The organism is Streptomyces olivochromogenes, assembly GCF_001514115.1.
In the GTDB taxonomy this organism is placed as follows: domain Bacteria; phylum Actinomycetota; class Actinomycetes; order Streptomycetales; family Streptomycetaceae; genus Streptomyces; species Streptomyces olivochromogenes.
Genome location: NZ_KQ948456.1, coordinates 1 through 112,868, shown reverse-complemented (window position 1 = coordinate 112,868; position 112,868 = coordinate 1). Strand labels below are relative to the sequence as shown.

The 112,868-nt window shown below is 70.6% G+C and carries 102 protein-coding genes and 1 pseudogene (1 of these 103 running past the window's edge); 48 read left to right on the top strand and 55 right to left on the bottom strand.

What is annotated here, in order from left to right; all coding sequences use genetic code 11:
- Window positions 1-3,057: the 3' portion of a S8 family serine peptidase gene (locus tag AQJ27_RS18245; RefSeq protein WP_067369667.1), read on the top strand. It extends 561 nt beyond the left edge of the window; only the last 3,057 of its 3,618 coding nucleotides appear in the window; its start codon lies off the left edge, out of view; its stop codon occupies window positions 3,055-3,057.
- An 89-nt stretch (window positions 3,058-3,146) separates the two neighbouring features.
- Here AQJ27_RS18245 and AQJ27_RS18240 read toward each other — a convergent pair whose 3' ends face one another.
- From AQJ27_RS18240 to AQJ27_RS18230, 3 genes are all read right to left on the bottom strand, one after another.
- On the bottom strand, window positions 3,147-4,739 hold the full coding sequence (locus AQJ27_RS18240; protein ID WP_067369664.1) for a carboxyl transferase domain-containing protein: 1,593 nt from the start codon (window positions 4,737-4,739) through the stop codon (window positions 3,147-3,149).
- Window positions 4,732-6,267 (bottom strand): acyl-CoA synthetase, encoded by a 1,536-nt coding sequence (locus tag AQJ27_RS18235; RefSeq protein ID WP_067369661.1) that lies wholly within the window; start codon window positions 6,265-6,267, stop codon window positions 4,732-4,734. The genes AQJ27_RS18240 and AQJ27_RS18235 overlap by 8 nt, the downstream gene beginning before the upstream one ends.
- 97 nt (window positions 6,268-6,364) lie before the next feature.
- Window positions 6,365-7,006, bottom strand: coding sequence for an O-methyltransferase (locus tag AQJ27_RS18230; RefSeq protein WP_067369658.1), 642 nt, complete (start codon window positions 7,004-7,006; stop codon window positions 6,365-6,367).
- A gap of 77 nt (window positions 7,007-7,083) precedes the next feature.
- Here AQJ27_RS18230 and AQJ27_RS18225 point away from each other — a divergent pair, with 77 nt between their 5' ends.
- From AQJ27_RS18225 to AQJ27_RS18210, 4 genes are all read left to right on the top strand, one after another.
- Window positions 7,084-7,524, top strand: coding sequence for a DUF6086 family protein (locus AQJ27_RS18225; protein ID WP_067369655.1), 441 nt, complete (start codon window positions 7,084-7,086; stop codon window positions 7,522-7,524).
- Window positions 7,525-7,674: 150 nt separating this feature from the next.
- The gene (locus AQJ27_RS18220) at window positions 7,675-7,995 is read left to right on the top strand and encodes a hypothetical protein (RefSeq protein ID WP_067369652.1); all 321 of its coding nucleotides are present in this window, start codon (window positions 7,675-7,677) and stop codon (window positions 7,993-7,995) included.
- A gap of 14 nt (window positions 7,996-8,009) precedes the next feature.
- Window positions 8,010-8,615: a toxin-antitoxin system, toxin component family protein gene (locus AQJ27_RS18215; protein WP_235613487.1), complete on the top strand. Its 606-nt coding sequence runs from the start codon at window positions 8,010-8,012 to the stop codon at window positions 8,613-8,615.
- A gap of 6 nt (window positions 8,616-8,621) precedes the next feature.
- Entirely contained in the window at window positions 8,622-9,863 is a 1,242-nt protein-coding gene (locus tag AQJ27_RS18210) for an MAB_1171c family putative transporter (protein WP_067369650.1), read from the top strand.
- On the opposite strand, the pseudogene AQJ27_RS18205 reads toward AQJ27_RS18210, so the two are convergent.
- Window positions 9,848-10,696, bottom strand: a pseudogene (locus tag AQJ27_RS18205) (PP2C family protein-serine/threonine phosphatase); the annotation flags it as partial. The gene AQJ27_RS18210 and the pseudogene AQJ27_RS18205 sit on opposite strands and share 16 nt — an antisense overlap.
- 288 nt (window positions 10,697-10,984) lie before the next feature.
- Between AQJ27_RS18205 and AQJ27_RS18200 the strand changes: the two are divergent.
- Window positions 10,985-11,902, top strand: a complete 918-nt coding sequence (locus AQJ27_RS18200; protein ID WP_067369647.1) for an ATP-grasp domain-containing protein — start codon at window positions 10,985-10,987, stop codon at window positions 11,900-11,902.
- Here the strand turns inward: AQJ27_RS18200 and AQJ27_RS18195 are convergent.
- The 10 genes from AQJ27_RS18195 to pgfA all read right to left on the bottom strand — a co-directional run bounded on the left by AQJ27_RS18195 (window position 11,883) and on the right by pgfA (window position 24,403).
- Window positions 11,883-12,488 (bottom strand): hypothetical protein, encoded by a 606-nt coding sequence (locus AQJ27_RS18195; RefSeq protein WP_067369644.1) that lies wholly within the window; start codon window positions 12,486-12,488, stop codon window positions 11,883-11,885. The two genes, AQJ27_RS18200 and AQJ27_RS18195, sit on opposite strands and share 20 nt — an antisense overlap.
- Window positions 12,457-13,320: an FkbM family methyltransferase gene (locus tag AQJ27_RS18190; RefSeq protein ID WP_067369641.1), complete on the bottom strand. Its 864-nt coding sequence runs from the start codon at window positions 13,318-13,320 to the stop codon at window positions 12,457-12,459. Before AQJ27_RS18190 ends, AQJ27_RS18195 begins: the two co-directional genes overlap by 32 nt.
- Window positions 13,317-13,568 carry a Trm112 family protein gene (locus AQJ27_RS18185; protein ID WP_067369637.1) on the bottom strand — a complete coding sequence of 84 codons (252 nt, stop codon included), beginning with the start codon at window positions 13,566-13,568 and terminating at the stop codon, window positions 13,317-13,319. The genes AQJ27_RS18190 and AQJ27_RS18185 overlap by 4 nt, the downstream gene beginning before the upstream one ends.
- Window positions 13,565-14,470 (bottom strand): hypothetical protein, encoded by a 906-nt coding sequence (locus tag AQJ27_RS18180; protein ID WP_067370544.1) that lies wholly within the window; start codon window positions 14,468-14,470, stop codon window positions 13,565-13,567. The genes AQJ27_RS18185 and AQJ27_RS18180 overlap by 4 nt, the downstream gene beginning before the upstream one ends.
- Before the next feature lie 15 nt (window positions 14,471-14,485).
- Window positions 14,486-15,268 carry a class I SAM-dependent methyltransferase gene (locus AQJ27_RS18175; RefSeq protein WP_067369634.1) on the bottom strand — a complete coding sequence of 261 codons (783 nt, stop codon included), beginning with the start codon at window positions 15,266-15,268 and terminating at the stop codon, window positions 14,486-14,488.
- Window positions 15,265-16,674, bottom strand: a complete 1,410-nt coding sequence (locus tag AQJ27_RS18170; protein WP_067369631.1) for a condensation protein — start codon at window positions 16,672-16,674, stop codon at window positions 15,265-15,267. The genes AQJ27_RS18175 and AQJ27_RS18170 overlap by 4 nt, the downstream gene beginning before the upstream one ends.
- Window positions 16,671-21,233: an alpha-(1->3)-arabinofuranosyltransferase gene (locus AQJ27_RS18165; protein WP_067369628.1), complete on the bottom strand. Its 4,563-nt coding sequence runs from the start codon at window positions 21,231-21,233 to the stop codon at window positions 16,671-16,673. Before AQJ27_RS18165 ends, AQJ27_RS18170 begins: the two co-directional genes overlap by 4 nt.
- Window positions 21,230-22,009 carry a class I SAM-dependent methyltransferase gene (locus tag AQJ27_RS18160; protein WP_067369624.1) on the bottom strand — a complete coding sequence of 260 codons (780 nt, stop codon included), beginning with the start codon at window positions 22,007-22,009 and terminating at the stop codon, window positions 21,230-21,232. Before AQJ27_RS18160 ends, AQJ27_RS18165 begins: the two co-directional genes overlap by 4 nt.
- Window positions 22,010-22,014: 5 nt before the next feature.
- Window positions 22,015-23,166 carry a glycosyltransferase family 4 protein gene (locus AQJ27_RS18155; RefSeq protein WP_067369621.1) on the bottom strand — a complete coding sequence of 384 codons (1,152 nt, stop codon included), beginning with the start codon at window positions 23,164-23,166 and terminating at the stop codon, window positions 22,015-22,017.
- A gap of 259 nt (window positions 23,167-23,425) precedes the next feature.
- Complete coding sequence (gene pgfA, locus AQJ27_RS18150) at window positions 23,426-24,403, bottom strand: cell envelope lipid trafficking protein PgfA (protein WP_067369618.1); 978 nt, start codon at window positions 24,401-24,403, stop codon at window positions 23,426-23,428.
- Window positions 24,404-24,696: 293 nt separating this feature from the next.
- Between pgfA and AQJ27_RS57340 the strand changes: the two genes are divergently transcribed.
- The 9 genes from AQJ27_RS57340 (at window position 24,697) to arfA (ending at window position 33,901) form a co-directional block, all read left to right on the top strand.
- Complete coding sequence (locus AQJ27_RS57340) at window positions 24,697-24,849, top strand: hypothetical protein (protein WP_167552120.1); 153 nt, start codon at window positions 24,697-24,699, stop codon at window positions 24,847-24,849.
- 35 nt (window positions 24,850-24,884) lie between these two features.
- Window positions 24,885-26,129 (top strand): PucR-like N-terminal domain-containing protein, encoded by a 1,245-nt coding sequence (locus AQJ27_RS18145; protein ID WP_067370541.1) that lies wholly within the window; start codon window positions 24,885-24,887, stop codon window positions 26,127-26,129.
- Between the two features lie 161 nt (window positions 26,130-26,290).
- Window positions 26,291-27,067 (top strand): IclR family transcriptional regulator, encoded by a 777-nt coding sequence (locus tag AQJ27_RS18140; protein ID WP_067369614.1) that lies wholly within the window; start codon window positions 26,291-26,293, stop codon window positions 27,065-27,067.
- A complete protein-coding gene (locus AQJ27_RS18135; RefSeq protein ID WP_067369611.1) occupies window positions 27,064-27,939 on the top strand; it encodes an SMP-30/gluconolactonase/LRE family protein in 876 nt (291 codons plus the stop codon). Before AQJ27_RS18140 ends, AQJ27_RS18135 begins: the two co-directional genes overlap by 4 nt.
- Window positions 27,940-28,134: 195 nt before the next feature.
- Complete coding sequence (locus AQJ27_RS18130; protein ID WP_067369607.1) at window positions 28,135-29,493, top strand: extracellular solute-binding protein; 1,359 nt, start codon at window positions 28,135-28,137, stop codon at window positions 29,491-29,493.
- Window positions 29,490-30,440, top strand: a complete 951-nt coding sequence (locus AQJ27_RS18125) for a carbohydrate ABC transporter permease (protein ID WP_067369604.1) — start codon at window positions 29,490-29,492, stop codon at window positions 30,438-30,440. Before AQJ27_RS18130 ends, AQJ27_RS18125 begins: the two co-directional genes overlap by 4 nt.
- Window positions 30,437-31,294, top strand: a complete 858-nt coding sequence (locus tag AQJ27_RS18120; protein ID WP_067369601.1) for a carbohydrate ABC transporter permease — start codon at window positions 30,437-30,439, stop codon at window positions 31,292-31,294. Before AQJ27_RS18125 ends, AQJ27_RS18120 begins: the two co-directional genes overlap by 4 nt.
- A gap of 39 nt (window positions 31,295-31,333) precedes the next feature.
- Window positions 31,334-32,302, top strand: a complete 969-nt coding sequence (locus AQJ27_RS18115) for an arabinan endo-1,5-alpha-L-arabinosidase (protein ID WP_067369597.1) — start codon at window positions 31,334-31,336, stop codon at window positions 32,300-32,302.
- A 93-nt stretch (window positions 32,303-32,395) separates the two neighbouring features.
- A complete protein-coding gene (arfA, locus tag AQJ27_RS18110) occupies window positions 32,396-33,901 on the top strand; it encodes an arabinosylfuranosidase ArfA (RefSeq protein ID WP_067369594.1) in 1,506 nt (501 codons plus the stop codon).
- Here the strand turns inward: arfA and AQJ27_RS18105 are convergent.
- Both AQJ27_RS18105 and AQJ27_RS60510 read right to left on the bottom strand, forming a co-directional pair.
- Entirely contained in the window at window positions 33,898-36,876 is a 2,979-nt protein-coding gene (locus AQJ27_RS18105; protein WP_067369591.1) for a beta-galactosidase, read from the bottom strand. The genes arfA and AQJ27_RS18105 overlap by 4 nt on opposite strands.
- Window positions 36,877-37,172: 296 nt before the next feature.
- On the bottom strand, window positions 37,173-37,601 hold the full coding sequence (locus AQJ27_RS60510) for a DUF4232 domain-containing protein (protein WP_341866083.1): 429 nt from the start codon (window positions 37,599-37,601) through the stop codon (window positions 37,173-37,175).
- Between AQJ27_RS60510 and AQJ27_RS60505 the strand changes: the two genes are divergently transcribed.
- On the top strand, window positions 37,588-37,794 hold the full coding sequence (locus AQJ27_RS60505) for a hypothetical protein (RefSeq protein WP_341866082.1): 207 nt from the start codon (window positions 37,588-37,590) through the stop codon (window positions 37,792-37,794). The two genes, AQJ27_RS60510 and AQJ27_RS60505, sit on opposite strands and share 14 nt — an antisense overlap.
- A gap of 248 nt (window positions 37,795-38,042) precedes the next feature.
- Here the strand turns inward: AQJ27_RS60505 and AQJ27_RS18095 are convergent, their stop codons facing one another.
- Window positions 38,043-39,107, bottom strand: a complete 1,065-nt coding sequence (locus AQJ27_RS18095; RefSeq protein WP_079065062.1) for an alpha-hydroxy acid oxidase — start codon at window positions 39,105-39,107, stop codon at window positions 38,043-38,045.
- Between the two features lie 109 nt (window positions 39,108-39,216).
- Here AQJ27_RS18095 and AQJ27_RS18090 point away from each other — a divergent pair, with 109 nt between their 5' ends.
- Both AQJ27_RS18090 and AQJ27_RS18085 read left to right on the top strand, forming a co-directional pair.
- On the top strand, window positions 39,217-39,729 hold the full coding sequence (locus tag AQJ27_RS18090) for a DinB family protein (RefSeq protein WP_067369584.1): 513 nt from the start codon (window positions 39,217-39,219) through the stop codon (window positions 39,727-39,729).
- Between the two features lie 4 nt (window positions 39,730-39,733).
- On the top strand, window positions 39,734-40,126 hold the full coding sequence (locus tag AQJ27_RS18085) for a VOC family protein (protein WP_067369581.1): 393 nt from the start codon (window positions 39,734-39,736) through the stop codon (window positions 40,124-40,126).
- Window positions 40,127-40,139: 13 nt separating this feature from the next.
- Here the strand turns inward: AQJ27_RS18085 and AQJ27_RS18080 are convergent, their stop codons facing one another.
- Window positions 40,140-40,556, bottom strand: a complete 417-nt coding sequence (locus AQJ27_RS18080) for a nuclear transport factor 2 family protein (protein WP_067369578.1) — start codon at window positions 40,554-40,556, stop codon at window positions 40,140-40,142.
- A 172-nt stretch (window positions 40,557-40,728) separates the two neighbouring features.
- On the opposite strand from AQJ27_RS18080, the gene AQJ27_RS18075 reads away from it, so the two are divergent.
- The 4 genes from AQJ27_RS18075 (at window position 40,729) to AQJ27_RS18065 (ending at window position 43,849) form a co-directional block, all read left to right on the top strand.
- Entirely contained in the window at window positions 40,729-41,307 is a 579-nt protein-coding gene (locus AQJ27_RS18075; protein WP_067369575.1) for a hypothetical protein, read from the top strand.
- A 35-nt stretch (window positions 41,308-41,342) separates the two neighbouring features.
- A complete protein-coding gene (locus tag AQJ27_RS60165; RefSeq protein WP_268814574.1) occupies window positions 41,343-41,465 on the top strand; it encodes a hypothetical protein in 123 nt (40 codons plus the stop codon).
- On the top strand, window positions 41,462-42,835 hold the full coding sequence (locus tag AQJ27_RS18070) for a carotenoid oxygenase family protein (protein ID WP_067369572.1): 1,374 nt from the start codon (window positions 41,462-41,464) through the stop codon (window positions 42,833-42,835). Before AQJ27_RS60165 ends, AQJ27_RS18070 begins: the two co-directional genes overlap by 4 nt.
- Window positions 42,836-42,910: 75 nt before the next feature.
- Window positions 42,911-43,849 carry an RNA polymerase sigma factor gene (locus AQJ27_RS18065; RefSeq protein ID WP_067369569.1) on the top strand — a complete coding sequence of 313 codons (939 nt, stop codon included), beginning with the start codon at window positions 42,911-42,913 and terminating at the stop codon, window positions 43,847-43,849.
- 31 nt (window positions 43,850-43,880) lie between these two features.
- Here AQJ27_RS18065 and AQJ27_RS18060 read toward each other — a convergent pair whose 3' ends face one another.
- The 7 genes from AQJ27_RS18060 to AQJ27_RS18035 all read right to left on the bottom strand — a co-directional run bounded on the left by AQJ27_RS18060 (window position 43,881) and on the right by AQJ27_RS18035 (window position 48,429).
- Complete coding sequence (locus tag AQJ27_RS18060; protein WP_079065061.1) at window positions 43,881-44,615, bottom strand: DUF2637 domain-containing protein; 735 nt, start codon at window positions 44,613-44,615, stop codon at window positions 43,881-43,883.
- 27 nt (window positions 44,616-44,642) lie between these two features.
- Window positions 44,643-44,855 carry a hypothetical protein gene (locus tag AQJ27_RS56390; protein WP_159064366.1) on the bottom strand — a complete coding sequence of 71 codons (213 nt, stop codon included), beginning with the start codon at window positions 44,853-44,855 and terminating at the stop codon, window positions 44,643-44,645.
- Between the two features lie 117 nt (window positions 44,856-44,972).
- A complete protein-coding gene (locus AQJ27_RS18055; RefSeq protein WP_067370532.1) occupies window positions 44,973-45,749 on the bottom strand; it encodes an intradiol ring-cleavage dioxygenase in 777 nt (258 codons plus the stop codon).
- A 109-nt stretch (window positions 45,750-45,858) separates the two neighbouring features.
- Window positions 45,859-46,287, bottom strand: a complete 429-nt coding sequence (locus AQJ27_RS18050) for an organic hydroperoxide resistance protein (protein ID WP_067369566.1) — start codon at window positions 46,285-46,287, stop codon at window positions 45,859-45,861.
- An 81-nt stretch (window positions 46,288-46,368) separates the two neighbouring features.
- Complete coding sequence (locus tag AQJ27_RS18045; protein ID WP_067369563.1) at window positions 46,369-47,271, bottom strand: helix-turn-helix domain-containing protein; 903 nt, start codon at window positions 47,269-47,271, stop codon at window positions 46,369-46,371.
- A gap of 70 nt (window positions 47,272-47,341) precedes the next feature.
- The gene (locus AQJ27_RS18040; protein WP_067369561.1) at window positions 47,342-47,593 is read right to left on the bottom strand and encodes a DUF397 domain-containing protein; all 252 of its coding nucleotides are present in this window, start codon (window positions 47,591-47,593) and stop codon (window positions 47,342-47,344) included.
- Window positions 47,590-48,429 (bottom strand): helix-turn-helix domain-containing protein, encoded by an 840-nt coding sequence (locus AQJ27_RS18035; protein WP_067369558.1) that lies wholly within the window; start codon window positions 48,427-48,429, stop codon window positions 47,590-47,592. Before AQJ27_RS18035 ends, AQJ27_RS18040 begins: the two co-directional genes overlap by 4 nt.
- 128 nt (window positions 48,430-48,557) lie before the next feature.
- Between AQJ27_RS18035 and AQJ27_RS52180 the strand changes: the two genes are divergently transcribed.
- Complete coding sequence (locus AQJ27_RS52180; protein WP_079065060.1) at window positions 48,558-49,106, top strand: ATP-binding protein; 549 nt, start codon at window positions 48,558-48,560, stop codon at window positions 49,104-49,106.
- On the opposite strand, the gene AQJ27_RS18030 is transcribed toward AQJ27_RS52180, so the two are convergent.
- Window positions 49,015-50,283 (bottom strand): extracellular solute-binding protein, encoded by a 1,269-nt coding sequence (locus tag AQJ27_RS18030; RefSeq protein ID WP_341866081.1) that lies wholly within the window; start codon window positions 50,281-50,283, stop codon window positions 49,015-49,017. The two genes, AQJ27_RS52180 and AQJ27_RS18030, sit on opposite strands and share 92 nt — an antisense overlap.
- Before the next feature lie 174 nt (window positions 50,284-50,457).
- Here AQJ27_RS18030 and AQJ27_RS18025 point away from each other — a divergent pair, with 174 nt between their 5' ends.
- Window positions 50,458-51,363 (top strand): NmrA family NAD(P)-binding protein, encoded by a 906-nt coding sequence (locus AQJ27_RS18025; RefSeq protein ID WP_235613466.1) that lies wholly within the window; start codon window positions 50,458-50,460, stop codon window positions 51,361-51,363.
- Window positions 51,364-51,391: 28 nt separating this feature from the next.
- Here AQJ27_RS18025 and AQJ27_RS18020 read toward each other — a convergent pair whose 3' ends face one another.
- From AQJ27_RS18020 to AQJ27_RS17985, 8 genes are all read right to left on the bottom strand, one after another.
- Window positions 51,392-53,236 carry a pyridoxal phosphate-dependent aminotransferase gene (locus AQJ27_RS18020; RefSeq protein ID WP_067369552.1) on the bottom strand — a complete coding sequence of 615 codons (1,845 nt, stop codon included), beginning with the start codon at window positions 53,234-53,236 and terminating at the stop codon, window positions 51,392-51,394.
- Window positions 53,237-53,428: 192 nt separating this feature from the next.
- A complete protein-coding gene (locus AQJ27_RS18015; RefSeq protein ID WP_067369550.1) occupies window positions 53,429-54,577 on the bottom strand; it encodes an aldose epimerase family protein in 1,149 nt (382 codons plus the stop codon).
- Window positions 54,578-54,635: 58 nt separating this feature from the next.
- A complete protein-coding gene (mmsB, locus tag AQJ27_RS18010; RefSeq protein WP_067369546.1) occupies window positions 54,636-55,880 on the bottom strand; it encodes a multiple monosaccharide ABC transporter permease in 1,245 nt (414 codons plus the stop codon).
- On the bottom strand, window positions 55,877-57,427 hold the full coding sequence (gene mmsA, locus AQJ27_RS18005; protein ID WP_067369543.1) for a multiple monosaccharide ABC transporter ATP-binding protein: 1,551 nt from the start codon (window positions 57,425-57,427) through the stop codon (window positions 55,877-55,879). Before mmsA ends, mmsB begins: the two co-directional genes overlap by 4 nt.
- Before the next feature lie 32 nt (window positions 57,428-57,459).
- Complete coding sequence (gene chvE, locus AQJ27_RS18000; protein WP_351534576.1) at window positions 57,460-58,572, bottom strand: multiple monosaccharide ABC transporter substrate-binding protein; 1,113 nt, start codon at window positions 58,570-58,572, stop codon at window positions 57,460-57,462.
- Window positions 58,573-58,713: 141 nt separating this feature from the next.
- Window positions 58,714-59,682, bottom strand: a complete 969-nt coding sequence (locus tag AQJ27_RS17995; RefSeq protein ID WP_067369537.1) for a hypothetical protein — start codon at window positions 59,680-59,682, stop codon at window positions 58,714-58,716.
- A 271-nt stretch (window positions 59,683-59,953) separates the two neighbouring features.
- Window positions 59,954-60,958 (bottom strand): zinc-dependent alcohol dehydrogenase, encoded by a 1,005-nt coding sequence (locus AQJ27_RS17990; RefSeq protein WP_067369533.1) that lies wholly within the window; start codon window positions 60,956-60,958, stop codon window positions 59,954-59,956.
- The gene (locus tag AQJ27_RS17985) at window positions 60,955-62,112 is read right to left on the bottom strand and encodes a mandelate racemase/muconate lactonizing enzyme family protein (RefSeq protein ID WP_054233607.1); all 1,158 of its coding nucleotides are present in this window, start codon (window positions 62,110-62,112) and stop codon (window positions 60,955-60,957) included. Before AQJ27_RS17985 ends, AQJ27_RS17990 begins: the two co-directional genes overlap by 4 nt.
- Window positions 62,113-62,377: 265 nt before the next feature.
- On the opposite strand from AQJ27_RS17985, the gene AQJ27_RS60815 reads away from it, so the two are divergent.
- On the top strand, window positions 62,378-63,211 hold the full coding sequence (locus AQJ27_RS60815) for an SCO2400 family protein (protein WP_067369530.1): 834 nt from the start codon (window positions 62,378-62,380) through the stop codon (window positions 63,209-63,211).
- A gap of 140 nt (window positions 63,212-63,351) precedes the next feature.
- On the opposite strand, the gene AQJ27_RS17975 is transcribed toward AQJ27_RS60815, so the two are convergent.
- Complete coding sequence (locus tag AQJ27_RS17975) at window positions 63,352-63,786, bottom strand: MarR family winged helix-turn-helix transcriptional regulator (RefSeq protein WP_067369526.1); 435 nt, start codon at window positions 63,784-63,786, stop codon at window positions 63,352-63,354.
- A 124-nt stretch (window positions 63,787-63,910) separates the two neighbouring features.
- Between AQJ27_RS17975 and AQJ27_RS17970 the strand changes: the two genes are divergently transcribed.
- Both AQJ27_RS17970 and AQJ27_RS17965 read left to right on the top strand, forming a co-directional pair.
- A complete protein-coding gene (locus AQJ27_RS17970) occupies window positions 63,911-64,930 on the top strand; it encodes an NADP-dependent oxidoreductase (RefSeq protein ID WP_067369522.1) in 1,020 nt (339 codons plus the stop codon).
- 136 nt (window positions 64,931-65,066) lie between these two features.
- The gene (locus tag AQJ27_RS17965; protein ID WP_060899264.1) at window positions 65,067-65,486 is read left to right on the top strand and encodes an organic hydroperoxide resistance protein; all 420 of its coding nucleotides are present in this window, start codon (window positions 65,067-65,069) and stop codon (window positions 65,484-65,486) included.
- Between the two features lie 85 nt (window positions 65,487-65,571).
- Here AQJ27_RS17965 and AQJ27_RS17960 read toward each other — a convergent pair whose 3' ends face one another.
- Complete coding sequence (locus AQJ27_RS17960; RefSeq protein WP_079065057.1) at window positions 65,572-68,196, bottom strand: M14 family zinc carboxypeptidase; 2,625 nt, start codon at window positions 68,194-68,196, stop codon at window positions 65,572-65,574.
- A gap of 249 nt (window positions 68,197-68,445) precedes the next feature.
- Here AQJ27_RS17960 and AQJ27_RS17955 point away from each other — a divergent pair, with 249 nt between their 5' ends.
- A complete protein-coding gene (locus tag AQJ27_RS17955) occupies window positions 68,446-69,318 on the top strand; it encodes a hypothetical protein (protein ID WP_235613465.1) in 873 nt (290 codons plus the stop codon).
- Window positions 69,319-69,742: 424 nt separating this feature from the next.
- A complete protein-coding gene (locus AQJ27_RS17950; RefSeq protein WP_067369515.1) occupies window positions 69,743-70,558 on the top strand; it encodes an EI24 domain-containing protein in 816 nt (271 codons plus the stop codon).
- A 39-nt stretch (window positions 70,559-70,597) separates the two neighbouring features.
- On the opposite strand, the gene AQJ27_RS17945 is transcribed toward AQJ27_RS17950, so the two are convergent.
- Both AQJ27_RS17945 and AQJ27_RS17940 read right to left on the bottom strand, forming a co-directional pair.
- On the bottom strand, window positions 70,598-71,851 hold the full coding sequence (locus AQJ27_RS17945) for a pyroglutamyl-peptidase I (protein WP_067369507.1): 1,254 nt from the start codon (window positions 71,849-71,851) through the stop codon (window positions 70,598-70,600).
- A gap of 126 nt (window positions 71,852-71,977) precedes the next feature.
- Window positions 71,978-72,910, bottom strand: coding sequence for a LysR family transcriptional regulator (locus AQJ27_RS17940; RefSeq protein WP_067369504.1), 933 nt, complete (start codon window positions 72,908-72,910; stop codon window positions 71,978-71,980).
- Window positions 72,911-72,959: 49 nt separating this feature from the next.
- On the opposite strand from AQJ27_RS17940, the gene AQJ27_RS17935 reads away from it, so the two are divergent.
- Both AQJ27_RS17935 and AQJ27_RS17930 read left to right on the top strand, forming a co-directional pair.
- Window positions 72,960-73,772: an NAD(P)-dependent oxidoreductase gene (locus AQJ27_RS17935; RefSeq protein ID WP_067369501.1), complete on the top strand. Its 813-nt coding sequence runs from the start codon at window positions 72,960-72,962 to the stop codon at window positions 73,770-73,772.
- Window positions 73,773-73,783: 11 nt separating this feature from the next.
- On the top strand, window positions 73,784-74,200 hold the full coding sequence (locus AQJ27_RS17930; protein WP_067369498.1) for a RidA family protein: 417 nt from the start codon (window positions 73,784-73,786) through the stop codon (window positions 74,198-74,200).
- A 41-nt stretch (window positions 74,201-74,241) separates the two neighbouring features.
- Here the strand turns inward: AQJ27_RS17930 and AQJ27_RS17925 are convergent, their stop codons facing one another.
- Window positions 74,242-74,817 (bottom strand): TetR/AcrR family transcriptional regulator, encoded by a 576-nt coding sequence (locus tag AQJ27_RS17925; protein ID WP_067369496.1) that lies wholly within the window; start codon window positions 74,815-74,817, stop codon window positions 74,242-74,244.
- Window positions 74,818-74,935: 118 nt separating this feature from the next.
- On the opposite strand from AQJ27_RS17925, the gene AQJ27_RS17920 reads away from it, so the two are divergent.
- Complete coding sequence (locus AQJ27_RS17920) at window positions 74,936-77,416, top strand: glycoside hydrolase family 3 protein (RefSeq protein WP_067369493.1); 2,481 nt, start codon at window positions 74,936-74,938, stop codon at window positions 77,414-77,416.
- Between the two features lie 126 nt (window positions 77,417-77,542).
- Complete coding sequence (locus tag AQJ27_RS17915; protein ID WP_067369488.1) at window positions 77,543-78,379, top strand: hypothetical protein; 837 nt, start codon at window positions 77,543-77,545, stop codon at window positions 78,377-78,379.
- Window positions 78,380-78,421: 42 nt separating this feature from the next.
- On the opposite strand, the gene AQJ27_RS17910 is transcribed toward AQJ27_RS17915, so the two are convergent.
- Complete coding sequence (locus tag AQJ27_RS17910; RefSeq protein ID WP_067369485.1) at window positions 78,422-79,402, bottom strand: aldose epimerase family protein; 981 nt, start codon at window positions 79,400-79,402, stop codon at window positions 78,422-78,424.
- Between the two features lie 37 nt (window positions 79,403-79,439).
- On the bottom strand, window positions 79,440-80,342 hold the full coding sequence (locus AQJ27_RS17905; RefSeq protein WP_067369483.1) for an SGNH/GDSL hydrolase family protein: 903 nt from the start codon (window positions 80,340-80,342) through the stop codon (window positions 79,440-79,442).
- Window positions 80,343-80,663: 321 nt separating this feature from the next.
- On the opposite strand from AQJ27_RS17905, the gene AQJ27_RS17900 reads away from it, so the two are divergent.
- Window positions 80,664-81,158, top strand: coding sequence for a DUF3145 domain-containing protein (locus tag AQJ27_RS17900; protein ID WP_067369479.1), 495 nt, complete (start codon window positions 80,664-80,666; stop codon window positions 81,156-81,158).
- 175 nt (window positions 81,159-81,333) lie between these two features.
- Here AQJ27_RS17900 and fabF read toward each other — a convergent pair whose 3' ends face one another.
- The 5 genes from fabF to fasR all read right to left on the bottom strand — a co-directional run bounded on the left by fabF (window position 81,334) and on the right by fasR (window position 86,305).
- Window positions 81,334-82,605, bottom strand: coding sequence for a beta-ketoacyl-ACP synthase II (gene fabF, locus AQJ27_RS17895; protein ID WP_054231011.1), 1,272 nt, complete (start codon window positions 82,603-82,605; stop codon window positions 81,334-81,336).
- A 106-nt stretch (window positions 82,606-82,711) separates the two neighbouring features.
- A complete protein-coding gene (locus tag AQJ27_RS17890) occupies window positions 82,712-82,960 on the bottom strand; it encodes an acyl carrier protein (protein ID WP_028800941.1) in 249 nt (82 codons plus the stop codon).
- Between the two features lie 77 nt (window positions 82,961-83,037).
- The gene (locus AQJ27_RS17885) at window positions 83,038-84,069 is read right to left on the bottom strand and encodes a ketoacyl-ACP synthase III (RefSeq protein ID WP_067369473.1); all 1,032 of its coding nucleotides are present in this window, start codon (window positions 84,067-84,069) and stop codon (window positions 83,038-83,040) included.
- A 14-nt stretch (window positions 84,070-84,083) separates the two neighbouring features.
- Window positions 84,084-85,010, bottom strand: a complete 927-nt coding sequence (locus AQJ27_RS17880) for an ACP S-malonyltransferase (protein ID WP_067369470.1) — start codon at window positions 85,008-85,010, stop codon at window positions 84,084-84,086.
- Window positions 85,011-85,099: 89 nt separating this feature from the next.
- Window positions 85,100-86,305 carry a fatty acid biosynthesis transcriptional regulator FasR gene (gene fasR / locus AQJ27_RS17875; protein ID WP_067369466.1) on the bottom strand — a complete coding sequence of 402 codons (1,206 nt, stop codon included), beginning with the start codon at window positions 86,303-86,305 and terminating at the stop codon, window positions 85,100-85,102.
- 132 nt (window positions 86,306-86,437) lie between these two features.
- On the opposite strand from fasR, the gene AQJ27_RS17870 reads away from it, so the two are divergent.
- Window positions 86,438-87,097 carry a pirin family protein gene (locus tag AQJ27_RS17870; RefSeq protein ID WP_079065056.1) on the top strand — a complete coding sequence of 220 codons (660 nt, stop codon included), beginning with the start codon at window positions 86,438-86,440 and terminating at the stop codon, window positions 87,095-87,097.
- A gap of 272 nt (window positions 87,098-87,369) precedes the next feature.
- On the opposite strand, the gene AQJ27_RS17865 is transcribed toward AQJ27_RS17870, so the two are convergent.
- Window positions 87,370-88,182, bottom strand: a complete 813-nt coding sequence (locus AQJ27_RS17865; RefSeq protein ID WP_235613464.1) for a serine hydrolase domain-containing protein — start codon at window positions 88,180-88,182, stop codon at window positions 87,370-87,372.
- 150 nt (window positions 88,183-88,332) lie between these two features.
- Here AQJ27_RS17865 and AQJ27_RS17860 point away from each other — a divergent pair, with 150 nt between their 5' ends.
- Window positions 88,333-90,306 carry a zinc ribbon domain-containing protein gene (locus AQJ27_RS17860; protein WP_067369460.1) on the top strand — a complete coding sequence of 658 codons (1,974 nt, stop codon included), beginning with the start codon at window positions 88,333-88,335 and terminating at the stop codon, window positions 90,304-90,306.
- Between the two features lie 39 nt (window positions 90,307-90,345).
- Here AQJ27_RS17860 and AQJ27_RS17855 read toward each other — a convergent pair whose 3' ends face one another.
- Window positions 90,346-90,831, bottom strand: a complete 486-nt coding sequence (locus AQJ27_RS17855) for a GNAT family N-acetyltransferase (RefSeq protein ID WP_067370519.1) — start codon at window positions 90,829-90,831, stop codon at window positions 90,346-90,348.
- A 132-nt stretch (window positions 90,832-90,963) separates the two neighbouring features.
- On the opposite strand from AQJ27_RS17855, the gene AQJ27_RS17850 reads away from it, so the two are divergent.
- Complete coding sequence (locus tag AQJ27_RS17850) at window positions 90,964-91,452, top strand: MerR family transcriptional regulator (RefSeq protein WP_067370515.1); 489 nt, start codon at window positions 90,964-90,966, stop codon at window positions 91,450-91,452.
- Window positions 91,449-92,465 carry an aldo/keto reductase gene (locus tag AQJ27_RS17845; RefSeq protein ID WP_067369457.1) on the top strand — a complete coding sequence of 339 codons (1,017 nt, stop codon included), beginning with the start codon at window positions 91,449-91,451 and terminating at the stop codon, window positions 92,463-92,465. The genes AQJ27_RS17850 and AQJ27_RS17845 overlap by 4 nt, the downstream gene beginning before the upstream one ends.
- Window positions 92,466-92,486: 21 nt before the next feature.
- Here the strand turns inward: AQJ27_RS17845 and AQJ27_RS17840 are convergent, their stop codons facing one another.
- From AQJ27_RS17840 to AQJ27_RS17830, 3 genes are all read right to left on the bottom strand, one after another.
- Window positions 92,487-93,335: a DUF4429 domain-containing protein gene (locus tag AQJ27_RS17840; RefSeq protein WP_067370512.1), complete on the bottom strand. Its 849-nt coding sequence runs from the start codon at window positions 93,333-93,335 to the stop codon at window positions 92,487-92,489.
- 66 nt (window positions 93,336-93,401) lie between these two features.
- Entirely contained in the window at window positions 93,402-94,619 is a 1,218-nt protein-coding gene (locus AQJ27_RS17835; protein WP_067369453.1) for an alpha/beta hydrolase, read from the bottom strand.
- Window positions 94,620-94,842: 223 nt separating this feature from the next.
- A complete protein-coding gene (locus AQJ27_RS17830) occupies window positions 94,843-95,499 on the bottom strand; it encodes a TetR family transcriptional regulator (RefSeq protein WP_067369450.1) in 657 nt (218 codons plus the stop codon).
- 113 nt (window positions 95,500-95,612) lie between these two features.
- On the opposite strand from AQJ27_RS17830, the gene AQJ27_RS17825 reads away from it, so the two are divergent.
- Complete coding sequence (locus AQJ27_RS17825; protein WP_067369447.1) at window positions 95,613-97,235, top strand: MFS transporter; 1,623 nt, start codon at window positions 95,613-95,615, stop codon at window positions 97,233-97,235.
- A gap of 277 nt (window positions 97,236-97,512) precedes the next feature.
- Here the strand turns inward: AQJ27_RS17825 and AQJ27_RS17820 are convergent, their stop codons facing one another.
- Both AQJ27_RS17820 and aceE read right to left on the bottom strand, forming a co-directional pair.
- Window positions 97,513-98,280 carry a potassium channel family protein gene (locus AQJ27_RS17820; protein WP_067369445.1) on the bottom strand — a complete coding sequence of 256 codons (768 nt, stop codon included), beginning with the start codon at window positions 98,278-98,280 and terminating at the stop codon, window positions 97,513-97,515.
- A gap of 111 nt (window positions 98,281-98,391) precedes the next feature.
- A complete protein-coding gene (gene aceE / locus AQJ27_RS17815) occupies window positions 98,392-101,139 on the bottom strand; it encodes a pyruvate dehydrogenase (acetyl-transferring), homodimeric type (RefSeq protein ID WP_067369438.1) in 2,748 nt (915 codons plus the stop codon).
- A gap of 469 nt (window positions 101,140-101,608) precedes the next feature.
- On the opposite strand from aceE, the gene AQJ27_RS17810 reads away from it, so the two are divergent.
- The 6 genes from AQJ27_RS17810 to AQJ27_RS17785 all read left to right on the top strand — a co-directional run bounded on the left by AQJ27_RS17810 (window position 101,609) and on the right by AQJ27_RS17785 (window position 106,636).
- The gene (locus AQJ27_RS17810; protein WP_054231000.1) at window positions 101,609-102,037 is read left to right on the top strand and encodes a DUF3052 domain-containing protein; all 429 of its coding nucleotides are present in this window, start codon (window positions 101,609-101,611) and stop codon (window positions 102,035-102,037) included.
- A gap of 494 nt (window positions 102,038-102,531) precedes the next feature.
- On the top strand, window positions 102,532-102,990 hold the full coding sequence (locus AQJ27_RS17805; protein WP_067369436.1) for a peroxiredoxin: 459 nt from the start codon (window positions 102,532-102,534) through the stop codon (window positions 102,988-102,990).
- Window positions 102,991-103,119: 129 nt separating this feature from the next.
- Entirely contained in the window at window positions 103,120-103,695 is a 576-nt protein-coding gene (locus AQJ27_RS17800) for a TerD family protein (RefSeq protein ID WP_067369433.1), read from the top strand.
- Between the two features lie 243 nt (window positions 103,696-103,938).
- Window positions 103,939-104,514, top strand: a complete 576-nt coding sequence (locus tag AQJ27_RS17795) for a TerD family protein (protein ID WP_054230997.1) — start codon at window positions 103,939-103,941, stop codon at window positions 104,512-104,514.
- A gap of 111 nt (window positions 104,515-104,625) precedes the next feature.
- Window positions 104,626-105,774, top strand: a complete 1,149-nt coding sequence (locus AQJ27_RS17790; protein ID WP_067369429.1) for a DUF475 domain-containing protein — start codon at window positions 104,626-104,628, stop codon at window positions 105,772-105,774.
- Between the two features lie 121 nt (window positions 105,775-105,895).
- Window positions 105,896-106,636: a TerD family protein gene (locus AQJ27_RS17785; RefSeq protein ID WP_060896039.1), complete on the top strand. Its 741-nt coding sequence runs from the start codon at window positions 105,896-105,898 to the stop codon at window positions 106,634-106,636.
- A gap of 7 nt (window positions 106,637-106,643) precedes the next feature.
- On the opposite strand, the gene AQJ27_RS17780 is transcribed toward AQJ27_RS17785, so the two are convergent.
- Window positions 106,644-107,540, bottom strand: coding sequence for a TerD family protein (locus AQJ27_RS17780; RefSeq protein WP_067369427.1), 897 nt, complete (start codon window positions 107,538-107,540; stop codon window positions 106,644-106,646).
- 189 nt (window positions 107,541-107,729) lie between these two features.
- Here AQJ27_RS17780 and AQJ27_RS17775 point away from each other — a divergent pair, with 189 nt between their 5' ends.
- The 3 genes from AQJ27_RS17775 to AQJ27_RS17765 are packed head-to-tail and all read left to right on the top strand — an operon-like array spanning window position 107,730 to window position 112,244.
- Window positions 107,730-108,899 (top strand): HpcH/HpaI aldolase/citrate lyase family protein, encoded by a 1,170-nt coding sequence (locus tag AQJ27_RS17775; protein ID WP_067369424.1) that lies wholly within the window; start codon window positions 107,730-107,732, stop codon window positions 108,897-108,899.
- A 37-nt stretch (window positions 108,900-108,936) separates the two neighbouring features.
- Window positions 108,937-111,417 (top strand): phosphoribosyltransferase, encoded by a 2,481-nt coding sequence (locus tag AQJ27_RS17770; RefSeq protein WP_067369421.1) that lies wholly within the window; start codon window positions 108,937-108,939, stop codon window positions 111,415-111,417.
- Entirely contained in the window at window positions 111,417-112,244 is an 828-nt protein-coding gene (locus tag AQJ27_RS17765; protein ID WP_067369418.1) for an HAD family hydrolase, read from the top strand. Before AQJ27_RS17770 ends, AQJ27_RS17765 begins: the two co-directional genes overlap by 1 nt.
- A 188-nt stretch (window positions 112,245-112,432) precedes the next feature.
- On the opposite strand, the gene AQJ27_RS17760 is transcribed toward AQJ27_RS17765, so the two are convergent.
- Window positions 112,433-112,657 carry an FmdB family zinc ribbon protein gene (locus AQJ27_RS17760; protein ID WP_067370510.1) on the bottom strand — a complete coding sequence of 75 codons (225 nt, stop codon included), beginning with the start codon at window positions 112,655-112,657 and terminating at the stop codon, window positions 112,433-112,435.
- Between the last annotated feature and the right edge of the window lie 211 nt (window positions 112,658-112,868).

The window sequence follows — 112,868 nt, the reverse complement described above, 5'->3', positions numbered from 1 at the left end:
GCCGACCTGGCCGAGAGCAACGCCCAGATCGGTACGCCGCAGGCCTGGGAGGCCGGGCTCACCGGGAAGGGCGTCACGGTCGCCGTGCTCGACACGGGTGTGGACGCCGACCATCCCGACCTGGCCGGACGGGTCTCCGTCAGCAAGAGCTTCATCGACGGGCAGGAGGTCGCCGACCGCAACGGGCACGGTACGCACACGACGTCCACGGTCGGCGGCAGCGGTGCCGCCTCCGACGGCAAGGAGCGGGGTGTCGCGCCCGACGCGACGCTCGCCGTCGGCAAGGTACTCAGCGACGAGGGCTCGGGCAGCGACTCGGAGATCATCGCGGGCATGGAGTGGGCCGCGCGGGACGTGCACGCCAAGGTGATCTCCATGAGCCTCGGCTCGACCGAGGCGAGTGACGGCACGGATCCCATGGCGCAGGCGGTGAACACGCTGTCCAAGGAGACCGGCGCCCTCTTCGTCGTCGCCGCGGGCAACACCGGCGCCCCCTCCTCCATCGGCTCGCCCGGCGCCGCCGACGCCGCGCTGACCGTCGGCGCGGTGGACTCCGCCGACCAGGCCGCCTACTTCACCAGCGCGGGACCGCGCTACGGCGACAACGCCCTCAAGCCCGACCTGTCCGCACCCGGCGTCGACATCCTCGCCGCCCGCTCCCAGCTCGTCGCCGGCAGCGGCTACTACACCTCCATGAGCGGTACGTCGATGGCGACGCCGCATGTCGCCGGTGTGGCCGCCCTGCTCGCCGAGAAGCACCCCGACTGGACCGGCGCCCAGCTCAAGGACGCCCTGATGTCGACGTCGAAGCAACTCGACGCGTCCGCCTACGTGCTGGGCTCGGGCCGGGTGAGCGTGCCGGACGCGATCGACGCGAAGGTCACCGCCACCGGGAACGCCGATCTCGGCTTCTACGGCTGGCCGTACGAGGCGAACAAGCCCGTCACGAAGACCGTGACCTATACCAACTCCTCCGACAGCTCAGTCGAGTTGAGCCTCGCCGTGCGGGGTGCCCCCGACGGGGTGGCCACCCTCGCCGACTCCGCGCTCACCGTGCCCGCGCACGGCAGCGCGTCGACGACCGTGACGGGCGACGGCTCGAAGGCGCCCGTGGGCGACACCTCCGGGCAGATCGTCGCGTCCGTCGGCGGCACGCCCGTCGCGCACACCGTGTTCGGGCTGGTGAAGGAGGAGGAGCGGTACACGCTCACCGTCCACGTCAAGGACCGCGCGGGCGAGCCGACCGCCGCCTACCTCGCGGTGCAGCAACTCGCGGCGGGCGTGGACCCGTTCCCGGCCTCGGTCGACGACTCCGGCACCCTGAAACTCCGGCTCAGGCCGGGGGCGTACAACCTGACCTCCTTCCTCGACGTGCACGGCAGCCACGGCGCCGACTCGCTCGGGCTCGGCTTCCTCGCCGCGCCCGAGATCACCCTCGACCGGGACCGCGAGGTCACCCTCGACGGACGGCAGCTGAGGGAGATCAGGGCCGAGGTGGAGCGGCGGACCGAGACCCGGCAGCTGCTCATGGAGTACGACCGGAACGCGGGCGGCTCCGACCAGTTCGGCGCCGTCCAGGTGCCCGTGAAGTACGACAGCATCTTCGCCGCGCCGACCGCGAAGGTCACCCAGGGCACCTTCGAGTACCGGACCGTGTGGCGGCTGGGGAAGCCGTTGCTGGAGGTGAAGGGCATCGGTGAGGCCGTCGCCCAGCCGGGCGCGGCCCTGACCGAGGGCCGGAGCAAGCTGCCGCTGGTGGACGTCGGGACCGGACCGTTCACCGGGGTCAGCGGCAAGGCCGTGCTCGCGACACTCGCCGACGGTGTCGAGCCCACCGCCCTCGCCCAGGCGGCCCAGGACGCGGGCGCCAAGGCGCTGTTCGTCACCGACGGCGCCGCCGGGCGCCTCAACGCCTGGTTCGGCACGGACGACTACGCCGACCGGCCGCTGCAGGTCGCCACGGTGAACGCGGCGGACGCGGCACGGCTGCGGGCCGCCGGGCATGTCGACATGACCGGGACGCGCAACACGCCGTACGTCTACGACCTCTCGGAAGGGCACGAGGGGGCCATTCCGCGCGGCGACCTGACGTACGAACCGGGCGCGCGTGAACTCGCCGTGCTGGGCACCAGGTTCCACGCGGTCAAGCCCGTATCCGGCAGCGAGTTCCGCTACTCGGTCACCGACGCCTTCCCCATCGGGATCGGCTTCCAGGAGCGGATCGACTATCCCGCCGAGCGGACCGACTACGTCTCCACGGGCACCGGACAGACGTGGATGGAGTCCGTGAACCTCGGGGCGGGCACACTGGAGGAGCGCAGTGGGCTCGTCCACTACCGCGGGGGCTCGCACGCGACGCTGAACTGGTTCAAGCCGGTCTGGCACGCGTGGCTCGGCACCGGGCTCGGCTGGGGACAGGAGCGCGCGGGCAACCAGATCCAGTTCAACACGCCCGGCTGGGGCGACTCCGGGCCCGACCACACGGGCTTCGGCGACGTGTGGAGCGACGACACCGGGATGACCCAGCTCACGTCCGTGTACCAGGACGGCACCCTGGTCGACCGGCGCAAGAGCTCCGGCGCGTACGTGTGGGACGCGCCCGCCGACGAACACACCTACAAGGTCGTCACGGACACCACCCTCGACCCCGACCGCTGGACCCTGTCCACCCAGGGGCACTCCGAGTGGACCCTCCGTTCGGCGGCCACGCCCGCGGACCGCTGGACGTTCCTGCCGCTCATCAACCTCGGCTACGACCTCGACACCGACCTCGCGGGCGCGGTGCGCGGCGGCCGGGTGCCGGTGGGGATCCACGCCGAGTACGTGAAGGGCGCGTCCGGCACCGGAACCATCGGGGGCGGGAAGCTGGAGGTGTCCTACAACGACGGGAAGTCGTGGCAGCCGGTCCCGCTGTCGGGCGGTGGCGGCGCGGCGTCCTGGAAGGGGACGTTGAGCGTGCCGCGCGGCGCGGAGTTCATCTCCCTGCGGGCCTCCGCGCGGGACGACCGGGGCGGCTCGGTGAGCCAGGAGGTCATCCGGGCGGTGGGGGTGCGGTAGCCCGCCCCGTCCCCTCTGAACGGGCGGCGCCGGTTCCCCTTGGGAGGGGGGAGCCGGCGCCGCCGCGGCGTCACCGCAGGGTGGGGCGCTCAGTGCCCCGCGTGTTCCACGATGCCCCGGATCACACCCAGCTCCACCAAGTCCTGCGGCCGGATGCGGAGTTGGTCCGCCGTGTCGCGCACCTCGCTCGCCGGGCGTTTGAGGATCGCGGCCGCGAGCTCCGGCGCGATGACGGAGAAGTAGCTGTCCGGCGTGGCCCAGGTGTTGCCGGGCGCGGCGAGCGCGAGCGCGCCGCCCGAGCCGCCCTCGCCGATCACCAGGGTGGTGACGGGCGTACGGGCGGTGGCCACCGCCGCGAACAGGTCGGCGATCGCCGAGCCCGCGCCCTGCCGCTCGGCCTGCGCGTCGTTGGCGGCGCCCGGGGTGTCCACCAGCGTCAGTACGGGGAAGCCGAGCCGGCCGGCGAGCCGGATCAGCCGGGCGGCGGTGCGGTATCCGGCGGGGCGGGTCGCGGTCCCGCACTGGGCGGCGTACGCCACGGTCCGCCCCGCGGGGCCGGAACCGAACCCGCACAGCATGCCGTCGTCACTGCCGCCGCAACGGTCGCCGCTGATCGCGGCGCGACGCGAGAAGTAGGCGTCCAGGTAGGCGGCGGCCCGGGGGCGTTCGGTGGAGCGGGCGCGCCGGACGGCGTCCCAGCCGGTGGCGGGGAGGCCGGGGGTGCCGAGGGCGTTCGGCGGAGGAACGGCCTCGACCTCGCCCCCGGCCGCGGGCTTGGACGCGGCCACGCCTCCGGGCTCGGACTCGGTCCCGGGCTCGGCCACGCCTCTGGGCTCGGACTCGGTCCCGGCCACGTCTCCGGTCTCGGCCACGTCTCCGGTCTCGGCCACGTCTCCGGTCTCGGACTCGGTCTCGGCCACGTCTCCGGACTCGGTCCCGGCCACGCCTCCGGGCTCGGTCACGCCTCTGGACTCGGGCTCGGATTCAGCCTCGCTCCCGGCTTCGGTCGCGGGAGCGGTCAGCAGGGCCAGCCACAGCGCCAGCGTCTCGCGTAGCTCCTCCTCTCTTACGACGGCGTCCACCGCGCCCGCCGTCACCTGGGCCTCGGCCGTGTACGCCGCCGGGTCCGCGTCGGGCGGGCGGACCCGGGAGCCGGCGAAGCCGACCTGGGCGCCGGGCAACGCCAGGGTCACGTCGGCGCCCGCACCCAGCGTCGCCCAGCCGCCGCCCGTCGTCGGATCCCGCAGCACGGCGATCTGCGGCAGCCCCGCCTCCCGGGCGAGCGCCGACTGCCGTGCCACGCGCTGGAGTTGGGTGAGTGCGAGCATGCCCTCCTGCATCCGGCTGCCGCCCGTCGCGACGAGCGAGACGACGGGCAGGCGGTGCGCGCGGGCGTGGGCGTAGGCCGCCTCGACGCGGTCGCCGGTGCGTTCGCCGAGCGAGCCGCCGAGGAAGCCGAACTCGAAGGCGATCAGTACGACGCGGGCGGAGCCGATGACCGCGGTGCCGCAGACGACGGACTCGTCCTCGCCGGTACGGGTGAGGGCGCGGCGGCGCGAGTCGTCGTACCCCTGCCAGGACAGGGGACCGTCCGGTTTGAACTCCCTCATGGGAACGGGTAGTTCACGGAACTCGTCGCCGGCCAGGGCGATGGCCTCGCGGGCGGAGAAACGCTCAGTCATGCTCAGGGGCCTTTGTGACGGCGTCGGGGAGGGCTCGCTTGAGAATCTTGCCCATGTCGTTGCGCGGGAGCGACGTGAGGAAGCGCACGGCCCGTGGGCGTTTGTGCGGGGCGAGGCGGCGGGCCACGTGGTCGGCCAACTCCTCGGCGCCGGGCGGGTCCTCGGGGTCGGTGGGGACGATCCAGGCCACGATCCGCTCGCCCAGGTCCTCGTCGGGCTCACCGGTGACGGCGGCCTCGCGCACCGCCGGAAGCTCAAGGAGCGCGTTCTCGATCTCCCCGGCGCCGATCTTGTAGCCGCCGCTCTTGATCAGGTCGGTGGCCTTGCGGCCGACGATGCGTACCGAGCCGTCGGGGTCGACGACCGCCATGTCGCCGGTGCGGAACCAGCCGTCCTCGGTGAACGCGGCGGTGGTCGCGTCGGGCCGGTTCAGGTACTCGGTGAAGAGGTTCGGCCCCCGGACCTGGATCTCGCCGACGGTCTCGCCGTCCGGCGTACCGGTGGGAGTGCCGTCGGCGTCGTACGAGGCGATCGTCGTCCCGTCCTCCTCGACGAGCCGCACGTCGACGCCGGGCAGCGGCACTCCGACGGTGCCGGGCCGGGGTTCCCCGTCCACCCGCACGCTGGTGTTCATGAGGGTCTCGGTCATGCCGTACCGCTCGACGACCCGGCGTCCGGTCGCGGCCGTGATCCGCTCGTGGTCGTGCACCGGCAGCGCGGCGGAACCGGACACGAGCAGCCGCGCCGCGCCGAGCGCCTTGGCCAGTTCGGTGTCCTCGACCAGCGCCTCGGCGAGCCGGTGGTACATCGTCGGCACCCCGAACAGCATCGTCGCGCCCGCGCCCAGCTCCCGTGTCACGCCCTCCGTGCTGAACCTGCCCAGATGCCGCACCGCAGCGCCGCGCCGCAGCGGGCCGAGGATGCCCAGGATCAGCCCGTGCACATGGAAGAGCGGCAGTCCGTGCACGAGCACGTCGTCGCCGGTCCACTGCCAGGCGTCGGCCAGCGCGTCCAGGGTCGAGGCGATGGCGCGCCGCGGGATGACGGCACCCTTGGGCGGACCGGTGGTGCCGGAGGTGTAGACGATGAGGGCGGGAGCGGTGGGGTCGTCCGGTTCGGTGCCGGGGCGCGCGGCGGCGCCAGGGCTTGCCTGGGCGTCCTGACCGGCGACGCCCACCTGGACGTCGAGGCGCTCCACATCGCTCACGGGCGAGGGAAGTTCGACGCCCGGCTCGACCAGTACCAGTGACGGCGCGCTGTCGCCCAGAATGTGCCCCAGTTCGCCCTCTCCCGACTTGGGGTTGAGCGGTACGGCGGGCACCCCGGCGAGCAGCGCGGCGACGACCCCGACGGCGGTCTCCAGGGACGGCGTCGCCCACACGGCGACCCTCTCCCGGCCGTCGAGCCGAGCGGCCAGCTCACCCGCCGAGGCGGCGAGCTCCGCGTACGTCAGTGACCGGTCGCCGAAACGCAGGGCGGGCCGCCGTGCGGTCGAACCGCTGACCAGGGCGGGGAAGAGGGAGGACACGCGGGGTACTCCTTGCCGTAGGGACCTGCTGGAGGACGTGCTGCCGTGACAGTCACCACCGTTCCTACACCAGCCCGAGGCAAACCCGCCGCCGCGCTCACTCCGATGACGAGCTCGACCCCGCCGGGGCGAGCCGTCGCCGCGTGCCCACCAGCGTGGCGAGGTCCTCGGCGAGGCGGAGTTCGACCGTGTGCAGGGCGGCATGCTCCAGCCAGTGCAGCCGGGCCCGGTCGGGGCCGCCTTCGTGCAGGGGCGGCCATCCGGTGGCCGGGGTGAAGTCATCGACCACCATCGTGCCGCCCGGAGTCAGCAGACGGGCGGGGTCGGCCGGGTCGTCGCCCGGCGTCTTGCCGGTGCCGCCGCCGTCCAGGACCAGCAGGTCGTACGGGCCGTGCTCCGCGATCCGCCGCCAGTCGCCGTGGATCACCTCGACCTCGGGCCGGTCGGCGAAGACCTCGGCCGCGACCCGGGCCCGCTCGGCGTCGCGCTCCACGCTGAACAGCCGTACGCCCTCGCGTGCCCCCGACGCCAGCCACGCGAGCCCCACCCCGCACCCCGTACCCGTCTCACCGATCCGCTCCCGGGCACCGCCCGCCAACGCGTGCAGCAGACGGCCCTGCTCCGGACGGCACGCGTGCGCGAAGCCGTGGTGACGCGCGGAGGTGAGGGCCCGTCGGACGAGTGGGGGAAGGGTGGCGGGGTCCGTGGCGGCGTGGGCGTCCGTTCCTGAGATCGACATGGAGGAGATCATGGTCGCCGGGACGGGCCGGCCGGGGCTGGTTACGCTGGTCCGCCGCGATGGAACGAGGTGGCGGCATGAGCCAGGACTACGACATGGGTGACGAGACCCTGTGGAATCCCTCTAATGGGGCGTCCCGTTTGTTTCTTCGTCAAGTGGCACTTTTCGAGGCGGAGTTGGAACTGCCGTCGGGTATCGGGCCGATGGTGAACGACGAGAGCCGGATCGACCGGGACGCCTTCGCGGTCTTCGTCGACGCGCTGCTGGCGTGGCATCGAAGAACGAGTCACGCCGTCATGCTGGCCCTCTCCGAGGGCTTCGCGGCCACGGTGCTGGTTCTCGCGGAACGCGGCGGGGTCGAGGTGGACTGGGCACGGCTCGGTGTCGCTCCGGACGGCCCGTCGGAGAATGTGCAGATCTCGGCTCTCACCGGGATGTCCGCCCCGCCGGAAGGCGGCACCTGGGAGTCACGACTGGGGGAGAGATCGCGGGAACTGGGTCGCTTCATGCCCCGTTAGCCGGGGCGATTCCGGCTGTCCCGCTGCACGGGAGCGATCGTTCCTGAACTGGGAACGGTCGTTCGGAAGGCATGGCGCGGGCCCGGCCGGGGACCGTAGTCTCGGCCCACAGCGTGAGAACTTGACGGATCAACTGCCGGGAGTGCATGGGTGAGTGCGTCGCTGACTCCTCTTCGCGAGACTCTCGCGCGTCTCGACGCGCACCTCGCCGAGCAGGGCCTCGATCGCGGGGAGGTCCTCGACGTGGGGGAGTTGTCGAGAAGGACGGCCCTGGCCGAGGGGGAGGTCCGGGCACTCCTCGACGCGGAAGAACTCCGCGAGCCGGGTGAGGTCGGGCACGTTCGGCATCTTGTCGCCGTTGAGCTCACGCTCGCGCTGCGGGGCCGGCGGCTGACACCCCGCAGGCAGGAGGCGCTCACGCTCATGCTCGAGGGTCTGCCGATCAGCGAGAGCGAGGAGGCGGAACGGTGAAACCCTTCCTCAAGATGCGGCCGGTCCGCCGCGCGTGGAAGCGCGCCGCCGTTCTCCTCTCCCGCCGGGCCGACTCCGAGATGCGCGGCCTCGCCGTCGAGCTCACCCGCACGCTGAAGAAACGACTCGACGCGCCCGTGGACGTACGGGAGTTGGCCGAGGCCCTCTGCCAGGAGATGAGCCGGCGCCGCGACGACCGCCCCATCCAGCTCCGCTTCGAGCGCTTCCCGGACGAGATCGAAGTCACCGGGCTGTGGATGGAGTTCCACGACTTCGACCTCGTCATCGTCGAGGAACGCGCCGAGACGGTGCAGCAACTCGTCATACTCGGCCACGAGTTGTGGCACATGATGGCGGGGCACTCCCACTCCCCCCACCACTACGCCGGTGCGGCCGCCGCCAGCGCACTGTCCGACGACCCCGGCTGGCAGGAGATCGCGCTCACCGTCGCCGCCCGCAACGGCTCGCACGAGGCCGACGAGGCCGAGGCGGAGGACTTCGGCCTGCACCTCGCCAGCGTCTTCCGCTCCTGGGTGACCGGCCCGCGTACGAAGGGCCCCGTCAACCCGGTCGGACAGGCCATCCAGGCCTCCCTGGGCTACCGCGGACCCACGGACTGACCGGCGATGAACCCTTCCCGCTTCTTCGCCGGGTTCTACATCTCCTTCTGGATCCCGACGGCGGTCCTCACCGCCGCGCTGGCGATCAAACTGCCCAGCATCGTCAAGCTGTGGAAGGACCCGCTGCTGCGGGCCGTCGGCGGCCTGCTCGTGCTCGCCTGCGGCGTCTTCGTCTTCGCGGCACCGGCGACCATCGCCCGGACCAACCGCGTCACCGGCGTACCGAACATCGCGGCCCCCCTGGTCTACAGCCTCATCACCGCGTTCTGCGGCGCCTGCCTGCTCCTGATCACCGCATGGCGCAACGGCATCTCCGACCGCTCCGGCGTCACCCGCCGCGCCACCCGCTGGGTGGTCACCGCCTACGCGAGCGTGATCGTCGCACTGTGGGTGCTGTTCGCGCTCGCCGACGTCCCCGTCGAGCGGATACGGGACCTCGACACGTACTACGCCAACACCCCCTTCATGCGCGAAGAGATCGTGCTCTACCTGCTCGCGCACACCGTGGCCGGCCTGATCACGTCCAAACTGATCTGGAACTGGATCCGCGCCGGCGGACTCGACGTCTGGCTGCGCGGCGGTCTGAAGTTCCTCGGCGCCGGCTATGTGATGAACCTGCTCTACGACAGCGCCAAGTTCTGCGCCGTCGTCGCCCGCTGGACCGGCCACGACCTCGACTGGCTCAGCACCGGGCTCGCGCCGCCGGTCGCCTGCCTCTCCGCCATCCTCATCGCCGTCGGCTTCATCCTTCCGCACACCGGCCAGTTTCTGCACCGCCGCGTTCGCACCCGGCTCGGCCACTGGCACCTGCGCCCCCTGTACCGCCTGATGGGCACCGTCACGGGCGGCGGGCGCGTCCCCTTCAGACTCCGCGCCACCCCCGAACTGCGCCTGACGCGCCGCGAGACGTTCATCCGGGACGCGCTGCTGCACCTGTCCCGGTTCATCGACGAGGACCTCCGGCGGAGGGCGTACGCCGCCGCCCTCGGCCTCGGCTTCGGGGCCGGCCGGGCGGGGGCCCTCGCCCACGCCGTGACCGTCCAGGACGCCATCGAGACCAGGAGGCGCACCCGCCGGGACGACACCGCCGTGCCCCTCAACACCCCGGACACGGAGAACCTGCTGGCGGAGATCGACGCCGTGTCCCGGGCCCTGCGCCACCCCGCCGACATCCGGGCGGTACGCGAGGCCGCGGCCGCCTCGGCGCAGAGCGTGCCGGACCCCACCCTGAGTCAGCCGAGCCGTTGACCCCTGTCGGCCTCCACCACGTCGGCCACCACACAGCTCACGTTGTCGGGCCCGCCGCCGTCGATCGCGGCTTCGACGAGGGACCGTACCGCCGCGTCGGGGGCCGGGGCCGAGCCCAGCAGTCGCCGGAGCTCCTCGTCCGCCACGACGGTGGAGAGCCCGTCCGAGCAGAGCAGGTAGCGGTCCCCGGGCAGGGCGTCGCACAACCGCAGATCGGGTACGACGGGGTCGGCGCCGCCGGTGAGCGCCTTCAGGAGCAGGGCACGTTGGGGATGGACGACGGCCTCCTCCGGCGTGAGCCGGCCCTCGTCGATCATCGACTGGACCATGGTGTGGTCGTGCGTGATCCGGAACAGCTCGCCGTCGCGCAGCAGATAGGCGCGGGAGTCGCCGATGTGGACCAGCCCGAGCTGGGATCCGGTCCACACCATGGCGGTGAGGGTGGTGCCGTCGTCCTTGCCCGGTGCGGCTTCCTGGACCGCCCGCGCGGCTCCCTGTACGGCGTCCTCCAGAAGGTTGAGGACGCTCCCGCCCGGAAGGGGTTCGCCGTCCAGGGACTTCAGGGCCTGCACGGCCGCCGTACTGGCGGGCGCGCCGCTCGCGCCGAAGCCGTCGGCCACGGCGAGGACGCGGGCGCCCGCGTGGGCCGTGTCCTGGTTGGCCGGACGGACCAGACCGGTGTCGGAAAGTGCGGAGTAGCGGAGTTCGAGCATGGTGGTGTCCTTCCTCGACGTGTACGAGAGGTGATCCACGAGAAACGCCACGAGCTCCCGCCGACCGGCGGTCTCGGCCTCGACGCCGGTCGAGTGCACCTGAAGCTCCCGCGTGGCCGGATCCGAGGGCGGGACCGTGTGCCTTCGTGAGCGCCCCGGTCGTCGGCTTCTGCGCGCCCGTGGTCAAGCGCGAGGTGGGGTTGGTTTCGCCCCCGCCGCCCCGACCCTTCCCGTCCCTGGGGGCTTCGCCCCCAGACCCCCGCTCGCCCGAAGGGCTCGTCCTCAAACGCCGGACGGGCTGGGTTGCTCCGCCGTCGATCCCGTGGCTTCACCGAAGGTGAAGGTCAAATGGGCTGCCGGAGTTCCCTCCGCGATTGTTAGCCTCCCCGGAGATCAGCCGTTACGAGGATGGAGTCCGCAGTGGCCCGCACCGCCGCCGCCCGCGCACGTATCGCGCTCGCCACCTACCGGCCCGAGGAGGGCGCGGAGAGCATGGACCGGGATCTGCCCGTGCTGAGGGCGGCTCTGGAGGACGCCGGGACGGAGGCCGTCGTCGGGTACTGGGACGATCCGGACATCGACTGGGCGGCCTTCGACCTCGTGGTGATCCGCTCCACCTGGGACTACAGCTGGCGGGTGGCGGAGTTCGTGGCGTGGGCCGAGCGGTGCGGGAAGCTGACGCGGCTCGCGAACCCGGCTGCCGTGGTGCGGTGGAACACCGACAAGCGGTACATCGGCGATCTCGCGGAGGCGGGGGTGCCCACCGTGCCGACCCGGTACCTCGCCCCGGGTGCCCCCGCGGAGTTCCCCGACGACCGCGAGTACGTCGTGAAGCCCACCTCCGGCGCGGGTGCGCGGCTCGCCGCCCGGTACCGCCCCGAGGAGCGGGAGACGGCCCTGCGACAGCTGGAGCGGATGCACGACCGGGGGCTGACCGCCATGGTCCAGCCGTATCTGACCAGCATCGACACCGCCGGTGAACGCGCGCTCCAGTTCTACGGCGGCCGCTTCCTGCACGCCAGCCGCAAGGGCGCCGTCCTCGAACCCGGCACGGCCTACGACGCGGACAAGGTCGCGCACCCCCGCCTGGAGCCCTGGCAGCCGACGTCGGCCGAACTCGCTGTCGCGGAACACGCGTTGGCGGCCGTGCCGCAGAGGACGGACGGCTCGGAGCTGCTCTACGCCCGTGTCGACCTCGTCGACGGCGACGACGGGAACCCGTGTGTCATGGAGCTGGAACTCGTCGAGCCGAACCTGTTTCTGTGGCTGCACCCGGAGTCGGTGCCCGTGGTCGCCGAGGCGATCGTCAAGGCTGCTGCCCTTTGACGCCCACCCGTTGCAGCAGTCCCCAGGTGAACTCCGCCGCGCACTCCTGTCGTACGCCCGACGCGTCCGGGGCCGTGAACGCCAGGCCCCAGCGGGTCGGGGCCGTGCCCTCCAGGGGGCGGGCGGGGGCGAAGGCGCGGGCGACCTCGTCGACCGTGCAGGACCAGGGGGTGAGGTCGTCGAGGGTCTCCAGCCGGGGGCTCGGGGCGCCGGGGGCGCGGACCAGCCACTCGTTCCAGGCGACGCCGTTCGGGGCGACGAGGACCTCGAAGCGGAGGTCGGGCCAGAGGGGGACGGGCCAGAGCAGGGCCTCGCAGGACAGGTCGCCGATCTGGCGAGGGGTGACGGACTCGGGGGCGCCGAGGATCGAGCGGTAGCGCGACACCGCCGCCCGGGAGCGCGGGGCGTGCAGCATGGCCTGCCAGCGGCGGTTGGCCTCGCGCATGTCGGCGATGGAGACGCCCAGCTCGTGGCGGGCGTCCTCGACGAGGCCGGGGTTGTGGTCGGCCATGCGGCGCAGCAGGACCAGTTGGAAGTCGAGCGGGGTGAAGGGGCTAGCGGGTCGCTTGGCGGGCATGGGGTCCATGGTCGCGCATCGGGAGGGAGCCGGGTCGGCAGCCGTCCGGGAGGAACAGGACCGAGTTGACGTAACGGGGGCCGCGCGGAGGCAGGACGCGGCGCAGCAGGCCCTGGGCGGCCACGTGGGAGGTGCGTGCCTGGTGGGCCTCCAGAGGGAAGGACGCCAGGGGCAGCCAGGTGGTCGCGGGCAGGACCCAGCCCGTGTAGCCGCGCTCGGCGAGATGGCCGACCACCGGGGCGATCGGCTGGATCCGGGACTCCAGTTCGATGAAGAGGGCCGGGCGGTCGCGGGCCAGGAGGGCCTCCGCGCCGCGCAGGACGGCGAGTTCGTTGCCGTCCACGTCGATCTTGACGAAGTCGACGTCGTGGAGGCCCAGGCTGTCGAGGGTCACGCACGGGACCTCGACCGCGTGGGCGTGGATGTCCCGGCGGACCAACGACGACACGCCCCGGTCGCCCGCGTCGTCCGGCGGGAACCAGAGCCGCGCCGTGCCCGGACGGTCGGAGGCGGCGGCGCGGATCACGCGGACGTTGGAGGGGGCGGCGGCGGAGAGGAGCCTGGCCAGGTGAGGGACCGGTTCGACGGCCACCACCCGGTGGGCCAGGCCCGAAAGACGGTGGGTCCAGGGGCCGTACCAGCCGCCTACGTCCACCGCCGTGCCGCAGCCCGGCGGGCAGAGGTCCGCGAGGTGGCCCAGTTCGGGTTCGAAGCGCGGGTAGACCAGCCGGGCGGTCGCCGCGACGAGGCGGGTGGGGAGGTGGGGAGCGAGCCGGGCGGCCCAGGTCCTCGTCGCCCTCGTCGCCCTCTTCGGCCTCGTCGCCCTCGTCGCCCTCGTCACGGGACCATCCGCTTGAGGAGTTCCTCGTGCTCGTCCTCCGTGACCTGCTCCCCGGAGGACGGCAGCAGCTGTGGGATGCCGTCGACGATCGGGTAGCGGCGGTGCAGGCGCGGGTTGTACAGCGCCTCCCCGGCGCTCGGCTCCGCTCCGGAGTTCGGCGCCTCGCCGTCGCTCGGGGTCAGCAGGTGCAGTGGGCCCTTGTCCAGCGGACAGGCCAGAATCTTCAACAGCGGGTCGTCGGGGGTCATGGTGGTGTCAGCTCCTTGGCCACGATGGGGGGTTGGGGTGCCGCGTCGTGCTTGGGCATGACCAGCAGCACGGACACCGCGAGGGCGGTGCCCGCCAGGCGCAGCGTCAGCCGCACCGGGTCGTGCGGCAGCGCCTCGCCGAACGCGAGCGTGCCGAGCACCGCCGTGAACAGGCTGGTCACCGTCGTACAGACCGGCACGATCAGCGAGGCCCGGCAGCGCTGCAGCGCCGCCTGGGACATGACCAGGCCGAACGCGCCGGTGAAGAGCAGGAGATAGGGGTACGGGGAGCGGAGCACGTCGATCACCGCCCCCGCCAGGTCACTGGTCGTCAGATAGCTCGACACGCCCTTGATGGCCAGCGAGCTCACCCCGTACAGCAGGCCCACCGCCACGCCGTACTCGACACCCGTCGTCGGCATCCGGTGCCGGTGCCGCGCGCGGCGCTCGGCGGCCCCGTACAGCCACAGGCCCGCCGCCAGCGAGGGCAGACAGACGGTCAGGATCAGCGGCGCGGGGGCACTGCGGCTGACCCGGTCCGAGCCCTCGCGCAGGGAGAGGACCACCATCAGCAGGGCCAGCAGGATCGCGCCGAGCGCGTACCGCTCGCGGCCCGACGTCTCCTCGCCGAGCAGCCGGGCGGACAGCAGCACCAGCAGCACGAGCCCGGAGACGAAGATGCCCTGGGCGGCGGCGATCGGCAGGGTGCGGTAGACGGCGAGCTGGGCGCCGAAACCGGAGGCCAGCGCCAGCGAACCGCCGATCCACAGCGGGCTGCCGAGCACCAGCCGCAGCAGCCGGGCGGGGCGGCGGACGTCGACCTCGGGCAGTGCGGCGAGCGCGCGCTTCTCCAGGACGAATCCGGTGCTGTACAGGACGTTCGCCAGCAGGGCCGCGGCCACTCCCCACCACATGGGCTACGTCCTTCGGGCGTGCAGGAGCAGGATGGAGGAGAGGGCCGGCGCCGCGCAGGCCAGTCGGTCCAGGGGGCGCAGCGGACGCGGTACGCCGTGGAAGGGCGCCCCGCTCAGCCGTACGACCTCGAAGCCCGCCGCGGTCACGAACTCCCGCAGCGCGCGGGCCGTGTAGAGCCGCAGATGGCCCACGACCTCCCGCCCCGGGCGCCCGTGGATCGCGCGCAGGCTCACTTCCGAGAAGACGGGCTGGACACCGGCGAGCAGCAGGGCGCGGTTGTACCAGGCGGCGAGGTTCGGGGTGGAGAGCATCAGGTGGCCGCCGGGGCGCAGGACCCTGCGTATCTCGTCCAGGGCGCCGTCCGGGTCCACGAGGTGCTCGATCACCTCGCTGAACAGGACGGCGTCGGCCGAGGAGTCGGCGAACGGCAGCCCGCCGTCGGTGAGTTCGCCGCGGATCGCGTACGGCAGCCGGGCGTGGGCGCGTCTGAGGGCGTCCTGCGACCAGTCGACGCCGACGAGACGGTGTCCGGCGAGCAGGGGTGCGGCGGTCGCGGCGGCGGTGCCGTCGCCGCAGCCGATGTCCAGCACGGTCCGCGCGCCGGCCGTGGCGGGGCCGAGCGCGGCGGCCAGCATCCGGGCCTGGCGGAGGCTGCGGGGGGTGCCGGAGGCGACGGGGACGCTCGGATCTTCGTAGAAGTCGCGAAGTCCCCGGCGGGCGGCGGCCGTTGCCGAGTCGGCGGAAGGGGTGGGGGCAGGGGTGGGGGTCGAGGTCGTGGGCGTCATCGGCTGCGGTCCTCCTCCGTCGCGTGCAGATAGTGCTCGAAGAGGTCGCGGAGGTGGGCGCCGTCGCCGTGGCTGAGCAGGGTGCGCGACCAGCGCAGGGCGACGTGCAGACGGCCCGCGGTGGACGCCGTGGTGACGGTCAGGCCGCGGGGCGTCCGGGCGGGCGCCGAGAACCACACCGCGTGCGCGCGGCCCGCCTCCGCGCCGAAGTCCAGCGCGTACGGGATGCGGCCGATGTTGCTCAGCAGCGTGGTCGACGTCCAGGGGCCGGCCGCGCGGCGCAGGCCCCGGGTGAGGGCGGCACGCCAGGCGACCGGGACCACGGGGGCGGTCAGGAGGGCGGCGCCGTGGCCGAGTTGGGGCCGGGGCAGCGACTTGAGCGCGCGGGTGCGTTCCGCAGTGCGGCGCAGCAGCTCGCCCATCCGCCCGGCGTCCAACTCTTCGACGGAGAAGGGGACTTCGACGAGCCGGGTCCCGTTGCCGATGGGCATGTCCGTGCCGCGGGGGCGGTCGTCGACCGGCATCGTGATGCGCAGGGGGCGCGGGCGGGCGCCGTGTTCCCTGTTCCAGTGCGTGATCATCAGGGCGGTGGCCGCCATGAGCTGGTCGTTCACGGTGTACGGGGAGCCCTTGGGGCGGTGCGGGACGCCGAGTTCGGTGACCAGGAGGCCGTTTCCGGGCGAGGGCTCCGGGGTGCCGTGGGCCACGCGGGCGGGCGGGGTCCAGGTGGACGGGGTGTCGACCTGGACGGCCTTGGCCTGCACCTCGGGCGGTCGTACGGGGGGTGCGGTCGGGGAGTTGTCCTTGCCTCCGTACAGCTCCGCGGCGGTGGCGAGGACGCGGAGGCAGGCGGGGCCGTCGAGGGCGGTGTGGTTGACGGTGAGGAAGAGGACGGTGCCCTTGGGGCGGGGGCCGGTGTGGGTACGGGGCGCCGTGCCCACCGCACGCGGCGCCGTACCCACCGCGTCCGTCGCCTCGCTGCCGACCGGCGGGCCCGCGCCGTCGACCACCTCCAGGCGGATGGGCGGCGCGGCGGTCAGGGGCGGGGCGGTCAGCAGGGCGCGGGTCCGTGCGTGCTGGAGGGCGCCCGGGCCCGGTGGCGGGAAGGAGACGACCTCCAGGTCCGGATCGGGGGTGAGTTCCCACTCGTAGCGGCGGCGGTACCAGGGGCCCGCCGCCTCGCGCATCAGGATGCGGGGGTGACGGTGCAGGGCCTCGGTGAACGCCGTGGTGAGGCGGCCGGGGTCCAGCCGGCCGGGGAGGTGGACCTCGATGTGGACGGTCTCGGGTTCCTCCTCCTGGACACAGTGCCGGGAGACCTCGTCCACGACGGGGAACGGCACGCGGGCGGGGCGCCGGGACGGTCCGTCGGTACCGTCCCGTGCCGGGTGCTCCAGCGCGGTCATCGAGGTTCGCCCCTTCCCGTGTCGTCGTCCGCCGGGTTCCCCGCCTTGCGGAAGGCGATCCGTGCGGTGGGCGGATCGGCCTCGCCCGCGACCGCCTCGCCCGCACCCGTGTGACCCGCGCCGGCACCCGTGTGACCCGCGCCGGCACCCGTGTCGCCCGCGCCCGCCTCGGGCGGGGCGGAACCCGGGCCGCGTGCGGAGATGGTCGGGCTGGAGGCACGGTCGGGCCCGGGGGCCGGTGCAGTGGGCTCGGCTCCGGTCGGCTCGGACGACCCGGGTTCGCCGCCCGCTGCCTCCCCGGCCGATCCGGCCGCCGTGTCCGGTGCGGCCCCGGGGCCGCCGTTCTTGCCGCGGCGGCGTCGGGGGAGAGGTGCCGTCGGGGCCTGGGAGCCCGGGGGCGGGCCGAGCGGGGAGACCGGGCGGGAGCCCCGCGGTGCCGCGCCGGGCGGCTCCTGGACGCTCACCAACGCGGCGAACAGCCCGATCAACGCCAGCAACTGCGCCGCGGGCCCGAACGCGCCCTCGCTCGCGCCCGGTGGCGACCCGGCGCCCGTGGCGGCCGCGATCCCCGCTCCGGTGAGCGCGAGGAACGCGATCGGTACGAGGAGCGCGTGCCGTTTCCGGGCGAGCAGCGCCAGCGCGGGGACCAGCAGCGCGAACGGTCCCGCGATGACCACGCCCACCAGGGTGAGCGCCACCGTGCCGAGCCAGAGCCCGGCATCCGGCGCCGTCGGCTGTGGCTCGTCGGGGTTGGCCTCGCGGCGGCGCCACAGCACGAGGCCCGCGAGAGCCGCCACGCCGACCCCGCCGCCGATCAGCCCGGCCTCGTACGTCGTCGAGGGCTCGTACGACAACTTGACCGTGCCGCCCGCGCCCGCCGGGATCCGCCAGCCCTGCTGCCAGCCGTCGAGCCGCAGGGGCGTCAGCTTCTTGCCGCCCAGCGTGGCCTGCCAGCCGTCGTTGTAGTTCTCGTACGTCGTGAGGTACGAGGCGGCGCCGGAGCCGACCTTCACCTCGCGGCGGTCGCCCAGCCAGTCCACGATCCGCAGGGAGCGTCCGGCACCGGCGGCGGGCTCGACGGTCCCTCGGGTGAGGGTGACGTCCGTGACCGCGAGGGGCCCGGCGTCGCCCGCCTCGACCCGGTGCGAGCCGGATCCGAGGTCCAACGCGGGGTTCGAGGAACCCTCTTGGCACAGCGTCAGCTGGACCGGCCGCCGTTCGGCGAGGTCGCCCACCGTCCCCTTCGCGCTCGTCGCGTACAGCTTCCCGTCGACCGCGAGCGTCGGCCCCTTCCCGCACGGGAGCGAGAACTCCTGTGTCTCCAGGGCCTGTGTGGTGCGGTACTCGGCGAGGGCCGGGAGGTACACCTCCGTCAGGCCGACCGGCAGTCGCAGGTCGGCGCCCGCGACCGGGTTGTGGAGGGTCAGCGGCGCCGTCCCGGTGACGGTGATGTCGAGGTGGTTCGTGGTGATCGGGTCGAAGCGGGCCCAGCCGTTCTCGTCGACGTCGGCCACGGTGTCCCCGTCCGGGGAGCGGATCTCGATCTTCGTCGGGCGGGTGGAGAGGCCGCCGGCCGCGGCCAGGACCATGGACGAGACGGGCTTCTTGTCGGGCCAGCTCAGATGGATCGTCGGCCTGTCCCCGGCGATCCAGGCCGTGGTCAGGTTGCCGTCCGTGAGATTGCGCGCGTCGAGGCCGGGGCCGAGGGCCGACGTGGAGTCGGCCGTCGCGACGATCCGGTTCGGCTGTTGGGGCGAGACGTCGTACAGCAGCTTGTCGAGTGCGTCGCCGGTGATCGCGACGGCGCTCGCGTTCACCTCGTACGATCCCGCCGTCGAGGTGGAGAAGGTGCGGTGCAGGCCCGCCTCCGTGCCCGTGGGGGCGAGGCCGGTTGGGTCGGTGGTGCGGTGCAGGGAGACGATCTCGGCGGCGGCGTCCGAGCCCGCGGCGTCGGTCGGGAGCTTCAGCAGGCGGGTGACCTGGACGTCCGGGAGGGCGATCTCGGAGAAGCCCGCGCCGGTCAGGCCGGCGCGCTGCGCGGTGGAGTCGGTGATCGTCAGCTTCATCCAACCCGTCGACCCGGCGGGCGCCTTGACAGACTGGGTCGTGCCGTCGGGTTCGAGATAGCTGGTGGCGGAGCCCTTCTCCGTCTCCACCCGGACCCGGGTCGCCGCGGACCGCATGCCGTCCTGCGGCAGCGGGGTGACCTTGAAGGACTTCGGCATGTCCAGGGACCCCTCGAAGCGGATCCGCAGCCACTGCCCGTTCGCGGAACCGGACGCGCCCTCCGCCCACGCGGTGTCGGGGTTGCCGTCGAAGGCGTTCACGGGGTCGTACTGGGGGAGGTGGAACAGCCAGTTGCCGGTGGAGGAGGCGGTCACCGAGCGGGCGCCGCGCAGCTCGGCCACCGTCTGGTGCTGGATGCCCTTGGTCGGCAGGATCTGGTGCGGCTTCTTGCCGGCGTCCTGGGCGCTGCCGCTGTCGTTGCGCTGGTCGGGCGTGTACGTGTACGAGGTGTTGGAGTTGACCAGGCCGAAGCGGGTGTCGGCGCGCCGCAGCCCGTCACCGACCACCTGGATGGCGGCGGTGCCGAGGCCGGGATGGTTGTCGCCGGTCAGGACGGCGGGGCGGCCGCGCATCGCGGGATCGGCGGCCAGCGGCAGCAGCGCCTCGGGACCGCCGGAGACGACGGCGGTGTCCGCGATGGCGCTCAGGGAGGCCTGCCCGGGGCGCGGTGCGCCGTTGCCCGCCGGTTCGTAGATCTCGACGGCGCGCTCGCGCGGGTAGAGGCCCTCGACCTGGAGCGGGGCGTCGTGGGCGATCCGGCCGCCGGTCACGACCGGTCCGAAGCCGGTGACCCGCTCGTAGCCCGACTGTTCCAGGGTCCGCTTCACGGTCTGGGTCGGGACGTAACCGACCTGGTCCGGGTCGAGGTCGTTGCGGACGACGACGTAGTAGAGCCCGGCCCGGCTCAGATAGTCCCCCAGGCCGGGGACGTCACTGCCGGTCATGAGCGCCTGCTCGACGGCGTCCATGGCGCGCCGGTTGCCGGGGGTGCCGAAGGGGACGTAGTCCCGCTCGGCCCAGCGGGAGTCGGCGAGCACGTCGAGGGGCTCGTCGATGGGGGAGCCCCAGGTGTAGAGGCCGTGCGCGGTGGCGGGGACGACGAGGGCACGGGAGTCGGGGGAGTACTTCTTCAGCCAGTCGGCGGTGGTCTGCCAGTACTTGGGGAGCTGCTGGAAGGAACCCGGGTTGAGGATCGACCCGTTGAGATACGGCCAGGCGAGGCCGGGCAGGATCAGCACGGCCGCGACCAGGGGCGCGTAGCGGCGGCCGCGTACGGGACGGGCTCCGCGCGGCTCGGCGGCGACCCCGACGAGATGCGCGAGGCCGAACACCAGCGCCAGGGCGAGGCCCGTCTGGAACTTGTAGATGTTGCGGAAGGGGACCAGCCAGCCGTTCAGCCAGTCCTGGACGACGCCGTGGAAGGGCGCGCCGAACGCGCCGCCGTACCCCGCGAGGGTCAGGAGCGCGACCGACAGCACGGTCAGGACGAGCCAGCGGCGCTCGGGCATGTCACGTCTGGCGAGCCCGGCGAGACCCAGCCCCGCCGCGAGCGCCGAGCAGACGATCACGATCACCGAGGCGGCGACGGTCCAGCCGGCCGGCAGCCAGGCCTCGCCGAAGTGGAGGTAGGCGACCCAGTTCCCGGCGCCGCGCAGGGACTCCGTGGCCGACATGGTGGCGGTCGTGGTTTCCGAGGTCTCCACGTACGGCAGGAAGTTCTCGCCGTAGACGCCGAGCAACAGCAGTGGGATCACCCACCAGGCCGTCGCCAGGATCACGCCCGGCACCCACCAGGTGATCAGCTTGCGCTGTCGGGGTCCACGTGGACGGGACAGCAGATACAGGCCGACGGGGAGCAGCGAGGCGAGGGTCGCCGCCGCGTTCACGCCCCCCATGAAGGGGACGACGAGCGCCGAGCGGAGGGCGGCGACGCGGGCGCTGTAGCGCTCGTCGGTGAGGGGGAGCAGGACCCAGGGGAGGAGGGCGCCGGGGAGCGCGGCGGCGGAGGTCGAGCCGACGACGATCGTGAAGACCGGCCAGAGCGCGTACGCGACGGCGGCGAGCAGCCGGGAGGAACCGTTGCCGATCCGCAGCCGTTCGGCCAGCCGCAGGGCGCCCCAGAAGGCGACGGACACGACGATCGACAGCCACAGCCGTTCCGCCAGCCACACCGGGAGGTGGATCAGCTTGCACAGGCCGTAGAACGGCAGCATCGGCCAGACGTAACCCACGTACTGGTCCTGGATGCCGCCGAAGCCGCCCCGGTCGTGCCACAACTGGCCCAGGTCGGACAGGAACTGCCACGGGTCGAGCGCGACACCGAGCTTGGTGTCGAACGTCATGCGTCCGGGGTGCACGGCCAGGAACAGCACGAACACCACGGCCCAGAACCCCAGCAGCCAGCGCCTGGACCGTGGCCCGTGCGGGGGGCCGGACGTGGTCGAGACGGGGCGGACGGCCGCCGGGGGAGGAGCCTGGACCGTGGTCGTCATGGTGGACACCGCCGGAGGATGAGGAGGAGGTTCCAGGTGGCGAACTCCCGCAGCCCCGGCGCCCTGGTGACGGCGGAGGCGAGGATGGGCCAGTAGCGGGAGCGCGCCGAGACGACCGTGACGTCGTCGCGGGCGCGCACCTGCCGCAGGGTGGAGCCGATGTGCACGGCGAAGAGGTTCTCGCCGAGGGTGTGCTTGGCGGGCTTTCCGGTACGGCGGTGATAGCGGGCCCGCGCCCGCCGCGCGCCGAGGTAGTGCCAGGGCGCCCACTCGTGACCGCCCCACGGGGAGAGCCAGTTGGTGAACGAGACGTAGATCAGTCCGTCGGGCCGGGTGACGCGCACCAGTTCGCTCAGGAACGTCTGCGGGTCGGCCACGTGCTCCAGGACGTTGGAGGAGAAGGTGACGTCGGCGACCCCGTCCGCGAGCGGCAGCAGATACCCGTCCGCGACGACCGCCGAGCCGTCGGGCTTCGCCCCCAGCTCCCGTACGTCCGGCTCGAAGAGGTACGCCTGTGCGCCGCGCCGCCGGAACTCCGCGGTGAAGTACCCGCCGCCGCCCCCGACGTCCACGACGGTACGTCCCTCGACGCCGCCGTACGCCTCGACCTGGTCGGCGGCGTCACGGGCCAGCAACGAGTAGCAGCCCTCGGGATCGTCCTGCTCCCGCATGAAGGCCCTGAACAGCGCGAACGAACGCCGGAAGGAGGGGTCCTTCCAGACGCGGGGTGCGTTTTTGGTAGGGGCTCGGCGGGGTATTTCGGGGTCGCCGTCCATGGGCGTCACCTCCGCCAGGAGGTGGCCGCCTCCGTGGCCACCGCCCTGAACTGGCGCACCGTGTTGTTCCAGCGGTACTGGGCCGCGCGGTCGCGGGCGGACTTGCCCATGAGGGTGCGGCGGTGGGTGGACAGGGCGAGGGTGCACCAGGCCGCCGCGAAGGAGGACTCGCCGCGCGCCAGCACGCCCGTCTCGCCGTCGACCACGGAGTCGCGCAGCCCGGGCACGTCGAAGGCGATCGCCGGGGTCTCGCGCGCCGCCGCCTCCGTGACCACCAGGCCCCAGCCCTCCACGGCGGAGGGATGCAGCAGCAGCCACGCGGCGCACAGCAGCCGGTGTTTCTCGGCCTCCGAGACCCGACCGGTGAACTCCACGCCTGGGCCTGCCAGTTGTTCCAGTCTCTCCCGCTCGGGACCGTCGCCGACGATCACCAGCCGGCCGCCGGTGACCGGACGGACCCGCTCCCACAGCCGCAGCAGCAGATCGATCCGCTTGTACTCGACCAGCCGTCCCATCGCCACGAACAGCGGCTCCGGCGAGCGCTCGGCGCGTGGGCCCGGCTCCTCGACCCCGTTGTGCACGACCCGGATGCGCTCCCGCTGCACCCCGATCGCGCGCAGCGCGTGGGCCGTCGACGGCGAGACGGCGACCAGCAGATTGCCGCGCTGCGCGCCCGCCAGTGCCCAGTGTTCGAGTCTTCGGCCGATCCGGGCGGCGGGCGCCAGCGGACCGCCGAACCGCATCCGCCACAGATCCGTGTGGACGTGGTTGACCAGGCACAGGGTGGGGCCGTGGTGCCAGAGCGGCGCCAGGTACGGCATGCCGTTGCAGACCTCGACCAGCAGGTCGCAGCCGCCGACCTGACGGTGGAAGGCGGAGCGGGCGCGCAGGAAGTGGCCCAGGTCGCCGCCCGCCGAGACGACCCGGTAGTCGTGGTAGGCCGCGGGCCCGCCGCACACCAGGGTGACCTGGTGGCCGAGCGAGGTCAGCCCCTCGGCGAGCCGGTCGACGAGGATCTCGGATCCGCCCGCGGACCGGTTTCCCAGGTCCCGGTGGGCGAGGAAGACGATGCGGCGCGGTGGTGGGGGAAGCGCCGGGAGGGACTGCGCGTCGCGCGGGACCGCGGCGCGCAGCGGGGAGGGCACGTGCTGGGGCATGGGTGCTCCAACTCGTCTCAGGGTGCGGAACTCAGCGTGGGGGGTAGGGCGTGGGTCGTAGGGCGGGTCGGTCGCTTCGAGGGTGAATCCGCCGATCTGACGGGGGTGAATCTGCCGATCTGTGGGGGATGCGGGTACCGGCTGTCACGGGAGTGTGGGCGGGCTGTGCTCGGGTGGGGGTGGATAGTTTTCGCCCGGCGCTGGGAAGCTGCTACTCACCGAGGTGACAAATTCCGGGCTTTGTGGAGCTGACAGGCCATCACATCGTGAGTGGTGAAGGGGAGTTACCGGGCGAACCGGGATCCCGTCGCCCTCGTACCACCAAAACGCCCCCCACGGCGGCGAGGACGAACCCGAGCACACCCGCACCTATCGGCAACGTCTGCCCCAGCAGACGCAGCTGGCCGCTCTCCTTCTTCGCCTGCTTCACCTGGTCCTTCTGGGTGGCCGTGGTGAAGGCCAGCTTGTCGGCGTCCAGGAGCAGCGTCGAGTCGTACGTGGAACCCGGGGCGCGCAGCGTCCTGCGCGGACCGACCTGGGCGTAGAGCACCCGGCCGGTGCGCTGGTCGACGACCAGCTCGATGCCGTGGTTGGAGTACCACTCCTCGGCCAGCACCTGGGGGCGAGCGGGCTGGTCGACGATGCTGCCGGGCACCAGCCGGGAGCCGATCTTCGTCGGGGGGACCGTGCCGGTGAAGCGGTAACCCGTGTAGCCCTGGATCTTCTTGGTGCCCCGGTAGGCCAGCGTGATGGGTGCGCCGAGGGAGTTGTCCCACCAGCGGTACGCGTGTTTCTGCACGTCGAAGGGGAACTTGAGGTAGGCGTCGCCCTCGAAGCGCGGGTTCTCCTGGCAGCAGTGCACCGGCTGGTTGGTCTTCCGGTCGGTGACCCAGCGGTTCGGGAAGAACTCCAGCGCGTCGTACGGGTCGGCCGCGGGCAGCGACTTGTCCGTGTCGACCGTCGTCGTCACGTCCCAGACGGCGCGCCCGCTGTGCTCACTGTCGGCGACATCGCCTCTGACCTGCTGGGTGATGGTGATCCGCTTGTCGAACAGGGTCTGGATCTGGGCGGTGTCGAAATAGGCGCCCGTGCCGGTGTAGACGGCGGTCGTGTCGATGTCGACGGGGTTCACGGCGGCCCGCGGTTCCACGTACCACGCGAGCATCGGGGCCAGTACGAGCAGAAACGTGCCGAGGCCGAGCAGGACCAGTGCGAAGGGTGAGGGTTTCCGGCGCATCCGGGCACTCCAGGGGCGTGAGGAGGCTCGACGCACGAGTGATCACGGCTCACGGCTGATCACGGCCGGTCACGGGTGATGCGGGTGATACGGGTGGAACGCGGTGATACGGGTGCGTCGACACCAGGAGGGAAAGTGCACGTGCGGTATGGGCCGGGAACCGTACGGGCACCCTTGACGGAGTGTCAATGCATTGTCGAGACTGAGGACTTGCCGGACGGGACCGGCGAAACGGGCTGCGCGGATCACGGGAACGGGTGGGGACGACCTCCGACAGAGAGGCTCACCCTGCGATGTCCAGACTGTTGGCCGCCGTACTCACCGTCGCTGCCGCCGCCGCGCTCGCCGTGGGTGCCGCACTCGGCATCGTCGCGCTGCTCGACGCGACCCCGGATCAGCCGAACACGCCCCTGATCACGTACGAACATGCCGACCAGGAGCACTGACCGTGCCGCGGGGCGCGCCGGAGGCGGACCGGAAGGTGCAGGCCGGCCACGGGACCGTCGCCATACGCTCGGCCTGGCATGACGTTCCCCGTGCCCAGGTGCGGCAGTTCGCGGCGATCGCCCTGGCCGAGGCGCCGGATCTCGCCGAGGAGATCCTCCGGGAGATCCGCCGCGAGTACCCGAACCTGCCCCTCGTCCTCGACGACTCCGGCGAGCCGATGGCCCTCGTCGGCATCCGCCGGGCCATCGAGGTCTTCGTGCAGCACCTGGAGACGGCCGAGGGCAGACCCCGCGTCCATCCCGAGGTCTTCCAGGAGTTCGGCCGCGGCGAGGGACTGCACGGCCGCAGCCTCGACTCGCTGCAGGCGATCTACCGGCTGGGCGTCCGCCTCGCCTGGCGCCGGTTCGCGGAGATCGGACAGCGGGTCGAGATCCCGCCACCGGCGATGTACGAGCTCGTCGACGCGGGATACGAGTACCTGGACGGTCTGGTGGACCAGTCCGTACGGGGTTACGCCGAGGCCGCGGCCCGGCAGGCGGGGGAGCGCCTCCGCCTCCAGCGGCGTCTGATGGAACTGCTGCTCGCCGAGCACCACCACCGGGGCGACCCCGCCGAGGCGCTCGTCGAGCGGGCCGCGCGGATCGGCTGGCCACTGCCGGACAAGGTCGCCGTCGGGGTGCTGCTGCGGCCGGCGCGGGAGGCCGTGGCGCCCGCCGTCGGGCAGGGGGTGCTGCTCGACATGGAGTACGAGCAGCCGCGGATGGTGGTGCCCGAGCCGGACGCCGCCGGGCGGCCGGAGCTGCTGCACCGGGCACTGACCGGGTGGTCCGGGGCGATCGGGCCGCCGGTGCCGCTGGCCGACGCGGCGAAGTCGCTGCGCTGGGCGGACGCGGCGGTACGGCTGATGGAGCGGCGGCTGCTGCCCGGCGGGGAGGTGCTGCACTGCACCGAGCACACCGAGGCCCTGGTGCTCCTCCAGCCCGAGGAGCTGATCGACGATCTCGCCCTGCGCTGCCTGGCGCCGCTCGCGCACTGCGGGCCGACGCACGGGCGGCGTCTCGCGGAGACGTTGCTGGCGTGGCTGGAGACGCGCGGAGGTGCGCCGGAGGTGGCCGCGCGGCTCGGTGTCCACCCCCAGACCGTCCGCTACCGCCTCCGCCAGATCAGAGAGCTGTGGGGGGACGAGATCGACGATCCGGACCGGCGGTTCGAGCTGGAGCTGGTACTCCGCGCGCAGCGTCTGCGCGGTGAGCTGGGTGATCCCCACCCCCGCCGCTGAGCTCCCGTCGCACGCGGCCTGCTCCGCCTGTGCGCCAGTGCACTGTCACCCCTCGCACCTCACCGTTACCCACCCATTGCCCGCGCAAGAGCACTATGAGTAGCCTGTGTTCGTCATGCCGATCGGCTGTTGAAATTTCGAACATAGGGAGGGGGCCGGTTGTGGGACGCCTCGTACCTGCCGTGACCCGAGCTCTCGACATACTCGAGCTCTTCCTCGACGGGGACGGGACGCTCTCCGCCCCCGACATCGTGCGCAAGCTCCAGCTTCCCCGGACGACGGTGCACGAGCTGGTCACCACGCTCGCCGCCCGCTCGTACATCGTGCAGGTTCCCGGCCAGCCGGGACGCTACCGCCTCGGTGTGCGCCCGTACCAGCTCGGGAGCCGGTACGCCGAGCAGCTGGACCTCGCCGCCGAGGGCCAGCAGGTCGCCCGGTCCGTCGCCGAGACCTGCGACGAGACCGTCCACGTGGCGATCCTGGAGGGCACGGACGTCATCTACATCGCGAAGGTCGACTCCACGCACGCCGTGCGCATGGTGTCCGCGGCGGGCCGGCGCCTGCCCGCCCACTGCACCTCCGTCGGCAAGATGCTGCTCGCCTCGCTCCCCGACGTCGAGCTGACCTCCCGTATCCCGGACAACGCGGACCTGGTCGCGATGACGCCGAACAGCATCACCGAGCCGGGCGCCCTGCGCGAGGCCCTCGCCGAGATCCGCCGCCGCGGCGTCGCCGTGGAGAGCCGCGAGTCGAACCCGGACGTCAGCTGCGTCGCCGCCCCGGTGCGCGACCGTGCGGGCCAGGTCGTCGCCGCGCTCTCCATCTCCGTACCGATGATCCGCTGGAGCGACGAGCGCCGCGTGGAGCTGGAGCAGCTCGCCGCGAAGGGCGCCGTCGAACTGTCCGAGCGGCTCGGCCACCGGAGCGTGGTGGGATGACCGGGGCGAGCGGCACCACGGGCGGCACGGCCTTCGATGTCGCGATCCGCGCCGAGGCGGCCCTCGGTGAGGGCCCGACCTGGGATCCGGACGCGCAGCGGCTCATCTGGGTGGACATCCTCGGTTCCCGGGTCCACACCTACGACCCCGTCTCCGGGCGCAGCACGGTCATGGTCACCGAGCAGCACGTGGGCGCCGCCAAGCCCCGCGCGGGCGGCGGCCTGGTCGTCAATCTCCGGGACGGCGTGGCGACGTACGGCGGCGCCGAGGGCTTCCGGTGGCTGCACCGCGACCCCGTCCCCGGCCGCCGCGCGAACGACGCCGCGGTCGCCCCGGACGGCTCGCTGCTCTTCGGCACCATGCGCTACGACGAGGCCCCGGGCGGTGGCACCCTGTCCCGGATCGCCGCCGACGGCACGGTCACCCCGCTCCTCGACGACGTCGCCGTCAGCAACGGAGCGGGCTGGAGCCCGGACAGCCGGCTGATGTACTACATCGACTCCCCGACCCGCCGCGTCGACGTCTTCGACGCAGGTGACGGCCAACGCCTGCTCAACAGGCGCCCATTGGCCGTGATCGAAGAGGGCGCGGGGTGGCCCGACGGGCTCACCGTCGACGCCGAGGGCTGTGTGTGGGTGGCCCTCTGGGACGGTGGAGCGGTCCGCCGCTACACACCCGACGGCGAGCTGGACCGGGTCGTGGAACTTCCCGTCCCCCGCCCCACCGCCTGCGCCTTCGGCGGCGCGGACCTGACCGACCTGTACATCACCACGGCGCGTACGGGCCTGGAGGCGCCGCATCCGCTCTCCGGCTCGGTGCTCGTCGTCCCCGGCGCCGGGAAGGGCCTGCCGCAGCCTCCGTTCGCCGGCTGACAGTTTTCCCCCTCGAAGGTCCCCCTCGAAGGTCCCCCTCCGGTCGTCGACCACCGGACGGGGACCTTCGATTTTTGCGCAAACCATTGACGAGAAAGCGCTTCCTATTTACGGTCCCGTTCGAAGTTACGAGCGATCACCGAAATTTCGAACAGAGAATCTCGAACACTGAATCTCGAACAGTGAAGGCAGGGCATGGGACGACCTGACCTGAACCGCAGGAACGTTTTGGCCGCGCTCGGCGGCCTGACCGTCGCCGGCAGCCTCGGCTTCGCCGCGCTCGGCACCGGCGCGGACGCGCTCGCCTCCAGCGCGCGCACCCGAGTCCGCTACTGGAACCTCTTCCAGGGCGGCGACGGCACCAACCAGGTCGCGATGGTGGACGCCTTCCGCAAGGAACATCCGGACATCGCGGTCAAGGACTCCACTCTGACCTGGGGCGGCCCCTACTACACCAAGCTGGCCATGGCCGCGGCCGGCAACCGCGCACCGGACCTCGCCGTCATGCACCAGGGCCGCGTCCCCGGGTTCGCGCCCGGCCGCCTCCTGGACCCCTGGGACATCGGCCTTCTGGCCAAGTACGGCGTGCGGGAGGCCGACTTCAACCCCGTGCTGTGGAAGCGCGGCATCGTCGGCGGCAAGCTCTACGCCCTGCCCCTCGACATCCACGTCCAGCTCTGCTTCTACCGCAAGGACGTCTGCAAGAAGGCCGGCCTGCTCGACGCCGACGGCCGGCTGCCGGCCGCCGGCTCCACCGACGAGTGGTTCGCCCTCCTCAAGGCGGCCAAGAAGCAGCTGAAGAACGGGCAGCAGACCCTCGGCCTGCACGCCAACGACCAGAACTTCGCCTGGTGGTTCTTCGTCGCCTTCTACCAGCAGCTCGGCGGCGGCTACTTCAACGACGACCAGACCGACGTCACCTTCGACACCGACAAGGCCACCGAGGTCCTGGAGTTCTTCCGCAAGCACGTGACCGACGGCTACGTCACCGTCGGCGAGGCCGACGGCGAGGCGTTCCTCGCCGGGTCGCCGTTCACCTGGGAGGGCAACTGGTCGGTGCCGTACTTCAACGGCGAGAAGCTCGACTTCGGCGCCCAGCCGCTGCCCCCCGTGTTCGGGAGACCGGCCACCCACGCCGAGTCGCACTCCTTCATCCTGCCCCACCAGTCCGGCCGCGGCGGCGCCGCCGACGAGGGCGCCTACCGGCTCGCCGCCTACATGGTCACCCACGCCACCACCTGGGCCGTCGGGGGCCATGTCCCCGCCTATCTGCCCACCTTCAAGGACCCCGCCTACCTCAAGCTCAGCCCGCAGAACGAGTACTCCAGGCCCGCCATGGAGCACCCGGCCACCGAACCGCACATCTGGTTCGCCGGCTCCACCGGCGTCCTCGCGCAACGCGTCGGCCCGGTCGTCGCCTCCTCCAACCTCGGCTCCGCGAAGCCGGCCGCGGCGGCCCGCCGTATGAAGTCCGTCCTGGAGCAACTGCTCGCCATGAAGAACCCCATGGACGGCAGGACGGCCGCCCAGGAGCTGAAGGGAGCAGGCGCATGAGCAGCGCCACGAGCACGGTCGCCGCCACCACCCTGCGCCCTCGCGCGACCACCGCCGCCGACTCCGCCCGCGTGCGCTGGGGCCGTCGCTTCCAGCACGGCGGCTGGTTCGTCGCCCCCTTCTTCGTCCTGTACGGGCTCTTCGTGCTGCTGCCGGTCGTCCGCGGCCTCTACCTCAGTTTCACCGACGCCAACATCTCCGGCGACCACACCGACTTCGTCGGCCTCGACAACTACCGCGAGGCCCTCAAGGACGACCTGGTGTGGAACTCGCTGTGGCACAGCGTCCAGTTCACCCTGTACGTCGTCCCGTGCATCGTCGTCGTGGCCCTGCTGATGGCGCTGATCGCCCACCACACCGTGCACTTCAAGTGGCTGTGGCGGCTGTGCTTCTTCGCGCCGTTCCTGCTGCCCTCGGCCGTCATCGGCAACCTGTGGTGGTGGCTGTTCCAGCCCACCAACGGCATGGTCAACCACGTCCTCGGCCTCACCACCCCCTGGCTCACCCAGAAGTCCACGGCCCTGCTCGCCGTCGTCGTCGCGACCCTGTGGTGGACGGTCGGATTCTCCTTCCTGCTCTTCCTCGCCGCCCTCCAGAACATCCCCCAACACCTCTACGAGGCGGCCGAGCTGGACGGCGCGAACGCCTTCCGCCGCATGCTCCACATCACCGTGCCGAACCTGCGCAACATCACCGGCCTCGTCATCGCGCTGCAGATCCTGGCCTCGCTCCAGGTCTTCGACCAGGCGGTGGTCATGTACCAGTTCGGCCCGGGGCCGGAGGAATCGACCCGCACCTTCGTCCAGTACACCCTCGAACAGGGCTTCACCAGCTACCGCGTGGGCTACGCCTCCGCGATCTCCTTCGTCCTGTTCCTCATCATCGCGGCCGTCGCCCTCGGGCGGATGTGGCTGCTCCGCAGCCGAGAGGAGGGCATCTCCCGATGACCACGCCGTCTCCCACCCTCCGCAAACCCCGCAGCACCTGGACGCCCGCGCAGATCGCCCTGACGGTCGTCGCCCTCGCCCTGTCCGTGATCTGGATGGCGCCGCTGGCGTGGGCCCTGTCCACGTCGCTCAAGACCCCGGCCGAGTCGGTGGCCTCGCCGCACTGGATCCCCAAGGACTTCACCCTCGACTCCTGGCGGAAGGTCTTCGAGGCCGGCAACATCCCCAACTGGTTCGTGAACTCGCTGGTCGTGTCGGTCTGCGTCACCTTCATCGTGCTGCTGGTCGCCTCCCTCGCCGGATACGGCTTCGCCCGCACCGAGTTCCGCGGCAAGTCCGTCCTGATGGCCCTGACGATGGCGGGCCTGATGTTCTCCCCGGCGATCCTCGGCGTCCCGCTCTTCACCACCGTGCAGTCGCTCGGCATGGTCGACACCTACTGGGGCATGATCCTGCCGCAGTGCGCCCCCGCAGCGATGGTCTACATCCTCTACAAGTTCTTCCAGTCGCTGCCCCGCGAGCTGGAGGAGGCGGCGTTCATCGACGGCGCGGGCCGCTGGCGGATCTTCTTCACCCTCGTCCTGCCGCTCTCGAAGCCCTCGCTGTCGGCCGTCGGGATCTTCACCTTCATCGCCTCGTGGAACAACTTCCTGTGGCCCTACATGGTGACCAACAACCCCGACCTGATGACCATGCCGAACGGCATCGCCACCGTGCAGAACGCCTTCGGCATCGTCTGGCCGCAGCTCATGGCGGGCGGCCTGATCGCGGGACTCCCGCTGATCGTCGTGTTCGTCTTCTTCCAGAGCCAGATCGTGCGGGGTGTCGCCCACACGGGTCTGGCCGGCCAGTAACAGGCACGACAGGCACCACAGCCCTGAGGAGAGTGTGAGTTGAAGCGCTTCAGACTCGCCGCGCTGCTCGCCGCGGCCACCATCGCCCTGCTCCCGGCCACCGCGTCGGCCGACGTCACCTACCCCGACCCCCTCCCTCTCACCGGCCAGCAGATCATCCACGACCCCACGGTCACCCACCTCAGGAACGGCCGCTACGTCGCCTACTCCACCGGCGGCGTCCTCGGCGCCCGCCTCTCCACCGACCTCCACCACTGGGACGACGCGGGCAACGCCTTCACCACGCCGCCGAGTTGGTGGTACGACTACAACTCCACCGCCGACCCCTGGGCCCCCGACCTCTCCTACCGCGACGGCCGGTACTGGCTCTACTACGCCGTCTCCTCCTGGGGCACCAACCACTCGGCGATCGGCGTGGCCACGTCGAAGACGGGCATGCCCGGCACCTGGACCGATCACGGCCCGGCCTTCACCTCTCGGACCACCGACGCCTGGAACGCCATCGACCCGGCGGTGATCCGGGCCGACGGCAAGCTGTGGATGACGTTCGGCTCGTACTGGACGGGCATCCGCATGGTCGAACTGGACCCGAGCACCGGCAAGGCGATCACCGACACACCCGTGGAGCACCTGGCCACCCGCCCGGACGCCCCGTACGCGGTCGAGGGCCCCTACATCGTCGAACACGGCCGCCACTACTACCTCTTCGCCTCCTACGACGCCTGCTGTGCGGGCGTGAACTCCACCTACAAGATCCGGGTGGGCAGATCGACGACGGTGACCGGCCCCTACGTCGACAGCACGGGCAAGCCGCTGCTGGAGGGCGGCGGCGACCTCCTCCTGGCCGGACACGGCAGGTACATCGGCACCGGTGGTGAGTCGGTCTTCCGTGACCGAGGCCAGGACTGGCTGGCGTACCACTACTACGACGCCGATGACTCGGGCACCCCCAAGCTCGGCCTGAACAGGCTCAACTGGACGAAAGACGGCTGGCCAAGCGTCCTTTAGGGGCGCGGGGCTGTACCAATATGCGGCTCCGCCGCGTGGGCGCGCCCAGCCCCATCCGACCCGCAGACAAAACCGAACCCCCGGAAGGAAGACATGCGTACCGCCCGCTTCGCCCTGGACCCCGCCTTCACCATCGGCGAGGTCAACCCCCGCCTCTTCGGCTCCTTCGTCGAACACCTCGGCCGCTGCGTCTACACCGGCATCTACGAACCCGACCACCCCTCCGCCGACGCCGAAGGCCTCCGCACCGACGTACTGGACCTGGTCCGCGAACTGGGCGTCACCACCATCCGCTACCCCGGCGGCAACTTCGTCTCCGCCTACAACTGGGAGGACGGGGTGGGCCCCGCGGAGGAGCGGCCCCGCCGCCTCGACCTCGCCTGGCGCTCCACCGAGACCAACCGCTTCGGCCTGTCCGAGTACATCGCCTTCCTGAGGAAGATCGGTCCCCAGGCCGAGCCGATGATGGCGATCAACCTCGGCACGCGCGGGGTCGCCGAGGCCCTGGAGCTCCAGGAGTACGCCAACCACCCCGGCGGGACGGCCCGTTCGGACCTGCGGGTGGCGCACGGCGACAAGGAGCCGTTCGGCATCGGCCTGTGGTGTCTGGGCAACGAGATGGACGGGCCCTGGCAGACCGGCCACAAGACGGCGGAGGAGTACGGCCGCCTCGCCGCCGAGACCGCCCGCGCGATGCGCCAGATCGAGCCGGACCTCGAACTCGTCGCGTGCGGATCGTCGGGACAGGACATGGAGACGTTCGCCGCGTGGGAGGCGACCGTGCTGGCCCAGACGTACGACCTCGTCGACTACATCTCCCTGCACGCCTACTACGAGGAGACCGAAGGCGACCGGGACTCCTTCCTCGCCTCCGCCGTCGACACCGAGTCCTTCATCGAGAACGTGGTGGCGACCTGCGACCACGTGGGCGCCCGGCTGAAGTCCAAGAAGAAGATCAACCTCTCCTTCGACGAGTGGAACGTCTGGTACCAGAGCCGGCCGAACCCGCATCCGGTCGAGGACTGGCAGGAGGCCCCGCGCATCCTGGAGGACGTCTACAGCGTCACGGACGCGGTCGTCTTCGGCTCCCTGCTGATCGCGCTGCTGCGGCACGCGGACCGGGTGACCGTCGCCTGTCTCGCCCAGCTCGTCAACGTCATCGCGCCGATCATGACGGAGCCGGGCGGCGCGGCCTGGCGGCAGACGACGTTCTTCCCGTTCGCGCAGGCGGCGAAGTACGGGCGCGGGGAGGTCCTCGACGTCCGCGCGGTGTCGCCGACGTACGAGACGAAGAAGTACGGGGAGGTCGACCTGCTGCACGCCACCGCCGTGCGCGCGGAGGACGGCTCGGTCACCGTCTTCGCGGTCAACCGCAGCCAGACCGAGCCGCTGCCGCTCGAAGTCGCCCTGAACCGGCTGGGGCTGACGGCGGTCGTCGAGCACAGCGCGGTCGCCGACGCGGACCCCGACGCCCGCAACACCCTTCAGGACCAGGAACGGGTCACCCCGCACCCCGTCGAGGGCACCACCCTCCAGGACGACGGCACCCTGACCGCCGTCCTGGAACCGCTGTCCTGGAACGTGATCCGGCTCGGCTAGAGGGCATGCGCGCGGCCGGGGGAGTCCACCGCTGTCACCGGCACCCCTCCGGCCGCGCTGCCCATCAGCGTCAGCTTCACCTCGCCGGGACCGGCCGGGGTGGTGCCGTCGGACAGTACGGCGAGGGCCAGGGTGTTGGCGCCCCGGGTGCGCAGGATGCCGCCTGGTAGGACGAAGGTGTGCTGGGGGCCGACGTCGTTGATGTACTGGCCCATGTTCCAGCCGTTCAGGAAGATCTGGACGCGGTAGGCGCGGGCCGGGTCGTCGGTGAGGGTGAGCCCGATCGAGGCGTCCACGCCCGGGTCGATCGCGAGCCGGAACCCGGTGCGGTACCAGGCGACTCCCTGCCCGCGCGCCGCCCGCGGGAGGTCCACGACCTTCCAGCCGCTGTCGGCGAACTCCGGCAGATGCCAGCCCTGCCGTTCCCCGTACAGCCCGCCGTGGTTGAGCGGCCCCCGCACCGGGTCGGGCGCCGCCCCGCCCTGGATCCGCCAGGTGACGGCCGGGCGCGCCCCGGCGAACGTCACCGCCGTGAGGCCCCGTGCGGCCTTGTGCGTGTCCTTCGCCGCGCCGTCCATGTCGTGCTGCATCCGGCGGACAAGGACGGAGAGGACGTGCGGTCCGTTCGCGTACCGCACGGGGAAGGTGGCCGTCGCGGACCAAGTTCCCTGCCGCACCGTCGACTTGTCCGGCACCGGCATCCGGTGCGTGCCGAGCGGTTTCCCGTCCAGCCACGCCATCAGCAGCCCCTGCGTGCCCGTGACGTACGAGAGGGACACCGACTCGGCGGCGCCCCCGTCCGTGAAGCGCCCTCGGTACCAGACGTCTCCGTAGTGGAAGCCGTAGTCGTCGGCGAAGAGGACGGGCTGCCCGGCCGGTACGGGGGTGGTGCTGTACGAGGAGGTCCTGTCCGCGCTCTTCCAGGCGGAGTCGTCGAACTCGGTGTCCGACTCGGGGTTCTCGGCGTGGAAGCGCCAGTTGCCCAGCGCGGGAAGACGGACCGCCGCGACCCCCGGCAGCCGCTGCTCGGCCCGCAGACTCCCGGAGGCGGTCGCCCGGGTCTTCGACGTGCCCTGGTTCCAGACCACTTCACTCATCCCGCGCGGCCCCCAGACCTCCAGGTCGGCCGCCTCGACGGTGTCCCCGGTGAGATGGACGGTCGTGTCGCGCAGGGCGGCGGTGCGCAGGAGCGCCGGGCCGTATACGAGCACGGGCCCCGACGGGGTGTCGTAGCGCCACAGCCGTACGGACGTCTCGTCGTCGGCGAGCAGCAGGAGGAGGGGGGCGTCCGTGCCGCCGCCCTCCACCAACACCCGGGTCAGACCGGCGAGTTCGGCGTCGACACGCAGCGCGCCGGACGCGTACGCGTGGTCGGCCTTCCCCTCCAGCACGGTGACCGTGGGCTCGCTCGCGCACTCGACGGCCGTCCGCGTCGCCTCCCCCTTGCGCCCCGTGAACACGGCGATGTCCTGCCGTCCGGCGGTGAGCCACAGCATCGGCTGGGCGCTGGAGTACCTCAACGTCCGCCGCCCGAGCGGGAGTCCGGCGGCGAGCAGCCGGGCGTCGAGGCCGGGGACCGGCACGGGGACGCCCACCCCGGCGAGGGGGACGGTGGCGAGGACGTCGTCGGTCCGGTCGTTGCGCAGGACGTGGAAGTGCGCCTTGGTGTCCGGGTTGACCAGGTGGTACGCCGTGATCCCGACGTCCGCCCCCGACGCGCCGTCCCTCGCGCCGACCTGGATGTCGGCCGCCCGGTCCAGCTTGGCGAGGTCGGGCACGGAGTGCAGGAGCTGCCCGAGCTGGTGCATGGGGACCAGCTTGGGGGTGGGCCTGCGGGCCTCGTCGAGGGCGGCGCCGTAGTCGTACGAGGTGTAGACGACCGGCGCGGGCAGCCAGCCCCAGGAGGTCCCCCCGAACGTCATGTAGACGTTGTGGACCTTGATGCCGTTGGCGAGGTTGGTGAGGTAGAAACGCCGCTCGTACGCCGCGTCACGCGTCCGCGCCGACTCCGCGTACCCCTTCCCGTCGAACTCCACCCCGCCCCACGGGTCGAACCAGCCGCCCCCGAACTCGGCCAGCAGCCCCGGGGTTTCGGGGCTCGCCGTCGAGCCGCCCTTCGTACCGCCGACGCCGAAGTAGCCCCAGTCGGGCGGCGGCGCGAGGGGCGAGGGATAGCCGTCGAAGCCGTACAGGTAGCGGCCGCTCTCGCCGCCCGTGTCGAACGTTCCCGGCGCCCAGTAGCCGTTGCGCCCCTTGTCGTTGTGGAAGAGCGGCACGTCGATGCCGTCGGCGCGGACCTTGGCGTAGAGGTGGGCCATGTAGTCGAGCCCGCGGGGGCTGGTGACGTTGTTCGCGTACTCGTTCTCCAGCTGGTAGAGGACGATCGTGCCGCCGCCGTGGGTGTAGAGGTGCCGGACCGCGATCCGGTTCACGGCGGTCAGCCACTCGTCGACGTACGACAGATAGGTCGGGTCGGAGGTGCGGGCGGTGCCCCGGGTGGCGGTCAGCCAGCCGGGGAAGCCGCCCGCGTCGACCTCGGCGTTGATGTACGGGCCGGGCCGCAGGATCACGTACAGGCCGGTCTCGGCGGCCGTGCGCAGGAACAGGTCGAGGTCGCGGACGCCGGTGAAGTCGTACTGTCCGGGCGCGGGGGAGTGGTAGTTCCAGGAGACGTAGACGCTGATGGTGTTGTAGCCGTGGGCGCGCAGCTTCTCCAGGACGTCCCGCCAGAGGGAGGGGCTCGGCAGCCGGAAGGGGTGGACCTCGCCGGACCACAGGACGACGCGCCTGCCGTCGACCAGCATCGAGTACTTGTCGAAGCCCACGGTGTGGCGGGTGCCGTCGGCGCCGGGCGGCTCCGGTGCCGGGCCGGTGGGGGCGCTCGCGCGGGCGAAGGCGCCGTCGCTCCCGCTGAGCGTGAGGCCGAGCGCGGTGGTGCCGGCGAGTGCGCTGAAGGTACGTCTGCTCAACGCCATGCGGGGCCTTTCGGGGACAAGGATGGGGGTCCCCCCTGTTCGAGCGAAGCCGAGAACTTGGGGCAAGGTGCGGCCATTGTCCACAGGGGTGGGTCTCCCCAGGGCCGTATGAGGGGCTCGGCGCGGGCGGATTACGCGGTACGGCCGGTACGGGGGTTACGCCGGCGGAGATCGCGTTCCTCATCCCGCCCTCAGGCTCCGCCCCCGCCCGGCCGCTGCGTCGGTCATGTCCCTGATCCCGCTCGCCGCCCTCGTCTACGCCCCCCTGTCCGCGCTGTGGGCCGGGGCAGGGTGGGTCAGGAGGGTTTGGCCGCGGAGAGGGCGGTGACCGTCGCCTTGTCGTCGCACTCGGCGATGACACCGTCCGTCAGCGCGACCTGGTGCGCCCCGGCACCCGGGACACCCACCACCAGGGTCGGGTAGCTCGCGGGCGTGGCTCCGGACTTGCAGTAGCCGTCGGCCTCACCCTGGACCTGCACGAACGTCAGCTTCGTCCACGCCTTCCCGCCCGCCGCGATCTTCACCGCGGACGCGCCCCCGGTCGTGGTCACCTTGAGCGGACGGTTCTTCTCGGGGGAACCGTTGCCCGCCCCCGCCACGGTCGGATACCCCTGGACGGTGCACGCCTTGCCGGACACGTTGGTGAACTCGACGATCGCCGCGCCGGTCCCGGTACCGTCCGGCCGCACCGCGGCCTGGTACATGGACGCCTTGAGATCCGACACCCCGCAGGCCTTCGCACCGGTGGACGGCGTCGCGGTGTGCGACGGCGAGCCGGACGTGACGGATGCGGCGGGGGTGGAGGGCGTGGAGGGCGTGGAGGGGGAAGCGGAGCTGGAGGTCGAAGTGGACGCCGCCGGCTTGACCGGAGCGCCCGACGGCGAAGAGCCCGCCCCCGCCGGGCTCCCGCCCGGCTGACACGCGGTCATGAGCAGGGTGGCCGCCGACGCGGTCACCACGGCCGTCGCGACTCTGCGGATACCGATGCCGTACATGAAGTCCCCCGAAGTGGTTCAGGCGCCGGTCTCTCGCCGGCACTCGTCGCTTCAGAGCGCGTCATCGGCTTCCGGGGTTCACCTGCCGGGCTGTCTGTGACATGACGGTGACACAGCAGGTCACACCGCGCATTTCGAGACAGCTCGACCGCCGAAGGCCCGCACGTTCGATCAATCGAGCGGCGGTCGGGGAGCCGCCCACAGAAGGTCGCGAGTCAGTTCGGGGACGCTCGGTGTGCCGGTCAGGCTCATCGCCTCGACGAGTTCGTCGGTGAGGTCGTCGATCAGGCGGGTCACACCGGCGGCGCCGCGGACGGTCAGCGCCCACAGGACGGGCCGGCCGATGAACACGGCACGGGCGCCGAGGGCGAGGGCGGCGAGGATGTGGGCGCCGCGGCGCAGCCCGCCGTCGGCGTAGACCTCGGCACCGGTGCCCGCCACCGCGTCGACGACCTCCGGCAGGGCCCAGGCGGTGGGCACCAGCCCGTCCAGTTGCCGCCCGCCGTGGTTGGAGACGATGAGGCCGGACGCCCCCGCGGCCACCAGTTCCCGGGCGTCGTCACCGCGCAGCACGCCCTTGACGACGACGGGGAGGCCGTGGGCCCGTTCACGCAGCCAGCCGATGACGTCGAGGGTCAGATCGGGTGCGCGCTCCGCCGCCTCGGGCGAGGGAATCCCGGTGACGTTGCCGTACAGGTCTTCCGGCCCGATGAAGTCGTCGACCTGCGCGCCACGTTTGCCGCGCGCCCCGCTGACCGGTGTGTCGGCGGTCAGGACGACCGCTCGCGCCCCGGCGGCGAGGGCCCGCTCCAGCGTCTCGATGGTCAGTACGGGGTCCCGGGCCACGTACACCTGCACCCACCACGGCGCCCCGCTCGGCACCAGGTCCGCGAACGGCACCGCGGTGTTCGAGGTCACCGCCAGCAGCGATCCCGCCGCCGCGACGCCCCGTGCGGTGGCGGCCTCCCCGTCCGGGTGGGCCCTGCGCTGCAGGGTGCTGGGCGCGACGAGTACGGGCGTACGAACGGGCGTGCCGAGTACGGTCGTGGAGGCGTCGCACGTCGAGACGTCCCGCAACAGCCGTGCCCGGAAGCGGAACTGGTCCCAGGCCGCGGTCGCCTCCGCGACGCTCAGGCCGCGACCGGTGCCGCGCCGGAAGTACGCGTAGACGTCCTCCGGCAGCACCTCGGCGGCCCGGTCCTGAAGACCGTCCATCCAGCGTCCGATGTCTGTCACCTGACATCCCTTCGTCGTACGGTACGACGAAGCAAGGGTGCCTCAGGCACCCGCCTCGGCGGTCTAATTCGCTCGACACCGAGGAGCGGGACCGTGATGCTGCACCCCTATGACGCGAACCGATACACCCACCGCGTGGGACGAACGCACCCAGCTGGCCACCTTCCTCGACTACGCCCGTGCCACCGCCCGCGCCAAGTGCGAGGGGGTCTCGCCGGAGGGCGCGCGGCAGGCCCCGCTCCCCGGATCCCCGCTGATGACGCTGTGCGGGCTGATCAGCCACCTGCGCTGGGTCGAGCACTACTGGTTCCACGTGATGTTCCTCGGCGAGGAGGACGACGGGCCGATCGCGGCCGCGACGGAGGAGGATCCCGATCCGGAGATGCGGATCGCCGTCGATGTGCCGTTGCCCCAACTCCTCGACGAGTACGAGGAACAGAGCGCCCGGTACCGTCTTCTGGTCGCCGAGCACGACCTGGACACCAGGGCCAAGCGCACGTTCCGCGACGGCCGGTACATGGACCTGCGCTGGATCGTGCTCCACCTGGTCGAGGAGACCGCTCGGCACAACGGCCACCTGGACATCGTCCGGGAACTGGTCGACGGCGAGAAGGGAGCCTGAAGCCATGGGCGAGTCGGCGGGGCTGAACCCCACCATCCGCACCCTCACCTTCGACTGCACCGGTGATCCCTACGATCTCGGCCTGTTCTGGAGCGAGTTGCTCGGCCGTCCGCTGGACGACGACGACAAGCCGGGCGACCCGGAGGCGCTGCTGCGCGACCCGTCCGGCGGCCCGACGCTGCTTTTCGTACGCGTCCCCGAGGGCAAGTCGGCCAAGAACCGCATCCACTTCGACCTTCAGCCGCAGGGCCGCACCCGCGCCCAGGAGGTCGCCCGCGCCCTCTCCCTCGGCGCCCGCCAGGTCGCCGACCACACCCGCCCGGACGGCGGCGGCTGGATCACCCTCACCGACCCCGAGGGCAACGAATTCTGCGTGGAACGGGGCGAGTTGGGCTGAGCGCGCGATAGCGCTACGCGCGCGTCACCCCGTTCAACGGCACCCGCCGCGCCTCCACCGTCCGCCGCGCGATACGCCACGCCCCAGCACGCCGCACCACCACGTCCTCGTACGACACCGATCCGCACCGGCCGTCCGCCATGACCCCCAGCCCCTTGGACCGCACCCGCGCGCGGCCGTCTCCGAGGTCGTCGGTGATGACGATGTTGGTGACGTGATGGGCGACGGCGTTCGCGGCGCCGAGGGCCAGGGCCGCGTCCCGGATCGCCTCGATCCCGACCAACTCGCCCTGTCCGAAGGCGGACACGTCGTAGACGACGTCCTCGGTGAACAGTTGCGTCAGCTCGTCGAGGCGCCCGTCGTCGAAGAGATGGCCGTGCAGGGAGACCAACTCGGCGATGGCCAGGCGGTCTTCGGTGGCGAGTGTCATGGCGGGGCCTTCCGTGTGCGTACGGTCGCGTGCGGCATGAGGTGTGACGGGCGTCACGTTCTCGGGTTCGAACTTTCGCGCTTGCCGTGCATCCAGTCGGTGTCAGGTCACTGGGTGGCTTCGGAACAGCACATCTCCGGAGCCGTCCATTCCATTCCACCGAGGAACTTTCATGGGTTATCTGCGCGGATTCATCCCCTGGATCGTCGCCGGCGTCGTCTCGTCCTTCGACTGGCGCTGGGGCGCGATCGCGGGCCTTGTGTCGGGGCTGCTGCTCCTGTTGCAGGACCGCTCTCGCGGGGTAGGCCTCGACGCGCTGATCCTGGAGATCAGCACCGTCGTGTACTTCGTCGTGGTCGGCGCCGTGGCCGTCGCCGACCCGGGCTCGGCGCTGGCGGACCACACGGACGTCGTCTCCTTCGGCTGGCTGGCCGCCACCGCCTGGGGGACCCTGGCGATCCGGCGCCCCTTCACGCTGGGCATCGCCAAGCGCCAGACTCCCCCCGAGTACTGGGACATGCCGGAGTTCGTCCGGGTCAACAACCACATCACCAGTGCCTGGGGTGCCGGCTTCACCTTCATCGGCGTCAGCCTGGCCGTCTGCGGCGCGGTGGACGCCCCGGCCTGGGTGGGCATCGCCGCCCACGTCGCCGGCCTCGTCGGCCCCGCCGTCTTCACGAAGGTCTATCCCGCACGGGCCCAGGCGCGCCTGCTGGCCGCCCAGGCGTCGGTCACGGCCGTACCCCGATAGACCACCCCTGCGTACGAGAAGGAGCCGACCCCATCGTGACCACCACCCCGGAAGCAAAGAACGTGAGCGAGACCGGCGACAGCCACGCGGTCCACGTGTCCAGGCCCGGCGCGGTCGCCGCGCTCGTCAAGAAGGCCGCCGCGGGAGCGACCGCGTGACGAACGAGACAGCTCTTCCCCTGTATCTCCGGGGCCGCTTCGCCCCGGTCCCCAAGGAGCACGGCGCGGCCGACCTCACCGTGCGGGGCTCCCTGCCGTCCGATCTGGACGGCCGCTATCTGCGCAACGGCCCCAACCCGCTGCCTGGCCAGGACAAGGGGCACTGGTTCACCGGTCCGGGCATGCTCCACGGCATCCGGCTGCGGGGCGGACGCGCCGAGTGGTACCGCAACCGGTGGATCCGCACCCGGCAGCTGGACGGGCACCCGTTCATCCGCGCCGACTTCACCGTCGACCTGGCCGCGACGCCTGCCAACACGCACGTGATCCGGCACGCCGACACCGTGCTGGCCCTGTGCGAGGTCGGTCTTCCCTACTGGGTCACCCCGGAGCTGGAGACCGTGGGACCGTACGACTTCGGCGGGCGGCTGACCACCGCGATGACGGCCCACCCCAAGGAGGACCCGGTCACGGGCGAACTGCACCTGTTCGGGGCCGGGTTCGCCCCGCCGTACCTCACCTACCACCGGGTCACCGCGGACGGACTGCTGCTCGACAGCCGGCCGGTCGAGGTGCCGGGCCCGACGATGATGCACGACTTCGCCGTCACCGAGCACCACATCGTGTGGATGGACCTGCCGGTCGTCTTCGACCCCGCCCTGGCCGGGTCCGGCGGCGGCATGCCCTACCGGTGGGACGAGGGGTACGGCGCGCGGCTCGGGGTCATGTCCCGTACGCCCGGAAGCACCGACGTGCAGTGGTACGACGTCGATCCCTGCTACGTCTTCCATGTGGGCAACGCCTACGAAGATGCGCGGGGGCGCGTCGTGCTGGACGCGGTGCGCTACGACCGCGCGGGCTTCCAGCACACCTGGTCGGACATCGGCGGTTCCACAGGGGCGAGCGGTCTGGTCGGGGTGAGGGAGCCGGGCCACTCCCAGGCCTCCTCCGTCCTGCACCGCTGGACCCTGGACCCGGCCACCGGCCGCGCCTCGGAGTCCCCACTGGACGACCGTGACGCCGAGTTCCCCACACACAACGAGACCCTCACCGGGCGCGCGAACCGCTACCTCTACACCGTCTCCGGTGACGGCATCGCCAAACACGACCTCACGCGCCACACCAGTCACGCCTACGAGACGCCTGGCAGCCGCTACGCCGGCGAGGCGGTCTTCGTACCGGCGGCGGACGGCAGTGGCGAGGACGAGGGATGGCTCCTGTCGCTCGTCTCGAACGACGACGGCGAGGCCGGGGAACTGCTGGTCCTCGACGCCACGGAGATGACCGTCCAGGCAGTGGTGGAACTGCCCTACCCCGTCCCGGCGGGATTCCACGGAAGCTGGCTGCCGGAGCCCGTCCAGCGGCCCTGATCGGGCAGGGCTCCTGCGACCCCAAGTGCAAGGTCTATCCTGCGCGCATCGCCATCGCGACGGAGGCGTTCGGACATGATGCCCCTCACCTCTCCCACGGATGAGGAACTGACCCGCCGGGCGCAAGCCGGCGAGACCGGAGCCCTCGGGCTGCTGCTGGCCCGGCACCAGGCGCCGATGCGCGCGGTGGCGATGAGCCTGCTCGGCTACGGCCCCGACGCGGAGGACGTGGTGCAGGACGCCGCACTGACCGCGCTGCGACGCATCGGGGACGTACGGGATCCCGCGGCCGTGGGAGCCTGGCTGCGGGCGATCGTGCGCAACGCCGCCCGTATGCGGCTGCGGGTCACCCGGGAGACGCCAGGACTGGACGGCCTCGACCAGCTGCACCCCTGTGATCACGAGCCGTCGCACCCGGAGCGGGTCGTCGAGCAGCACGCGATGCGGGACTGGATCTGGGACGCGGTGGAGGAACTGCCCGAGCAGCTGCGGCTGGTGCTGATGCTGCGGCACTTCAGCGGCATCACCTCGTACCAGGAGATCGCCGCCGCCTGCGAGATACCGGTCGGCACGGTGCGCAGCCGGCTCAACCAGGCCAGGGCGAAGCTGGCCCAGGTGCTGTTGTCGACCGCCGCCCAGGCGCACGACGACGCTTCCGCTCTCACCGAGGACAGCAGGCAGGAGGCCCTGGTGACCCTGCGGGGCGCCGCGCGTGGCGATCTGCCCCGGGAGATAGCCGAGCTGTGGCCGGCCGACGCCGAACTGGTCGGTGCGCTCAGCCGAGCGGGAGAACGCACCCACCCCTTCCCGGCCATGCGGCAGAACCGGGAATCCGGGGTGCGCCAACACCTGCGCCATGTGGTGGCCAGCCGGGACATCACCATCTGGGAGATGGACGTCATCAGCCCCCCGGATGCCGTCCGTCCCTGCCCGCCGACCCTGGCCTGGCTCATGTTCCGCCAGGACAGAAGAGTTCAACGACTACGGGTGGTCTTCCCCGAACCTCCGCGGTGAGCGTTGTTCCGGCGGGGGGCGGCTGTGACGATCAAGGTCTTGGCTGCTTGGGCCGCTTCACGGTCTGACAGGCGTGCCGGGGTCCGTGCTGGGGCGAGATCTGGCCGACGAGCTCCCGGAAGCAGATCAGGGCGGTGATGGGTGGGATTCCGACGACCACCATCGCCAGCAGGGAGCGCGGGGACTGGCCGACGCAGAGGGCGACCGCCGTGGCGGAGGCGATCAGCATCACGGTCCAGGACCGTCTGGCGCTCCGGTGCTGAACGGATGCCCGAAGAATGGACAGACCTGCCACGAGCCACGGTCCATACACCGTCAGCGGCCACCATCGTGCCAACTTTGCCGACACGACCAGTAAAGAAATACCACGCAGCTGGTTGTATGAATAAGAGACGGACCATCCCAACATCATCACTGCGGAGACAATGATCATTACGACCAGGAATACAACCGTGATGATCCTGTGCTTCGCGGCAATGGCCTGAAATCCCGGCCGGGGCCTGCGCCGGCTGACCGGGCGGCGGGGCTGGGCGTGGCTGTGCGGCGGGGCCGGAGCGGGAGGCGTCACGCTCGTGTACAGCATCTGCGCCAGCTCTTCGTCCGGATCCCACATGTCCGGTGCGATCGCGGGCTCCGGGACGTGCCAGAGGTGTTGCGTCCCGAGCGGATCGGCGCCGGTGAACTGTGGGTTCAACGGATCATAGGCGGTGGCTCGCGGATCGAGCTGAATGTCACGGAGGGTGGGATCATCCTGAGTCCAGTCCATCTGTCTGCGGCTCCTTCGTGGCCTGGCTCAGAGGGATCCATCTGCGGTGTGTCCGTCCCATGTGGCCCGCAGGTATTCGCTTTCCATGCGGGTCATGGCCTTGAGGAACTCCTCGAGCAGGTCCGCGCAGTGCTCCAGGCGCGCCCTCCCGTCGGCGATATCAAGCCAGTCGTTTCCGTGCATATCTTTCGTCGTCACGGCTGAATAACGAGCGCCATAGGGCGTAAGGCATTCGGGCATTCAGGGGAATGTGCGTCCATAGATCCATAGATCAATAGAGATGATCGTTGTGTTATCGAGGAGAGGGCCCCGCCGGTTTCCGGCGGGGCCCGTTGCGGGGATCCGTGGGTGCGGACGTCAGCTCGTTTCGACGCCGACCGTCAGCGTGCCCGTGTAGCCCGATGCGGCCGTGCTGCCCAGGGCCGTCAGGGTGAGGAGGCCGGACGCGGCGCCTCCGTCGTCGTAGATCGAGTCCTGGGCGAGGGTGGTGCGGGTGACCGTGTTCGTGGAGTACGGGGAGATCTTGGCCACCGCTGTGGTGATCGTCTCGTTGAAGAAGAGCTGGCCGGTGTGGAGTTCCCGGCCGCCGGTGAAGCTGCCGTCCGAGGTGAGCGTGACTCCCGTGTGCACCTTGAGGTGGATGTGGACGCAGCGGCCCCGGTACCAGCCGGGGTAGATCGTGGTGAGGTTCGCGACGCCGCCGGCGTTGGTGAGGACGCCGCCCCGCAGGAACGAGCCGTCGTCCGGTTCGCTGTGGCCGTTGTTGCCGACGAAGCCGGAGTACTCGCCCAGCGCGTCGCAGTGCCAGATCTCCACGAGGGCGCCGGAGAGCGGGGCGCAGGTGTCGTCGTCGACGACGGTGAGCGCGAGCTTGAGCGGGACGCCCGGCTTGCTCTCGGTGATGTCGGCGCGGACCAGGGCGCCGTCCAGGTAGTAGGGGCCTTCGGTCATCTCCTTGGTGAGGGTGCAGACGGCCGCCGCGGCGACGGGGGCGGAGTCCACCGCGTTCGCCGTGTCGGCTGTGGGGGCTTCCGGTGCGGCGGCGCCCACGGCCAGGGTGGCGGCCGTGGCGCCGGTGGCGATCAGCACCGTACGGCGCCCGATCGGGTGTGCTGCTCCTGAAGTGTCTGTCATGAACACGGCAGATTAGGAACGGATGCTGTTGGTCAGCTGTCAGTACGGCAAAGTGATGAGCCGTCAAGTTCCTTGTGAGACACGTGAACCGGGCCTGGGCCGGGGTGGCTCAGACGGTCGCTTCGAGGATCACGTCGATGTTCCCCCGGGTGGCGTTGGAGTAGGGGCAGACCTGGTGGGTGGTCTGTACGAGCCGGTCGGCGGTCGTCTGCTCCACGCCGGGCAGGTGGACCGACAGCTTCACGGCCAGGGTGAAGCCCCCGTCCTCCTTGCTGAGCAGGCTCACGGTCGACGTGACGGTGGAACCGGGCACCTTCACATCCTGCTGGGCCGCGATCAGCCGCAGTCCGTTGTGGAAGCAGGCCGCGTAGCCCGCGGCGAAGAGCTGCTCGGGGTTGGTCCTGTCGCCGCCGGGGCCGCCCATCTCCTTCGGCACGGCGAGGACCTCGTCGAGGACTCCGTCGAGGCTACGGACCTCCCCGTTGCGGCCGTCGCCGGTCGAGAGGGCCTCGGTGGTGTAGAGCGTGGTGGTGGACATGGTGTCTCCTTCTGGCGGGACTTGGGCAGGTTTGAGTAGGCACGCGTGGGCATGCCGAAGAGAGGGGTGAGGGTCCCCCGGCTACTGGACGGAAACGGAATCCGTGTCGGCGGCGGTCCATGTACGCGGGGCGGTGACCTGGGCGAGCAGGGTCAGCGCGGCCTGCGAGGAGGAACCCGCCGCCGCGGTGACCGCGACGATGCGCTGCCCGGGCTCGTTCGGCACCGGCATCGCCTGCTGGGCGACGTCCATCGGGCCGACCAGCGGATGCCGCATCCGGTGCGTCGCGATGTCCCAGGCACGCACGCGGTGTTCGGACCACAATGACGTGAACTCGCGGCTCTTCATCGTCAGTTGACCGATCAGCTCGGCCAGCTCCGGATCGTCGGGGTGTTCGCCGACCGCGAGCCGCAGTTTGCCCACCGCGTCCCGGGCCTTTCGCTGCCAGTCCTCGTACAGATCACGTGTGTGCGGATCCAGGAAGACGAGCCGTGCGGTGTTGGGGCGCCGGGCCGGCTGCTCGGGACTGTCCGGATCGAGATGCCCGGCGAACAGCGCGTGCCCGGTGCGGTTCCATGCCAGGACGTCGCTCCGGCGGCCGAGCACGATCACCGGGGTGTCCCCGAAGGCGGCGATCAGCTGCCTCGTCGCCTCGGAGACGCGCTCGGGTGCGGGGCGGCGGGGCCGATTCCTGCCGTTCTTGCGCACGACCCCGGCGAGGTCGTGCAGGTGGCGGTGTTCGGTCTCGTCCAGGCGGAGCGCCCGGGCGATCGCGTCCAGTACCTCCACGGAGGCGTTGAGGGACAGTCCCTGCTCCAGCCGCGTGTAGTACGACTGGCTCACCCCCGCCAGCTGGGCCAGCTCGTCGCGCCGCAGCCCGGGCACGCGCCGACGCTCCCCGAACGTCGAGAGCCCGACGTCGGCGGGCCGCAGCTGCGCGCGACGCGTACGGAGGAATCGACCGAGCTGGTCCTTGCTGTTCATGGACTCGAGTATGGGCGGGTCCGGCGGGGGTAGCCTGCCCCTCCCAGTGACACGTTGTGACTCCGTCGGTTCAGCGGTGGTTGGCGGAGGCGTAGGTGAGGAAGTCGGCCCAGGTGGTGGGGGAGAGGGTGAGGTGGGGGCCGTCCGTGTTCTTGGAGTCGCGGACGTGGATGGTGGAGGGGCAGGTGGCGACCTCGACGCAATCTCCGTCACCGCTGCTGCTGTAGCTCGACTTGTGCCAGGAGAGGGCGACCTCTACGCAGTCGTCGCCCGAGGCGCTGCTGTAGCTGCTCTTGAACCAGGCCAGTTCGATGGTGCTCATAGGTCTCCTCGCATCCGCTCCAACAGGCTCACGGAGTCCTGAAGGGTGAGAGCCTGCGAACGCATCCTGGCATACCGCCGTTGGAGGACGCTGATCTCTTTTGGGTCGGAGAAGAACAGGCCGCCGCGCTGGGCTTCGTTGTAGGCGTACCACTTGTTGTCGGGGGTCTCCAGCTGCTGGAGGGGGCCCGCCATTCCGGCATGCGACTCCAGCACCAACGGCATGATCTGGACCTCGACGTTCCGCAGCGCGGAGATCTCCAGTACATGGTCGAGGAGCTCGCGCGTGACCTCGACTCCGCCTGTACGCCGCAGGAACAAGTGCTCTTCGAGGATGAAGCTGAAGGCGGTGTTCGGCCGCTCTCGCAACAGCCTTTGACGCTCGGCCCGCGCTGCCCACTGAGCCTCGATCTGCTCGTCGTCCAGGGACGGCAAGCGGTCGGTGAACAGCTGCCGCGCATACGCCTCCGTCTGCAACAACCCCGGAATCAACCGGCACTCATAGGTATAGAGAGTGATCGCCGTCGTCTCCAACCTCGCCCACTGCCTGAACCGCGCCGCCAACCCCGGCTGCCTCGCCAGATGCCCCGCCGCCTTGCGTAACGCCCCTGTGTTGCCCAGCACCTCCTCCGCCCGCTCGACGAACGTCGGATCCGGCATCCTCCGCCCCAGCTCCACCGACGCCACCGTGTGTTTGGAGAACCGCACCCGTTCCCCGAACTCCTCCCGGCTCAGCCCCGCATGCTCCCGCAGGGCCTGTACGACCGCCCCGAACGTCCGCAGACTGTCCGACGACTCGGGCTCTCCACCCGTCCCCACCGCACCATCGACCACCATGGGTCACCTCCCACACCCCATGGTCACGCACAGTGACCGGTACTGTCCAGCCCGTCACCGCGTACGCTCCCGCAGCGTACGCGGCGCCGACCTGGTGAAGGGGCCGTGATCACCGCCAGATTGGGGCCATGACCGCACCACCCACCCCCCAACACCCGGTTACCGTACGTGTGTTCACGCAGCGCCTCAGTGCCACCCCGCGCGGCGCCCGCCTCGCACGTCACCTCGCCCTGCACCAGCTGCACGCCTGGGGCATCCCGCACGGTACGGACGCCTCCGACACCGTCGCCGTGATCGTCGCCGAGCTGGCCGCCAACGCGGTCACGCACGGGCGCGTACCGGGGCGGGACTTCGAGCTGCGGCTGTCGCTCGTCACGGGCAGCGTCCGCGTCGAGGTCACCGACACGCGCAGTGGGCCGCGCCCGCCGGGACCCGGAGACGTACCGGCCGTGCGTCCCCTCGACGAAGGCGGTCGGGGCCTCGTACTCGTCGAGGCGCTCGCCGACCGGTGGGAGGTGCTGGACCGGGAGCCGCCCGGCAAGACCGTCCGCGCCGAGATCGACCTGCCGGGGTGGCTGTCCCTGGTCAGGAGGTCGAGCGTGTCGCCTTCCCGATCGACGACAGCACCGCCTCCGGATCCCCGCCCGGAGCCACCGACTTGCCGATCTGTGCCCTGATCGACGCCGCCACCTGGGACCAGTTGGTCTCGGAGAGGGGGTAGAGCTCCATGTTGTCCAGGGCGTCCAGGCCGTTCCAGAGCTTGCTGTACTGCTTGTCCTCGCGCATGGCGGCGCTCGCCGCGGTGGTGACCGGCAGAAGCTGGTACTCGGCGGCCTGCTGGGTGACGTACTTGTCGCCGTAGAGGAAGTCGAGGAACTCGCCCGTCTCCTCGCGGTGGCCGGCCGAGCGGAAGGCGATCGTCCAGTCGGCCGTGCCCATGGTCGGCACGGTCCGGCCGGTACGGCTCGGGAGCGCGACGGTGCCGTAGGGGACGTTCAGGGTCGAGTCCTCGATCTGGCGCATCAGCGAGAGCGGGGCGTTGACCATGGCCGCCTTGCCGTCCAGGAAGGCCTGGAGGGCGGCGCCGCGGTTGAGCTTGCCGGGGAGGGTCGGGCCCGTGAGGCCTTCGGCGACGAGGGAGGAGCGCAGCCACTCCAGCGTGGAGACGTTCTCCTTGGAGGTGAGGGCGTAGCTGCCGCTGTTGTCGGTGTAGCCACCGCCACCGGCCAGCAGCCAGGTCAGGGTCTCCGCCTCCGCCTCCTCCGGGCCGAGGGGCAGCGCGATCGGGTAGGTCACGCCCATGGCCTTCAGCACGCGGGCGTCCACGAGCAGTTGCTGCCAGGTGGTGGGGGGCTTCAGGCCTGCCCGCGAGAAGAGGTCCTTGTTGTAGTACAGGAGGCGGGTGCTCGCCGTGAACGGCAGGCCGTACTGGACGCGGCGCACCTGCCCGGCCTCCGCGAGGCTCGGTACGAAGCTGCCCTGGGCGGAGATCGACAGCAGCTCGTCCGCCCGGTAGAGCAGGCCCTTGGCGGCGTACTCGGCATAGCTGTCGGTCTGTACGACGTCCGGCGCCTTCCCCTGCTTGACGAGTGCGGCGACCTTCGCGTCGACCTCGTCGGCCGGGTAGACCTTCGCCTCCACCCGGATGTCGGGATGGGCGGCCTGGAAGGCGAGGCCGACGCGGTCCCAGAAGCCGATGGAGTTCTTGTGGACGCTGTCGCCGTAGTTCGTGGCGACGACGGTGAGGGTCGTGGTCTTCGCCTCCGCCCCGGAGTCCGTGCCGCAGCCGCTCACGCCCACCGTGAGGCCCAGCGCGGCCGTCATCGTCATCATGATCCGGGCTCTGCGACGCACGGTTCCCACCCCTGTTTCCAGCCACCCGCGATGGCGCGTGTGGACGAAGAGCGTTGATCGTAGGCCGGGAGAGTCGGTGGCCACAGGGCCGCCGTCGTTGCGTTTTGGTTCCGGTGGTGTGACGGAACAGGTGATCTCATGGGCGCCGTCGACGACTCACAAGGAGATAGACCGTTGGTTGCCAGCAATCTTGTTCTCCTCTCCAACGCCGGTGACGTGGGCCGCAGGGTCCTCGACCAGTTGCGCGCGCAGGACGTGCCCGCGCGGGTGATGGTCCGCCGCGACGACGCGCGTGCGGCCGAGCTGCGTGCGCTCGGCGCGGAGGTCGTCATCGGAGACCTGACCCGGCCCGAGACCGTCGCCGCCGCGCTGGAGGGTGTGGGGCGGATGTACTTCGCGATGCCCGTGTCACCCGACCAGCTGCTCGCGGCGACCGTGGTGGCCACCGTGGCGCGCGAGTACGGGGAGCTGGACGGTCTGGTCGACATGTCCCAGATGACGGTGTCGCAGATGACCGCCACCAGCACCGGGGAGTCGGACCAGCAGCGGCTGCACTGGCTGTCTGAGCAGGTGTTCGACTGGTCGGGCCTGCCGGTGGTGCACATCCGGCCGACGGCGTTCCTGGACAATCCGCTGTTCACCACACTGGCGGCGCGATCGATCCGGGACAACGGCACGATCGCGCTGCCGTTCGGCACCGGACGCACCTCGCCGATCGCCGTGGACGACGTCGCCCGGGTCGTCGCCACCGTGCTCCGCGACCCGGCCCCGCACATCGGGCACGTCTACGAGCTGACCGGGCCACGCACGGTCGACATGACCGAGATGGCCGAGGAGTTCTCACGGGCGCTGGGGCGGCCGGTGTCCTATGTCGACGTGCCGCTGGACCGGTGGCGCAGCGAGGTGCTCGCCAAGGCGGGCCTGCCGCCGCACACCGAACAGCACATCGCCACCATGGCCCGACTGCACCGGGAGAACCGCTACGACCGCACGTCCGACGACGTCGAACGCGTCACGGGCGTGCCTGCCCAGACGATCGAGGCGTTCGTGGCCGCGCGCAGGGACTTCTACCTGGGCTGATCCCCGCGCGCGCCGTGATGGACGGGACCTAGCCGACCTGGTTGTACATCGCGCCCGCCGCCGGCCAGCCCGTGGGCTGGGGTGCGGGTGCCGGTTCCGGCTCGGTGCGGCCCCGTACCTGGGCGGCGGTCAGGCCCCGGTTGCGCAGGCCCGGCATGCCGGTCTGGCCCAGCCCGGCGGCCGGGGCGGGGGCCATGGCGGGCATCGCCGGTGCCTGCGGCGGCGGCTGCATCGACCGTGCCTGCGCCTGGGCCGCCGGTGACGGGGCCTGGACGACGGCGGGGATCGGCGCCTGCTGTCGTTGTGCCTGGGCCTGTGCGGTCTGGGCCATCTGGGCCATCTGAGCGACCGCGGACATCGGCGGCGCCTGCGGCATCATCTGGGCGGCCGGTTGCATCTGAGGGCCGGGCTGCATCTGGGCCACCCCTGGCATCTGCGCGACGCCGGGCATCTGGGCGACCGCGGGCATGGGCATGGGCTGCTGCTGCGGCGGGGCAGGCGCGGGCATGCGTGGCTGCTGCTGGGGCGGCATCATCGCGGCGGCCGGAGCCGGGGCGGGGACCAGGCCCGGCATCCCGGTGGGGGCCTGCGCCGGGGCCGGGCCCGGCCAGGTCTGGGCGGGCGGCAGGCTCGGCATGGCGGCGGCCTGCGCGGCCAGCGGCATGCCGACGCCGTTCGTCTCGCTGATCAGACGGTCCACCGCCGCCGTACCCGAGCTGTAGCTGGTCCCTGTGCCCAGCTCGGGTACGGCGGCTCCCCTCCTGGACCCGTAGAGCACCTGTTCCATGCCGGACACCAGGCGACGCACGTCCGTCTCGGGGCGCACCACGAGTCTCAGGAAGCGACTGGACGAGCCGATCTTGTTGCCGCACTCACGGACCAGGATCCGGTGCTCGCTCAGCAGTCGGTCGCGCACGACGGTGCCCTCGGCGCCCACGGGAAGTCGTACGAAGAGGAAGTTGCCCTGCGAGGGGTAGACCGTCAGTCCGGGGAGCGCCGAGAGCTGGCGGGCCATGTCGAGGCGGTCGCGGCGCACCAGGTGCAGGCTCTCCATGTACTCCTGCCCGTGCTCCTTGAGCATGAACACCACGGTCTCCGCGAAGGAGTTGAGATTCCACTTGGGCAGCATGGAGCGGATCTTGCCCGCGAGCGCGGGGTTGGCCACGAGGTAGCCGAAGCGGATGCCGTGCAGGCCGAAGTTCTTGCCGAGGCTGCGCAGGACGATGACGTTGGGCCGCAGGACGGCCTCTTCCACGACGCTCGGGTCGCTCTCGGCGTCGGCGAACTCCAGGAACGACTCGTCGATGACGATCAGGTCCAGGTCCTGGAGCTGGTCCATGAAGTTGACGACCGCACGGCGGCTGAGGAAGCCGCCGTCGGGGTTGTTCGGGTTGCAGATGACGGCGGCACGGGTGCCGCGGGCGCGGATGAACTCGATGTACTGGGCCGGGTCCAGAGCGAAGCCGTTGGACTCCATGAGCGGGAACATGTCGACCCGCTTGCCGGTCTCCATGGGCTGGTCGGTCCAGCGGCCGAAGGTGGGGACGGGGATGGCGAGGGACTCGCGCACGAGCAGGTGGTCGATCCAGGTGATCAGTTCCGTGGAACCGTTGCCCATCGCGACGCAGCTCGGCGGGAGTTGGAGCAGCGCGCACAGCTCGGCCGTGATCGTGTCGGCGCTGCTCGGGTAGTACGTGATGATCTCGCGCAACCGCCCGGCCAGTTCGTCGAACATGCCGGGGGTGGGGAAGTACGGGTTGCACGGGATGCAGAAGTCGATCGGGCCGACTCCATCGCTCTCGCGGGCCAGCGCAGCCATCGAGGGGCTGTGCGCCGCAGTGCCGCGGAACAGCGAGGCGACGTTGTCGGCCATGGAACCTCCGGTCTCTGGGTGGCCCGTGCGGGGGAGCACGGGCCGCCCTTTCATACGGAGGCGGAGGGGGCGGCGTTCAACTCGTGGGGATTGAGTAAGGGTTGACTTTCCCAGGCAACCGAAAGGGCCCCGGTGGCGTCACCCACCGAGGCCCCGATGTCACACGGAGGTCAGGCCGACGTCAGGCGGACGTCACGCGCTGAACGAGTGGACCGTCGTCGTGCGGTACGTCTGCCCAGGTCGCAGCACCGTCGAGGGGAACGACGGGTGGTTCGGCGAGTCCGGGAAGTGCTGGGTCTCCAGGCACATGCCGTCGCCCTGCCGGTAGGTGTGACCGGAGGGGCCGACCAGGGTGCCGTCCAGGAAGTTGCCCGAGTAGAACTGCACGCCCGGCTGGTCCGTCGCGATCTTCAGGGTGCGGCCGGACTTCGGGTCGCGCAGGGTCGCGATGTGCTCGGGCCTGGCGGTGACGCCCTTGTCGAGGACCCAGTTGTGGTCGAAGCCCTTGGCGGTGACCAGCTGCGGGTGACCGACGCGGATGTCCCGGCCGATCGGCTTGGCCTTGCGGAAGTCGAAGGGGGTGCCCGCGACCCTGGCCAGCTCACCGGTGGGGATCAGCCCCGAGTCGGTGGGCGTGAAGCGGCCCGCGGCCAGGTGCAGCTCGTGGTCGTAGATGCCGCCGCTGCCCTCGCCGGCGAGGTTGTAGTACGTGTGGTTGGTGAGGTTGACGACCGTGGCCTTGTCGGTGGTGGCCCGGTAGTCGATGCGCCAGTCGCCGTGCCTGGTGAGGGTGTACGTCACCTGCACCTTCAGCGTGCCCGGGTAGCCCATCTCGCCGTCGACGCTGGTGTAGTGCAGGTGCAGGCCGACGTCGGAGCCCGAGGTGAAGCCCTCGATGTCCCACACCTTGGTGTTGAAGCCCTTGGCGCCGCCGTGCAGGCTGTTCACGCCGTCGTTGACGGAGAGCTGGTAGGCCTTGCCGTCCAGGGTGAACTGTCCCTTGGCGATGCGGTTGCCGTAGCGGCCGATCGTCGCCCCGAAGAACGTCGTCCCGGCGACGTACGAGGCGAGGTTGTCGTAGCCGAGGGAGACGTTGGCGTAGTGGCCGTGCCGGTCGGGGATCTCCAGGGACTGGACGATGCCGCCGTAGGAGATGACCTTCAGGCGCGTGCCGCCGTTCTCCAGCGACCAGCGGTAGACCTTGGTGCCGTCGGCGAGCTTGCCGAAGAGCTCCTTCACCGGCTTCCTGCCTCCTGTGCTCGCGTGGGCGGTGCCGACCGTGCCGGCGGCGAGTCCCGCGGCCGCGGCCGCGGCGATGACCGTACGTCTGCTCGTTTCCATGTGCGGCTCCTGCAGTGGAAGAGGAAGGCCCCCACCGGGGTGGGGGCCTTGACGAGACTTACGAACCGACCTTGCGCTTGTTCCACACGTCGAAGCCGACCGCGGCCAGCAGTACCAGTCCCTTGATGACCTGCTGCCAGTCGGAGCCGATGCCGACGAGGTTCATACCGTTGTTCAGCACGCCCAGGACGAGACCACCGATGATCGCGCCGAGGACCGTGCCCACGCCGCCGCTCATCGACGCGCCGCCGATGAACGAGGCCGCGATCGCCTCCAGTTCGAAGTTCAGACCGGCCTTGGGCGAGGCCGCGTTGAAGCGGGCGGCGAAGACCAGACCCGCCAGGGCCGCGAGCATGCCCATGTTCAGGAAGACCAGGAAGGTGACCTTCTTGTCCTTCACACCCGACAGCTTGGCCGCCGGGAGGTTGCCGCCGATCGCGTAGATGTGCCGGCCGATGACCGCGTTGCGCATCAGGTAGCCGAAGCCGGCGACCAGGACGCCGAGGATCAGCAGGACCACCGGGGCGCCCTTGTAGCTGGCGAGCAGCATGGTGACGGTGGCGACGGCGGCGATCAGCGCGACGAGCTTCAGGAGGAAGAGGTTCCGCGGCAGGACGTCGAGGGAGAACTCCTGCTGACGCCCCCGGTCGCGGACCTCCTTGACCACCACGAACGCGATCAGCCCGATGCCCAGGAGCAGGGTCAGGTTGTGGTAGTTCGTGTTGGGGCCGACCTCGGGCAGGAAGCTGTTGGCGACCTTCTGCAGACCCTCGGGGAACGGGCCGATCGTCTGGCCCTTGAGGAAGATCTCGGTCAGACCGCGGAAGGTCAGCATGCCCGCCAGGGTCACGATGAACGACGGTATGCCGAGATACGCGATGAGGAACCCCTGCGCGGCGCCCGCGGCGGCGCCCATGGCCAGACACAGCACCAGGGCGATGGGCCAGGAGATGTCGTGGTTGACCATCAGCACGGCTCCCACCGCGCCCACGAACGCCGTCAACGAGCCGACCGACAGGTCGATGTGGCCCGCGATGATGACGAGCATCATGCCGATCGCGAGGATCAGGATGTAGCTGTTCTGCAGCACCAGGTTGGAGACGTTGCGCGGCAGCAGCAGGTCGCCGTTGGTCCACACGGCGAACAGCACCACGATCAGACCGAGGGCGAACAGCATGCCGTACTGCCGCATGTTGCGGCGCATGCCGTCCAGCATCAGCTGAAGCAGGCTCTCGCCCGTGGCCGAGCCGCTCTTGCCGGGCGGCGCCGGGGCCGGCGTCTTGGCGGTCACATCCGTGCTCATCGGGTTACCTCTTTGTCCTTCGTCATCTGGCGCATCAGCGTTTCCTGCGAGGCCTCCGCCCGCGAGAACTCACCCGTCAGCCGTCCTGCGGCCATCGTGTAGATGCGGTCGCACATTCCGAGCAGCTCCGGGAGCTCGGAGGAGATGAAGACGACCGCCTTGCCCTCGGCCGCCAGCTTGTCGATGACCGTGTAGATCTCGAACTTGGCGCCCACGTCGATCCCGCGGGTCGGCTCGTCGAGGATCAGCACCTCGGGGCCCGCGAAGATCCACTTGCTGAGGACGACCTTCTGCTGGTTGCCGCCCGACAGCTTGCCCACCGGCTCGAAGACGGTCGGCGCCTTGATGTTCATGGACTTGCGGTAGCCCTCGGAGACCTGCCGCTCCTCGTGCTCGTCGACGATCCCGCGCTTGGACACCTTGCCCAGGGCACTGAGCGTGATGTTGCGGTTGATGGTGTCGATGAGGTTGAGGCCGTAGTGCTTGCGGTCCTCGGTGACGTACGCGATGCCGTGTCCGACCGCTTCGGAGACGGTCTTGGTACGGATCTCCTTGCCGTCCCGGAGCACCGTGCCGCCCGCGTACCGGCCGTAGGTGCGTCCGAAGACGTTCATCGCCAGTTCGGTGCGTCCGGCGCCCATGAGCCCCGCGATGCCGACGATCTCGCCGCGCCGCACGGAAATCGACACGTTGTCAACTACCTTGCGCTGCTGGTCGATCGGGTGGAACACGGTCCAGTCGCGGATCTCCAGGGCGGGCGCGGCGCCCTCCTCCGGGTGGTGCGGCGTCCGCTCCGGGAAGCGGTGTTCGAGGTCGCGGCCCACCATGCCGCTGATGATCCGGTCCTCGGTGGTCTCCGGGGCCTTCACGTCGAGCGTCTCGATGGTCCGCCCGTCGCGCAGGATGGTCACCGAGTCCGCGACCCGCTCGATCTCGTTCAGCTTGTGGGAGATGATGATCGAGGTGATGCCCTGGTTCTTCAACTCCAGGATGAGATCGAGGAGTTTGCCGCTGTCCTCGTCGTTCAGGGCGGCCGTCGGCTCATCCAGGATGAGCAGCTTCACCTGCTTCGACAGCGCCTTCGCGATCTCCACGAGCTGCTGCTTGCCCACGCCGATGTCGGCGACGCGGGTCTGCGGGTTCTCGTCGAGCCCGACCCGCCGCAGCAGCTCGGAGGCGTGCCGCAGCGTCTCGGTCCAGCTGATGAGCCCGCGGCTGGCGTGCTCGTTGCCGAGGAAGATGTTCTCCGCGATGGAGAGGTAGGGCACCAGGGCCAGTTCCTGGTGGATGATCACGATGCCGCGGTGCTCACTGGCCCTGATGTCCTTGAACGAGCAGACCTCGCCCTCGAAGAGGATGTCCCCCTCGTAACTCCCGTGCGGGTGAACGCCGGAGAGGACCTTCATCAAGGTCGACTTGCCGGCGCCGTTCTCCCCGCAGATGGCATGGACCTCGCCCTGCTGGACGGTCAGAGTGACGTCCGACAGCGCCTTGACGCCGGGAAAGGTCTTGACGATCGAGCGCATTTCCAGGACGGGTCCCGCCATGGTCGTGCCTTCCAATCACTAGAGGGTGGCGGTTACTTGAGGTCGCTGTCCTTGTAGTAGCCGGTGCCGACCAGTTCCTTCTCGTAGTTGGTCTTGTCGACGCTGACCGGCTGGAGCAGGTAGGCGGGGACGACCTTGGTGCCGTTGTCGTAGGTCTTGGTGTCGTTGAGCTCGGGCTTGTTGCCCTTCAGGGCCGCGTCGACCATGCCCGAGGCCACCGTCGCCAGCTTGCGGGTGTCCTTGTAGACGGTCTGCGTCTGCTCGCCCGCGATGATCGACTTCACCGAGGCCAGCTCGGCGTCCTGGCCCGTGACGACCGGCAGCGGCTTGCTCTTGGAGCCGTAGTCGTCCGACTTCAGCGAGGAGAGGATGCCGATGGAGATGCCGTCGTAGGGCGAGAGCACCGCGTCGACCCGGGCGCTCTTGTACGACGAGGTCAGGATGTCGTCCATGCGCTTCTGGGCGGTGCCGCCGTCCCAGCGCAGGGTGGTGACCTGGTTCAGCGCGGTCTGGCCGGACTTGACGACGAGCTGCTTCTTGTCGATGTACGGCTGCAGGACCTTCATCGCGCCGCCGAAGAAGTACTTCGTGTTGTTGTCGTCGTTCGAGCCGGCGAAGAGCTCGATGTTGAACGGGCCCTTCTTGGAGCCGTCCGCGAGACCGAGCTTCTGCAGGATGTAGTTGCCCTGGAGCTCGCCGACCTTCGAGTTGTCGAAGGACGCGTAGTAGTCGACGTTCTTGGTGCCGAGGATCAGTCGGTCGTAGGAGATCACCGGGATCTTGGCGTCGGCGGCCTGCTGGAGCACGTTGTTCATCGACTTGTTGTCGATGGCCGCGATGATCAGGGCCTTCACGCCCTGCGTGATCATGTTCTCGATCTGCGAGACCTGCGTGTCGGGGTCGTCCTCGCCGAAGGCCAGCTTGGTCTTGTAGCCCTTCGACTCAAGGTCCTTGACCACGTTGTTTCCGTCGCCGATCCAGCGCTCGGAGGACTTGGTCGGCATCGAGATGCCGATCGTGGCGCCCTTGGTGCTCCCCGAGGAGTCCTTGCTGCCGCCGTCGCTGTTCTGGCCGCAGGCGGTCAGGGTGAGGGCGAGGGAGGCCGCGCCGGCTATGGCGGTGAGAGCGGCTCTGCGGTTGCGCATGATCATCATCCTTGATGTCTTGGACCGGCTCGGTCTCGCGTTACGGGGATGCTCCGGGAGCGTTGCGAGGGAAGACCGAGTAGAGGTGTGTGGGATTGTGCGCGGCTGTGTCGGCTTGTGTGAAGGGGGTTTGTGCGAACGTTATGAGGTGGTGTTGAAGCGCGAGAGAGTTCCGGGCAGCCGGGATCCGAGCGGCGCCATGTCGCCGTCCGCTCCGTGCCGCGCGAGCAGGTCCAGGGCGAGTCGGCCGCGACGCACCCTTTCCTTGGCGGTGTTGAGGGTCAGGTCCCTCAAGTGGTGCCCGTACGGGTAGATTCCAGGGGCTTTGGACAGGCCGAACTTGAGGTACAGCGGTGCGCCGCGCCGGATCAGCTCGGCGACCTCGTACATCCGTACATAGCCGCCGAGGTCGTCGGGAGCCTCGATGTACATGTCCATCGGAGCGGCCGAAACTCGCCGTATCTCGGTGAGATGATCGAGCGTCAGATCGCTCGGCACGTTGATGGAGTCCGCGCCGAGTTTCTCGTACACCGCGTACGAGGCCGGGTTGACCGGGCCCACGAGTGCCGAGAGTTTGAGGGTCGTGTCGGCCGGGATGATCCCCGCCGCGCGCGCCCGGTGCAGGGTCCACAAGACGCCCTCGTCGGCGACGAGGAGGCACTTGACACCCAACTCCGTTGCGCGCAGGGCGTCTTCGACGCAGCCGGCCACCGCGTCGTGGCCACGGGCCCGCGGGCCGCCGCCGCGCGAGTCCGAGCGCACCGAACCGCCGATGTCCCAGGTGCCGCGCGGACCGGTGAACAGGCAGAGCTCGATGTCCCGTTCACCTGCGGCCTCGACCATCTCGGTGATCTCGGCGTCGGTCAGCATCCAGACACCGCTGCCCTGGCTGATCCGGTGGATCGGTACGTCGAGCCGCGAGGACTCCTTGAGGACCACGGCCAGGGCCTCGGGCCCCTCCACGGAGGGAACCTCGGTGCGCCAGCGGCCGCCCCCCGGGAAGGTGTGCGGCGAGGCGTCGGCGGGGGAGAGGGCGGGCGCGCCCAGGCCGAGCGCGGCGAGCGCCTGCTCACCGGGTCGACGGGCTGCCGTAGGGGCGGCGTCGGTCACTGGCTGTCCTTCGTGTTCGAGGGTGGCGCGTACAGATGTGGTGCGCGTACAGGTGTGGTGCGCATGTAGATGTGGTGCGCGTGCGGAAGTGTGGTGCGTGTGCCGGCGCGTGGTGCGTGCACTGATGCGTGGCGCGTGTACTGAGGGGTGGCGCGTGTACCAGCGTGTTCGATATCTCGAACGAAGTTCGCGGCCTTGGGTGTGCGGGGCCTGGGTGGTACGCCGGTACGGAGTCGTCAGGTAACTCCGTACCGGCGTACGGCTCGGGGGACTACGGCTTGAGCAGGACCTTTCCGACCTTGGGATCGCCGGACCCCACCAACTCGATGGCCTGCGGGAACTCGGCGAGCGGCAACTCGTGCGTGACCAGCGGCAACGGGCTGAGCAGCCCGGCCCCGAAGACCCGCACGGTGTGCGCCCAGGCCGCCGGCGGCGCACCGAACACGGTGTGCACCTCCAGCTGCCGTACGACGAGATCGGTGGGGTCGAGCCCCTCGGCGCCCGGCGCCGGGATCCCCGTGAGGACCAGACGTCCGCCGCGCCTCAACAGGGAGGCGGCGGTGCGCGCGGCGGACGCGGACCCGGCGGTCTCGATGACGACGTCGAAGTCGTCGGGGAGTGCCTGGTCCTTCGTACGGAAGTCGGTGGCGCCGAAGTCCTTCGACAGCGCCGCCCGGTCCGGCCGGGTCCCGACCACCAGCAGCTCCGCCGGAGAGCTCGCCTTCAGGAACTGGATCGCGAACATCCCGAGCGTGCCGGTCCCGACCACCGCGACCCGCTCACCGGGTCGGGCGTTCGCCTTCAGCGCGGCGGCCGCGATGCAGGCGGCGGGCTCCAGGAGGGCAGCCGCCGTCAGGTCGGCGTCGTCCGGCAGCACGTGCAGCAGCCGCGCCGGGAGGGTCAGCGTGGTCGCCATCGCGCCCGGCTGGGTGAACCCGGTCTCCTCGTACCCCGCCGTGCACAACGTTGTCTCGCCCGCGTGGCAGCGGTCGCAGACCTGGCAGTTGCGGAAGCCCTCGCCGACGACCTTGCGCCCGACGATCGACTCCGGGACCCCGGCCCCGACCGCCTCGACGGTCCCCGACCACTCGTGGCCGGGCGTGAGCGGATAACGGACGTACCCGTCGGGACGGTTGCCCTGGTAGACCTCGCGGTCGCTGCCGCAAATACCCACGGCGTGCACCCGCACCAGCGCCTCACCGGCACTCGGCCGCACCGGCTCGTGCTCGATCAGCCGGTGCTCGCCCGGCGCCTCGACGACGACCGCGGTGCTCACTGCGACCCCTTGGGCTTGCGCTGCTCCCAGCCGTCGGCCCACAGGTCGAAACGGGCCTGCTGCTGCGGGAACTCGGCCGCCGCGTCGACGTCCAGCTCGACGCCGAGACCGGGCTCGTGGGACAGCTCGAAGTAGCCGTCGACGACCTGCGGGGCGCCCTTCACGACCTTCTTGATCTCCGCGTCCGCGAAGTCGTTGAAGTGTTCGAGGATCTTGAAGTTGGGGGAGGTGAAGCCGACTTGGAGGGAGGCGGCGGTGAGGACGGGGCCACCGACGTTGTGGGGCGCGACGAGGACGTAGTGCGCCTCGGCGGTGGCGGCCAGCTTCCGGGTCTCCCAGATGCCGCCGATGTGACCGACGTCGGGCTGGATGATGTCCACGGCCTGGCTCTCGAAGAGCTCGCGGAACTCGATGCGGTCGTGGATGCGTTCACCGGTCGCGACCGGGATGTCCACCTTGGCGGCGACCTTCTCCAGGGCCTTCAGGTTCTCCGGCGGGACCGGCTCCTCCAGCCACGCGGGCTTGAAGGGCGCGAGCTCGCGGGCGAGCCGGACGGCGGTGGAAGGGGAGAAGCGGCCGTGCATCTCCAGCATCAACTCGGCCTCGGGGCCGATCGCGTCGCGCACGGCCTCGATCAGCGAGACGGAGTAGAGCGTCGCCTCGTGGTCGAGCTCGAAGTGCCCGGTCCCGAAGGGGTCGATCTTCAGCGCCTTGTACCCGCGCGCCACGACCTCCTGGGCGGCCTTGTGATAGGCCTCCGGAGTTCGCTCGGTCGTGTACCACCCATTGGCGTAGGCCTTGACCCTGTCGGTGACCTTGCCGCCGAGCAGCTGCCACACGGGGACGCCGAGCGCCTTGCCCTTGATGTCCCAGCAGGCCATCTCGATGACCGCGATGCCGGACATCACGATCTCGCCCGCGCGCCCGTAGTCGCCGTACTTCATCCGTCGGACGAGGTCCTCGACAGCGAACGGGTCGGAGCCGAGAATGTGATTGGCCTCCGCCTCCCGCAGATAGCCGATCAGTGCGTCGGTGTGGCCCAGCATGCGGGTCTCGCCGACTCCGGTCAGGCCCTCGTCGGTGTGCACCTGGACGTAGGTCAGGTTGCGCCAGGGCGTCCCGACCACGTGTGTGCTGATTCCCGTGATGCGCACGGCAGTTGCCCCCTGTGCTCTTGCGGCTCTGTTCGAAATTTCGTCACACGTTCGAAATGCTGGCGTGACAGTAAGGACGTGGCCCCGGAGGTGTCAATGGGTCGAACGGAACGGTCGGCGGCGGATTTTGCCGGTATGCCTCGGCTCGTCGCGCGCGCGATGGTGTGAACGGGGTGCGAGGCGCGCCGGAACAGGTGGTTCCCTACATAACTTTCACAGCTGTGACTATGAACGTTACCTGTGAGGAACTTAGTCTTCCGGCGTCATGGACTACTGCGACCCGTGCCGACGGCACCTCAATGGCGCCCTTGCCTGCCCGGGGTGCGGCACTTCAGCCGAACAGCTCCGCACGCATGCGGAGCAGACCGACAAGCGTGCCGGAACGGGCGCGGGGGCGGTCGATGCCGGTGTCGACTCGTTGTACGAGGGCGACAACGACGGCGATGAAGATCCCGACGATGACGATGACGATGACGATGACGATGACGACGATGAGGACGACGAGGGGGAGCGGTCCGGACGGGCCGCTGCCCGGCGGCGCAACCGTGGGCGCGGGCGAGGCCGGGGCCGGGACTCGGAGGGGCCCGGCGGTGCGAGCCGGCGGGACCGGAAGGCCGCGGCGCATCGTCGGCGGCGGCGTCGGGTGCTGCTCATCGCCGCGGGGTTCGTGCTGGCGGCGGGTGGGCTGAGCCTCGCCGAGCTCGGCATAGACGGGCCGGGGCTGTTGCCGAAGCCGGCCGCGGCCGGGGGTGAGTCCCCGGACGGGTCGCCGTCCTCGGACGCCGGGACGGCGCGGCCGATCACCGAAACGGGGGGTTCGGCCGGTACGTCCACCGCGACGGCCTCTCCGGACGCGTCGGCGTCTCCCTCCGCTTCCAAGTCCGCCAAGGACGACAAGTCCAAGGACGACGAGAAGAAGGACACGCAGGAGCAGTCGGCGACGACGGGTACCGGTGTGGTGCCGTCCGCGACGTCCGGCCCGGTGTCCTCGACTCCGCCGAAGTCGTCCCCCAAGCCGACGGCCGCGCCGACCTCGGCCGCGCCGTCGCCATCGCCGTCGCCTTCACAGTGCAACCGTTTCCTGTGGTGGTGCACGTAGGGGGTTCCGTGGGTTTGTCGGGTGCGGGCCGGTGGGGGTTGCTCGCGCAGTTCCCCGCGCCCCTAAAAGCTCGGGGCGAAGCCCCGTCTTAGGGGCGCGGGGAACTGCGCGGCCAGCCCCCACCGGCCCGCAGCCGAGAACTACGGCGTGAGCATTCTCTGCAGGAGGTCCCGGAGGGACAGGCGCTCCTCGGTGGAGAGGCCCGCCAGGGGCTCGCGGGCGAAGTTGAGGGCGTCGCTGAGGGAGCGCGCGACACGCCGGCCCTCCTCCGTCGTCGCGGCCAGCTTCACGCGGCGGTCGGACGGGTCGGGGCGCCGCTCGACCAGCCCCCGCGCCTCCAGCCGGTCCACGATCCCGGTCACGTTCGACGGCTCGCACTTCAGCTTCTGGGCGAGTCGCCGCATGGGCAGGGGTTCGAGCGAGAGCAGGCTCAGGAGTCGCGCCTGCGCCCCGGTCAGCGCATGCTCGGCGGCAGCGTCCTCGTACTCCTCGTGATACCGGGCCACGACCGTGCCGATGAGGTCTACGACCTCAAGGGTCAGCGGGTCGATACGGGTTGTTCTTTGCGTGGCCATGAGCTCCAGGATACCCCGTTACTTGACATCATGAAATATTGAGGAGCATGGTTGTTTCAGGTACTGAAGTATTAGAGCCGTAGTCGCACGTACCCGTGTATGCACGCAGGAAAGGCACACCCTCATGACCGAGACCCAGCTCCCCGCCGTCAACCGCGAATGGCACCTGGTCAGCCGCCCGGTCGGCTGGCCGAAGACCGAGGACTTCGCCCTGGTCGAGGCCGAGGTCCCGCAGCCGGGGGAGGGCCAGGTCCTCGTACGGAACGCGTACGTGTCCGTCGACCCGTACATGCGCGGCCGCATGAGCGCCGCCAAGTCCTACGTCGCCCCCTACGAGCTGGGCAAGGTCATGCAGGGCGGCGCGGTCGGTGAGGTCGTCGCCTCCAACGCCGAGGGCATCGAGGTCGGCGACCACCTCCTGCACTTCTTGGGCTGGCGCGAATTCGCCGTCGTGGATGCCAAGCAGGCCGTCAAGGTGGACCCGCAGGCCGCGCCGCTGTCGACGTACCTCGGCGTCCTCGGCATGACCGGCCTCACCGCCTACGCGGGCCTCCTGCGCACCGCCTCCTTCAAGGAGGGCGACTCCGTCTTCGTCTCCGGCGCCGCCGGCGCGGTCGGCAGCCAGGTCGGGCAGATCGCCAAGCTCAAGGGCGCCTCGCGCGTCATCGGCTCCGCCGGCTCCGACGAGAAGGTCAAGCTGCTCGTCGAGGAGTACGGCTTCGACGCCGCCTTCAACTACAAGAACGGCCCGGTCAGCGAGCAGCTGCGCGCCGCCGCCCCCGACGGCGTCGACGTCTACTTCGACAACGTCGGCGGCGACCACCTGGAGGCGGCCATCGGCTCCCTCAACCGGGACGGCCGCATCGCCATCTGCGGCGCGATCTCCGTCTACAACAGCACCGAGCCCGTCTCCGGCCCGAAGAACCTCGCCCGCCTCATCCAGACCCGCGGCCGCATCGAGGGCTTCCTGGTCGGCGACCACTACGACCTGCAGGCGCAGTTCGTGCAGGAGGTCGGCGCCTGGGTCCGCTCCGGCGAGCTCAAGTACAGCGAGACGGTCGTCGAGGGCATCGAGAACAACCTGGAGGCGTTCTTCGGCGTCCTGCGCGGCGACAACGTCGGCAAGATGATCGTCAAGCTCTGACCCTCCGGCCTTCGGTCCTCCGCCTCTCCGGCTCTCCGGAGAGGCTGTCGCCGGGCTTCCGGCATACGGTAACTTCTTTCCGAAGTCGTCGCGATCGTGGGCGCGAGTCGCGGCGGACCAAGGAGGAACGCACCGTATGTCCATCCAGCAGACCGATGTCCTCTACACCGCCGTCGCCACCGCCGAGAACGGTCGCGACGGCCGGGTCGCCACCGATGACGGCAGGCTCGACGTCGTCGTGAACCCGCCCAAGGAGATGGGTGGAAGCGGCGCCGGGACCAACCCGGAGCAGCTCTTCGCCGCCGGGTACAGCGCCTGCTTCCAGGGCGCCCTCGGCGTCGTGGCCCGCCAGGAGAACGCCGACGTCTCCGGCTCGACTGTCACCGCGAAGGTCGGCATCGGCAAGAACGAGGACGGGTTCGGCATCATCGTGGAGATCTCCGCGACGATCCCGAACGTCGACGGGGCCACCGCACGGGACCTCCTCGAAAAGGCCCACCAGGTCTGCCCCTACTCGAAGGCGACCCGCGGCAACATCACCGTGACGCTCGTCTGACGGCGCTCGTTGTACACGGCGGAGGCCGCACCCTAGGACGTGGGGTGCGGCCTCCGCCCTGTCGTGGGAGACGGACGGCAGTGTCCTACGAGACGGTCAGCAGCGCCCTTCCCACCTGCGGGAACTCTCCCTTCGGATGGTCACGGAACAGCGGCTCCGTACCGAAGAGCACGGCATGCGGACCGCTGACGACAGCGGCCCGGCCGCCGGCGGCCGTAGGCCCTCCCGTCCCGTCGGCCAGCGGGCGCCAGTGCCCGGAGACGAGCGGATCGCCCGGCGCGTACGCCTGCTCGACACGCACCCCGGGGCCGAGATCGGTGAACCAGACGGGCGCGTAGACGAAGGCGTGGTCGGGGGCGTTCGCGGTGAGCGGTCCGCCCGAATTCACCACCCGCACCACACCGTTGGCGTCACCGTTGCCCTCCACCGGCCGCACCGCCAGCAGCCCCGCCGCCGAGTTGAGGGCGGCTCCGACGGTTCCGCGGCCGACGAGACCGTGGGTGTGGAGGAAGGCGTCCAGCGCCGCCTGCGCACCCGCGTTCAAACGGGCGTGGTCGAGCCCCGACGACACGAACAGCACGTCCGCCGCGGACCAGTCGAAGCCCGCGTTCAGGACGGCCGTCGACACCGGCACCACGTCGAAGTTCATCTCCCGCAGGGCGAAGAGCTCACCCGGCGTGACGGCGGCGGCGACGCGGACGCGGTGCAGGGGTGTTCCCGGGCTGCCTCCGGTCGTCCTGGTCTGTCCGGTCGCGTCGAAGGCCACGTCGTACGTACGGGCGAGAGCGGCGGCCCGCGCCCGCGCCGACCCCGGCACGACGGCACTGCCGTCCGCGAGCTGCCGTACCGAAACCCCCTGCTCGAGAAGGGAGTTGAGGGCGGCGATCTCCTGCGGGGTGTCGAGACGCAGACGCAGATCGCCACGCGGGGCGACGTACCCGACCCGCGCGGCGGCTTCGACCCGGCGGGCGGCCACGGCCGACAGCCCCCCGCTCCGTACGGGCACGACCGTCGCACCCCACAACCGCCCCAGACTCCAGCCCGAGATGTCGTACATCACCGACACCTTGTCACTGATGTCCCGCCCGTCGGCCAGCATCACATTGGCCAGACCGCGTTTGGGCTGGTGCAGGTCGACGACGTACGAGCCCTTCGCGTACGACCGTCCGGCCAGCCGGAAGCCGCGGGTCGCGCGCGTGACGCGGACGTCGTTGGCGAGGAGATGGTCGACGAGGCGGGCGGCGGCCGTCGCCGAACGCTGGGCGCCGCCCGCCGGGATCACGTAGGCACGCGGGAAGTCCGTCGTGTAGACGTCCTCGGGACCGATGCCCGGCACCCCCGGCACCGTTTCCGCCGAGACCGGCACCTGGGCCGCGCCCGTCGCGCCGCGCCGGAAGACCTCGATCTGGTCGGCGATGATCGAGGCGCGGTGGGTCCGGGCGTAGGTGAGGGTCGCGCGCATGGCCGCGTCGGCCACGTCCACGTTGATGGCGGACCTGCGCCTCAGTTCGGCCACGGGCAGGGTGTCGTACTCCGAGTTGTTCACCGCCAGCGGGATCTCCACGGTGTGCGCGGCGACCGCGCCGTGGAACGCCTGGTACTGGGGCGTGAAGATCGGCGGCCAGTCGTCCCAGCCCTCCTGCTGGTCGCGGAAGGGGATCTGGACGGGCTCGACACCGTCCTTCGCGGGGGTGTATCCGAGGCCGTTGACGGCGGCCTCCATGCCGAGGGCGTTGGCGTAGGTGTTCTTGAGGAAGAGGTCGTACTCGTAGTTCTCGCCGTGCGGCGGGGTCGTCGGCTCGATCAGGGTGCCGTTGACGTACCCGTGCAGGTCGAGCATCACGGCCGGCTGCTTGTCGATGGCGATCTGGCGGATCGCGCGCGCCTCGGGCTGCGAGGCGGTGATGAAGTCCCGGTTCAGATCGAAGCCGTTGGCGTTGGCGCGGGTGCCCGCGATCCGGCCGTCCGGGTTCGCCGTGATGTTGAAGTAGAGACGGCTGTGGGCGAGGAGGTCGGTCGTCTCCGCGTCCTTCGCGCTCGCGAGCCGCTCGATGAGCCCGAGGGCGGCGTCGGTGCCCTCCCACTCGTTGCCGTGGATGTTGTTGTCGAAGAAGACCGGCGTCTTGTACGACGCCTTGAGGGCCGGGTCCTTCGCCGCCGCCTGCGGCGCGTTCTCGATCAGCTCGCGCATCCGCTCCTGGTCGAGGGTCTGGCGGGCGGACTCCGGGGCGGTCACGGTGACCAGATAGAGCCGGTGACCGCCGGCCGAGCGGCCCGCGACCTCCACGCTGACACGGTCGCCGAGCAGTTGGAGGGCGTTCAGCTTTGGGGCGATGGCGTGGTACGGGGTGAGGCCCAGCTTGATGGACTTGTCCGCCGGGTTCTCCGGGTCGGGGGAGAGGACCTGCTCACGCGGATAGCCACGGCGGGGGGCGGCGAGGGCGGAGTCGGACAGGTCGGTGACGGGGCTCGTGAGGGCGTTGCGGGCGGCGTTCGCCGGGGCCCTGGCGGCACCCGTGGGCTGGTCCGTCCCTTCACGGCCCGCCCCTTCACGGACAGGGGGTTCGCGGTCCGCGGTGGCGCTGTGCGGGGCGAGGAGAAGCGATCCGGTCGCGGCGGTGAGGACAGTGGCGATCAGGACGGGTCTCGGTAGGCGCACGCGTCGTACCTCCGGTGGGGGGCCTGAGATCGGTACGGGTGGGTGGGGCATGGGTGGGTGGGGCACGGTTCGGTAGGGCGCGGTTCGGTGGGGCGTACAGGTCGGTAGGGCGAGGTGTACCTGTTCGACTCTTCCGCAACAAGAGGGCCTGGGGGCCGCGGTGGCCCCCCAGAACGCCGTGGATGCCACGGATGGGGCATCGCCGACGGGCCGGAGAGGGCATGCTGAGGCCATAAGACGCCGTAGGGGGCCAGCGGACGGGTCCATGTGGCGAGGTGCCGTGCGTGGCGAGGAGGGCTCATGTCCCCGATTCCGTCGCTCCCCAGCATCCCCAGCAGGGATGACGTGCTGCGTATGGCACGCAGCACGACCGACATCACCGGCCAACTCCTCGACACGGCCGGGAACATCACCAGAATCGCCCTCAACACCTTCGACCCCCGGGACGGGTCGGGGGCGGAGGCGCTGCGTGTGCTCCGGGAGACGACGGCGGAACTGGCGGAGGCGAGTGCGTCTCCACAGGCGCAGGAGGCGTTCTACCGGATCGTGGACACGCTGACGCGGCTCGGGACGACCGGGGTGCCGCTCGCGGTGCATCCCGTGAGCCGGCCCGCACAGGCGTTGCTGGCCGCGCTGGGGGACAGTCTGCTGCCGATCCTCGACGCGGTGGAGCCCGCGGTGCAGGAGGCGGCCGACGCGTTGGGGGACTTGCTGGAGGCGGGGTCGCCGTTGCTGCCCGCGGTGGCCGGGGTGGCGGCGGGGGCGTTGCTCGCGTTGACGCCGGTGATACGGGCGGCGGCGGACGTGTTGCGCGACTCGTCGCCCGAACTCCGGCGTATCGCCGACGCGTTGACGTCGGCGCTGGCTCCGTTGCTGCCGCTTCAGGTGGCGCTGGCCGAGCGGGCGGCCGCGGCGGGGGTGGGGGTGGTGCGGGCCGCGCTGCCGCCGCTCGCCGACCTCACGGAGGCGGCGGCGGCCACGACGGGCGCGGTGCGGCCGGTGCTGATCGCCGGCGAGGAGTTCCTCGTCTCCGGCCTCGAACACCTGCAGCCTCTGCTCCTGGCGTCGGCGTCGCGGACGGGGCGGGTGGCTCGGGCGGTGGCGGTACGGGTGTCCGCGGCGGTGTCGCCTACGGCGGAGCGGGGGCTCGTGGTGGCGGTGACGCCGACCTAGCCGGATCTCCGCCTCCCGCCTGCGGCCGCGGCCCGGTGGGCGCGGGGGCTGCGCCGGGATTCGTTCGGCTGCGGGTCGGTGGGGGTTGGTCGCGCAGTTCCCCGCGCCCCTAAAAGCCTCGGCTCGTCCGGCGCTCAAGCCCAACGCCAAACCCCGCACTGCGCCATCCAGCCCGTCCGGCGTTTGAGGACGAGGCCGAAGGCCGAACCCCACCCACCCCGGCCCGCATCACTCAGCCCGTCCGGCGATTGAGGACGAGGCCGTTCAGGCCGATGGGGGTCCGGGGCGGAGCCCCGGTGGGGTGCAGGGGCGAAGCCCCGCGGGGGTGCAGGGGGCGTAGCCCCCTGGCGGGGTGGAAGGGGCGGAGCCCCTGGGGATGGGACGGGTAGGGGCGGCGGGGGCGAGCCCCGGTAAAGTTCGGGTCATGCGTGATCTCGGGGCGGGGTTCGGTTACCTCATACAGGGCCAGCGATGGGTGGCACGGCACGGGAAGCAGTACGGTTTCGGACTGCTGCCGGGCCTGATCACCCTCGTGCTGTACGCCGCAGCGCTCATCACCCTCGCCCTGTACGGCGAGGACTTCGTCACCTGGTCCACCCCCTTCGCCGACGACTGGTCCAGCCCCTGGCTGGGCCTCTTCCGCGGCTTCCTCACCGCCGTACTCTTCGCCCTCGCCCTCCTCCTCGCCGTCCTCACCTTCACCGCCGTCACCCTCCTCATCGGCCAGCCCTTCTACGAGTCGCTCTCGGAGAAGGTCGACAGGGACGTCTCCCCGGACGGCACGGCCCCGGAGTCCGGCCTCCCGCTCTGGCGCGAGCTGTGGATCTCCGCGCGAGACAGTCTCCGCATCCTCGTGCGGGCCGTTGTCTGGGGCGTCCTCCTCTTCGCCCTCGGCTTCCTCCCGTTCATCGGCCAGACCGTCGTCCCCGTGATCGGCTTCTTCGTCACCGGCTTCTTCCTCACGGAGGAACTGACCGCGGTCGCCCTCCAGCGCCGGGGCGTCGACCTCCGCGACCGCCTCACCCTGCTCCGCTCCCGCAAGACGCTGGTCTGGGGCTTCGGCACCCCGCTGGGCCTCGCCTTCCTGGTCCCGTTCGTCGCCGTCTTCCTGATGCCGGGCGCGGTCGCGGGCGCCACACTGATGGCCCGCGACCTGCTGGACGAGGAAACGGGCGAGCCGGACGACAGCCACGGCGACCACGACAACCACGGTGACCACGAACAACGCGCCGCCGTGTGACCTGGATCCGCACCGTGGCCGTCATCACGGTCCTCGCCGTTATCGCCCCGCCCCCCTGACGGCCACCGTCACGATCGCCCGCACCTGGGCGATGATGTCCAGCCGGTTCTGGACGAACTCGGGGTCCGTGACCGTCCCCGTCGCCGGGTCCGTGTTGCCCGTGCCGAACTGCAGTACGGGCGTGTGGACATGCCCGCCGGGCAGGCTGTCGTGCAGTCCGAGGCGGTCGCGCAGCAGCGTCGCACGATAGGCGATCTCGTTCGAGAGGTAGTCCCCGCCGCCCCCGGCGCGCGCCGTCGAACCCGGGGTCGGGCCGTCGGAGCGTACGACCGGATCGGTGCCGCCCGCCGGGATCTCGGTCACCGAGGTGTGGTCGTACACGGGGAAGCGGCCCGTGGCCGCGGCCACGATCTGCGCGTACGGGAGTGTCGTCGACGTCCATTGCGGCTGCGAGGCCGGGTCGGCGACGGGGATCGTCTCGGTGCGGGAGACGTTCTCGTTGTCGGGGAAACCGCCCCGCCAGGCCCCGTTGGTCCGCTCCACGTCGAAACGGCCGACGCGGCCCTGGCTCACCGTGGTGAACAGATCCACGCGCGGGAGCTGGCGGCGCAGCGTCCGCTCCACCGTGCCCTGGGCGAAGTCCTGCCAGCGGACCGGGAACACGGCGGTCTCGATGCGCGCCGGGCCGTCCGCGGTCTGGATCGTGGTGCCGTCGAGAGCGAGGGCGGTGGCCCCGGAGGGGTTGGAGATCCGGACGTCACGGTCCAGAGTGAACGGGTCGAACCCGGTGAGCAGGATCCGCTTCACGCCCTTGGCGCGCGGATAGCTGATGGCGTTCTCGCCACGCGAGTTCTCCTCCAACGCGGACAGGAGACTGGCACGTTGCGCGTCCGTGAGGCCGAACTCCGGTTCCCACTGCCGTACTTCGCGCGTCATCCCCAGCCGCGCCCAGTACAGCGGCCGGTCGTCGTCGCGGCTCAGGTCGCCGCCCGCCGGGCCCCGCCCCTGCGCCCGGTCGACGGCCCGCTGCCACAGCCGCGCCCCCTGCCGTACGACGACACGCTCGGCCTGCCCGAACGAGCCCGCCCCCTCCAGTGCCCGTGTGAACCCGGTGGCCACCGTGTCGAATCCGGAGCGCCGCAGGATCTCCTGGGGAGTGGCCTGGTCGAGGCGCTGTTCCTCGACGGTGGCGGGGGCCGCCGCTGTCGCCGACGCGGTGGGCGCCGCGGCCACGCCGCCCACCAGGGCCAGTCCGAGTGCGCCTGCTCCGAGCCGAACGCGTAGGTAAGTCAAGGGAGTTCATGCCTTCCGTCGCCGTGATGGGGGTACCCCCTGGTCGAGCGAAGCCGAGAGCTTGGGGGAGCTGCCGGACGGCGGCAGTATCGCGTGACGGAGGGGACGTACGCCATGAGGCGTGGCTCAGGTGGGCAGGTGGGTCGCCGCCTCCCGCAGTGCCCCAAGGAACGCCTGCGCCGCCGGTCCCAGTGACCGGCCCCGCACCGTCGCCGCGTACACCGCCCGCGCCGGCGCCTCCTCGTCGCGCACCGCAAGCAGCGCGATGTCCGGGCGTACGGACTCGGCGGCGAGCGCCGGGACCAGGGTCACCCCGAGCCCGGCGGCGACGTACCCCTGCTTGGCCGTCCACTCGGCCACGACATGCGCGACGCGCGGCCGGAAGCCGTGCCGCAGGGCCGCGTCCAGCAGGGTGCCCTCGGGGCGGGTGGACCCGGATATCCAGTCGGCGTCGGCGAGTTGGGGGAGGCGGACGGAGGACTCGGCGGCGAGCGGATGGTCGGCGGGGACGGCGACGTACAGGGACTCGTCGAGGAGGTGGTGCAGGGTGTACGGGTCCAGCGGCGCGCGGCTCGTCGTGGAGACGATCGCCAGGTCGAGGCCGCCCGCGGAGAGCCGCTCCAAAAGTACGGGCGTCAGGCCCTCCTCGCGGGTGAGCCGCACGCCCGGATGGCGCACGCGGAACGCGGCGATGGCGCGGGGGACGAGCGCGGCGTCGGCCGTGGCGAACGCGCCGAAGCGCAGCCAGCCGCCCGCGACCCGCCGCAGCGCGGCCAGTTCGCGGTTCGCGTCGTGCAGCCGCTCGACCACCGCCTCGGCGTGCGGCACGAGGACCCGCCCGGCCTCCGTCAGCCGTACGCCCCGGGGCAGCCGGTCGAAGAGCGGGGCTCCGCCGAGCGCCGACTCCAGCGAGGCGATCTGCCGGGACACCGCGGACTGCGTCCAGCCGAGGGTCCGCGCGGCCACCGTGAACGAACCGTGCCGGGCGACCTCCAGGAAGACCCGCAGCCAGGTGGCGGAGAGATCGGGTACGGCATGCGGGTTGAGCATGAGAGCCATGCTAGACATTCGCTTGTCGCATCACGTGGGCCCGCCTAGCGTCGAAGGCATGGAAAAGATCGCATTCCTCGGGCTCGGGCACATGGGCGCCGCGATGGCGGGCCGACTTCTCACCGCGGGATTCCCGCTGACCGTCTGGAACCGCACCGCCGAGAAGGCCGAGCCGCTCGTCGCCGAGGGCGCCACCCTCGCCGCGTCCCCGGCCGAGGCCGTGAGGGACGCGGACGTGGTGATCACCATGCTCGCCAACCCGGCCGCGCTCGACGCGGTCGCGGACGCCATCGTGCCGGAGCTTCGCCCCGGTACCACCTGGGTGGAGATGTCGACCGTCGGGCCCGACGTGGTCAAGGAACTCGCCGCCCGGCTCGGGGAGGGCGTGACCTTCCTCGACGCGCCCGTGGCGGGCAGCACCGACAAGGCGGCCGCCGGGCAGCTCGGCATCCTCGCGGGCGGCGACGCGTCCGGCGTCGAGCCGGTGCTCGCCCACCTCGGCACCGTCACCCGCACCGGCCCGCTGGGCTCCGGCGCCGCGCTCAAGCTCATCGTCAACACGGCCCTGCTCGGCGGGGTCGCCGTCGTCGCCGAGACCATGGCCGTCGCGGACCGGCTCGGCATCGACGAGAACGTGGCGCGCACCGCGCTCGCGAACGGCCCGCTCGGTGGTGCCGTCGGCCGCGCCTTCGCCGAGGACGTGTACTTCGCCATCCCGCTCGCCGCCAAGGACGTCGCCCTCGCCACGAAGGTCGCCGAACTCCCCGTACTCGAAGCGGTGTTGGAGCAGTACAAGAGTGCCGCCGCCGATCCCGCCGCCGCCGGCGCGGACATCGCGAAGGCCGTCGAACACATCCGCCGCTCCGTCTGAGAGGACCGCTCATGCAGATCACGCTCGACAACCCGCCCTCGGCGCCGGGGCCAGCCAACGGCTACTACTCCCAGGTCGCCCGGGTCGAACTGCCGGGCGCGGGAGCCCTGTTGTACCTCTCCGGACAGGTCGCGGACGGCGCCGACCTCACGGAACAGAGCCGCGGGGTCTTCGAGACCATCGACGCCCTGCTGAGGGCGCACGGGGCAGGCCTGGCGGACATCATCAACATCCGTACGTATCTGACGGACATCACCCAACTCCCCGCCTACGGTGCCGTGCGCGCCCAGTACCTCACCGGTGCCCCGCCCACCAGCATGACCTTCGAGGTCTCCCGTCTCTTCAAGCCGGAGGCCCTGATCGAGATCGAGGTCGTGGCCGCCGTGACGGCCGTACCGGCCCCGCGTGACGCACCCGGGCCGGAGTGATCCCTTGGCGCGGACAGTGGCTCAGGCGGTGGCGGTCGGGTTCAGTCCTCGCCGAGCAGTGCGAGGAAGTCCCGGAACGCGCCCGGCATGTCCACCGACTCCGGGTCCAGGAGCCACTGGAACTGGAGGCCGTCCATCACCGCCACCAGCAGCGGAGCGGTGCGCTCGGGCGTGAGCCCGTTGGGCAGCCGCTCCCCGTACTCGGCGCGCAGCACCGCCGCCATGCTCGCGCGCACCCGGGCGTACCGCTCGGTGAAGTACTCGCGCGCCGGGTGCCCCTCGGTGACGCTCTCGCCGAGCAGCGCCGAGAACGTCTGGATGATCCCGGGCCGCATGGCGTTGTACTCGACCAGTGAGGAGAGCAGGTCGACCCGCCACTGGGTGTCGGGCACGGCGTCCCACTGGTCCCGCTCCTTGAGCACCGCGACGAGCAGCGCGTCCTTCGTCGGGAAGTAGTGCAGCAGCCCCTGCTGGGTCAGCCCCACGCGTTCCGCGACCGACGCCATGCTCGCGCCCCGGTAGCCGCGCTCGGCGATCACCTCCAGGGCCGCCCGGACGATCTCGGCGCGCCGCTCCTCGCTTCTGGCCCTGGTGCTCATGGCGTCACCGTACGGCATGAGCATTCATGGAATGTAACGAAGAAATAACGAAACCTACTGCTCTACAGGTATCAGATGCAGGATGGACACACAGAACGGATTCACGGATTCACGGACTCAATGAGGAGGCACCGCGATGGCGGGAACGCGCACACCGGCCGACGAGGCCCGCGAGGCGGTCGTCGAGGCGGCCCTCGGCAAGCTGGACCTGGACGCGAAGACGAGGCTGCTCGCCGGGCAGGACATGTGGTCGCTGCCCGCGCTGCCCGAGATCGGCCTCAAGTCCCTCGTCATGTCCGACGGCCCGATCGGCGTACGCGGTGTCCACTGGACCGCCGACGACCCGTCGATCGCGCTCCCCTCGCCGACCGCGCTCGCCGCCACCTGGGACCCGGCCCTCGCCCGCCGGGCCGGCACCCTGCTCGCCCAGGAGGCCCGCCGCAAGCAGGTCCACGTCCTCCTCGCGCCCACCGTCAACCTGCACCGCTCCCCGCTCGGCGGCCGCCACTTCGAGGCGTACAGCGAAGACCCGTACCTGACCGGCGAGATCGGCTCCGGCTATGTCCAGGGCGTCCAGTCGGGCGGCGTCGGCACCACCGTCAAGCACTTCGTCGCCAACGACGCCGAGACCGACCGCTTCACGGTGAACAACCTGCTCTCCGAACGCGCCCTGCGCGAGCTGTACCTGGCCCCCTTCGAGGCCATCGTCGCCAACGCCCACCCCTGGGGCATCATGACCGCCTACAACTCGGTCAACGGCACCACGATGACCGAGCACCACCACCTCGTGAACGAGATCCTGCGCGGCGAGTGGGGCTTCGACGGCGTCAACGTCTCCGACTGGACCGCCGCCCGCGCCACGGTCGGCGCCGTCGAGGGCGGTCTCGACGTCGCCATGCCCGGCCCCCGGACCGTGTACGGGGAGGCGCTCGCCACCGCCGTCCGCGCGGGCGAGGTCGAGGAGGCCAAGGTCGACGAGGCCGTCCGCAACGTCCTGCGGCTCGCCGCCCGCGTCGGCATCCTGGAGGGCGCCGAGCCGGTCGTCACCGAACCGCCCGCGACGGTGGACGGCGAGGCCCTGGCCCGCGAGATCGCCCGCCGCTCCTTCGTCCTCGTGCGCAACCAAGGGGCTCTTCCGCTCGGGGAAGGGCGCGGCGAAGGAGGGCACAAGGTCGCCCTGATCGGCGCCGCCGCCCGCGACGCCCGCGTCCTCGGCGGCGGCTCCGCCACCGTCTTCCCTTCCCGGGTCGTCCCGCCCCTCGACGGCCTCACCGCCGCCCTCCCCGAGGGCAGCCTCACGTACGCCGTCGGCGCCGACCCGAACGAGGAACTCGCCGTCGCCGACAGGGGGTTCACCCTGCGGGCCGTCTGCCGCGACCGGGCCGGCACGGTCATCGGCACCGGCTCGGCCCCCAATGGCCAGATCCAGTGGATGGGTGACGACCTCCCCGAGGGCGTCACCCACGCCACCCTCCACAGCGTCGAACTGACCGGCACCTTCACCCCGCGCGAGAGCGGCACCCACACCCTCGGCATCAAGGGCCTCGGCGCGTTCACGCTCACCGTCGACGGCACCGTCCACTTCGACGACATCCAGCGCGGCACGAAGGACGACCCCTTCGAGGCGTTCTTCGGCGCCCCCGTCGAGCGTGCCCAGGTGGACCTCGTCGCCGGTGAGACGTACGAGGTGGCGTTGCGGCACGTCATCGTCGTCCCCGAGGGCGCGCCGCTGAAGATGATCGGCTTCGCGCTCGCCCACCAGGACCCGCGCCGCGACCCGGACGAACTCATCGCCGAGGCCGTCGAAGCCGCCCGCGCCGCCGACACCGCCGTCGTCGTGGTCGCCACCACCGACCGCGTCGAGTCCGAGGGCTTCGATCGCAAGGACCTCCGGCTGCCCGGCCGCCAGGACGAGTTGGTGCACGCCGTCGCCGCCGCCAACCCGAACACCGTCGTGGTCGTCAACGCCGGCTCCCCGGTCGAGCTGCCGTGGCGCGAGGAGGTCGCGGCCGTACTGCTCAGCTGGTTCCCCGGCCAGGAAGGCGGCGCCGCCCTCGCCGACGTCCTTACGGGCGCCCACGAGCCCGGCGGCCGGCTGCCCACCACCTGGGGCTCCCACGCGGCCGCCCCGGTCACCCAGGTGGTCCCGGCCGACGGCGAACTCCCGTACACCGAGGGCGTGTTCATCGGCTACCGCGCCTGGGAGAAGGAGGGCAGGACCCCCTCGTACGCCTTCGGACACGGCCTCGGCTACACCGACTGGACGTACGAGTCGATCGAGCTCGGCGGTGGCGACGCCGGTGCCGGTGCCGGTTCGGGTACGACGGTCACGGTCCGTGTCCGTAACTCCGGTGCGCGGGCCGGGCGCGAGGTCGTCCAGGTCTATCTGGCGCCCGTCGAGGCCGACGCCGAGCGCCCGGCCCGTTGGCTCGCCGCCTTCGCGGGCGTCGAGGCGGGCCCCGGCGAGAGCGTCGACGTCGTCCTCGCACTCCCGCGCCGGGCCTTCGAGGTCTGGGACGAGAGCACCGGAGCCTGGGTGTTTGTGAAGGGTTCGTACGAGGTTGCTGCGGGTCGCTCGATCGTCGACCGTCGGGTCGCGGCGACGATTAACGTCTGACGCGGGACGAGTCCACCCCGAGCAGCCCCGGTCCGGAACCTGACATCCGGATCGGGGCTCGTCGGTTCTCGGCCACCTGTGGCAGACTCGCGGGCCGGAACACGCCGGTTCGGGGGAGAACAACGCATGTACCCAGGTCAGCAGCCAGGTCCCTACCCACCGCAGGGGCCGTATCAGGGGCAGCAGCCCTACTACCCGCCTCCGCAGCAGGTCCCGTACCCGCCGCAGTACCAGCAGCAGCCCCAGGCCCCCCAACAGCACCTGGGCGAGGGCGAGATGCGGCTGGACCCCAACCTCACCCCCGACCAGCGGCAGCTGGTGGTGCGCATCCAGCAGCAGGCGAAGACGTACGCGTACGGCTTCGTCCTCGGCATCCCGCTGACCTTCGGCGGCGCCCACTACGGCATCACGCGGGCACCGATCGGTTTCGCGGCCACGGCCGTCGGACTGGTCGCCGTGGCCGTCGGCCTCTTCGCCATGGCACGGATGCGGGCCCTCAAGCAGCAGCTGCGCCTGATCACCCCGGACGCCTGGCGCTCCCCGGCCGCGCATCTGCCGGGCGCCCGCAAGGCCGCCACCCTCGCCGCGTACCTCAACGGCGTACTCGTCCTGCTGTCCCTCGGCGCCGCGGGCTATCTGCTCTACAAGGGCGCCGGATGGGGCGCGTACGGCAACTCGTTCGGCTTCGGCGCCCTGGTGCTCGGCGCGTTCGTCCCGTTCGGCATGGGCATCGCCGCCGCCACGACGATCCCGCAGCTGCTGCGGGTGATCCCGGCCGGTGCCAAGGTCGGCCGGAGCCTGTACTCGATCATCATGGTGCTGGCCACCACCGTGCTCGTGGAGGGGATCAAGGGCAAGTCCCCGCTCCCCGCGCTGATCGGCGCCGTGGTGGTCGCGGTCTGCCTCGGCGCGATGACCCTGCTGGGCAGGGCCACCAGGCGGATGCGCGGCGAGAGCGTCTGACGCCCGGTCGCCGGTCGCCGGTTACCGGTTACCGGTCGTCGGCTATTGGCCGCGGACGCCGAACCCGTACACGGTCTCCGACCGGTACACCCCGCCCGGCCGCAGTTCCGTGCTCGGGAACTCGGGCCGGTTGGGGGAGTCGGGGAAGTGCTGGGTCTCCAGCGCGACGCCGTCCCCGGGGGCGAAGGGGTCGCTCAGGTGCTCCGCCGTGTACAGCTGGAGCCCGGGCTCGGTGGTCGCGACCGTCAGCGTCCGCCCGGAGGACGGGTCGTGCAGCTCGGCGACCTCGACGGCGGTCTCCGTGAGCCCCTTGTCGAGTACGAAGTTGTGGTCGTAACCGGCGCCGACCTTCCGCGCCGTACGGAAGTCGAACCGCGTCCCGTCGACGGCGTCCAGCGCCCCGGTGGGGATCAGATCGGCGTCCACCGGCGTCAGCTGCGAGGCGTCCAGCCGGAGTTCGTGGCCGCCGGCGTTGCCCGTACCGGCCAGGTTCCAGTACGTGTGGTTCGTCAGGTTCACCACGGTCGGCGCGTCCGTGACCGCCTCGTACGCGATTCCCAACGCGCCCGCCTCGTCCAGCGTGTACGTCGCCGAGACCTCCAGACGGCCCGGGAAGCCCTCCTCGCCGTGCGGGGAGACCCGGGTCAGGCGCAGCCCGTGATCGACCGGCTCCGCGTCCCACACCCGCTTGTCGAATCCGCGCTCCCCGCCGTGCAGGGAGTTGGGCGGGTTGTTCTGCGCCAGGTGACAGGTGAGGCCGTCGAGGAGGAAGCGACCCCCGGCGATCCGGTTCGCGTACCGCCCGACCAGCGCCCCGAAGTACGGCCCCGTGTGCGTCAGATAGCCGTCGAGGTCGGAGAACCCCAGCACCACGTCCGCGCGCGCCCCGTCCCGGTCCGGGACCTCGACCGACTGGACGATCCCGCCGTACGTCAGGATCCGCACCCGCACCCCGGCGCGCTCCAGCGTCCAGCGGTGGACCGGGGTGCCGTCGGGAAGAGTGCCGAAGAATTCGCAGTGCATGATCGAAAGCCTAGGCCAAGGATCCGAACGAGGGGCCCTAGCTGACCGGCTTCGTCGCCGTCACCACCCGATAGGCCATCTCCGCGAGCCGCGCCTGTCCGTCCCTGCTCGGGTGGAACCAGTCCCAGTGGCTCAGCTGGTCCGTGCCGAAGCGGTAGTCGAAGACCGCGCCCCCGTCGAAGCGGCAGTGCTGGTCCTTGGCGCACACCTCTTTCAGGACCTGGTTGTACGCCTCCACCCGGTCCTGCACCGTCGTGCGCCGCCGCATCGCCGCCGTGGTCAGGGAGTCCGCGTCGCCGAGCATCGAGGGGCAGATACCCAGCTTCCAGATCTGCTTGCCCAGCGCGTTGTCCCGTCCCTCGGACCAGAGCCGCTTCAGATCCGGCACGCTCGACACGTACACCTGGGTCTTGGGCAGCGCCTCGCGCAGCGTGTCCATGGCGTCCTGGAACTCGGAGCGGAACTCGGCGACGGGGGTCATGGCCGACACCGACGAGCGGCAGGCGTCGTTCGCGCCCGCCATCACGGTCACCAGCTCCGGCTTGTTCGTGACGGCCTGTGCCATCTGGTCGGGGAGATCCGCCATCCTGGCACCGGTCACCGCGTAGTTCCAGCTGCGCTCGGCGGCCCCGGCCTGCCCGAGCAGCCGTACGGCGAGGCTCTTGACCTTCGTGTCGCTGCCGGTCGCCCAGGACACCTCCGGGCAGTCGGACAGCACGGTGCACGCGTCGAAGCCGCGGGTGATCGAGTCCCCGACCGCCGCCATCGACGTCGGGCTGCGGTCCCAGGTGGGGGTCGGCTTCGGGAGCGCCTTGGCCGTCGTGCCCCGGGGCGCCGGGGAGTTGTCACCGACGGCGTCGCAGCCGGCGACGGAGACGCCCAGGAGAGCCGCCGACGCGATGGCGAGGGCGGCCCGAGATCGATGACTCCTGTGACGCATCCCCTGGTCCCCTCGTTCGTCAAGCACGATTACTCAGCACCATCGCTCAGCACCATCGCTCAGCACCATCGCTCCGCACCATCGCTCCGCACCATTGCTCAGCACCATTGCTCCGCACCGATGCGACACGGTTGGCCGACACCCCGCAGTACGCGACCGGTCGCACCGCGTCCCCTTGGGTGAAACCTCAATGTTTCTGGGCGCTGGGACCGACGGTACGTCACACTCCTTGCGCCGCCGCACGGTAGCCTCGCCACGTGGCCGCCCTGCCACTGCCTTTCCGCTAAGTTACAAGATGTCTCGCTCTGTCCGGAGGCCCCAGTGACGACACGTGGAGTTCTCTACGTGCACTCCGCGCCCCGCGCGCTGTGCCCGCACGTCGAGTGGGCGGTCGCGGGCGTGCTCGGTACCCGCGTCAACCTCGACTGGATCCGGCAGCCCGCCGCGCCGGGCACCTGGAGATCCGAGTTCTCCTGGAAGGGCGAGGTGGGCACCGCCTCCAAGCTGGCCTCCGCGCTGCGCGGCTGGCAGATGCTGCGCTTCGAGGTCACCGCCGAGCCCTGCCCCACGGCCGAGGGCGAGCGCTACAGCTGCACCCCCGAACTGGGCATCTTCCACGCCGTCACCGGAATCCACGGCGACATCCTGATCCCCGAGGACCGTCTGCGCGCCGCCCTCCTGCGCTCCCAGCGCGGCGAGAGCGACCTGGAGTCCGACCTCGCCAAACTCCTGGGCAAGCCCTGGGACGACGAACTGGAACCCTTCCGCTACGCGGGAGAGGGCGCCCCGGTCCGCTGGCTCCACCAGGTGGTCTGACCTGACAACGGGCGTGCGGGGAAGCTTTTAGGGGCGCGGGGCTGTGACATATGCGGCTCCGCCGCGTGGGCGCGCCCAGCCCCCACCGCCCCGCCCCCGACCGACAAACAGATGTGGCCCGGACTCCGAGAGGGAGTCCGGGCCACACGTCGGTTCAGTACACCTACGGCCGAATTCAGATCGTACGGAACGCCAGCACCACGTTGTGCCCACCGAACCCGAACGAGTCGTTCAGGGCGGCGATGCGGCCCTCGACAGGCAGCTTGCGAGCCTCCCCGCGCACGATGTCGGCGTTCGCCTCGGCCTCGGGGTCGAGGTTCTCGACGTTGATGGTCGGCGGAGCGATCCGGTTGTACAGCGCCAGCACCGACGCCACCGACTCCACACCCCCCGCGCCACCGAGGAGATGACCGGTCATCGACTTGGTCGCGGAGACCGCCATGTGGTCGGCGTCGTCGCCGAAGACCTTGCGCAGCGCCTTCAGTTCCGCCACGTCACCGGCGGGCGTCGAGGTCGCGTGCGCGTTCACGTGCACGATCTCGGCCGGGTCCAGGTCGGTGTTGTCGAGCAGGTTCTGCAGGGCGTGGGAGATGCCACGCCCCTCCGGCTCCGGCTGCACGATGTCGTGGCCGTCGGCGGAGATGCCCTGGCCGACCGCCTCCGCGTACACCCGGGCCCCGCGCTTGGCGGCGTGCTCGGCGGACTCCAGGACGAGGACGCCGGCGCCCTCACCGAGGACGAAGCCGTCACGGGCGACGTCGTAGGGGCGCGAGGCGCCCTGCGGGTCGTCGTTGTTCTTGGACATCGCCATCATGTTGCCGAACGCGGCGATGGGCAGCGGGTGGATCGCCGCCTCCGTACCACCGGCGACGACGACGTCGGCGCGCCCGGTGCGGATCATCTCGATGGCGTAGCCGATGGCCTCGGCGCCCGAGGCGCAGGCGGAGACGGGGGTGTGCACACCGGCGCGGGCGCCGACGAGCAGGCCCACGTTGGCGGACGGGCCGTTCGGCATGAGCATGGGAACGGTGTGCGGGGAGACGCGGCGGACGCCCTTCTCCTTGAGCACGTCGTACTGGTCGAGCAGCGTCGTCACGCCACCGATGCCGGAGGCGATGACGGTGCCGAGCCGGTCCGGGTCGACGGAGGCGTCGTCGCCTGCCTTGTCGGTGAAACCGGCGTCGGCCCAGGCTTCCTTGGCGGCGATCAGGGCGAACTGCGCCGAACGGTCGAGACGGCGGGCCTGCGGGCGGGGGATGACCTCGCCCGGCTCCACGGCGATCTGCGCCGCGATACGGACCGCCTGGTCGGCGGCCCAGTCCTGCTCCAGGGCGCGGACACCGGACTTGCCGGCGACGAGGCCCTCCCAGGTAGAGGCTGCGTCGCCACCCAGCGGTGTGGTTGCGCCGATACCGGTGACGACCACGGTGCGATTGGTCGAGCTCACGGGAATTCTTTCTCCAAATACGAGGATTCAGCGGCGCCACCGCCGGGTGGCGGGGCAACGGACTGATCGGTGGACCGGGCCTGGCGAACCGGGCCCGATCGCTGGATCAGGCCTGGTGCTTGAGGATGTAGTCGGTCGCGTCGCCGACGGTCTTGAGGTTCTTGACGTCGTCGTCCGGGATCTTGACGTCGAAGCGCTCTTCGGCGGCGACGACGACCTCGACCATGGACAGCGAGTCGACGTCCAGGTCGTCGGTGAAGGACTTGTCCAGCTGGACGTCCTCGGTGGGGATCCCGGCGATCTCGTTCACGATCTCGGCGAGACCTTCGACGATCTCTTCCTGAGTGGCGGCCATGTCAGGCGCTCCTTCGGTGTGTATCCAGAGAGGGTTGGCGGTATTCCGTACGGACCGGATGATCCGGCACGGAGTGCCTAGGGGAGGGTAACGACCGTCGCGGCGTACACGAGACCCGCCCCGAAGCCGATGACGAGCGCGGTGTCGCCGCTCTTCGCCTCGCCGGTCGCCAGAAGCCGCTCCATCGCGAGCGGGATCGAGGCGGCCGAGGTGTTGCCGGTGGTGCGTACGTCACGCGCGACCGTGACGTGCTGCGGCAGTTTCAACGTCTTCACCATCGAGTCGATGATCCGCTCGTTGGCCTGGTGGGGAATGAAGACGTCCAGGTCGTCCGCGGTGATTCCGGCCGCGTCCAGCGCCTGCTGGGCGACCTTCGCCATCTCGAACACGGCCCAGCGGAACACCGCCTGGCCCTCCTGCGTGATTGCAGGGAACTTGATCTCGCCCTTGGAGTCGAGCGGAAGCTCCGACACGTCGCCGATGCGGAAACGGTCCCACGGCACGGTCTGCTTGATCGTGCCGGCCTTGTCGCCCTCGCTGCCCCACACGGTCGGGCCGATGTGCGGCTCCTCGGAGGGGCCCACGACGACCGCGCCCGCGCCGTCACCGAACAGGAAGGCCGTCGCACGGTCCTCCAGGTCGGTCAGGTCGGACAGCCGCTCCACGCCGATGACGAGGACGTACTCCGCCGAACCCTCGACGATCATGCCCTTGGCGAGCGTGAGGCCGTAGCCGAAGCCCGCGCAGCCGGCCGAGATGTCGAAGGCGGCGGCCTTCTGCGTGCCGAGCTTGTCGGCGATCTCCGTCGCGACGGCCGGAGTCTGGCTGAAGTGCGAGACGGTCGAGACGACCACGGCGCTGATCTGGTCGGCGTTGATCCCGGCGTCGGCGATGGCCTTGCCGGACGCCTCGATCGACATCGCGGCGACGGTCTCCTCGTCGGAGGCCCAGTGCCGGGTCTCGATGCCGGAGCGCGAGCGGATCCATTCGTCGGAGGAGTCGATCGTCTCGAGGATCACCTCGTTCGGCACGACCCGGACGGGACGGTAGCCGCCCACACCCAGGATCCGCGCGTACGGGGCGCCCTTGCTGGGCCTGATCTTCGACATGCTCTGTCGGCTCCTTAGGCGGAGGCGTGCTCGGCGATGAGCGCGCGAGCCGCGTCGAGGTCGTCGGGGGTCTTCAGCGCCAGGGTCTTCACACCCGGCAGCGCGCGCTTGGCGAGCCCGGTCAGGGTGCCGCCCGGGCAGACCTCGATCAGCGCGGTCGCGCCGAGTTCCTGGAAGGTCTCCATGCACAGGTCCCAGCGGACCGGGTTCGCGACCTGGCCGACCAGTCGCTGCACGACCTCGGCGCCGGTCGTGACGGCCTTGCCGTCCTTGTTCGAGACGTACGCGATCTTCGGGTCCACGGGGCTCAGGCCCTCGGCGGCTCGTGCCAGCGTCTCGACCGCGGGTGCCATGTGGTGCGTGTGGAACGCGCCGGCGACCTTCAGGGCCACCACGCGGCGGACGCCCTCGGGCTTGTCCGCCTCCAGGGCGGCCAGCTGCTCCAGCGTCCCGGCGGCCACGATCTGGCCCCCGCCGTTCACGTTCGCCGGGGTCAGGCCGAGCTTCTCCAGGTGCGGGACCGTGGTCTCGGGGTCTCCGCCGAGCAGCGCCGACATACCGGTCTCGGTGATCGCGGCGGCCTCGGCCATCGCCAGACCCCGGGTGCGCACGAGCTTCAGCGCGGTCGTGGCGTCGAGCACGCCCGCGAACGCGGCGGCGGTGATCTCACCGACACTGTGACCCGCGACGGCACCGGGGCCGAGCTCGGCGACGTCACCGAGCGCGGCGGCGGAGAGGAGACCGGCGGCGACCAGGAGCGGCTGCGCGACAGCCGTGTCCCGGATCTCGTCCGCGTCTGCCTGGGTGCCGTAGCGGGCAAGGTCGAGCCCGATGGCGTCCGACCACGCGGCGAGGCGGTCGGCGGCACCGGGGAGATCGAGCCAAGGGGTCAGGAAGCCAGGCGTCTGAGCGCCCTGGCCGGGAGCGACGAGTACGAGCACTCTCACACTCTCTCTTGTGGACGGCCACGGCCGCCCGTGGGGACAGGGACGAAGAACACGAAGGGGAATTGTAGAGCCCCGACAAAAGCCTAGGTTTGAGGATCCCCATCGGCCAGACGCCCCAGGATCAGCGCGATCCGTAGTGTGAAGGCGGATCGTACATCCGAAGGCGACCAACCGGTGACGTCAGTCACACGTCGGAGCCGGTAGCGCACGGTGTTGGGGTGAACGAAGAGCATCCGGGCCGCGCCTTCGAGGCTGCTCGCCTGTTCCAGATAGACACTGAGCGTTTCCAGCAGCGCGGAGCCGGCTTCTTCAAGCGGTCTGTAGATCTCCTCCACCAGTTGCTCGCGGGCCGAGGGGTCCGAGGCGATCGCGCGCTCCGGCAGCAGATCGTCCGCCAGAACCGGGCGCGGGGCGTCCTGCCAGGCGAAACACGCCTTCAGCCCGGCGGCGGCGGCCTGCGCGGAGCGGGTCGCGGCGAGCAGATCGGGCACGATCGGCCCCGCGACGACGGGCCCGGCGGCGTACGGCCCGATCAACGACTTCGCGACCCCGAGGGGATTGTTGTTACCCCCCGCGATGACCACGAGCCGGTCCCCGAGCACACCGGTGAGCACCTGCAGCTTGGCGTGCCGGGCCGCCCGCCGGATCGCCTCGACCGTCAGCTCGCTGTCACCGTCGGGCGCCGTACCCAGCACCACGCAGACATGTTCGGGCGAGTTCCACCCGAGGGCGGCGGCCCGGCTGACGGCACCCTCGTCGGCCTCGCCGGAGAGCACGGCGTTCACGACGAGCGATTCGAGGCGGGCGTCCCAGGCGCCCCGGGCCTCGGCGGCCTGCGCGTACACCTGGGCGGTGGCGAAGGCGATCTCCCGGGCGTACACGAGCAGCGCCTCGCGCAGTACGGACTCGTCTCCCGGGGCGGCGACCTCGTCGATCGCGCTCTCCATGACCTCGATGGTCGTCCGCACCATCTCCACGGTCTGCCGCAGGGTGATCGCCCTGGTCAGCTCGCGTGGCGCGGTCCCGAACACATCCGTGGAGATGGCCTGCGGGGCGTTCGGGTGCCGGAACCACTCGGTGAAGGCCGCGATACCGGCCTGAGCGACGAGCCCGATCCAGGAACGGTTCTCCGGTGGCATGGCCCGGTACCACGGCAGCGTCTCGTCCATCCGCGCGATGGCCTGGGCGGCGAGACTGCCGGAGGACTTCTCCAGCCGCTTCAGGGTCGCGGAGTGTGCGTGGATGTCGTGCGCTGGGCGCTCGGTGTTGCTGGATTCGGGTTCGGGCACGGGACAAGACTGCCTTATCAGGACGCAGGCGTGCGGCGGCGGGTCGCAAGTAGGCGGGGGGAGGGCCTGGGGCGGGTCTACGGTGTCCGTTGTGACGGACGTACGGCGACGACGGCGGAACGAGCGGATCTGATGGACGTACGGCGCGCGGACGAGCGCTACCACGGAGGTGACCCGGACGCCGGGATCACCTCCTTCCACGCCTTCTCCTTCGGACCGCACTACGACCCCGACAACCTCCGCTTCGGTGCGGTGATCGCCTGCAACGAGGAGTGGCTCGCGCCCGGCGCCGGCTTCGACGAGCACCCGCACAGCCACACCGAGATCGTCACGTGGGTGGTGGAGGGGGAGCTGACCCACCGCGACTCGGCGGGCCACGAGTCGGTGGTCCGCCCCGGGGACGTCCAGCGCCTCAGCTCCGCGGGCGGCGTCCGTCACGTGGAACGCAACGACGGCTCGGTCCCCCTCGTCTTCGTCCAGATGTGGCTGGCGCCGCTGTCACCCGGCGGCGAACCGTCCTACGAGGTCGTCCACGGCATCGCCGACTCCACGCCGTACGCCGTCCCCGAGGCCGGGGCGATGCTTCATGTGCGGAGGCTGGCGGCGGGGGAGCGGACGGCGGTGCCGGACGGCGGATTCGTGTACGTCCATGTCGTCCGCGGCGAAGTACTCCTGAACGGCGATGAGTTGGGCCCCGGCGACGCGGCCCGCATCACCGACTCCAAGGACCTGGAAGCGGTAGCGGGAGCCCCCGCGGAACTACTCCTGTGGGAGATGACCCCCACGATCTGACCCCCGGGCGGTTCTTCGGCTGCGGGCCGGTGGGGGCCGTTCGCGCAGTTCCCCGCGCCCCTAAGGCCGGGGCTGCGCCCCGGATCCCCCGCTCGTCCGATTCGTTTGGCTGCGGGCCGGTGGGGGCTGGTCGCGCAGTTCCCCGCGCCCCTAAAGGCTTTCAGCCTGTCCGGCGTTTGAGGACGAGGCCGTTCAGGCCGGGCGGGGGTTTGGGGGCGGAGCTCCCAAGGGTGGGACGGGTAGGGGCGGCGGGGGCGAGGAAAACGGTGGGATCAGGCTCGTAGGGCCGTCAGCACAGTGTCCGTGAACGGGGTCCACGCTTCCGCTGCCCAGGGGCCGAACGCGCGGTCCGTGAGGGCGACGCACGCCGCGCCCGCCACCGGGTCGATCCACAGGAACGTACCGGACTGCCCGAAGTGACCGAAGGTCCGGGGCGAGGAGGAAACCCCCGTCCAGTGGGGGGACTTGGAGTCGCGGATCTCGAAGCCGAGCCCCCAGTCGTTGGGGTTCTGGTGACCGTACCCGGGCAGCACACCCTTCGTACCGGGGTACTGGACGGTCATGGCCTCCAGGACCGTACGCGGGTCGAGCAGCCGCGGCGCCTGCACCTCGGCCACGAAACGCACCAGGTCCGCCACCGTCGACACCCCGTCCCTCGCGGGCGAGCCGTCCAGCGACGTCCTCGTCATCCCCAGCGGCTCCAGCACCGCCTGCCGCAGATACTCCCCGAAGGGGATGTCGGTCGCCTTGGCGACATGGTCCCCGAGCACCTCGAACCCGGCGTTGGAGTACAACCGCCGTTCCCCGGGCGCGGCCGTCACCCGGTGCTCGTCGAACGCGAGCCCGGAGGTGTGCGCGAGAAGATGACGAACCGTCGACCCGGCCGGCCCGGCAGGCTCGTCGAGCTCGATCGCCCCCTCCTCGTACGCGACGAGCGCGGCGTACGCGGCAAGAGGCTTGGTGACCGAGGCCAAGGGGAAGCGGTGGGTGACCGGCCCATGGCTCCCGAGTACCGCCCCGTCTGCACGGACGACGGCCGCCGCGGCCGTGGGAACGGGCCAGCTGTCGATCAACGTCAGGTTCACGTGTTTCCTTAGGTATCCGTAGTCATTCGTCATCTGTCGGCGTCATGCCATGTGGCGGTTTCGCGTGTGTGTGTGCGGGTCGAATGCGTGACCCTTTCCCGGGACTGTCGTTGATCGGATGACAGCATCACGGACGGGGAGGGGGTATCGGTGAGTCGGAAGCTGCCGCTTGCCGTGGGCGAGACCTCCCGCACTGCCTGTGCCCGGGGCCTGCTGCGCAGGGGCGTGGAGGAGGGGACCGGTGAGCTCCTGTCCGCCGCTGTGCTGGCAGAGCGTGTCGGCTGGGCTGCCGACCTGGTGTCCGGCATGGCCGCCTCGCTGCTGGCCGCCCGCTGGAACACCGTAGACGTGGACGTATTGGCATCCGGTGAGGACGCGGGCGGCCGGAAGCTGCCGTCGAACGCGTGGATGGCCCTGCGCCGACTCGGATGGACCGTCAGCCCGTCCGAGGGCATCCGCGTCAATGACCGCATCGTCCGCATGGCGCAGGAGCAGGCCGGGCGCACCCTGCGCTCGGCGAAGTGGGGTGCCGACCTCACCGCCGGAGTGCTGGCAACCTGGCCCGTCGATCCCGTGAACCGTACGTCTGAGGAATGGGACGTGGTACGCGAGGCGGTTCCCGGCGGGCGGTACGTGCCGTCCAGTGTCATCAAGGGCCGTACCCGGCAGATCGCCGCCTTCAGGCGTCAGTACGGCCGACTGCCGACCGATGTGTTCGAGCTGGAAGCCTCGCCCCGGATCGCCAGGATGCTGCTGTTGTCCGCCTGCGACGGACAGCAGGCCACCATCGAACGCCACGAGACCGTTCCGAGCAGGGCACTGCTGCGGCTGCAACTGCCCGCCCGGCCCGATCCGCGGTCGTACAAGGACTGGACCTGGGTTGCCTGCTCGATCTCGCTTCCGCCGACGATTCCGGCCGGTGCCGTGCTGCACCTGCCCACCCTGCGCGCGACCGGCGGCCCGGTACGCGCCGACCTCGCCTACACGCACGCTGTTCCCAGGGCCGCCCGCACTGGACACACGATCGCGCTTGGCGTGGACTGGGGCCTGAACACCCTGCTCAGTGCCGGGGCCGCCCGTCTCCACGATGACGGCCGGATCACCGCTCTCGCAGCCGGGGGCATGTTCCGGGCGGCCGGTGTCCTCGCCAAGCAGCACCGCCTCCGCCGCCACAGCGAACTGCTGCATGCGAAAGCCGAGCGCTACCAACGACTCATCGGCAAAGACGGACGGCAGACCCTGAACGGCAAGCACGCGGTCCTGGCCGGAGATATCCGTGCCGTGTCTGCACGGCGATCGAACCATAACGACGCTCTGGCGTGGGCCGCCGCACGGTGGGCGGTGGATCAGGCCGTCGCTGCCGAGGCCACCGTCATCTACCTCGAAGACTTGCGGTCGATGGAAGCACGCGGCATGGGCCGCACCCACAACACCCGCATGTCCCAGGCGGTGCGCGGGCAGATCGCCGACCGGATACGCCACCTCGCTGCCGAAGTGGGCATCGCGGTGGTCACGGTTCCGGCCCGGCACACCTCCAAGCACTGCCCTCAGTGCCTCGCTCCGCTGCTGCACCGCAAAGCCCCCGACCGGGCCACCACACCGGGCTGGAAATGGGCCATCTGCCGCTCCTGCGGCTGGCAGGGCGACCGCGACATGGGGGCGTGGCGGCGTATCGCCGCACGCGGCCTCACCCACCAGACCAAGACCGTGATCGACCGCACCAGCGGTGCCATGATCATCCGCTCGGTGACCGACACACTCGAAGCCAAGGCGGTCATCACACCGGCCGCTCTGAAGACCAGCCGGAAGGACCGGTCCAAGACCGGACTCACCCGGGGGCACACCACACGCCCCGCGCCCAGGCGACGCAGGGCACCCTCCCCCACCAGGCTCTCGGGCCTGGCGGGCAAGCGTCCGGAGGGACACGCTCACACGGGCCGGCACCGGCTGCCCCGCGCAGCCCACCGGCACCAGGGCGTGACGACGATCAGCACACCCACCACCGGTCACCGACCACGAGGAGCGGCACTGGGCGCGGGGTTCCACCTGCATGCTCACGCCACCCCTCCACGGTGGGCAGATCCCCCGCCAGACACCACGTCTGCCACGGGATCGCTTAGCTGATCAGAGACGCTCGTAGGCATGTCTTCGAGCCTAAGCGGCTCACAGCTGTAGCCGCATCGACGGGTCGGGCTTGCGGACGAATCCGAGCGAGGCGTACAGCGGCTCGGCCGCGGCGGACGCGTTGAGGTCGACCTGGCGGACGTTCCGTTCGCGGAACCAGTCGAGGAGCGTCTCCATGCACGCCCGCGCGTACCCCCGCCGCCGCGCGTCCGGATCGGTCGCGACGCTGAAGACGTGCCCGACCGCGCCGTGCGGGTTGCCCGCGCGCCCTATCCGGTACTCGATCGTCCCCGCGACGAGCGCCGCGAGAGCGCCGGGCCGGTCGGGGCGGTCCGGGTGGTCCACGACGAAGGCCACGAAGTCCCCGTCGGGGTCGGCGAGCCTGCCGCGTACGGTGGGGAGGGACTGGGCGTGCCACTCGGTGGACGAGGGGCCGGCGGAGGCGAAGAGCGAGTCGATCATCACCTGGCGCAGGCGCAGTACTTCCTCGGCGTCCTCGGGCACGGCGCGGCGTACAAGACTCATGATCCGCACGGTAGTCAGGGTGCCCCGCGCACGTCTCCGTATTTTCGGCGGGCGTCCGTCGGACGGCGCCGGACGGGTTCTCACCCGAATTCGCTTGCTTCGAGTGCACTCGAAGGTTTTAGCGTGGAGGTCATGACGGTGATGGAGACCACGGCCGAGGCCGCCGAGACCGGCACCAGTACGCGTACCGGGGACTGCGCCGCCCCGCCCCACCGGCACCGGCGCCCGGACGGCCAGGACAACTACACGATCAGCGAGGTCGTCGCCTTCACCGGCCTCACCGCGCACACCCTGCGCTGGTACGAGCGGATCGGGCTGATGCCGCACATCGACCGCTCGCACACCGGCCAGCGCCGCTACAGCAACCGCGACCTGAATTGGCTCGACCTCGTCGGCAAGCTCCGGCTGACCGGTATGCCGGTCGCCGACATGGTCCGGTACGCGGAGCTGGTGCGCGAGGGGGACGACACCTACATCGCGCGCTTCGAGCTCCTGGAGGCGACCCGTCGCGACGTCAAGGCGCGGATCGCCGAACTCCAGGACACCCTGGCGGTTCTTGACCACAAGATCAGTTTCTATGCGGACGCCGGGCGTGCCCTGGCGTCGGAGGGGTCCCGATGACGGACAGCAGGATCGCGAACGTGGAACTGGGCACCGGCGGCCCCGAGGTCGGCGTACAGGGCCTCGGCTGCATGGGCATGAGTTTCGCGTACGGGCCCACGGACGCCGACGAGGCCCGGGCCACCCTGGAACGGGCGCTGGAACTCGGCGTCACGCTCTTCGACACGGCCGACATGTACGGCCTGGGGGAGAACGAGAAGTTCATCTCGCCCTTCGTCAAGGCGCACCGCGACGAAGTCGTCCTCGCCACGAAGTTCGGCATCTTCCGTGATACCGCCGAGCCGACGAAGCGGACCATCCGCAACGACACGCCGTACATCCGCCAGGCCGTCGAGGGGAGCCTGCGGCGGCTGGACGTCGAGGTGATCGACCTCTACTACATGCACCGCCGTGACGTGAACATTCCCATCGAGGAGACCGTCGGCACGATGGCCGAGCTGGTGCGCGAGGGCAAGGTCAAGCACCTCGGGCTGAGCGAGGTCACCGGCGGGGAACTGCGCGCCGCGCACGCCGTGCACCCGATCGCGGCCGTGCAGTCGGAGTGGTCGCTGTTCAGCCGGGACATCGAGGCGGGCGTGGTGCCGGCGGTCCGTGAGCTGGGCGTCGCGCTGGTGCCGTACTCGCCGCTCGGGCGCGGTTTCCTCACCGGTTCGTTCGTCAACGCCGACCAGGATCTGACCTCGGACGACTTCCGCCGTACGATGCCGCGTTTCACCGGCGACAACGCGGCCGCCAACGCCGCGCTGCTGGAGCCGGTGCGTGCGGTCGCCGAAGCGCACGGGGCGTCGCCGGGACAGATCGCGCTGGCCTGGGTGCAGCAGCAGGCGGCGCTGCTCGGGTTGCCGGTGGTGCCGATCCCGGGCACGCGCAAGCGCACGCGTGTCGAGGAGAACACCGCGGCCACGCGGATTGTCCTGACGGAGGACGAGTTGGCGGTGCTGGAGCCGATCGCCTCGAAGGTGGCCGGGGACCGGTACGCGGACATGTCGTTCTCGTCGGCGGGGCGGGAGTAGAGCCGCGCCCCGCAGCCGACATCAGAGCTCGGCCAGCAGTTCCGCCTTCTTCGTCGTGAACTCCTCGTCCGTGACCAGGCCCGCCTGGTGGAGTTCGCCGAGGTGGCGGATGCGGTCGGCGATGTCGGCCGGGTCGCGGCGGGGAGCCGCGGTCACCGGGGTGGGACCCGAGGCCCGTACGGCCGCGAGGACCGAGGCGGCGAACGGGAGGGACTCGTGGACGGGGCCGTAACCGAGGCCGAAGACGACCGCCGCCGGGTCCTGGTCCGCCTGGGCGGGCTGTGCGGTGGCGGGCTCGCGCCGCAGGAGCCGCAGATGGCCCTCGAAGACCTCGGGGGAGCGCCACTCGACCCCGCTGAGGCCGGTGACCGGGAAACTCTGGTCGCCGGCCTTCCACTTGGCGGAGGACGCGCCCGTCCAGAACCAGCGGAAGGACACCGCCTTGCCGTCGAAGGAGGCCTTCCCGTCGTACGCCTTGAAGTGGAGCGGCGCCTCGGGCGGCGCGACGAGGTAGCGCTCGGGCGGTTCGGCGTCCTCGGTGAGCGCGGCGCGCAGCTCGTCCGCGTAGTACTCGGCGAGGGTCTCCCGGTCGGCGGGCAGCACCAGCCGATAGGGGTCGCCCCCTTCCTTCAGCTGTCCCGCGGCCGCCTCCATCAGCGGATCCGCGCCCGCTCGCGGCACGGCGTGCAGGACGACCGTTCCGCGCTTGCCCGGCGTCAGTGTGACCCCCGCTATCGCCTCCAGGGGGATTCGCCGTTCGCCGAGCGCCTGGAACAGCTTCGGCGTACGGATCCCCCGTTCGAAGCGGATGAGCACGGAGTCGGACTCGAACTCCCAGGCGGCATGAAATCCGGCCAGTACGTCACCCATGCGGGCCATCGTAAGCGGCTCGCACGTCTGCGTCGCCTCCCTGGGCGAACCGCAGTATTTCGTCCTCTACGCGCGTCCCGCCGCCGGGGCGTCGGACAAACCCTGTCGGCACGCGTCATCCTCGTGTGCGCACCGCACCGCCTCGTACGCGCCAATGCCGATCTCGGCGAAGTTGCGCAGGCTCTCGGTGCCCGGCTCGAAATAGCCTCCGTGGCCGTTCGCGCCCCGCGCGGACAGTACTCGGGCCCCGAACGCCTTCGACATCGGGTCGGCGCCGTGTCCGAGTCCGCCGAATTCGAGGTAGGGCACGTCCTGGATCCAGTCGCCGGAGTCCCGCATCGCCCAGACCCGGGCGGTGGTGTGCAGCGAGGACGCCTTCTGGGCCCTCATGCCGGGGCTGCCGGCGACTGTTATGTCGGAGACCCGGGAGGGCAGGGCGCGGGCGGCGAGGCCGCACAGCACGGAGCCGTAGCTGTGGCAGTAGAGCGCGACGGGCGCACGGCCGGGCAGGGCGCGCAGCAGCGCGTTCAGCCGGATCGCGCCTTCCTCGGCGCGGCTGCCGGTGGCGGCGTCCATGCCGAGTCCGCTGGGCGTGGTGTAGTCGGCCCAGGCGATCACGGCCGTACGGGCCAGGGGGGCGGCGGCTTGCTCGGCCCCGTACAGGGCCTGTGCCATGCCGACCGGCGCCGAGTACTTCTTGTTGGTGCGCTGGAACGTGAGCAGATCGGTGTCGACGCCCGGCACCACGATGGAGATCCGTTCGGCCCGGTCGAGGTTTCCGAAGACCTCGGCGACCCGGCCCGAACCCATGGGGTCGAAGGCGAGGAAGTCGCGCCCCTTCTGCAGCATCGCCTCGTAGCGGTGCATACGGCGCCCGGCCTGCTGCTGGCCCAGGGACGAGAGCCGGTTGTCGTGCATGCGCTTCTTCTCGACCTTGCGCTGCTGGTCGATGGCGACGCGGTTGGCCTCGTAGCGCAGGGTCGCGGGCGCGCCGTTCATGTTGCCGACCGCGAGCGGATAGCGGTGGGCGAGACGGGTGCGCTCGTGGACGTCGAGGGACGCGAAGAAGCGGGCGAGGCGGCTCGGCGTGGTGTCTGGGTCAGGCAGTCGCTGTCCGGCGACGCTGCCGTGCTCCCACGCGGAGCGGGACGCCTGGAGAGGGGTTGCTCCTCGATGGCCCTGGAGTGCGGTCCAGCCACTGGTGGCCAGCATCACAAACACCACGGCCAGCGCGAGCAGTGCGCGCCAGACGTTCAGTTGGGGGGATGTGTCGAAGGAAGTCACTGAGAGGACACCCTAGGAGAAGGTTGGCGCCTCCCGTTAAACGAGTGACTGGTATCACGTTTCTCGCAGGGTAATTGGGGCAAACCGGGTTCAGTTTCAGATAAATAGTGACGCTGTGTGCCCGGAGTTGATCGTTCCGTACGTCGCTTTACGCGTCATTCTGCACGTCGTTCCACGCGTCGTTCCGCACGCCGTTGCGTACGTCACTCCACACGTCACCGCGTCACTCCGTGCGCCACTTCTCCGCCAACGCGGGCCCCACCTGGTCGAGGTAAGCGGTGGTCAACTCGCGGATCGCCGGGATGCTGTGGTCGGCCCCCTCGCTCCACAGGCGGCCCGTGATGCGCATCACTCCGCCGAACACGGCCACCGCGACGCGCGGTCTCGGGTCCGCGTCCACGTCGAGTCCCTCGCGCTCGGCGATGACCCGCGCGATCTCCTCCTCCAGTTCCGCCGAGCGGCGCAGATAGGCGGCGAGGAGGGCGGGCGTCGACTCGATCAACTGGTAGGCGCGCATGTGCAGTTCGAGCGGCACGACGGACTCGACCGCCTCGCCGATGGTGTCCCAGCCCTCCAGGACGGCGCGGCGCAGCACCTCCAACGGGGCTTCCTGGGGCGGGCGTTCGCGCACGGCGTCGAGGAAGCGCGCCTCCGCGACCCCCTGGGTGAACAGGGCGACCTCCTCCTTGCCCGCGAAGTACCGGAAGAAGGTGCGCTGCGACACGTCGACGGCCTCCGCGATCTCGTCGACGGTCGTCCGCTCGTAACCCTGGGTGGTGAACAGTTCGAGGGCGGCCCGCAGCAGTGCCTCCCGGGTGCGCTGCTTCTTGCGCTCGCGCAGGCCTGCCCGGGGCGACGTCTCGTCGGCTGTCGTCTCCATGAGGTCCTCTTCTGTTCTTTCAGCCCAGCTCAGCGTACTGGTGGGTGACGTGACAGTTACCGACTTGTGAATTGGTTTGTCAACTGTCAGTGGCTGTCACTAGCCTCGAAGGTATGACTAGTCAGACCACCATCGACACGACGGGTTCGGGGGACAAGGCTCCGGTCGGTCCGTCGGACAAGGCGCCGTCCGACGGACTGCGCGGCCATCCGTGGTTCACCCTGTTCACCGTTGCCGTCGGCGTCATGATGGTCGCCCTGGACGGCACCATCGTGGCCATCGCCAACCCGGCCATCCAGAAGGACCTGCACGCGAGCTTCGCCGACGTCCAGTGGATCACCAACGGCTACTTCCTCGCGCTCGCGGTCACCCTGATCACCGCGGGCAAGCTCGGTGACCGCTTCGGCCACCGCCAGACCTTCCTCATAGGCGTGGTCGGTTTCGCCGCGGCCTCCGGCGCGATCGGCTTCTCCAGCAGCATCGCCCTGGTCGTCACCTTCCGCGTCTTCCAGGGCCTGTTCGGCGCGCTGCTGATGCCGGCCGCGCTCGGCCTGCTGCGGGCCACCTTCCCGGCCGAGAAGCTGAACATGGCGATCGGCATCTGGGGCATGGTCATCGGCGCCTCCACCGCGGGCGGCCCGATCCTCGGCGGTCTGCTGGTCCAGCACGTCAGCTGGCAGTCGGTGTTCTTCATCAACGTGCCGGTGGGCGTCATCGCGCTGGTCCTCGGCCTGATGATCCTCCTCGACCACCGCGCCGAGAACGCCCCCCGCTCCTTCGACGTCCTGGGTATCGCGCTGCTCTCCGGCGCCATGTTCTGCCTGGTCTGGGCGCTCATCAAGGCCCCGACCTGGGGCTGGGGCTCCGGCCTGACCTGGACGTTCCTGGGTGCCTCGGTGCTCGGCTTCGTGCTCTTCGCCCTGTGGGAGAAGCGGGTCCAGGAGCCGCTGATCCCGCTGGGGCTGTTCCGCTCCGTACCGCTGTCGGCCGGTGTGGTCCTCATGGTGCTGATGGCCATCGCCTTCCTGGGCGGCCTCTTCTTCGTCACGTTCTACTTGCAGAACGTGCACGGCATGAGCCCGGTCGACGCCGGTCTGCACCTCCTTCCGCTCACCGGAATGATGATCGTGGGCTCACCGCTGGCCGGTGCCCTGATCACCAAGACGGGCCCGCGCATCCCGCTGGCGGGCGGCATGGCCCTCACCGCGATCTCCATGTACGGCATGTCCACGCTGGACACGGGCACCAGCGGCGCCGTCATGTCGCTCTGGTTCGCCGGTCTCGGTCTCGGCCTCGCGCCGGTCATGGTCGGCGCCACCGAGGTCATCGTGGGCAACGCGCCGATGGAGCTCTCCGGTGTGGCCGGCGGCCTCCAGCAGGCCGCGATGCAGATCGGCGGCAGCCTCGGTACGGCCGTGCTGGGCGCCGTGATGGCCTCCAAGGTCGACGGTGACCTCGCGGGCAACTGGGCCGACGCCAAGCTGCCGCCGCTCACCCCGGCCCAGCTCGACCAGGCCTCCGAAGCCGTCCAGGTCGGCGCGGCACCGGTCGCCCCCGGCACCCCGGCCGCACTCGCCGAGAAGATCACGACCGTCGCCCACGACACGTTCATCTCCGGCATGAGCCTGGCCTGCCTGGTCGCCGCCGGGGTCGCCGTCGTGGCGGTCTTCGTCGCGCTCCTCACCAAGCGGGGCGACAACGCCGAGGCGGCGGGGGCGGGCGCCGGCCATATCTGAGTCCGCGCGTCTGACCAGCCCTGTTTTGGACAGGTTTCACCTATCCGGGTGACACCGCTGAAGATCCCTCCCGCCCGGCAGCCGTCGCACGTCACAGTGGGTCAAGTCCTCCGCACGACATGGGAGGACCACCGGAACTGCGGCGCGCTGCCGGAGGGGGGCAGCGCGCCCGCAGTCCGAAGGGGACGGGAGCACCCCTTCATGGGACGCCCTCGAAGGGGCGCGGGGAACTGCGCGCCCAGCCCCCACGCGTCCGCACCCGAAGAACAACCCCCCGCTAGCGCGAACGCTCCTCCGCACCCCCTGGCACCGGGTGCCGAACCCCACCACCCAGCGCAGCCACTTCGGCCCGGAGCGCCCGCACTTCCTCCGTGAGCGACTCGATCGCCGCCGTCTGCCGCCGCTCCTCCACGTCGTCCTTCTCGAACCGCGAGATGAACCACGCGGCGATGTTCGCGGTCACGACACCGAGCAGCGCGATCCCGGAGAGCATCAGCCCGACCGCGATCATCCGCCCGAGACCGGTGGTCGGCGCGTGATCCCCGTACCCCACCGTCGTCATCGTGGTGAACGACCACCACACGGCGTCACCCAGCGTCTTGATGTTCCCGTTCGGCGACTCCCGTTCCACCGACAGCACCGCGAGCGAGCCGAACATCAGCAGTCCGACGACCGCGCCCCCGACGTAGGTCGTCAGCCGGATCTGCTGATCCATCCGGGCCCGCCGCCCGACCAGCGTGAGCGTCGCGACGAGCCGCAGCAGCCGCAGCGGCTGGAGAATCGGCAGGATCACCGCGCACAGGTCCATCCAGTGCGTACGGACGAAGTCCTTGCGGTCCCGGACGAGTATGAGGCGCACGAGATAGTCGGCGGCGAACGCGCCCCACACCGTCCACTCCACGGCCGTGCACGCGCCCGTCAGGCCACGGCTCGCGTCGCTGTCCACGATCGGCACGGCGTAGGCGACGGCGAAGGCCACCGCGAGTCCCAGCAGGGGCCGCTGCGTGCGCTGCTCCCAACGGACCTGCACCGATTGCTCGTTCATGTCCGCATCGTAGGTGCACACAGCACACGCAAGAGGCACGGAAAACCGGCTGACCAGCTTCCCGTGCCTCTATGGCCTGTCGTTTGTTTCCCCGGCGCTCGCGCGGAGCGCCTACGCGTCGCCGCCCGCGGCTCCCGGGTCGGCCGATGCCACGTCGAGCAGCTGATAGCGGTCGATCGCCTGCTTCAGCACCGACCGGTCGACCTTGCCCTCACGGGCCAGTTCGGTCAGCACCGCGACCACGATCGACTGCGCGTCGATGTGGAAGAAGCGCCGGGCCGCGCCGCGCGTGTCCGCGAAGCCGAAGCCGTCCGCGCCCAGCGACTGGTACGTGCCCGGCACCCACCGCGAGATCTGGTCCGGAACCGATCGCATCCAGTCGGAGACGGCCACGAACGGCCCCTCGGCGCCGCTCAGCTTCTGCGTCACGTACGGGACGCGCTGCTCCTCCTCGGGGTGCAGCAGGTTGTGCCGCTCCACGTCGACGGCCTCGCGCCGCAGCTCGTTCCAGGAGGTCGCCGACCAGACGTCGGCGCGCACGTTCCACTCCTCGGCGAGGATCCGCTGTGCCTCGACCGCCCACGGCACGGCGACGCCGGACGCCAGGATCTGCGCCGGGACGGAACCCGAAGTTCCCTCCGCATAGCGGTGGATGCCCTTGAGGATGCCGTCCACGTCGACGTTCGCCGGCTCGGCCGGGTGCTGGATCGGCTCGTTGTAGACGGTGAGGTAGTAGAAGACGTCCTCGCCGTGCGGGTGTTCGTCGGACGAGCCGTACATCCGGCGCAGACCGTCCTTGACGATGTGCGCGATCTCGAACCCGAACGCCGGGTCGTACGCGACACAGCCCGGGTTGGTCGAGGCGAGCAGCTGCGAGTGGCCGTCCGCGTGCTGAAGGCCCTCACCGGTCAGAGTCGTACGGCCGGCGGTCGCACCCAGGACGAAACCGCGCGCCAACTGGTCCGCCATCTGCCAGAACTGGTCACCGGTGCGCTGGAAACCGAACATCGAGTAGAAGACGTAGACCGGGATCAGCGGCTCGCCATGCGTGGCGTACGCCGAACCCGCGGCGATCAGCGAGGCCGTGCAGCCCGCCTCCGAGATGCCGTCGTGCAGCATCTGACCGGTCGGCGACTCCTTGTAGGCCAGGAGCAGATCGCGGTCCACGGACTCGTACTGCTGACCGAGCGGGTTGTAGATCTTCGCGCTCGGGAAGAACGAGTCCATGCCGAACGTGCGGTACTCGTCGGGCGCGATCAGCACGAACCGCTTGCCGATCTCCTTGTCCCGCATGAGGTCCTTCAGCAGTCGCACGAACGCCATGGTCGTGGCGATCGACTGCTGACCGGAGCCCTTCTTCACACTCGCGTACGCCTTGTCGTCCGGCAGGGCCAGCGGCTGCGACCGTACGACGCGCGTGGGCACGTATCCGCCGAGTCCCTTGCGGCGGTCGTGCATGTACTGGATCTCTTCCGAGTTCCGGCCCGGGTGGTAGTACGGCGGCGCGCCGGACTCCAGCTCCTTGTCGGAGATCGGCAGGTGCAGACGGTCCCGGAAGCCCTTGAGGTCGGCGACCGTCAGCTTCTTCATCTGGTGCGTGGCGTTGCGGCCCTCGAAGTTCGGGCCGAGCGTCCAGCCCTTGACCGTCTGCGCCAGGATCACCGTCGGCTGTCCGGCGTGCGCCTTGGCCGCCGAGAACGCCGCGAAGATCTTCTTGTGGTCGTGACCGCCGCGCCCCAGGTGCAGGATCTGGTCGTCGGTCATGTTCTCGACCATCGCCCGCAGCCGGTGGTCGTCACCGAAGAAGTGCCGGCGGATGTAGTCGCCCGTCTCGGTGGCGTACGTCTGGAACTGGCCGTCCGGGGTGGTGTTCAGCTTGTTGACCAGCACGCCGTCGCGGTCCTGCGCGAGCAGCGGGTCCCAGGTGCGGTCCCAGACCAGCTTGATGACGTTCCAGCCGGCGCCCCGGAACTGGGACTCCAGCTCCTGGATGATCTTTCCGTTGCCGCGAACCGGGCCGTCGAGGCGCTGGAGGTTGCAGTTGACGACGAAGGTCAGGTTGTCCAGGCCCTCTCGAGCGGCGATGGACAACTGTCCGAGCGATTCCGGCTCGTCCATCTCGCCGTCCCCGAGGAACGCCCAGACGTGTGACTTGGAGGTGTCCGCGATACCGCGCGCCTCCATGTAGCGGTTCATCCGCGCCTGGAAGATCGCGCCGAGCGGACCGAGGCCCATGGAGACGGTCGGGAACTCCCAGAAGCCCGGCATCAGGCGGGGGTGCGGGTACGAGGACAGACCGTAGGGAGCCTTCGACTTCTCCTGCCGGAACGCGTCGAGCTGCTGCTCGGAGAGCCGGTCGAGGAGGAACGCGCGGGCGTAGATACCGGGGGAGGCGTGCCCCTGGAAGAAGATCTGGTCGCCGCCGTCGCCCTCGTCCTTGCCACGGAAGAAGTGGTTGAAGCCGACGTCGTAGAGCGAGGCCGAGGAGGCGAAGGTGGCGATGTGACCGCCGACGCCGATGCCGGGACGCTGGGCGCGCGAGACCATCACGGCGGCGTTCCAGCGGGTGGCGTTGAGGACCTTGCGCTCGATCTCCTCGTTGCCGGGGAAGAAGGGCTCGTCCTTGGTGGCGATCGTGTTGACGTAGTCCGTGCTGCGCATCTCGGGCACGGCCACGCGCTTCTCGCGAGCCCTTTCGATCAGCCGCAGCATCAGATAGCGGGCGCGCTCACGGCCGCGCTCGTCGACAGCGGCGTCGAGGGAGTCGAGCCACTCCTGGGTCTCTTCGGGGTCGAAGTCCGGGACCTGACTGGGAAGGCCGCCAATGATGATCGGATTGCGATCGGATCCGGAAACCACGCTGTTCCTTCACTGTCAGAGGGGCGTGTGAGGGCTGCCCGAGGGGTTGTCTGGGAGGCTGTCTGGGGCGGTTTTTCGGTCTGTCTGCACCGTTCCCCATCGTGTACCTCGGGAACGGAATCGTCATCTCTACCGAGAGGTAACCAACACATTCCTGCAGTTCGTTGGGACGTGCCCGACCAAAACGCAACGATACGCTCACTCCGTGACGCGTTCCGCAAAGTCGTTCGGGTCTCGTACGCTCCAAGGGTTCCGAAATTCATAAATGGGGCAGAAGGGTGTGGTGTGCGTCACTTGTGGCCTTGAACCCACGCCTGGGGTTGCGCCGACACCGCCGGGATCGTCACCGTTTCGGCGGTCTTGACGGCCGGGTACTTGCGCGATCCGTCCCGCCCGTGTGGACTACGGCCAATGCTTCGCGTACGCGCGTGGCTGAGACATCTACCGAAACATGATCAGGAGGCAAGCCGTGAGCGCGACCGCGGACCACGCGGAGGAGCGGACCAACCCGGCCGGCAGGCTGGGGTTCGAGCCCGGACAGGTGGTCCAGGAGATCGGCTTCGACGACGACGTCGACCACGAGCTCCGTGAAGGTATCGAATCGTTGATCGGCCAGGACCTGGTCGATGAGGACTACGACGACGTCGCTGACGTCGTGTTGCTGTGGTTCCGCGACGAGGACGGCGACCTTACGGACGCTCTGGTGGACGCCATCGGTCTCCTTGAGGACGGCGGCATGATCTGGCTGCTGACCCCGAAGACCGGCCGGGACGGCTACGTCGAGCCCAGCGACATCAGTGACGCCGCCCAGACTGCCGGCCTCTCCCAGACGAAGAGCATCTCGGTCGGGAAGGAGTGGTCGGGCACGCGTCTGGCCACGCCCAAGTCGAAGCGCTGAGCTCTCGCTCCGTCTGCCGCACCAAACCACCCAAGAGGCCCCCGTCGGCGTCCCCGCCGTCGGGGGCCTCCCCCATGCCCCGGCCGCCCCACGCCGCCGCCGGGCGCTCCCCGACCGGGCCTGTGGAGCCCCACCCGCACCGGACCACCTCAGCGCCGGCGGCCCACCCGGACCCCGACCCGAAACGGCAGACTCCGAAGCGAGCCCCCACCCGGATGGCGGCAACACCCGCGAGACGTCGGGACCCCGGCCGGGCGCGGCGTCGGGATAGCGGGGCCGCGGGGTTGGCCCAGCACCAAACGGGCCCTCACTCCGACGCTCGCCCCGACCAACCCCGAGCGCCACCGCCCGGACGCACCCTCCGGACCACCCCGGGGACACGTGGCGCCACCGTGGTGGCGCACGGTGCGGGCGGGGTGCGGCCGGTGGGGTGGGGCGGTGCTGCGTAGGGTGGGGTTCACCCGAACAGGCCCTTGGAAGGGGAGCGAGTGACTATGGCGATCGAGGTCGGCACCGAGGCACCGGACTTCGAGCTCAAGGACAACCACGGCGCCACCGTGAAGCTGTCCGACTTCCGCGGTGAGAAGAACGTGGTGCTGCTCTTCTACCCGTTCGCCTTCACCGGCGTGTGCACCGGCGAGCTGTGTGCCCTGCGTGACGAACTGCCGAAGTTCGTCAACGACGACGTCCAGCTGCTGGCCGTCTCCAACGACTCCATCCACACCCTGCGCGTCTTCGGCGAGCAGGAGGGCCTGGAGTACCCGCTGCTCTCCGATTTCTGGCCGCACGGCAACACTTCGCGCGCGTACGGCGTCTTCGACGAGGACAAGGGTTGTGCCGTGCGCGGCACCTTCATCATCGACAAGGCGGGCGTCGTCCGCTGGACCGTCGTCAACGGTCTGCCGGACGCGCGTGACCTGAACGAGTACGTGAAGGCGCTCGACACTCTGTGAGCCCGACACCCTGTGATTGTTCGGTCGCAGGGCCTGCAGGGTGCGGGAACCCGTCACTAGGATCGACACGTTGATCCGATACCAACGCACGACGGGGCTCCCCGCCCCTGGACACCATTGGGAGGACTCGTGGGAGTCAGCCTCAGCAAGGGCGGCAACGTATCGCTGACCAAGGAGGCCCCGGGACTGACCGCGGTCATCGTCGGTCTGGGATGGGACGCCCGAACCACCACCGGCGTCGACTTCGACCTCGACGCCAGCGCCATCCTCACGAATGCGGAGGGCAAGGTGAGCACCGACCAGAACTTCGTGTTCTTCAACAACCTGAAGAGCCCGGACGGTTCGGTCGAGCACACCGGGGACAACATCACCGGTGAGGGCGAGGGCGACGACGAGCAGATCAAGGTCAACCTCGCCGCCGTGCCCGCCGACGTCCAGAAGATCGTGTTCCCGGTCTCCATCTACGACGCCGAGAACCGCCAGCAGTCCTTCGGCCAGGTCCGCAACGCGTTCATCCGCGTGGTGAACCAGGCCGGCGAGGCGGAGATCGCGCGCTACGACCTCTCCGAGGACGCCTCGACGGAGACCGCCATGGTCTTCGGCGAGCTGTACCGCAACGGCCCGGAGTGGAAGTTCCGCGCCATCGGCCAGGGCTACGCCTCGGGCCTGCGCGGCATCGCGCAGGACTTCGGCGTCAACGTCTGACACGACCGTCTGACACGACTGTCTGACACGACTGTCTGACACGACCGTCGGACGGGCCCGCGTCGGACGCGAACGTTTGATCTGAACGTTTGACGCGACCGTCCGACGTGAACGTCTGAGCCGTACGGCCTTCGGCTCCAGGCCCGGCGCCGCACGCTTCATGTGCGGCGCCGGACCCGCTGGACCACCGCGCGCAGGTCGCGCGGTACAACTGAAAGTTTGACCTCGGGGAGGACCAGCATCATGGGCGTCACGCTCGCCAAGGGAGGCAATGTCTCCCTCTCCAAGGCCGCACCCAACCTCACGCACGTGATGATCGGGCTCGGCTGGGACGCGCGCTCCACCACCGGAGCCGATTTCGACCTCGACGCCAGCGCCCTGCTGTGCAATTCCGGCCGGGTGCTCGGCGACGAGTGGTTCATCTTCTACAACCAGCTCAAGAGCCCGGACGGCTCCGTGGAGCACACCGGCGACAACCTCACGGGTGAGGGCGAGGGCGACGACGAGTCGATCCTGATCGACCTCTCCAAGGTGCCGGCCAACGTCGACAAGATCGTCTTCCCGGTCTCCATCCACGACGCCGACAACCGCGGTCAGACCTTCGGCCAGGTCAGCAACGCGTTCATCCGCGTGGTCAACCAGGCCGACGGCCAGGAGCTCGCGCGCTACGACCTCTCCGAGGACGCCTCGACGGAAACAGCGATGATCTTCGGCGAGGTCTACCGCTACAACCAGGAGTGGAAGTTCCGAGCGGTCGGACAGGGGTACGCGTCCGGTCTGCGCGGGATCGCGCTCGACTTCGGAGTCAATGTTTCCTAGGGCCCGCCCGAGTCAGCCGAAGGGGCGGCCCTCTAGACTTCGTGGTCAACAGTAGGTAAAGCCGAGTACGGCGCGGGGGAGACCCGTACATACACGATGATTGGGTAGCCAGTGCTTCTGAAAACCTTCGGCTGGTCGTTTGCGGTCACCGCGCTCGGCTTGGTCGCAGCGGTGATCTACGGGGGGTGGACCGCCTTTGGCATCGTGGCGATCCTGGCCATCCTGGAGATCTCGCTGTCCTTCGACAACGCGGTGGTCAACGCCGGGATTCTGAAGAAGATGAATGCCTTCTGGCAGAAGATCTTCCTCACGGTGGGTGTGCTGATCGCCGTCTTCGGCATGCGGCTGGTCTTCCCCGTCGTGATCGTGGCGGTCACGGCCAAGAAGGGTCCGATCGAGGCGGTCAACCTCGCGCTGACCGACAAGGACCAGTACCAGCAGCTGGTCACGGACGCCCATCCGGCGATCGCCGCCTTCGGTGGCATGTTCCTTCTGATGATCTTCCTCGACTTCATCTTCGAGGACCGGGACATCCAGTGGCTGCGCTGGATCGAGCGCCCGCTCGCCAAGCTCGGCAAGGTCGACATGCTGTCGGTCTGCATCGCCCTGGCCGTGCTGCTGGTCTCCTCCATGACCTTCGCGGTCCACGCCCACCAGCACGGCGGCGCGCACATCGACAAGGCGCAGACGGTGCTGATCGCCGGCATCGCGGGCCTGATCACGTACATGGTCGTCGGTGGACTCTCCGGCTACTTCGAGGACAAGCTCGAGGAAGAGGAGGAGCGCGAGCACGAGGAAGAGGAGGAGGCCGCACGGACCGGCAAGAAGAAGCCGGCCATCGTCCTCGCAGGTCAGGCCGCGTTCTTCATGTTCCTCTACCTCGAGGTCCTGGACGCGTCCTTCTCCTTCGACGGTGTCATCGGCGCCTTCGCCATCACCAACGACATCGTGCTGATGGCGCTCGGCCTCGGCATCGGCGCCATGTACGTCCGCTCGCTCACGGTCTACCTGGTCCGCCAGGGCACCCTCGACGACTACGTCTACCTGGAGCACGGCGCGCACTACGCCATCGGCGCCCTCGCCGTGATCCTCCTGGTCACCATCCAGTACCAGATCCACGAGGTCATCACCGGTCTCGTCGGTGTCGTCCTGATCGCCTGGTCCTTCTGGTCCTCGGTGCGTCGCAACAAGGCGCTCGCGGAGGCCGAGGGAAAAGCGACGGCCTCGGACGACAAGACTGAGGTCTCGTCCGGGGTGTGAGTCCGAGAGCGTGAGTCCGGGAGCGTGATTCCGGGAACGCTCTGAGCGGGGCGGCCGTCGAGGACGAGTCCTCGTGGCCGCCCCGTCGCATATCCAGGCAACGTGGGGGCGGGACAAGGCAATGGGCTTCTGGGACGACCTGTGGCGCGGACGCTCGACGGACTTCGACTCCGGCAGTGCCGCCACCAATTCCATAGAACTGACCAAGCGGAACCACACGGTCTCGCTCACCAAACAGGGCGCGGCCACCGGCAACCTGCGCATCAACCTGTCCTGGCGCATGCGCACGTCGGACATCGGGGGCGGCCAGCAGCGGGGCAGCCTGCTGCGGCACCCCTTCAAGACCTTCAAGCCGGACGTGGTCCAGGCGCACACCCAGAGCATGGTGAACGTCGACCTCGACCTGGGCGTCATGTACGAGCTCGCGGACGGCTCCAAGGGCGTGGTGCAGCCCCTGGGCAACTTCCTCGGCGACATCAACGACCCGCCGTACGTGAAGCTCAGCGGAGACGACCGGTTCGGTTCGGCGTCCGGTGAGACGGCCTACGTCAACCTCGACCACCGCGACGACATCAAGCGGCTCCTGGTCTTCGTGTACATCTACGACCAGACGCCCGCCTTCGACCGTACGCACGCCATCATCACGCTCTACCCGAGCAACGGGCCCCGGATCGAGATCGGCCTCGACGAGCGGCATCCGCAGGCCCGCTCCTGCGCGGTGGTGATGATCGAGAACAACAAGGGCGAGATCACCGTGCGGCGTGAGGTGAAGTTCGTGTACGGGTTCCAGGCGGAGCTGGACCGGTTGTACGGGTGGGGGTTGCAGTGGGGGCGGGGGTACAAGTCCAAGGCCGACCGTTGACGTCGCCTCAGCGTCCGACGAATTGCGGGCCCTGTGGCGGCAGCCTGAAGTCCGGGTCGGGCAGGGAGCCGACCGCCTGCGGGAAGCCGTAGGCCGGCTGGACGGCCGGGGCCGTCTGAGGCCCCGGGTAGCCGTAGGCGGGCTGGCTGGTCGGCTGGGGGTAGCCGTACGCGGGCTGGACGGGAGCCGTCTGCGCGGGCCCCGGATAGCCGTACGCGGGCTGCTGGGGCACCGGGGCGGCCTGCTCGGGCGGGAGCGGCACCGAGGTCTCCGGGGAGGCCGCGGGGTCCGCCCAGGCGGTGGCGTCGGGTACGGGCGCGACGGCTTCCGGCTCGGACTCGTCCACCGTGATCCCGAAGTCGGAGGCGAGCCCCTCCAGACCGTTCGGATAGCCCTCGCCGAGCGCCCGGAACTTCCAGCCCTGACCGCGCCGGTACAGTTCGCCGCAGATCAGCGCGGTCTCCGTACCGGTCTCCGGCTTGATGTCGAAGTAGGCCAGCGGCTCGCCGTCCGAGCCGGTCGCGCCGGTGGTGCCGGTCGCGGCGGACGCGTCGTACAGCAGGATGCGTAGGGCGCGTACCTGGTCGAAGGTGACGCCGTCCGCCGATGCGACCAGCAGAATCTGTCCGACACCGGACTCGACACCCGCCAGATCCGTCTGGATGGTGTCGGTGAGGCCCTCGGCGACGCGTTTCTTGCCAAGTCGCCACACCTTGCCCGAGGGATGGCGTGGCTGGTTGTAGAAGACGAAGTCCTCGTCGGATCGCACACGACCGTCGGGACCGAGGAGCAGCGCCGAGACATCCACATCGGGGACACCCTGCCCGGGCGTCCAGCGCAGCACAGCACGTACCGCTGTGGCGTCCAGCGGGACGTTAGACCCCTTCAGCATCGCGTGCGTCATGCGGTCATCCTGCCCTCTCGGTCCTGGTCACGACAACGCGGGGGTAAGGATTCCGGGTTCGGATGTGCGGGCAACCGACATGGCCGAGTTACCTGAACTTCACGCCTGGTGGGAACGACTGACATGGATTTGTACGTACTATTACCGGCCACCTCACATAGGTCCGCCTAGCCGCATCGGGGGAGTTTCATGCGTCATTTCGGGCATATCGCCCCTGAAGAGCGGCAGCGTCTCTTCTATCGGGAGCCGTGCTTCTTCACCGCCGACTCGCCCGCCCGCGTGCTCGCGGCGGCCCTCGGCGCCACCCTCTACAGCCCCGCGACCAGACCCCACCTCGCCGACGACGTCGTCAAGCAGGCCGGACGCGGCGTGGTCTCCATGGTGCTGTGCCTGGAGGACTCGATCGACGACGCCGAGGTCGTGGGCGCCGAGGAGAACCTGGTCCGGCAGTTCGCCGACCTCGCCGGACGGCCGGAGACCGACGGACTCCCGCTGCTGTTCGTACGGGTCCGTGAGCCCCAGCAGATCCCGGACCTCGTCCGGCGGCTCGGCGCGTCCGTGCGGCTGCTGTCCGGGTTCGTCCTGCCGAAGTTCACCGAGGAGCGGGGCGTCCCGTTCATGGAGGCGCTCGCCGCGGCCGAGTCCGCGAGCGGCCGGCGGCTGTTCGCGATGCCTGTCCTGGAATCGCCCGGGCTGCTGTACCTGGAGAGCCGCCGGGAGACCCTGGAGGGCATCTCCCGGGTCGTCGACAAGTACCGCGACCGCGTCCTCGCGCTGCGCCTGGGCGTCACCGACTTCTGCTCGGCGTACGGGCTGCGCAGGGCGCCCGACATGACCGCCTACGACGTCCAGATCGTCGCCTCCGTGATCGCGGACGTGGTGAACATGCTGGGACGCTCGGACGGCACCGGGTTCACGGTCACCGGGCCCGTCTGGGAGTACTTCCGCGTCCAGGAGCGCATGTTCAAGCCGCAGCTGCGCCGCAGCCCCTTCCAGGAGGGTGAGGTCGAGGAGCTGCGCCAGGCGCTGATCGAGCACGACCTGGACGGGCTGCTGCGCGAGATCGCCCTCGACCGGGCCAACGGTCTGCTCGGCAAGACCTGCATCCACCCCTCGCACGTCCCGGCGGTGCACGCGCTGTCCGTGGTCAGCCACGAGGAGTACAGCGACGCGCAGGACATCCTCAGGCCCGAGCGGGGCGGCGGGGGCGTGCTGCGGTCGGCGTATACGAACAAAATGAATGAAGTGAAGCCGCACCGCGCCTGGGCCGAGCGCACCCTCCAGCGCGCCCAGGTGTTCGGTGTGGCGAACGAGGACATCGGCTTCGTGGAACTGCTCGCGGCCGCCCTGCCTGCGTGAACCGCGCCGGCCCGACCGACCGACCAACAAGGAATCGATGAAGAACGTGGTGTGGACGGGGACCTGGGTCGCCGAGCGACTGGGTGTCGAGCTCGTCGGTGACGAGAAGCTGAGCGACCTGCTGGGGCTCGCGCTGCGGCGCAACCCCCGGCGGGCGCATCTGCTCGTGTCGAACGTGCTCGGCAAGCACGTCCCGCAGTCGCCGTCCGTGGTGTACGGACACGGGTTCGCGCTCGGCCGACGGGTACGGGAGCTGCTCGGCGCCGAGGGCGCCCGCGCGGCCGTCGTCCTCGGGTACGCGGAGACGGCCACCGGCCTCGGCCACTGCGTCGCCGACGGTGTGGGCCTCGCGCCCTACCTCCACTCGACCCGCCGCCCCGTCCCTGGCGTCGACACGGCGGGCGGCTTCGAGGAGTCCCACTCCCACGCCACCTCCCACCTCCTGCTGCCGGAGAACCCCGCCCTGCTGGCGGGCGCGGGCCCCCTGGTCCTCGTCGACGACGAGTTCTCCACCGGCAACACGGTCCTCAACACCATCCGCGACCTCCACGCCCGCTATCCCCGCGACCACTATGTGGTCGTGGCCCTGGTCGACATGCGCTCGGCCGCGGACCTGGGCCGTCTGACGGAGTTCGCGACGGAGATCGGCGCACGGGTGGACCTGGTCACCGCGGCGAGGGGCACCGTGAACCTCCCGGAGGGCGTCCTGGAGAAGGGCCAGGCGCTGGTGGCGGAACACGAGACCACCGAGAGCACTGAGACGACCGAGAGCGCCGAGCCCACCGAGCGCGTCGAGTCCGCCGACAGCCGTCCCGGGCACCCTGGCGCCGCCCGTGTCGAGCTCGGCTGGCCCCGGGGTCTGCCCGACGGGGGGCGGCACGGCTTCACGCCCGGGCATCGAATACGGCTGGACGCGGCGCTGCCCGCGATGGCCGCGCGAGTCGCCGACGCGCTGCCGGAGGGGGCGCGCCGCGTCCTCGTACTCGGCTTCGAGGAGCTGATGTACGCGCCGCTCAGGCTGGCCAGGGAGCTGGAGCAGGTGGTGTCCGCCGAGGTGCGGTACTCCACGACCACCCGCTCCCCGGTGCTCGCCCTCGACGACCCCGGTTACGCCATACGGACGCGTCTCGTCTTCCCGGCCCACGACGACCCCGACGACGGACCGGGCGAGCGCTACGCCTACAACGTCGCGGGTGCCGGCTTCGACGCGGTCGTGGCCGTGGTCGACTCCACCGCCGACACGCCCGCCCTGCACACCCCCGACGGCCTGCTGGCCCAGCTCGCGGAGCACACGCCGAGCGTTCTGCTCGTCGTCGTTCCGTCGTACGTCCCCGCACGGCCGTCCACCGAAAGGCCCTCCATGCTCCCCGAGCCCCTCCGAGGCCCCGCCTTCTCCTCGTACGCGCCCGACGAGGTCGGCTGGCTGCTGCAGGACCTCTCGGACGTGACGCTGGAGGCGCCGACCGAGGAGCGCGAGGAGGCGATCCAGAGCGGCGGCGCCCACTACGCGGAGTCGCTGCCGGTCGAGTACCAGCCGAGCCCCCAGTACCAGGAGCTGTTCCAGACGGCCCTCGGCACCTCGGCCGCCCGGATCGCCCAGGCCGTCGGCGCCGTCACCGAGCTGGTGCTCGCCGAACGCTCTCCGCACCCCGTACTCGTCTCGCTGGCCCGCGCGGGCACCCCCGTCGGCGTCCTGATGCGCCGCTGGGCCAAGCACCGGCACGGCCTCGACCTGCCGCACTACGCCGTCTCCATCGTCCGTGGCCGCGGCATCGACGCCAACGCGCTGCGCTGGCTGGCCGCCCACCACGACCCGGCCGACATCGTGTTCGTCGACGGCTGGACCGGCAAGGGCGCCATCACCCGCGAACTCACCGAGGCCATCAGGGAGTTCGAGTCCGCCGAGGGCATCACCGGCTTCGACCCGGAGATCGCGGTCCTCGCCGACCCGGGCTCGTGCGTACGGACGTACGGCACCCGCGAGGACTTCCTCATCCCCTCCGCCTGCCTCAACTCGACGGTCTCAGGCCTGATCTCGCGCACGGTCCTGCGCTCGGACCTGGTCGGTGAGTACGACTTCCACGGCGCGAAGTTCTACCGCGAGCTCGCCGGCTCCGACGTCTCCGTCGACTTCCTGGACGCCGTCGCCGCCCACTTCCCCGACGTCGCCGACGCGGCCGTCGCCCAGGCCAAGGAGCTCCTCGCCACCGACCGCACTCCCACCTGGGAGGGCTGGGCGGCCGTCGAGCGCATCAGCGAGGAGTACGAGATCCACGACGTGAACCTCGTCAAGCCGGGCGTCGGCGAGACCACCCGCGTGCTGCTGCGGCGCGTCCCCTGGAAGATCCTGGCGCGCGCCGGAGCCGGCACCGACCTCGACCACGTACGCCTGCTCGCCCAGCAGCGCGGGGTGCCCGTCGAGGAGGTCGACGAACTCCCGTACACCTGCGTGGGGTTGATCCACCCGAAGTACACGCGCGGCGCGACCGGCGCCGACGGCAAGGCGGTGACGGTCTGATGTCCGCGCCCAAGGTGCTCGTCGCCAGCGATCTCGACCGTACGCTGATCTACTCCTCCGCCGCCCTCGCGCTGACCATGCCCGACGCGCGGGCGCCCCGGCTGCTCTGCGTCGAGGTGCACGAGGCGAAGCCGCTGTCGTACATGACCGAGACGGCCGCCGCGCTGCTCACCGAGCTCGGCGACATGGCCCACTTCGTGCCCACCACGACCCGCACCCGCAAGCAGTACCAGCGCATCAACCTGCCGGGGCCCGCGCCCGAGTACGCGATCTGCGCCAACGGCGGGCATCTGCTCGTCGACGGTGTCTCCGACCCCGACTGGCACGCGGCCGTGACCGCGCGGCTCGCCGACGAGTGCGCGCCGCTGGACGAGGTGCGGGACCACCTCGCGGCCACCGCCGATCCGGTCTGGGTCCGCAAGCACCGGGTCGCCGAGGACCTGTTCGCCTATCTGGTGGTGGAGCGCGAACTGCTGCCCGAGGAGTGGGTGAAGGAGCTCGCCGTCTGGGCGGAGAGCCGCGGCTGGACGGTGTCGCTGCAGGGCCGCAAGATCTACGCCGTGCCGAAGCCGCTCACCAAGAGCGCGGCCGTGCGCGAGGTGGCCCGCCGCACCGGCGCCCTCCTCACGCTCGCCGCCGGTGACTCCCTCCTCGACGCCGACCTGCTGCTCGCCGCCGACCGCGGCTGGCGGCCCGGCCACGGGGAACTGGCCGAGGCCGACTGGACGGCGCCGGCGATCACCGCCCTCCCGGAGCGGGGGGTCGCGGCGGGGGAGCGGATCCTGCGGGAGTTCACGCACGCCTGTGGCCGACCGGGCACGGTCTGAGCGGGGGCCGGGCGCGATCTGACGGGGAGCCGGGCGCGGCCTGAGGGGGGAGAGCCGGGCGCGGTCTCAGCGAGAACCGTGCCCGGCCTGTGCGGGGGCCACGTACGGCCTGAGAGCGCGACACGCCCGGGCCGCACGGAGGATTCGGGCGAAGAAAAGCTGAAGACTTCCTGAAAAATCCTGGTCCGTCAGCCGCAGCAACCGCCGCCGCAGCACCCGCCTCCGCCCCCGCCGGACGGGCCCGGGGCGGTCGCGGACGACGATCCGCCGGTGGCGACCGCGACGGTCGACAGGAGTTTCACGGTGTCGGCGTGCCCGGCGGGGCAGTCCGCCGGAGCGGCGGATTCCGCCATCGGGCGGCTCAGTTCGAAGGTGTCGCCGCAGGTCCGGCAGCGGTACTCGTAGCGAGGCATACGCACAGGTTAGCGGCCGGGAGCCGACGACCGAAGCCTTCCGCGGCCCGGTCGCGCACCGGGTGGCGCCGTGATCCGGAACCCGGACCTCCTCGATTCCTCCCCGATTCCCGCCCGGTGCCTTCAGAGGGCCGACTTGACCTGCTGAACATTTCTGTCTGGTTCCTGGGCGAGGAGATCGTATTAGTCGCTGATAATTTAAGAGGCCGCG

What these genes read in the sequence shown, in the direction of transcription:
- AQJ27_RS17920 (WP_067369493.1), top strand. Translation starts at nt 74,936, where the DNA reads ATGGCGGGAACGCGCACACCGGCCGACGAGGCCCGCGAGGCGGTCGTC.
- AQJ27_RS17825 (WP_067369447.1), top strand. Translation starts at nt 95,613, where the DNA reads ATGACTAGTCAGACCACCATCGACACGACGGGTTCGGGGGACAAGGCT.
- AQJ27_RS17795 (WP_054230997.1), top strand. Translation starts at nt 103,939, where the DNA reads ATGGGCGTCACGCTCGCCAAGGGAGGCAATGTCTCCCTCTCCAAGGCC.
- AQJ27_RS18175 (WP_067369634.1), bottom strand. Translation starts at nt 15,268, where the DNA reads ATGACGCCCACGACCTCGACCCCCACCCCTGCCCCCACCCCTTCCGCC.
- AQJ27_RS18185 (WP_067369637.1), bottom strand. Translation starts at nt 13,568, where the DNA reads ATGACCCCCGACGACCCGCTGTTGAAGATTCTGGCCTGTCCGCTGGAC.
- AQJ27_RS18225 (WP_067369655.1), top strand. Translation starts at nt 7,084, where the DNA reads ATGAGCCAGGACTACGACATGGGTGACGAGACCCTGTGGAATCCCTCT.
- AQJ27_RS18155 (WP_067369621.1), bottom strand. Translation starts at nt 23,166, where the DNA reads ATGCCCCAGCACGTGCCCTCCCCGCTGCGCGCCGCGGTCCCGCGCGAC.
- AQJ27_RS17910 (WP_067369485.1), bottom strand. Translation starts at nt 79,402, where the DNA reads ATGCACTGCGAATTCTTCGGCACTCTTCCCGACGGCACCCCGGTCCAC.
- AQJ27_RS18080 (WP_067369578.1), bottom strand. Translation starts at nt 40,556, where the DNA reads ATGACACTCGCCACCGAAGACCGCCTGGCCATCGCCGAGTTGGTCTCC.
- AQJ27_RS18165 (WP_067369628.1), bottom strand. Translation starts at nt 21,233, where the DNA reads ATGACGACCACGGTCCAGGCTCCTCCCCCGGCGGCCGTCCGCCCCGTC.
- AQJ27_RS17855 (WP_067370519.1), bottom strand. Translation starts at nt 90,831, where the DNA reads ATGAGTCTTGTACGCCGCGCCGTGCCCGAGGACGCCGAGGAAGTACTG.
- AQJ27_RS18130 (WP_067369607.1), top strand. Translation starts at nt 28,135, where the DNA reads ATGGGACGACCTGACCTGAACCGCAGGAACGTTTTGGCCGCGCTCGGC.
- mmsA (WP_067369543.1), bottom strand. Translation starts at nt 57,427, where the DNA reads ATGGCGGGACCCGTCCTGGAAATGCGCTCGATCGTCAAGACCTTTCCC.
- AQJ27_RS17885 (WP_067369473.1), bottom strand. Translation starts at nt 84,069, where the DNA reads ATGTCGAAGATCAGGCCCAGCAAGGGCGCCCCGTACGCGCGGATCCTG.
- AQJ27_RS17940 (WP_067369504.1), bottom strand. Translation starts at nt 72,910, where the DNA reads ATGGCTCTCATGCTCAACCCGCATGCCGTACCCGATCTCTCCGCCACC.
- AQJ27_RS56390 (WP_159064366.1), bottom strand. Translation starts at nt 44,855, where the DNA reads ATGCCCGAATGCCTTACGCCCTATGGCGCTCGTTATTCAGCCGTGACG.
- AQJ27_RS18240 (WP_067369664.1), bottom strand. Translation starts at nt 4,739, where the DNA reads ATGACTGAGCGTTTCTCCGCCCGCGAGGCCATCGCCCTGGCCGGCGAC.
- AQJ27_RS17960 (WP_079065057.1), bottom strand. Translation starts at nt 68,196, where the DNA reads ATGCCCCACCCACCCGTACCGATCTCAGGCCCCCCACCGGAGGTACGA.
- AQJ27_RS60815 (WP_067369530.1), top strand. Translation starts at nt 62,378, where the DNA reads ATGGACTACTGCGACCCGTGCCGACGGCACCTCAATGGCGCCCTTGCC.
- AQJ27_RS18215 (WP_235613487.1), top strand. Translation starts at nt 8,010, where the DNA reads ATGCGGCCGGTCCGCCGCGCGTGGAAGCGCGCCGCCGTTCTCCTCTCC.
- AQJ27_RS17805 (WP_067369436.1), top strand. Translation starts at nt 102,532, where the DNA reads ATGGCGATCGAGGTCGGCACCGAGGCACCGGACTTCGAGCTCAAGGAC.
- AQJ27_RS17930 (WP_067369498.1), top strand. Translation starts at nt 73,784, where the DNA reads ATGCAGATCACGCTCGACAACCCGCCCTCGGCGCCGGGGCCAGCCAAC.
- AQJ27_RS18015 (WP_067369550.1), bottom strand. Translation starts at nt 54,577, where the DNA reads ATGGAAACGAGCAGACGTACGGTCATCGCCGCGGCCGCGGCCGCGGGA.
- AQJ27_RS18230 (WP_067369658.1), bottom strand. Translation starts at nt 7,006, where the DNA reads ATGTCGATCTCAGGAACGGACGCCCACGCCGCCACGGACCCCGCCACC.
- AQJ27_RS17765 (WP_067369418.1), top strand. Translation starts at nt 111,417, where the DNA reads ATGTCCGCGCCCAAGGTGCTCGTCGCCAGCGATCTCGACCGTACGCTG.
- AQJ27_RS17840 (WP_067370512.1), bottom strand. Translation starts at nt 93,335, where the DNA reads ATGGGTGACGTACTGGCCGGATTTCATGCCGCCTGGGAGTTCGAGTCC.
- AQJ27_RS17850 (WP_067370515.1), top strand. Translation starts at nt 90,964, where the DNA reads ATGACGGTGATGGAGACCACGGCCGAGGCCGCCGAGACCGGCACCAGT.
- AQJ27_RS18055 (WP_067370532.1), bottom strand. Translation starts at nt 45,749, where the DNA reads ATGACAGACACTTCAGGAGCAGCACACCCGATCGGGCGCCGTACGGTG.
- AQJ27_RS18075 (WP_067369575.1), top strand. Translation starts at nt 40,729, where the DNA reads ATGGGTTATCTGCGCGGATTCATCCCCTGGATCGTCGCCGGCGTCGTC.
- AQJ27_RS18210 (WP_067369650.1), top strand. Translation starts at nt 8,622, where the DNA reads ATGAACCCTTCCCGCTTCTTCGCCGGGTTCTACATCTCCTTCTGGATC.
- AQJ27_RS17870 (WP_079065056.1), top strand. Translation starts at nt 86,438, where the DNA reads ATGGACGTACGGCGCGCGGACGAGCGCTACCACGGAGGTGACCCGGAC.
- AQJ27_RS17760 (WP_067370510.1), bottom strand. Translation starts at nt 112,657, where the DNA reads ATGCCTCGCTACGAGTACCGCTGCCGGACCTGCGGCGACACCTTCGAA.
- AQJ27_RS18160 (WP_067369624.1), bottom strand. Translation starts at nt 22,009, where the DNA reads ATGGACGGCGACCCCGAAATACCCCGCCGAGCCCCTACCAAAAACGCA.
- AQJ27_RS17830 (WP_067369450.1), bottom strand. Translation starts at nt 95,499, where the DNA reads ATGGAGACGACAGCCGACGAGACGTCGCCCCGGGCAGGCCTGCGCGAG.
- AQJ27_RS17915 (WP_067369488.1), top strand. Translation starts at nt 77,543, where the DNA reads ATGTACCCAGGTCAGCAGCCAGGTCCCTACCCACCGCAGGGGCCGTAT.
- AQJ27_RS18120 (WP_067369601.1), top strand. Translation starts at nt 30,437, where the DNA reads ATGACCACGCCGTCTCCCACCCTCCGCAAACCCCGCAGCACCTGGACG.
- AQJ27_RS17925 (WP_067369496.1), bottom strand. Translation starts at nt 74,817, where the DNA reads ATGCCGTACGGTGACGCCATGAGCACCAGGGCCAGAAGCGAGGAGCGG.
- AQJ27_RS18195 (WP_067369644.1), bottom strand. Translation starts at nt 12,488, where the DNA reads ATGGACCCCATGCCCGCCAAGCGACCCGCTAGCCCCTTCACCCCGCTC.
- AQJ27_RS17975 (WP_067369526.1), bottom strand. Translation starts at nt 63,786, where the DNA reads ATGGCCACGCAAAGAACAACCCGTATCGACCCGCTGACCCTTGAGGTC.
- AQJ27_RS18090 (WP_067369584.1), top strand. Translation starts at nt 39,217, where the DNA reads ATGACGCGAACCGATACACCCACCGCGTGGGACGAACGCACCCAGCTG.
- AQJ27_RS18105 (WP_067369591.1), bottom strand. Translation starts at nt 36,876, where the DNA reads ATGGCGTTGAGCAGACGTACCTTCAGCGCACTCGCCGGCACCACCGCG.
- AQJ27_RS17965 (WP_060899264.1), top strand. Translation starts at nt 65,067, where the DNA reads ATGTCCATCCAGCAGACCGATGTCCTCTACACCGCCGTCGCCACCGCC.
- AQJ27_RS17785 (WP_060896039.1), top strand. Translation starts at nt 105,896, where the DNA reads ATGGGCTTCTGGGACGACCTGTGGCGCGGACGCTCGACGGACTTCGAC.
- AQJ27_RS18170 (WP_067369631.1), bottom strand. Translation starts at nt 16,674, where the DNA reads ATGACCGCGCTGGAGCACCCGGCACGGGACGGTACCGACGGACCGTCC.
- AQJ27_RS18135 (WP_067369611.1), top strand. Translation starts at nt 27,064, where the DNA reads ATGACCGGGGCGAGCGGCACCACGGGCGGCACGGCCTTCGATGTCGCG.
- AQJ27_RS17890 (WP_028800941.1), bottom strand. Translation starts at nt 82,960, where the DNA reads ATGGCCGCCACTCAGGAAGAGATCGTCGAAGGTCTCGCCGAGATCGTG.
- AQJ27_RS17935 (WP_067369501.1), top strand. Translation starts at nt 72,960, where the DNA reads ATGGAAAAGATCGCATTCCTCGGGCTCGGGCACATGGGCGCCGCGATG.
- pgfA (WP_067369618.1), bottom strand. Translation starts at nt 24,403, where the DNA reads ATGCGCCGGAAACCCTCACCCTTCGCACTGGTCCTGCTCGGCCTCGGC.
- AQJ27_RS17775 (WP_067369424.1), top strand. Translation starts at nt 107,730, where the DNA reads ATGCGTCATTTCGGGCATATCGCCCCTGAAGAGCGGCAGCGTCTCTTC.
- AQJ27_RS17780 (WP_067369427.1), bottom strand. Translation starts at nt 107,540, where the DNA reads ATGACGCACGCGATGCTGAAGGGGTCTAACGTCCCGCTGGACGCCACA.
- mmsB (WP_067369546.1), bottom strand. Translation starts at nt 55,880, where the DNA reads ATGAGCACGGATGTGACCGCCAAGACGCCGGCCCCGGCGCCGCCCGGC.
- arfA (WP_067369594.1), top strand. Translation starts at nt 32,396, where the DNA reads ATGCGTACCGCCCGCTTCGCCCTGGACCCCGCCTTCACCATCGGCGAG.
- AQJ27_RS17770 (WP_067369421.1), top strand. Translation starts at nt 108,937, where the DNA reads ATGAAGAACGTGGTGTGGACGGGGACCTGGGTCGCCGAGCGACTGGGT.
- AQJ27_RS18065 (WP_067369569.1), top strand. Translation starts at nt 42,911, where the DNA reads ATGATGCCCCTCACCTCTCCCACGGATGAGGAACTGACCCGCCGGGCG.
- AQJ27_RS18125 (WP_067369604.1), top strand. Translation starts at nt 29,490, where the DNA reads ATGAGCAGCGCCACGAGCACGGTCGCCGCCACCACCCTGCGCCCTCGC.
- chvE (WP_351534576.1), bottom strand. Translation starts at nt 58,572, where the DNA reads ATGCGCAACCGCAGAGCCGCTCTCACCGCCATAGCCGGCGCGGCCTCC.
- AQJ27_RS18045 (WP_067369563.1), bottom strand. Translation starts at nt 47,271, where the DNA reads ATGAACAGCAAGGACCAGCTCGGTCGATTCCTCCGTACGCGTCGCGCG.
- AQJ27_RS57340 (WP_167552120.1), top strand. Translation starts at nt 24,697, where the DNA reads ATGTCCAGACTGTTGGCCGCCGTACTCACCGTCGCTGCCGCCGCCGCG.
- AQJ27_RS17845 (WP_067369457.1), top strand. Translation starts at nt 91,449, where the DNA reads ATGACGGACAGCAGGATCGCGAACGTGGAACTGGGCACCGGCGGCCCC.
- AQJ27_RS17970 (WP_067369522.1), top strand. Translation starts at nt 63,911, where the DNA reads ATGACCGAGACCCAGCTCCCCGCCGTCAACCGCGAATGGCACCTGGTC.
- AQJ27_RS17905 (WP_067369483.1), bottom strand. Translation starts at nt 80,342, where the DNA reads ATGCGTCACAGGAGTCATCGATCTCGGGCCGCCCTCGCCATCGCGTCG.
- AQJ27_RS52180 (WP_079065060.1), top strand. Translation starts at nt 48,558, where the DNA reads ATGACCGCACCACCCACCCCCCAACACCCGGTTACCGTACGTGTGTTC.
- AQJ27_RS18035 (WP_067369558.1), bottom strand. Translation starts at nt 48,429, where the DNA reads ATGGTGGTCGATGGTGCGGTGGGGACGGGTGGAGAGCCCGAGTCGTCG.
- AQJ27_RS18050 (WP_067369566.1), bottom strand. Translation starts at nt 46,287, where the DNA reads ATGTCCACCACCACGCTCTACACCACCGAGGCCCTCTCGACCGGCGAC.
- AQJ27_RS18020 (WP_067369552.1), bottom strand. Translation starts at nt 53,236, where the DNA reads ATGGCCGACAACGTCGCCTCGCTGTTCCGCGGCACTGCGGCGCACAGC.
- AQJ27_RS17955 (WP_235613465.1), top strand. Translation starts at nt 68,446, where the DNA reads ATGTCCCCGATTCCGTCGCTCCCCAGCATCCCCAGCAGGGATGACGTG.
- AQJ27_RS18085 (WP_067369581.1), top strand. Translation starts at nt 39,734, where the DNA reads ATGGGCGAGTCGGCGGGGCTGAACCCCACCATCCGCACCCTCACCTTC.
- AQJ27_RS17820 (WP_067369445.1), bottom strand. Translation starts at nt 98,280, where the DNA reads ATGAACGAGCAATCGGTGCAGGTCCGTTGGGAGCAGCGCACGCAGCGG.
- AQJ27_RS18200 (WP_067369647.1), top strand. Translation starts at nt 10,985, where the DNA reads ATGGAGTCCGCAGTGGCCCGCACCGCCGCCGCCCGCGCACGTATCGCG.
- AQJ27_RS18040 (WP_067369561.1), bottom strand. Translation starts at nt 47,593, where the DNA reads ATGAGCACCATCGAACTGGCCTGGTTCAAGAGCAGCTACAGCAGCGCC.
- AQJ27_RS18060 (WP_079065061.1), bottom strand. Translation starts at nt 44,615, where the DNA reads ATGGACTGGACTCAGGATGATCCCACCCTCCGTGACATTCAGCTCGAT.
- AQJ27_RS17950 (WP_067369515.1), top strand. Translation starts at nt 69,743, where the DNA reads ATGCGTGATCTCGGGGCGGGGTTCGGTTACCTCATACAGGGCCAGCGA.